Source organism: Streptomyces sp. NRRL S-646 (assembly GCF_000720765.1).
GTDB lineage: Bacteria > Actinomycetota > Actinomycetes > Streptomycetales > Streptomycetaceae > Streptomyces.
The window spans coordinates 1-114,675 of record NZ_JODC01000018.1 but is presented as its reverse complement, the minus strand read 5'-3'; the positions used below and the strand labels follow the sequence as shown (position 1 = coordinate 114,675).

At 69.7% G+C, this 114,675-nt stretch carries 104 protein-coding genes, 1 tRNA gene, 5 pseudogenes and 1 riboswitch (1 of these 111 only partly in view); of the genes and pseudogenes, 69 read left to right on the top strand and 41 right to left on the bottom strand.

The window, feature by feature from the left end; all coding sequences use genetic code 11:
- Positions 1-313, top strand: the final stretch of a protein-coding gene (mqnP, locus tag IH68_RS0139035) for a menaquinone biosynthesis prenyltransferase MqnP (RefSeq protein WP_030945416.1). Its footprint begins 590 nt before the window's first position; only the last 313 of its 903 coding nucleotides appear in the window; the start codon falls outside the window, past its left edge; its stop codon occupies positions 311-313.
- A gap of 14 nt (positions 314-327) precedes the next feature.
- The gene (locus tag IH68_RS0139030) at positions 328-885 is read left to right on the top strand and encodes a Uma2 family endonuclease (RefSeq protein ID WP_234341746.1); all 558 of its coding nucleotides are present in this window, start codon (positions 328-330) and stop codon (positions 883-885) included.
- Here IH68_RS0139030 and IH68_RS0139025 read toward each other — a convergent pair.
- Positions 876-1,463 carry a rhomboid family intramembrane serine protease gene (locus IH68_RS0139025; protein WP_030945412.1) on the bottom strand — a complete coding sequence of 196 codons (588 nt, stop codon included), beginning with the start codon at positions 1,461-1,463 and terminating at the stop codon, positions 876-878. The two genes, IH68_RS0139030 and IH68_RS0139025, sit on opposite strands and share 10 nt — an antisense overlap.
- 92 nt (positions 1,464-1,555) lie before the next feature.
- On the opposite strand from IH68_RS0139025, the gene IH68_RS0139020 reads away from it, so the two are divergent.
- The 7 genes from IH68_RS0139020 to IH68_RS0138990 all read left to right on the top strand — a co-directional run bounded on the left by IH68_RS0139020 (position 1,556) and on the right by IH68_RS0138990 (position 6,363).
- Positions 1,556-2,239: a UbiX family flavin prenyltransferase gene (locus tag IH68_RS0139020; RefSeq protein ID WP_051833965.1), complete on the top strand. Its 684-nt coding sequence runs from the start codon at positions 1,556-1,558 to the stop codon at positions 2,237-2,239.
- Positions 2,240-2,297: 58 nt separating this feature from the next.
- Entirely contained in the window at positions 2,298-2,753 is a 456-nt protein-coding gene (locus IH68_RS0139015; RefSeq protein WP_030945405.1) for an Lrp/AsnC family transcriptional regulator, read from the top strand.
- Between the two features lie 59 nt (positions 2,754-2,812).
- Positions 2,813-3,976: an aminofutalosine synthase MqnE gene (mqnE, locus tag IH68_RS0139010; RefSeq protein ID WP_030945402.1), complete on the top strand. Its 1,164-nt coding sequence runs from the start codon at positions 2,813-2,815 to the stop codon at positions 3,974-3,976.
- Positions 3,977-4,078: 102 nt separating this feature from the next.
- The gene (locus IH68_RS0139005; protein WP_030945399.1) at positions 4,079-4,726 is read left to right on the top strand and encodes a UdgX family uracil-DNA binding protein; all 648 of its coding nucleotides are present in this window, start codon (positions 4,079-4,081) and stop codon (positions 4,724-4,726) included.
- Between the two features lie 16 nt (positions 4,727-4,742).
- Positions 4,743-5,267 carry a GNAT family N-acetyltransferase gene (locus IH68_RS0139000; protein ID WP_030945396.1) on the top strand — a complete coding sequence of 175 codons (525 nt, stop codon included), beginning with the start codon at positions 4,743-4,745 and terminating at the stop codon, positions 5,265-5,267.
- Positions 5,268-5,365: 98 nt separating this feature from the next.
- Positions 5,366-5,674, top strand: a complete 309-nt coding sequence (locus IH68_RS0138995) for a DUF4229 domain-containing protein (protein WP_030945394.1) — start codon at positions 5,366-5,368, stop codon at positions 5,672-5,674.
- A gap of 38 nt (positions 5,675-5,712) precedes the next feature.
- Complete coding sequence (locus IH68_RS0138990) at positions 5,713-6,363, top strand: TetR/AcrR family transcriptional regulator (protein ID WP_030945392.1); 651 nt, start codon at positions 5,713-5,715, stop codon at positions 6,361-6,363.
- Here IH68_RS0138990 and IH68_RS0138985 read toward each other — a convergent pair.
- Positions 6,358-7,212 (bottom strand): MaoC family dehydratase, encoded by an 855-nt coding sequence (locus IH68_RS0138985; protein WP_078912813.1) that lies wholly within the window; start codon positions 7,210-7,212, stop codon positions 6,358-6,360. The two genes, IH68_RS0138990 and IH68_RS0138985, sit on opposite strands and share 6 nt — an antisense overlap.
- Positions 7,213-7,495: 283 nt before the next feature.
- Between IH68_RS0138985 and IH68_RS0138980 the strand changes: the two genes are divergently transcribed.
- The 3 genes from IH68_RS0138980 to IH68_RS0138970 all read left to right on the top strand — a co-directional run bounded on the left by IH68_RS0138980 (position 7,496) and on the right by IH68_RS0138970 (position 14,057).
- A complete protein-coding gene (locus IH68_RS0138980) occupies positions 7,496-9,457 on the top strand; it encodes an AMP-dependent synthetase/ligase (RefSeq protein WP_030945388.1) in 1,962 nt (653 codons plus the stop codon).
- 201 nt (positions 9,458-9,658) lie between these two features.
- Positions 9,659-11,575 (top strand): AMP-dependent synthetase/ligase, encoded by a 1,917-nt coding sequence (locus IH68_RS0138975; RefSeq protein WP_030945386.1) that lies wholly within the window; start codon positions 9,659-9,661, stop codon positions 11,573-11,575.
- Positions 11,576-11,741: 166 nt separating this feature from the next.
- On the top strand, positions 11,742-14,057 hold the full coding sequence (locus IH68_RS0138970) for an MFS transporter (RefSeq protein WP_030945383.1): 2,316 nt from the start codon (positions 11,742-11,744) through the stop codon (positions 14,055-14,057).
- A gap of 78 nt (positions 14,058-14,135) precedes the next feature.
- Here the strand turns inward: IH68_RS0138970 and IH68_RS50680 are convergent.
- Positions 14,136-14,529 (bottom strand): annotated as a pseudogene (locus IH68_RS50680) (YceI family protein); the annotation flags it as partial.
- A 43-nt stretch (positions 14,530-14,572) separates the two neighbouring features.
- Positions 14,573-15,022: pseudogene (locus IH68_RS54150) on the bottom strand (PIG-L deacetylase family protein); the annotation flags it as partial.
- Between the two features lie 154 nt (positions 15,023-15,176).
- Between IH68_RS54150 and IH68_RS59965 the strand changes: the two are divergent.
- The 3 genes and pseudogenes from IH68_RS59965 to kstD all read left to right on the top strand — a co-directional run bounded on the left by IH68_RS59965 (position 15,177) and on the right by kstD (position 17,834).
- Positions 15,177-15,490, top strand: a pseudogene (locus IH68_RS59965) (RipA family octameric membrane protein).
- On the top strand, positions 15,487-15,786 hold the full coding sequence (locus IH68_RS0138955; protein WP_030945377.1) for a DUF7701 domain-containing protein: 300 nt from the start codon (positions 15,487-15,489) through the stop codon (positions 15,784-15,786). Before IH68_RS59965 ends, IH68_RS0138955 begins: the two are co-directional and overlap by 4 nt.
- 257 nt (positions 15,787-16,043) lie before the next feature.
- Positions 16,044-17,834, top strand: coding sequence for a 3-oxosteroid 1-dehydrogenase (kstD, locus tag IH68_RS0138950; RefSeq protein ID WP_051833964.1), 1,791 nt, complete (start codon positions 16,044-16,046; stop codon positions 17,832-17,834).
- Here the strand turns inward: kstD and IH68_RS0138945 are convergent.
- The 3 genes and pseudogenes from IH68_RS0138945 to IH68_RS0138940 form a co-directional block, all read right to left on the bottom strand.
- Positions 17,831-18,532 (bottom strand): class I SAM-dependent DNA methyltransferase, encoded by a 702-nt coding sequence (locus tag IH68_RS0138945; protein WP_051833963.1) that lies wholly within the window; start codon positions 18,530-18,532, stop codon positions 17,831-17,833. The two genes, kstD and IH68_RS0138945, sit on opposite strands and share 4 nt — an antisense overlap.
- Positions 18,533-18,534: 2 nt before the next feature.
- A pseudogene (locus tag IH68_RS58600) lies at positions 18,535-18,778 on the bottom strand (hypothetical protein); the annotation flags it as partial.
- Positions 18,779-19,022: 244 nt separating this feature from the next.
- On the bottom strand, positions 19,023-19,226 hold the full coding sequence (locus IH68_RS0138940; RefSeq protein ID WP_003992177.1) for a cold-shock protein: 204 nt from the start codon (positions 19,224-19,226) through the stop codon (positions 19,023-19,025).
- 306 nt (positions 19,227-19,532) lie between these two features.
- Between IH68_RS0138940 and IH68_RS0138935 the strand changes: the two genes are divergently transcribed.
- Both IH68_RS0138935 and IH68_RS0138930 read left to right on the top strand, forming a co-directional pair.
- On the top strand, positions 19,533-20,381 hold the full coding sequence (locus IH68_RS0138935) for a menaquinone biosynthetic enzyme MqnA/MqnD family protein (protein WP_030945368.1): 849 nt from the start codon (positions 19,533-19,535) through the stop codon (positions 20,379-20,381).
- A 67-nt stretch (positions 20,382-20,448) separates the two neighbouring features.
- Complete coding sequence (locus tag IH68_RS0138930) at positions 20,449-22,212, top strand: serine/threonine-protein kinase (RefSeq protein ID WP_030945365.1); 1,764 nt, start codon at positions 20,449-20,451, stop codon at positions 22,210-22,212.
- 48 nt (positions 22,213-22,260) lie between these two features.
- Here the strand turns inward: IH68_RS0138930 and IH68_RS0138925 are convergent, their stop codons facing one another.
- Both IH68_RS0138925 and IH68_RS0138920 read right to left on the bottom strand, forming a co-directional pair.
- Positions 22,261-23,331, bottom strand: a complete 1,071-nt coding sequence (locus IH68_RS0138925; RefSeq protein WP_030945364.1) for a sugar ABC transporter substrate-binding protein — start codon at positions 23,329-23,331, stop codon at positions 22,261-22,263.
- A gap of 580 nt (positions 23,332-23,911) precedes the next feature.
- Entirely contained in the window at positions 23,912-25,828 is a 1,917-nt protein-coding gene (locus tag IH68_RS0138920) for a sigma-70 family RNA polymerase sigma factor (protein WP_063763583.1), read from the bottom strand.
- Positions 25,829-26,066: 238 nt separating this feature from the next.
- Here IH68_RS0138920 and IH68_RS0138915 point away from each other — a divergent pair, with 238 nt between their 5' ends.
- The 4 genes from IH68_RS0138915 to IH68_RS0138900 are packed head-to-tail and all read left to right on the top strand — an operon-like array spanning position 26,067 to position 28,853.
- Entirely contained in the window at positions 26,067-26,480 is a 414-nt protein-coding gene (locus IH68_RS0138915) for an SsgA family sporulation/cell division regulator (RefSeq protein ID WP_030945360.1), read from the top strand.
- 43 nt (positions 26,481-26,523) lie between these two features.
- Positions 26,524-27,150: an A24 family peptidase gene (locus IH68_RS0138910; RefSeq protein WP_030945357.1), complete on the top strand. Its 627-nt coding sequence runs from the start codon at positions 26,524-26,526 to the stop codon at positions 27,148-27,150.
- A gap of 49 nt (positions 27,151-27,199) precedes the next feature.
- On the top strand, positions 27,200-28,399 hold the full coding sequence (gene mqnC / locus IH68_RS0138905; protein WP_030945354.1) for a cyclic dehypoxanthinyl futalosine synthase: 1,200 nt from the start codon (positions 27,200-27,202) through the stop codon (positions 28,397-28,399).
- Positions 28,400-28,406: 7 nt separating this feature from the next.
- Positions 28,407-28,853, top strand: coding sequence for an imidazolonepropionase-like domain-containing protein (locus IH68_RS0138900; RefSeq protein WP_030945351.1), 447 nt, complete (start codon positions 28,407-28,409; stop codon positions 28,851-28,853).
- On the opposite strand, the gene IH68_RS55735 is transcribed toward IH68_RS0138900, so the two are convergent.
- Positions 28,850-29,020, bottom strand: a complete 171-nt coding sequence (locus IH68_RS55735) for a hypothetical protein (protein ID WP_159403803.1) — start codon at positions 29,018-29,020, stop codon at positions 28,850-28,852. The two genes, IH68_RS0138900 and IH68_RS55735, sit on opposite strands and share 4 nt — an antisense overlap.
- 121 nt (positions 29,021-29,141) lie before the next feature.
- Between IH68_RS55735 and IH68_RS55730 the strand changes: the two are divergent.
- Together IH68_RS55730 and IH68_RS0138885 are read left to right on the top strand one after the other, a co-directional pair.
- Positions 29,142-29,270, top strand: a pseudogene (locus IH68_RS55730) (acyltransferase); the annotation flags it as partial.
- Positions 29,271-29,350: 80 nt separating this feature from the next.
- The gene (locus IH68_RS0138885; RefSeq protein WP_030945346.1) at positions 29,351-30,043 is read left to right on the top strand and encodes a demethylmenaquinone methyltransferase; all 693 of its coding nucleotides are present in this window, start codon (positions 29,351-29,353) and stop codon (positions 30,041-30,043) included.
- Between the two features lie 3 nt (positions 30,044-30,046).
- Here IH68_RS0138885 and IH68_RS0138880 read toward each other — a convergent pair whose 3' ends face one another.
- Both IH68_RS0138880 and IH68_RS0138875 read right to left on the bottom strand, forming a co-directional pair.
- Positions 30,047-30,349, bottom strand: coding sequence for a PASTA domain-containing protein (locus IH68_RS0138880; RefSeq protein WP_267883774.1), 303 nt, complete (start codon positions 30,347-30,349; stop codon positions 30,047-30,049).
- A gap of 116 nt (positions 30,350-30,465) precedes the next feature.
- Positions 30,466-30,990, bottom strand: a complete 525-nt coding sequence (locus IH68_RS0138875; RefSeq protein WP_030945339.1) for a GNAT family N-acetyltransferase — start codon at positions 30,988-30,990, stop codon at positions 30,466-30,468.
- Positions 30,991-31,090: 100 nt separating this feature from the next.
- Here IH68_RS0138875 and IH68_RS0138870 point away from each other — a divergent pair, with 100 nt between their 5' ends.
- Positions 31,091-32,407, top strand: a complete 1,317-nt coding sequence (locus IH68_RS0138870; protein ID WP_051833962.1) for a geranylgeranyl reductase family protein — start codon at positions 31,091-31,093, stop codon at positions 32,405-32,407.
- On the opposite strand, the gene def is transcribed toward IH68_RS0138870, so the two are convergent.
- Positions 32,408-33,034 (bottom strand): peptide deformylase, encoded by a 627-nt coding sequence (def, locus tag IH68_RS0138865; RefSeq protein WP_030945335.1) that lies wholly within the window; start codon positions 33,032-33,034, stop codon positions 32,408-32,410. It lies immediately after the preceding gene.
- A 90-nt stretch (positions 33,035-33,124) separates the two neighbouring features.
- Between def and IH68_RS0138860 the strand changes: the two genes are divergently transcribed.
- Positions 33,125-34,936: a hydroxysqualene dehydroxylase gene (locus IH68_RS0138860; RefSeq protein WP_030945331.1), complete on the top strand. Its 1,812-nt coding sequence runs from the start codon at positions 33,125-33,127 to the stop codon at positions 34,934-34,936.
- Positions 34,937-35,041: 105 nt separating this feature from the next.
- On the opposite strand, the gene IH68_RS0138855 is transcribed toward IH68_RS0138860, so the two are convergent.
- Positions 35,042-35,836 carry a C40 family peptidase gene (locus IH68_RS0138855; protein ID WP_030945328.1) on the bottom strand — a complete coding sequence of 265 codons (795 nt, stop codon included), beginning with the start codon at positions 35,834-35,836 and terminating at the stop codon, positions 35,042-35,044.
- A gap of 766 nt (positions 35,837-36,602) precedes the next feature.
- On the opposite strand from IH68_RS0138855, the gene IH68_RS0138850 reads away from it, so the two are divergent.
- From IH68_RS0138850 to recQ, 15 genes are all read left to right on the top strand, one after another.
- On the top strand, positions 36,603-36,962 hold the full coding sequence (locus IH68_RS0138850) for an NADH-quinone oxidoreductase subunit A (protein WP_003992243.1): 360 nt from the start codon (positions 36,603-36,605) through the stop codon (positions 36,960-36,962).
- A 13-nt stretch (positions 36,963-36,975) separates the two neighbouring features.
- Positions 36,976-37,530: a NuoB/complex I 20 kDa subunit family protein gene (locus IH68_RS0138845; protein ID WP_003998928.1), complete on the top strand. Its 555-nt coding sequence runs from the start codon at positions 36,976-36,978 to the stop codon at positions 37,528-37,530.
- A complete protein-coding gene (locus IH68_RS0138840) occupies positions 37,527-38,282 on the top strand; it encodes an NADH-quinone oxidoreductase subunit C (protein WP_030945324.1) in 756 nt (251 codons plus the stop codon). Before IH68_RS0138845 ends, IH68_RS0138840 begins: the two co-directional genes overlap by 4 nt.
- A complete protein-coding gene (locus IH68_RS0138835; protein ID WP_030945322.1) occupies positions 38,279-39,601 on the top strand; it encodes an NADH-quinone oxidoreductase subunit D in 1,323 nt (440 codons plus the stop codon). Before IH68_RS0138840 ends, IH68_RS0138835 begins: the two co-directional genes overlap by 4 nt.
- On the top strand, positions 39,598-40,473 hold the full coding sequence (gene nuoE, locus IH68_RS0138830; RefSeq protein ID WP_030945319.1) for an NADH-quinone oxidoreductase subunit NuoE: 876 nt from the start codon (positions 39,598-39,600) through the stop codon (positions 40,471-40,473). Before IH68_RS0138835 ends, nuoE begins: the two co-directional genes overlap by 4 nt.
- A complete protein-coding gene (gene nuoF / locus IH68_RS0138825; protein ID WP_030945315.1) occupies positions 40,473-41,819 on the top strand; it encodes an NADH-quinone oxidoreductase subunit NuoF in 1,347 nt (448 codons plus the stop codon). The genes nuoE and nuoF overlap by 1 nt, the downstream gene beginning before the upstream one ends.
- A complete protein-coding gene (locus IH68_RS0138820; RefSeq protein ID WP_030945313.1) occupies positions 41,816-44,320 on the top strand; it encodes an NADH-quinone oxidoreductase subunit G in 2,505 nt (834 codons plus the stop codon). The genes nuoF and IH68_RS0138820 overlap by 4 nt, the downstream gene beginning before the upstream one ends.
- The gene (gene nuoH, locus IH68_RS0138815; protein ID WP_030945306.1) at positions 44,317-45,681 is read left to right on the top strand and encodes an NADH-quinone oxidoreductase subunit NuoH; all 1,365 of its coding nucleotides are present in this window, start codon (positions 44,317-44,319) and stop codon (positions 45,679-45,681) included. Before IH68_RS0138820 ends, nuoH begins: the two co-directional genes overlap by 4 nt.
- Complete coding sequence (gene nuoI, locus IH68_RS0138810; protein ID WP_030945303.1) at positions 45,674-46,315, top strand: NADH-quinone oxidoreductase subunit NuoI; 642 nt, start codon at positions 45,674-45,676, stop codon at positions 46,313-46,315. Before nuoH ends, nuoI begins: the two co-directional genes overlap by 8 nt.
- On the top strand, positions 46,312-47,154 hold the full coding sequence (locus tag IH68_RS0138805; RefSeq protein WP_030945300.1) for an NADH-quinone oxidoreductase subunit J: 843 nt from the start codon (positions 46,312-46,314) through the stop codon (positions 47,152-47,154). The genes nuoI and IH68_RS0138805 overlap by 4 nt, the downstream gene beginning before the upstream one ends.
- Positions 47,151-47,450, top strand: a complete 300-nt coding sequence (nuoK, locus tag IH68_RS0138800; protein WP_020130147.1) for an NADH-quinone oxidoreductase subunit NuoK — start codon at positions 47,151-47,153, stop codon at positions 47,448-47,450. Before IH68_RS0138805 ends, nuoK (IH68_RS0138800) begins: the two co-directional genes overlap by 4 nt.
- A 14-nt stretch (positions 47,451-47,464) precedes the next feature.
- A complete protein-coding gene (gene nuoL / locus IH68_RS0138795) occupies positions 47,465-49,360 on the top strand; it encodes an NADH-quinone oxidoreductase subunit L (RefSeq protein WP_030945294.1) in 1,896 nt (631 codons plus the stop codon).
- 5 nt (positions 49,361-49,365) lie between these two features.
- Positions 49,366-50,940, top strand: a complete 1,575-nt coding sequence (locus IH68_RS0138790) for an NADH-quinone oxidoreductase subunit M (RefSeq protein ID WP_030945293.1) — start codon at positions 49,366-49,368, stop codon at positions 50,938-50,940.
- On the top strand, positions 50,937-52,595 hold the full coding sequence (nuoN, locus tag IH68_RS0138785; protein WP_030945292.1) for an NADH-quinone oxidoreductase subunit NuoN: 1,659 nt from the start codon (positions 50,937-50,939) through the stop codon (positions 52,593-52,595). Before IH68_RS0138790 ends, nuoN begins: the two co-directional genes overlap by 4 nt.
- 207 nt (positions 52,596-52,802) lie before the next feature.
- Positions 52,803-54,800 (top strand): DNA helicase RecQ, encoded by a 1,998-nt coding sequence (gene recQ, locus IH68_RS0138780; RefSeq protein WP_030945291.1) that lies wholly within the window; start codon positions 52,803-52,805, stop codon positions 54,798-54,800.
- A 13-nt stretch (positions 54,801-54,813) separates the two neighbouring features.
- Here the strand turns inward: recQ and IH68_RS0138775 are convergent, their stop codons facing one another.
- The 8 genes from IH68_RS0138775 to fahA all read right to left on the bottom strand — a co-directional run bounded on the left by IH68_RS0138775 (position 54,814) and on the right by fahA (position 64,413).
- A complete protein-coding gene (locus IH68_RS0138775; RefSeq protein WP_030945289.1) occupies positions 54,814-57,579 on the bottom strand; it encodes a fumarate reductase/succinate dehydrogenase flavoprotein subunit in 2,766 nt (921 codons plus the stop codon).
- An 11-nt stretch (positions 57,580-57,590) separates the two neighbouring features.
- Positions 57,591-58,358, bottom strand: coding sequence for an ABC transporter ATP-binding protein (locus tag IH68_RS0138770; protein ID WP_030945287.1), 768 nt, complete (start codon positions 58,356-58,358; stop codon positions 57,591-57,593).
- On the bottom strand, positions 58,342-59,262 hold the full coding sequence (locus IH68_RS0138765; RefSeq protein ID WP_051833961.1) for an ABC transporter permease: 921 nt from the start codon (positions 59,260-59,262) through the stop codon (positions 58,342-58,344). Before IH68_RS0138765 ends, IH68_RS0138770 begins: the two co-directional genes overlap by 17 nt.
- Positions 59,259-60,602 (bottom strand): ABC transporter substrate-binding protein, encoded by a 1,344-nt coding sequence (locus IH68_RS0138760; RefSeq protein WP_030945282.1) that lies wholly within the window; start codon positions 60,600-60,602, stop codon positions 59,259-59,261. Before IH68_RS0138760 ends, IH68_RS0138765 begins: the two co-directional genes overlap by 4 nt.
- Before the next feature lie 16 nt (positions 60,603-60,618).
- Positions 60,619-60,846: a 4Fe-4S dicluster domain-containing protein gene (locus tag IH68_RS0138755; protein WP_030945281.1), complete on the bottom strand. Its 228-nt coding sequence runs from the start codon at positions 60,844-60,846 to the stop codon at positions 60,619-60,621.
- Positions 60,847-60,909: 63 nt separating this feature from the next.
- Positions 60,910-61,698 (bottom strand): GntR family transcriptional regulator, encoded by a 789-nt coding sequence (locus IH68_RS0138750; RefSeq protein ID WP_030945278.1) that lies wholly within the window; start codon positions 61,696-61,698, stop codon positions 60,910-60,912.
- A gap of 332 nt (positions 61,699-62,030) precedes the next feature.
- A complete protein-coding gene (locus IH68_RS0138745; protein WP_030945273.1) occupies positions 62,031-62,972 on the bottom strand; it encodes a M56 family metallopeptidase in 942 nt (313 codons plus the stop codon).
- Between the two features lie 211 nt (positions 62,973-63,183).
- The gene (gene fahA / locus IH68_RS0138740; RefSeq protein ID WP_030945269.1) at positions 63,184-64,413 is read right to left on the bottom strand and encodes a fumarylacetoacetase; all 1,230 of its coding nucleotides are present in this window, start codon (positions 64,411-64,413) and stop codon (positions 63,184-63,186) included.
- A 216-nt stretch (positions 64,414-64,629) separates the two neighbouring features.
- Between fahA and IH68_RS0138735 the strand changes: the two genes are divergently transcribed.
- From IH68_RS0138735 to IH68_RS0138725, 3 genes are all read left to right on the top strand, one after another.
- Positions 64,630-65,877 (top strand): D-aspartate ligase, encoded by a 1,248-nt coding sequence (locus IH68_RS0138735; protein ID WP_037886010.1) that lies wholly within the window; start codon positions 64,630-64,632, stop codon positions 65,875-65,877.
- A gap of 67 nt (positions 65,878-65,944) precedes the next feature.
- Positions 65,945-67,147, top strand: coding sequence for an FAD-dependent oxidoreductase (locus tag IH68_RS0138730; protein ID WP_030945263.1), 1,203 nt, complete (start codon positions 65,945-65,947; stop codon positions 67,145-67,147).
- Between the two features lie 134 nt (positions 67,148-67,281).
- The gene (locus IH68_RS0138725) at positions 67,282-68,217 is read left to right on the top strand and encodes an HAD family hydrolase (RefSeq protein ID WP_234341745.1); all 936 of its coding nucleotides are present in this window, start codon (positions 67,282-67,284) and stop codon (positions 68,215-68,217) included.
- Here IH68_RS0138725 and IH68_RS0138720 read toward each other — a convergent pair.
- A complete protein-coding gene (locus IH68_RS0138720) occupies positions 68,214-68,696 on the bottom strand; it encodes a transglycosylase SLT domain-containing protein (RefSeq protein ID WP_030945256.1) in 483 nt (160 codons plus the stop codon). The genes IH68_RS0138725 and IH68_RS0138720 overlap by 4 nt on opposite strands.
- A gap of 4 nt (positions 68,697-68,700) precedes the next feature.
- Positions 68,701-68,875: riboswitch (cyclic di-AMP (ydaO/yuaA leader) on the bottom strand.
- A gap of 771 nt (positions 68,876-69,646) precedes the next feature.
- On the opposite strand from IH68_RS0138720, the gene IH68_RS0138715 reads away from it, so the two are divergent.
- The 5 genes from IH68_RS0138715 (at position 69,647) to IH68_RS0138695 (ending at position 75,185) form a co-directional block, all read left to right on the top strand.
- Positions 69,647-70,657 (top strand): polyprenyl synthetase family protein, encoded by a 1,011-nt coding sequence (locus tag IH68_RS0138715; RefSeq protein ID WP_030945253.1) that lies wholly within the window; start codon positions 69,647-69,649, stop codon positions 70,655-70,657.
- Between the two features lie 140 nt (positions 70,658-70,797).
- Positions 70,798-71,751: a CHRD domain-containing protein gene (locus tag IH68_RS0138710; protein ID WP_030945251.1), complete on the top strand. Its 954-nt coding sequence runs from the start codon at positions 70,798-70,800 to the stop codon at positions 71,749-71,751.
- A 254-nt stretch (positions 71,752-72,005) separates the two neighbouring features.
- Positions 72,006-73,253 (top strand): LolA family protein, encoded by a 1,248-nt coding sequence (locus tag IH68_RS0138705; protein WP_030945248.1) that lies wholly within the window; start codon positions 72,006-72,008, stop codon positions 73,251-73,253.
- An 83-nt stretch (positions 73,254-73,336) separates the two neighbouring features.
- Positions 73,337-74,314 (top strand): ABC transporter ATP-binding protein, encoded by a 978-nt coding sequence (locus tag IH68_RS0138700; RefSeq protein WP_030945243.1) that lies wholly within the window; start codon positions 73,337-73,339, stop codon positions 74,312-74,314.
- On the top strand, positions 74,301-75,185 hold the full coding sequence (locus IH68_RS0138695) for an ABC transporter permease (RefSeq protein WP_030945240.1): 885 nt from the start codon (positions 74,301-74,303) through the stop codon (positions 75,183-75,185). The genes IH68_RS0138700 and IH68_RS0138695 overlap by 14 nt, the downstream gene beginning before the upstream one ends.
- Here the strand turns inward: IH68_RS0138695 and IH68_RS0138690 are convergent.
- Positions 75,175-75,684 carry a DUF6668 family protein gene (locus IH68_RS0138690; protein ID WP_030945238.1) on the bottom strand — a complete coding sequence of 170 codons (510 nt, stop codon included), beginning with the start codon at positions 75,682-75,684 and terminating at the stop codon, positions 75,175-75,177. The two genes, IH68_RS0138695 and IH68_RS0138690, sit on opposite strands and share 11 nt — an antisense overlap.
- Positions 75,685-75,934: 250 nt before the next feature.
- Between IH68_RS0138690 and IH68_RS0138685 the strand changes: the two genes are divergently transcribed.
- A complete protein-coding gene (locus IH68_RS0138685; protein ID WP_030945236.1) occupies positions 75,935-77,167 on the top strand; it encodes a hypothetical protein in 1,233 nt (410 codons plus the stop codon).
- A 13-nt stretch (positions 77,168-77,180) separates the two neighbouring features.
- Here the strand turns inward: IH68_RS0138685 and IH68_RS0138680 are convergent, their stop codons facing one another.
- The 4 genes from IH68_RS0138680 to IH68_RS0138665 all read right to left on the bottom strand — a co-directional run bounded on the left by IH68_RS0138680 (position 77,181) and on the right by IH68_RS0138665 (position 80,843).
- Positions 77,181-78,125, bottom strand: a complete 945-nt coding sequence (locus tag IH68_RS0138680) for a M28 family metallopeptidase (RefSeq protein WP_030945234.1) — start codon at positions 78,123-78,125, stop codon at positions 77,181-77,183.
- 137 nt (positions 78,126-78,262) lie between these two features.
- Positions 78,263-78,739, bottom strand: a complete 477-nt coding sequence (locus IH68_RS0138675) for a VOC family protein (RefSeq protein ID WP_030945232.1) — start codon at positions 78,737-78,739, stop codon at positions 78,263-78,265.
- Between the two features lie 119 nt (positions 78,740-78,858).
- Positions 78,859-79,806, bottom strand: a complete 948-nt coding sequence (gene rarD, locus IH68_RS0138670; protein WP_037885982.1) for an EamA family transporter RarD — start codon at positions 79,804-79,806, stop codon at positions 78,859-78,861.
- A gap of 182 nt (positions 79,807-79,988) precedes the next feature.
- Positions 79,989-80,843 carry an SDR family oxidoreductase gene (locus tag IH68_RS0138665; protein WP_030945227.1) on the bottom strand — a complete coding sequence of 285 codons (855 nt, stop codon included), beginning with the start codon at positions 80,841-80,843 and terminating at the stop codon, positions 79,989-79,991.
- A gap of 179 nt (positions 80,844-81,022) precedes the next feature.
- Here IH68_RS0138665 and IH68_RS0138660 point away from each other — a divergent pair, with 179 nt between their 5' ends.
- The 3 genes from IH68_RS0138660 (at position 81,023) to IH68_RS0138650 (ending at position 82,630) form a co-directional block, all read left to right on the top strand.
- Complete coding sequence (locus IH68_RS0138660; RefSeq protein WP_051833966.1) at positions 81,023-81,364, top strand: winged helix-turn-helix transcriptional regulator; 342 nt, start codon at positions 81,023-81,025, stop codon at positions 81,362-81,364.
- Positions 81,365-81,667: 303 nt separating this feature from the next.
- Complete coding sequence (locus IH68_RS50675) at positions 81,668-82,213, top strand: DUF6082 family protein (protein ID WP_234341744.1); 546 nt, start codon at positions 81,668-81,670, stop codon at positions 82,211-82,213.
- Positions 82,214-82,372: 159 nt separating this feature from the next.
- Entirely contained in the window at positions 82,373-82,630 is a 258-nt protein-coding gene (locus IH68_RS0138650; RefSeq protein ID WP_030945221.1) for a hypothetical protein, read from the top strand.
- 84 nt (positions 82,631-82,714) lie between these two features.
- On the opposite strand, the gene IH68_RS0138645 is transcribed toward IH68_RS0138650, so the two are convergent.
- From IH68_RS0138645 to IH68_RS0138625, 5 genes are all read right to left on the bottom strand, one after another.
- Positions 82,715-83,794 (bottom strand): 2-oxoacid:ferredoxin oxidoreductase subunit beta, encoded by a 1,080-nt coding sequence (locus tag IH68_RS0138645; RefSeq protein WP_030945219.1) that lies wholly within the window; start codon positions 83,792-83,794, stop codon positions 82,715-82,717.
- Entirely contained in the window at positions 83,787-85,715 is a 1,929-nt protein-coding gene (locus IH68_RS0138640; protein WP_030945217.1) for a 2-oxoacid:acceptor oxidoreductase subunit alpha, read from the bottom strand. The genes IH68_RS0138645 and IH68_RS0138640 overlap by 8 nt, the downstream gene beginning before the upstream one ends.
- Before the next feature lie 273 nt (positions 85,716-85,988).
- Positions 85,989-86,648 carry a response regulator transcription factor gene (locus tag IH68_RS0138635; RefSeq protein ID WP_324607698.1) on the bottom strand — a complete coding sequence of 220 codons (660 nt, stop codon included), beginning with the start codon at positions 86,646-86,648 and terminating at the stop codon, positions 85,989-85,991.
- A 278-nt stretch (positions 86,649-86,926) separates the two neighbouring features.
- Positions 86,927-88,285, bottom strand: coding sequence for a sensor histidine kinase (locus IH68_RS0138630; RefSeq protein ID WP_030945214.1), 1,359 nt, complete (start codon positions 88,283-88,285; stop codon positions 86,927-86,929).
- 128 nt (positions 88,286-88,413) lie between these two features.
- Positions 88,414-89,607, bottom strand: coding sequence for a sensor histidine kinase (locus tag IH68_RS0138625; protein ID WP_030945212.1), 1,194 nt, complete (start codon positions 89,605-89,607; stop codon positions 88,414-88,416).
- 227 nt (positions 89,608-89,834) lie between these two features.
- Here IH68_RS0138625 and IH68_RS0138620 point away from each other — a divergent pair, with 227 nt between their 5' ends.
- The 13 genes from IH68_RS0138620 to IH68_RS0138560 all read left to right on the top strand — a co-directional run bounded on the left by IH68_RS0138620 (position 89,835) and on the right by IH68_RS0138560 (position 102,410).
- The gene (locus IH68_RS0138620; RefSeq protein ID WP_030945210.1) at positions 89,835-90,242 is read left to right on the top strand and encodes an NADH-quinone oxidoreductase subunit A; all 408 of its coding nucleotides are present in this window, start codon (positions 89,835-89,837) and stop codon (positions 90,240-90,242) included.
- On the top strand, positions 90,233-90,901 hold the full coding sequence (locus IH68_RS0138615) for an NADH-quinone oxidoreductase subunit B (protein WP_030945207.1): 669 nt from the start codon (positions 90,233-90,235) through the stop codon (positions 90,899-90,901). Before IH68_RS0138620 ends, IH68_RS0138615 begins: the two co-directional genes overlap by 10 nt.
- Entirely contained in the window at positions 90,898-92,496 is a 1,599-nt protein-coding gene (locus tag IH68_RS0138610; protein WP_030945204.1) for an NADH-quinone oxidoreductase subunit C, read from the top strand. Before IH68_RS0138615 ends, IH68_RS0138610 begins: the two co-directional genes overlap by 4 nt.
- Positions 92,493-93,461 carry a complex I subunit 1/NuoH family protein gene (locus tag IH68_RS0138605; RefSeq protein WP_030945200.1) on the top strand — a complete coding sequence of 323 codons (969 nt, stop codon included), beginning with the start codon at positions 92,493-92,495 and terminating at the stop codon, positions 93,459-93,461. Before IH68_RS0138610 ends, IH68_RS0138605 begins: the two co-directional genes overlap by 4 nt.
- The gene (locus tag IH68_RS0138600; protein WP_030945198.1) at positions 93,461-94,072 is read left to right on the top strand and encodes a NuoI/complex I 23 kDa subunit family protein; all 612 of its coding nucleotides are present in this window, start codon (positions 93,461-93,463) and stop codon (positions 94,070-94,072) included. The genes IH68_RS0138605 and IH68_RS0138600 overlap by 1 nt, the downstream gene beginning before the upstream one ends.
- Positions 94,069-94,800 carry an NADH-quinone oxidoreductase subunit J gene (locus IH68_RS0138595; protein WP_420719029.1) on the top strand — a complete coding sequence of 244 codons (732 nt, stop codon included), beginning with the start codon at positions 94,069-94,071 and terminating at the stop codon, positions 94,798-94,800. Before IH68_RS0138600 ends, IH68_RS0138595 begins: the two co-directional genes overlap by 4 nt.
- Entirely contained in the window at positions 94,800-95,189 is a 390-nt protein-coding gene (nuoK, locus tag IH68_RS0138590; protein ID WP_030945192.1) for an NADH-quinone oxidoreductase subunit NuoK, read from the top strand. The genes IH68_RS0138595 and nuoK (IH68_RS0138590) overlap by 1 nt, the downstream gene beginning before the upstream one ends.
- The gene (locus IH68_RS0138585) at positions 95,186-97,180 is read left to right on the top strand and encodes an NADH-quinone oxidoreductase subunit L (protein WP_030945191.1); all 1,995 of its coding nucleotides are present in this window, start codon (positions 95,186-95,188) and stop codon (positions 97,178-97,180) included. The genes nuoK (IH68_RS0138590) and IH68_RS0138585 overlap by 4 nt, the downstream gene beginning before the upstream one ends.
- A gap of 6 nt (positions 97,181-97,186) precedes the next feature.
- On the top strand, positions 97,187-98,761 hold the full coding sequence (locus IH68_RS0138580) for an NADH-quinone oxidoreductase subunit M (RefSeq protein WP_030945188.1): 1,575 nt from the start codon (positions 97,187-97,189) through the stop codon (positions 98,759-98,761).
- Complete coding sequence (locus tag IH68_RS0138575; RefSeq protein ID WP_030945186.1) at positions 98,758-100,278, top strand: NADH-quinone oxidoreductase subunit N; 1,521 nt, start codon at positions 98,758-98,760, stop codon at positions 100,276-100,278. Before IH68_RS0138580 ends, IH68_RS0138575 begins: the two co-directional genes overlap by 4 nt.
- A gap of 193 nt (positions 100,279-100,471) precedes the next feature.
- Positions 100,472-101,335: a zinc metalloprotease HtpX gene (gene htpX / locus IH68_RS0138570; RefSeq protein WP_030945183.1), complete on the top strand. Its 864-nt coding sequence runs from the start codon at positions 100,472-100,474 to the stop codon at positions 101,333-101,335.
- On the top strand, positions 101,332-101,724 hold the full coding sequence (locus IH68_RS0138565; protein ID WP_030945181.1) for a YccF domain-containing protein: 393 nt from the start codon (positions 101,332-101,334) through the stop codon (positions 101,722-101,724). Before htpX ends, IH68_RS0138565 begins: the two co-directional genes overlap by 4 nt.
- A gap of 119 nt (positions 101,725-101,843) precedes the next feature.
- Positions 101,844-102,410 (top strand): SMI1/KNR4 family protein, encoded by a 567-nt coding sequence (locus tag IH68_RS0138560; protein WP_030945178.1) that lies wholly within the window; start codon positions 101,844-101,846, stop codon positions 102,408-102,410.
- Between the two features lie 184 nt (positions 102,411-102,594).
- Here IH68_RS0138560 and IH68_RS0138555 read toward each other — a convergent pair whose 3' ends face one another.
- A complete protein-coding gene (locus IH68_RS0138555) occupies positions 102,595-103,845 on the bottom strand; it encodes an APC family permease (protein ID WP_030945175.1) in 1,251 nt (416 codons plus the stop codon).
- Positions 103,846-104,023: 178 nt separating this feature from the next.
- Between IH68_RS0138555 and IH68_RS0138550 the strand changes: the two genes are divergently transcribed.
- On the top strand, positions 104,024-104,290 hold the full coding sequence (locus tag IH68_RS0138550) for a GlsB/YeaQ/YmgE family stress response membrane protein (protein ID WP_030945174.1): 267 nt from the start codon (positions 104,024-104,026) through the stop codon (positions 104,288-104,290).
- 137 nt (positions 104,291-104,427) lie between these two features.
- Here IH68_RS0138550 and IH68_RS0138545 read toward each other — a convergent pair whose 3' ends face one another.
- Positions 104,428-104,916 carry a YajQ family cyclic di-GMP-binding protein gene (locus IH68_RS0138545; RefSeq protein WP_030945172.1) on the bottom strand — a complete coding sequence of 163 codons (489 nt, stop codon included), beginning with the start codon at positions 104,914-104,916 and terminating at the stop codon, positions 104,428-104,430.
- 233 nt (positions 104,917-105,149) lie between these two features.
- Here IH68_RS0138545 and IH68_RS0138540 point away from each other — a divergent pair.
- Positions 105,150-105,231, top strand: a tRNA-Tyr gene (locus tag IH68_RS0138540).
- Positions 105,232-105,412: 181 nt separating this feature from the next.
- On the opposite strand, the gene IH68_RS0138535 is transcribed toward IH68_RS0138540, so the two are convergent.
- The 4 genes from IH68_RS0138535 to IH68_RS0138520 all read right to left on the bottom strand — a co-directional run bounded on the left by IH68_RS0138535 (position 105,413) and on the right by IH68_RS0138520 (position 109,010).
- The gene (locus tag IH68_RS0138535; RefSeq protein ID WP_030945170.1) at positions 105,413-106,777 is read right to left on the bottom strand and encodes a tyrosine-type recombinase/integrase; all 1,365 of its coding nucleotides are present in this window, start codon (positions 106,775-106,777) and stop codon (positions 105,413-105,415) included.
- 61 nt (positions 106,778-106,838) lie between these two features.
- Positions 106,839-107,027 (bottom strand): helix-turn-helix transcriptional regulator, encoded by a 189-nt coding sequence (locus IH68_RS0138530; RefSeq protein WP_030945168.1) that lies wholly within the window; start codon positions 107,025-107,027, stop codon positions 106,839-106,841.
- Positions 107,028-107,400: 373 nt separating this feature from the next.
- The gene (locus IH68_RS0138525) at positions 107,401-108,330 is read right to left on the bottom strand and encodes a bifunctional DNA primase/polymerase (RefSeq protein ID WP_078912805.1); all 930 of its coding nucleotides are present in this window, start codon (positions 108,328-108,330) and stop codon (positions 107,401-107,403) included.
- Between the two features lie 206 nt (positions 108,331-108,536).
- Positions 108,537-109,010, bottom strand: a complete 474-nt coding sequence (locus tag IH68_RS0138520) for a hypothetical protein (RefSeq protein ID WP_030945164.1) — start codon at positions 109,008-109,010, stop codon at positions 108,537-108,539.
- Positions 109,011-109,317: 307 nt separating this feature from the next.
- On the opposite strand from IH68_RS0138520, the gene IH68_RS0138510 reads away from it, so the two are divergent.
- Entirely contained in the window at positions 109,318-110,358 is a 1,041-nt protein-coding gene (locus IH68_RS0138510) for a site-specific integrase (RefSeq protein ID WP_078912804.1), read from the top strand.
- 113 nt (positions 110,359-110,471) lie between these two features.
- On the opposite strand, the gene IH68_RS0138505 is transcribed toward IH68_RS0138510, so the two are convergent.
- Complete coding sequence (locus tag IH68_RS0138505; protein WP_030945151.1) at positions 110,472-111,416, bottom strand: LysR family transcriptional regulator; 945 nt, start codon at positions 111,414-111,416, stop codon at positions 110,472-110,474.
- Positions 111,417-111,496: 80 nt separating this feature from the next.
- On the opposite strand from IH68_RS0138505, the gene IH68_RS0138500 reads away from it, so the two are divergent.
- Positions 111,497-112,438 (top strand): DMT family transporter, encoded by a 942-nt coding sequence (locus tag IH68_RS0138500; protein WP_030945147.1) that lies wholly within the window; start codon positions 111,497-111,499, stop codon positions 112,436-112,438.
- A 325-nt stretch (positions 112,439-112,763) separates the two neighbouring features.
- On the opposite strand, the gene IH68_RS54135 is transcribed toward IH68_RS0138500, so the two are convergent.
- Positions 112,764-114,482, bottom strand: a complete 1,719-nt coding sequence (locus IH68_RS54135; RefSeq protein ID WP_078912803.1) for an AAA family ATPase — start codon at positions 114,480-114,482, stop codon at positions 112,764-112,766.
- Positions 114,483-114,675 lie beyond the last annotated feature (193 nt).

The window sequence follows — 114,675 nt, the reverse complement described above, 5'->3', positions numbered from 1 at the left end:
GACCGACCGCGAGATCGGCGTCATGTCGGTCCCGGCCCGCTTCGGTATCCCGGCCGCCATCTGGGGTGCGCGGGTCTGCCATGCGCTGACCATGTCCCTGCTCGTCTGGTACGCCGTCGTCACCGACGTGGGCGGCTTCTTCTGGGTCGGCCTGATGATCGTCGCGGGCGCGTTCGTGTACGAGCACTCGATCGTCCGCCCGCACGACCTGTCCCGCCTGAACAGGGCGTTCTTCAGCGTCAACGGGTTCATCGGGATTGCCCTGTTCGTGTGTGCGCTGCTGGATCTTCTGGTTCGAGGGCTGACCGTCTGATTACGGTGCGGCCCATGGACCGCTTGCACACCGGGCTGGCCCGCGCTGAGGAGGCACTGCCCGGTTTCCGGGTGGAGATCGTCGAGGGCAGCGTGGTGGCGAGCCCGGTCACACCGCACCACGGCAGAACGATCCACGAGGTGTGGAAATGCCTCGAAGGGCAGATCGGTCAGGCGTGGGCTCTCATCAGCGGTGTCGGCGTCCCCTTCGACGACGACAACGAGTTCTGCCCCGACCTCGCCGTCATCCCTGCGCCCGAGGCCGAGAGGAACGAGAGCGCCTACCTCCCCGATCTCATCGAACTCGTCGTAGAGGTCGTCTCCCGCGGCAGCGTCCGCCGCGACTACGAGGTCAAGCCCCGCTGGTACGCCTCCCGAGGCATCGCCAACTACGTCGTCCTCGATCCGCTCGCGGGCCACTGCGTGACGATGTGGAACCCCGGCTCTGACAGCTACCGCGGCCGCGGCACCGTCCCCTACGGCCCGCCGCTGACGGTCGATTCCCCGCTCGGCAAGCTGAAGCTCACCACCGACCGTCTACCTGTCGATCCCGGTTCCCGCCCTCAGCTCTGAGCCCGTCGCCGGAACCAGAACGCCGCCGCCACCCCCGCCACCAGCCCGATCAGATGCGCCTGCCAGCTGACGCCCGTCTGCAGCGGGGAGAGCCCCAGCAGGATCGAGCCGCCCCATATCGCGCCGATCAGCAGACCGACCACGACGCCCAGCGGCCGGCGCTCCACGAACCCGCTGACCAGCAGGAAGCCGAAGAGGCCGAAGATCAGCCCGGAGGCCCCCGCCGTGTTGGTGTGCGCCGGGGCCACGAGCCACACACCCAGTCCGTCGGCCACGATGACGACCAGGCACAGCGCGGCGAACCGGCGTATCCCGCCCAGCGCTGCGAGGAAGCCCATGACCAGCAGCGGCACACTGTTGGCGGCCACATGGGCGAAGCCGAAGTGGATGAACGCGGCGGGCACGACATCCACCAGCTCGGAGGGCTCGCGCGGCGTGATGCCCAGCCCGTCCAGGGCATGGCCGCTGACCACGTCCACCACTTCCAGCAGCCACAGCAGCGCGACCCAGCCCACCATCAGCTTGGCCGCGGCCTTCGCACGGTCCCCGCGCGACCACTCGAGCCCGCTGTCCGACATGGCAACCCCCACTGCTCACTCGTCCCCGCCCGGAGAACGCCCGAGCCCCCTCGACCGGTTCCCACCCTGCGAGGCCGGATAGGCTCGGTGTTGTGAACCCAGCCAAGCCAGGAGAGACGGCGCGTACACCTTGGATCGTAGGGGTGTCCGGCGCCTCCGGCACGCCTTATGCCGCGTCGGTGCTGCGCGCACTCCTGGAGGCCGGCGAGAGCGTGGACCTGGTCGTCAGCCGGGCCTCGCGGCTCACGCTGCTGGACGAGACGGGGATCTCGTTCCGCGACGCGCACTGGCAGGCGGACCTGCGGGAATGGCTCGGGCGGGGAGCCGACGGGAAGCCCGGAATCTACGACGCGGACATCGACGGGGTGCGGTACTGGCCCGCCGGGGACCTGGCCGCCGGGCCGTCCTCGGGCTCGTATCCGAGCAAGGGCATGCTGATCGTGCCCGCCTCCACCGCCTCCGTGGCCGGTGTCGCCCTCGGGCTGTCCAAGGACCTGCTCCAGCGCGCGGCGAGCGTCACCCTCAAGGAGCGCCGCCCGCTGGTCGTGGCCGTACGGGAGACCCCCTTGAACGGCCAGACCCTGCGGCACCTGGTGGCGCTCGACGACGCGGGCGCGACCGTGGTGCCCGCCTCGCCTGCCTTCTACGCGGGTGCCACCCATATCCAGGACCTGGTGGACTTCGTCGCCGGGCGGGTGCTGGACGCGGCGGGCGTCGAGCACGGTCTGTACCGGCGTTGGACGGGCGAACTGGGCGGCGGGAGTGCCGGCCAGTAGGGCACATGGCAGTACCTCTCATCAACTCGGGATATTTCAGCGGAAGGCATCGAATCGCATGGACGCGGTGGACAGGCAGCTCATCCAGGCCCTGAGGGAGAACGGCCGGGCCTCGTACGCGGAGCTGGGGCGCCTCGTCGGCCTGTCGGGACCCAGCGTCACCGACCGCATCAACCGGCTGGAGGCGGCCGGCGTCATCACCGGGTACCGCGCCACCGTGGACGCCGCCTCGCTGGGCCTCGGCGTCACCGCCCTCATCGGCATCTCGCTGTCCGACGCCGCCGACCACGAGGACGTGGCCCAGCGTATGAAGGAGCTCAGCGAGATCGAGGACTGCTGGTTCATCGCCGGCGACGACTCGTACATGCTCAAGGTGCGGGCGAACGACGTGGACGGCCTGGAGAAGATCATCCGGCGGCTCAGCGGCACCAAGGGCGTCTCCCGCACCCGTACGACGATCGTGCTCTCCACGAAGTGGGAGAACCGGGTCGGGGAACTGCCCGAAGAGGTCTAGCCGTACGGTTGTCGAAGTCGTCGAAGACATCGTCGGTGTCGTCGGAGAAAGGTGTGGGCATGGACGTCGGGCTCAAGCGCGAGCTGGAGGACAAGGTCAGGGCCGGTGAACGGCTGACCCGCGAGGACGGCATCGCGCTGTACGAGTCGGACGACCTGGCGTGGCTCGGCGGCCTCGCCCACGAGGTGCGCACGCGCAAGAACGGTGACGTGGTTCATTTCAACGTCAACCGGCACCTCAACATGACCAATGTCTGCACCGCCTCCTGCGCCTACTGCTCCTTCCAGCGCAAGCCGGGCGAGAAGGACGCGTACACGATGCGCATCGAGGAGGCGGTGAAGCTCGCCAAGGCGATGGAGGGCGAGAACCTCACCGAGCTGCACATCGTCAACGGGCTGCACCCGAACCTGCCGTGGCGCTACTACCCGCGTTCCCTGCGGGAGCTCAAGGCCGCCCTGCCGAACGTCTCCCTGAAGGCGTTCACGGCGACGGAGATCCACCACTTCGAGACGATCTCCGGGCTGAGCGCGAGCGAGATCCTGGACGAGCTGATCGACGCGGGCCTGGAGTCCCTCACCGGCGGCGGCGCGGAGATCTTCGACTGGGAGGTCCGGCAGCACATCGTCGACCACCGCACCCACTGGGAGGACTGGTCGCGCATCCACCGCCTGGCGCACGAGAAGGGTCTGAAGACCCCGTGCACCATGCTGTACGGCCACATCGAGGAGCCGCGGCACCGCGTCGACCACGTGCTGCGCCTGCGCGAGCTCCAGGACGAGACCGGCGGCTTCCAGGTCTTCATCCCGCTGCGCTACCAGCACGACTTCGTGGACATGAAGGACGGCAAGGTACGCAACCGGCTCCAGGCCCGTACTCAGATGGCGACCGGCGCGGAGGCACTGAAGACCTTCGCGGTCTCCCGGCTGCTGTTCGACAACGTCCCGCACGTCAAGGTCTTCTGGGTCATGCACGGCGTCCAGACCGCGCAGCTCGCCCTCCAGCACGGCGCGGACGACATGGACGGCTCGGTCGTCGAGTACAAGATCACGCATGACGCCGACAACTACGGCACGCCGAACAAGCTGACTCGCGAGGACCTGCTGGACCTCATCCGGGATGCCGGGTTCCGTCCGGTGGAGCGGAACACTCGGTACGAGATCATTCGGGAGTACGACGGTCCCGATCCGGCTCGTCGGGAGTCGCCGCAGCCCATGCGGGTTTGAGGGCTTGTACTTCGTCTGCGGGTGTGTGGGGGCTGGTCGCGCCCCGCGGCGGAGCCACAAAAAGATGCGGTCCCGCGCCCCTGAGGGGGGTACCCGGGGCGCATGGTTGCGAAGGCTCCCGAGGATGCCTATACCGCCGAGCCCTTCCTTCCCGGGCGCGGCGGGCTCCCGGCCCTGCGCAGGGCGGCGGCTGAGTGCAAGGGGTGCCCCTTGCACCGGGACGCCACGCAAACCGTGTTCGGCGCGGGCGCCGCGCACGCGCGCGTGATGCTCGTCGGTGAGCAGCCCGGGGACCAGGAGGACCGTCAGGGGAAGCCCTTTGTGGGGCCGGCGGGCAAGCTGCTCGACCGGGCTCTCGCCGAGGCCGGCCTGGACCCCGCGGACGCGTACGTCACCAACGCCGTGAAGCACTTCAAGTTCACGCAGGCCGAACCCCGCAAGCGCCGTATCCACAAGGCGCCCAGCCTGCGGGAGATGACGGCCTGCGGACCGTGGCTGGCCGCCGAGCCGGCCGTGGTCGAACCCGAGCTGATCGTGGTGCTGGGGGCGACCGCCGGGAAGGCGCTGCTGGGCTCCTCGTTCCGGGTCACGCAGGTGCGCGGGACGGTCCTGGAGGAGGAGATCCACGGCAGGCGGGAGCGACTCGTGCCGACCGTGCACCCCTCGGCCGTGCTGCGGGCGGACGACAGGGAGGCGGCCTACCGGGGCCTCGTCTCGGATCTGGAGGTGGCGGCGAGGGCACTGTCGTAATGCGTACCATTGCCCGGTGTCCCTTACCTTCACCCTCGACCCCGCCGTCACTCCCGCCCTGCGCGACGGGATCCTCGACCTGTGGGCCGACGTCTCGAACGCGGGCGGCTCGGTCGGCTTCGTACCGCCGGTCACTGCCGGGGACATACGGCCGGAGCTCGTGAAGCACTTCGTCGCCATGGCGGAGGGGCGGACCCGGCTGCTGGCCGGCCTGGACGAGTCCGGGACGGTCGCGGCGACCGCCTTCTTCGGCTTCAACACCCACCGGCTGATGACGCACTGGGTATGGCTGTACACGGTGATGGTGCACCCCCGCCACCAGGGCAAGGGGTACGGCCGGGACCTCCTCGCCGCCGCCGAGGACGCGGCCCGCGGCTTCGACGGCATCGACGCGATCCGACTCACCTGCCGCGGCGGGAACGGCCTGGAGCGGTTCTACGGCTCCTGCGGCTACAAGGAGGTCGGACGGGTCCCCGGCGCCATCCGCGTCGCCCCGGACGACTACCGCGACGACGTCTTCATGCTGCTGCCGCTGGGCTGAGAGCCCGCCCACCCCCCTGCAAGATCGGGTCCCGGGCGTGCTTCACTGGACGGTGCCCTTTGGCAATGTTCGTACCGTTGACGGAAGAGTGGATTGAGATGCTCCGCTACACGCTGATGCGCCTCGGGATCTTCGCGGGCTGCTTCTTGGTCGTCTGGGGCCTCGTCTACTCCGGCATCGTCCCGCGCGGCTACGGCGGCTCCAACTTCATGTGGCTCGTCCTGCTGGCGCTGGTGGTCTCCGCCCCCATCAGCTTCGTCGTTCTGCGCAAGGAGCGCGACCGTGCCTCCGTGAAGGTCGTCGAGCGGGTCGACCGGATGAAGGCCGGCTTCGCGGCGAACGCCGCCCAGGAGGACGACGCGGACGACGCGAGCCGCTCCCAGGGCCAGGCACCCCAGGCTTCCTGACGGGGTTGCGGGCGCCCGCTCCCAATTACCCTTGCCCCATGGGTGCCGTGAAGACCAAGCGGATGCCGCGGGCGGTCCGTGAGCAGCAGATGATGGACGCCGCCGTGCGGACCTTCGGGCAGCGTGGGTACATGGCCGCGTCGATGGACGAGATCGCCGAACTGGCGGGCGTGTCCAAGCCGTTGGTGTACCTGTACCTGAATTCCAAGGAAGACCTGTTCACGGCCTGTATCCGCCGGGAGGCGACGGCGCTCGTCGAGGCGGTGCGGACCGGGGTCGTGCCCGACCTGCCCGCCGACCGCCAGCTCTGGGAAGGGCTGCGGGCGTTCTTCACGCACACCGCGCAGAACCCGGACGGCTGGGCGGTGCTGCACCTTCAGGCCCGTACCCGCGAACCCTTCGCGGCCGAGGTCACCGCGATGCGCGAGGAGATCGTCGCGTTCGTGACGCAGCTCATCGTCGTCGCGGCCAGGGAGGCGCACCGCAATCCGCACCTCCCCGAGCGGGAGGTCGCCGGGCTCGCCGAGGCCCTGGTCGGCGCCGCCGAGTCCCTCGCCGCCTGGGCCAACGCCACCCCCGGCACCACGGCCCGCCAGGCGGCGGCCACCCTGATGAACTTCGCCTGGGCGGGCCTGGGCAACCTCATGGACGGGCGGCCCTGGTCGCCGCCGCACACCCCGGATTCATGACGCGGCGTCAGCCGCCCCGAGGCCGCCGACAGTTCCGCTCACATGGACGCGGCCCCCGCTCCCGCGCAGCTCGAACCGCTCCCCGTCGGCCGCATACATCACCGTCCCCGGCAGCAGCACCGGCGCCCTGAACTGCGCCTTCACCCGGGCGCGTTCGGGTACCCCGTGCGCGGCGAGGCAGCGGGCCACCGTCCACATGCCGTGCGCGATGGCGCGGGGGAAGCCGAAGAGGCGGGCGGTGAGCGGGTGCAGGTGGATGGGGTTGCGGTCGCCGGACGCGGCGCCGTACCGCCGCCCGACGTCGGCGGCCAGCCTCCACTCGGTCACGGCGGGCAGCTGTTCCCGGTCGTCCCTGGGCGTCTCACCGGAATGCTGCGTCCGGTGCCGCGCCAGATAGGTGCTCCGCGACTCCCATACGACGTCCCCGTCGGCCCGCATCTCGGTGATCACCGAGGCCTCGGTGCCGCGTCGATGCGGCACCAACCCGCCGACGTACACGGCGAGTTCGTACTCGCCGGTCGCCGCGGGCGCGCGCCGCTGCGTGATCTCGATCGAGGTGTGGACGAGGCCGAGCAGCGGCAGCGGGAAGCCCCGTCCGCTCATCAGCCGCATGGCCAGCGGGAAGCCCAGTACATGCGGATAGGTCGCCGGCAGTGCGTCGTCGCCGGTCGCGAAGCCGCACACCCGCTCGTACGCCGCGAGTCGCGCGAGGTCGATGCGCAGTCCGGGCAGGACGAGCCGGCTTCGGGGGAAGTCGGCGTTCGGGCGCGGGCGTTTGAAGGGGGACAGCAGGGCGCCACGGGCGAGCAGGGGCGCGAGGGCGGGGGTACCGGGCAGGACGACGGGCATCGACATTCCGAAACTCCCCACGGGCGCTGTGCTTACTCCAGAGTCAGGTTACCCGAGGTAAGGGCAGGTGGGGGAGGGGCAGAAGATGAAAAATGTTCACCATACCGTCCGGCGGCGCTCTATCGGCCAGAAAAGCGACGAGCTTGCACATCCCCGACGCATCCCCGCCGCCGGACCACCTTGGAACCCACACCGGCTCATCACGGCCGCGCCGTACGATCTCCTCCCCTGACCTGCGGCAACTCCCCCGCAGGGCAACTCTGGTGAACGTCTGGAGTCGCCCGTGTCCACCTCGCAGCCGTCCGCGCCCGCCGCCGTCCACTCGACGACGTACGAGGGCACGCCGGTGCTCGTGGAGCCCGTGATCCGGCGCCTTGACGGGGAGGTGCGCGAGGTGTCCGTGCCGCCCTTCGTCCCGCCGGTGACCTACGGCTCGCTCGCCGACCTGCCCTTCGACAACGCACGCATCGCCCCGGACGACAAGGTGCTCAGCCGCCGCACCGAGTCGGGCCGGTGGACGGACGTGACGGCGGCCCGGTTCGCCGACGAGGTGCTGGCGGTGGCGAAAGGACTGATCGCCGAGGGGCTGGTACCGGGGGACCGGATCGGCGTCATGGCGCGGACGATCTACGAGTGGACGCTCCTCGACTTCGCCGCGTGGGCCGCCGGCCTGGTCACCGTCCCGATCTACCCCACCTCCTCGGCCTTCCAGAGCCGGTGGATCCTCCAGGACTCCGGCGCGGTCGCACTCGTCACGGAGACCTCCGCCCAGGCGGCGGCCCTCGGCCCGGAACTCGACCGGGTGCCGGACCTGCGGCACCTGTGGGTCATCGAGAAGGGCCATGTGGAGCGGCTGGCGGAGCAGGGCGGCCAGGTGCCGGACCAGGAAGTGGCCGTACGGCGCGGGATGTTGAGCCCCGACACGCTCGCCACCGTCGTCTACACCTCGGGCACCACCGGCCGCCCCAAGGGCTGCGCCATCAGCCACGGCAACTTCTTCGCCGAGGTCGACAACGCCATCGAGCTCCTCTACCCGGTGTTCCGCTCGCGAACCAGCGAAGAGGCGTCCATCCTGCACTTCCTCCCCATGTCGCACATCTTCGGCCGCATGGTGGCGGTCGCCTGCATACGGGCCCGGGTACGGCTGGGCCACGCGCCGAGCCTGAAGTCGGAGGATCTCCTCCCCGACCTGGCGAGCTTCCGCCCGACCTGCCTCGTCGCCATCCCGTACATGCTGGAGAAGGTGTTCAACGTGGCCCGCGCGAAGGCCGAGACCGGCGGCCGGGCCACCTCCTTCGACCGCGCGGCGGGCGTGGCCCGCCGGTACGGGGAGGCGACGGAGGCCCGTCACTCCGGCACGGGACCCGGCCCGAGCGCCGCACTGAAGGCCGCCCGCACTTTCTACGACCCGCTTGTTTACCGGCGTATCCGCAACGCCATGGGTGGCAGGGTCCGCTACATGATCTGCGGCGGCTCCCCGCTGGGCCGCCGGCTGGCCGCGTTCTACGCCGGGGCGGGCATCGAGATCTACGAGGGCTACGGCCTCACGGAGGTGACCGGCGCGTCCACCGTGACCCCGCCGCTCAAGCCCCGCCTGGGCACGGTGGGTTGGCCCATACCGGGTACGAAGGTCCGGATCGCCGCCGACGGCGAGATCCTGCTGGCCGGGGACCACGTCCTGCGCGGCTACTGGGACCCGAACGCGGGCGGTGTCGTCCCGGCGACCGTCGACGGCTGGCTGGCCACCGGCGACATCGGGCGGCTGGACGAGGAGGGCTACCTCTACATCACGGGCCGGAAGAAGGAACTGCTGATCACGGCGGGCGGCAAGAGCGTCGCCCCGGCCCCGCTGGAGAACTGGCTCCGCGCCCACCCCCTGATCTCCCAGGTCATGGTCGTCGGCGACGCCCGGCCCTACGTCGGCGCGCTGATCACCCTGGACATGGAGGGCGTCAGCCACTGGCGCCGGATGCGCGGAAAGTACCCCGTCCCGGCCCAACTGCTCCTGGACGACGACGAGTTGAGGCAGGTCCTGCAGCGCGCGGTGAACGAGGCGAACAAACTGGTCTCCCGCCCGGAGTCGATCCGCCGCTTCACGATCCTCCCGGTCGACTTCACGGAGGAGGCGGGGCATCTGACCCCGTCGATGAAGCTGAAGAGGGAAGCGATCGCCGGGGAGTTCGCGGCGCAGATCGAGCAGCTCTACGACCCCATGGTCCGGCGGCCCGGAGCAGCTGACGCCTGACGGCAGCTCAACTTGTCGGCAGAGGTTGACACAGGCCCGGCTCCGGACCCTTCCCGAAACCGCACGAACTCCTCACGCTGGACACGTACGATCGCGTAACCCGCGGTAACTCTCCCGCGCACACCGCTGGTGAACGTCCCGGTACGCGCTGCACGTACCTCACAGCAGAGCGGTACCGAGCTGCACGCCCCAGGAGCTGCCATGTCCGTGCCCGTGCCTTATCCGTCCGCGTCCGACTACGACGGCGTGCCCCAGTTGGTGGAGCCCGAGATACGGCGGCTGGACGGCGAAGTGCGCGAGGCGTCGGTCCCTCCGCTCGTCCCGCCGCCCACCCATGGCTCGCTCGCCGACCTGCCGTTCGACAACGCGGAGGCGGCACCCGACGCCCGTGTCCTCAGCCGCCGTACGGAGGACGGGGACTGGGCGGACGTGACGGCGGTGGAGTTCGCGGAGCAGGTCCTGGCCCTGGCCAAGGGCCTGATCTCGGAAGGGCTGGTCGCCGGCGACCGTATCGCCATCATGGCGCGGACGATCTACGAGTGGACGCTCCTCGACTTCGCCGCATGGGCCGCCGGCCTCGTGACCGTCCCGATCTACCCCACCTCCTCCGTCTACCAACTCCGATGGATCCTCCAGGACTCCGGCGCGGTCGCCCTGGTGACGGAGACCGTCGGCCAGGCGTCGGCCCTCGGCCCGGAGCTCAGCCGTCTGCCCGACCTGCGGCACATGTGGATCGTGGAGAAGGGGCACCTGGAGCGGCTGGCCGAACTCGGCGCGCCCGTCCCCGACCAGGAAGTCGCCGTACGCCGCGGGATGCTGGTCCCCGACACGCTCGCCACGGTCATCTACACCTCCGGCACCACCGGCCGCCCCAAGGGCTGCGTGCTCACGCACGGCAATTTCCTCGCCGAGGTCGACAACGCGACCGAACTCCTCTACCCCATCTTCAAGTCGAAGTCGGAAGACCCGGCCACGCTCCTCTTCCTGCCCATGTCGCACGTCTTCGGCCGCATGGTGGCGATCGCCTGCATCCGCGCCCGGGTCCGCGTGGGCCACGCCGCGAGCCTGCAGGCGGACGACCTCCTGGCCGACCTGGGCACCTTCCGGCCGACCTTCCTCCTGTGCATCCCGTACATGCTGGAGAAGGTCTACAACAACGCCCGCGCCAAGGCGGAGGTCGGCGGCCGGGTCTCCGCCTTCGACCGGGCGGCGAGCGTGGCCGTCCGCTACGGCGAGGCGATGGAGGCCCGCCACGCCGGCACCGGCTCCGGCCCGGGCGCCGCCCTCAAGGCGTCCCGCGCCTTCTACGACCCGCTCGTCTACCGCCGCATCCGCAATGCCATGGGCGGTCGCATCCGGCACATCATCTCCGGCGGCTCCCCGCTCGGCCGCCGCCTGGCAGCCTTCTACGCGGGCGCCGGCATGGAGATCTACGAGGGGTACGGCCTCACCGAGTCCACCGGCGCCGCCACCGTCACCCCGCCCCTCAAACCCCGCCTGGGCACGGTCGGCTGGCCCATGCCCGGCACGAAGGTCCGCATCGCGGCCGACGGCGAGATCCTCCTCCAGGGCGGGCAGGTCTTCCGTGGCTACTGGGACCCGCAGGGCGGCGGACTGATCCCCTCCTCCACGGACGGCTGGTTCCCGACGGGCGACATCGGCCGCCTCGACGACGAGGGCTACCTCACGATCACCGGCCGCAAGAAGGAGATCCTGATCACGGCGGGCGGCAAGAACACCGCGCCGGCACCCCTGGAGAACTGGCTCCGCTCGCACCCCCTGATCTCCCAGTGCATGGTCGTCGGCGACCGCCGCCCGTACATCGCCGCACTGATCACCCTCGACATGGAAGGCGTCAGCCACTGGCGCCGGATGAACGGCCGGCACCCCGTCCCCGCGGAACTCCTCGTCGAGGACGACGAGTTGAGGGCGATCCTGCAGCGTGCGGTCGACGAGGCGAACAAGCTGGTCTCCCGCCCGGAATCCATCCGCCGCTTCGCCATCGTCCCCCGGGACTTCACGGAGGAGGAGGGCCACCTGACCCCGTCGATGAAGCTCCGCAGGGAAGCGGTGATGCGGGACTTCGCGGCGGAGGTGGAGGGACTGTACGAGCGGTGAGCCCCCGCTTGCCCACCCTCGCACTGTGAGCCATCCCACACTTGGGGCGGTGGCGCATCGAAACGTTTGAGTTTCGCTGTGCGAGTGCCTACGTTAGGTGTACGAAACGGTTTCGGACCGATTCGGGTGGTCCGATCAATCCGAACCCCATGACGGGAGCACCACCGTGGAAGTCATCCCGGCCGCCGCCACCGCCCAGGCCGGGCCGCCCGGCCCCACCCAGGCTCCGTCGAAGCACCGCTGGTGGGCGCTGGCCGTCATCGGCCTCGCCCAGCTCATGGTCGTCCTCGACGCCACCATCGTGAACATCGCGCTGCCGTCGGCCCAGCAGGACCTGGGCTTCGACAACAACGGCAGGCAGTGGATCGTCACCGCCTACTCCCTGGCCTTCGGCAGTCTGCTGCTGCTCGGCGGCCGGCTCGCCGACCTCTTCGGCCGCAAGACCACCTTCATCGTGGGCATCGTCGGCTTCGCCGCCGCCTCCGCGGTCGGCGGCGCGGCCAACGGCTTCACCATGCTGGTCGTCGCGCGCGCGGTGCAGGGCCTGTTCGGCGCGCTGCTCGCGCCGGCCGCGCTGTCCTTGCTGACCACGACCTTCACCGAACCCAAGGAACGCGCCAGGGCGTTCGGCATATTCGGTGCCATCGCCGGCTCCGGCGCGGCCGTCGGCCTCGTCCTCGGCGGTCTGCTCACCGAGTACCTGGACTGGCGCTGGACGCTGTACGTCAACGACGCCATCGCGGTTCCGGCGCTGATCGGTGCGATCGTCTTCATCGGCCGCTCCGTCCCGGCCGAGCGTCCGAAGCTGGACATCCTCGGTGTCGTCCTGGTCTCCGGCGGACTGTTCGGCATCGTCTACGGCTTCGCCAACGCGGAGACGCACGACTGGGACAACTGGATGACCTGGGGCTTCCTCGCCGGGGGCGCCGTCCTGCTGGTGGCGTTCTTCCTCTGGCAGACCCGTGCCGAGCACCCCGTGCTGCCGCTGCGCGTCCTGGCCGACCGCGACCGCGCCGCCGCACTGTCGACCATCCTCATCTCGTCCGCGGGGATGTTCGGCGTCTTCCTCTTCCTCACTTACTACCTGCAGGCGACGCTGGGCTATTCGCCGGTCAAGAACGGTGTGGCCTTCCTGCCGATGGTGGGCGCGCTGATGGTGCTGGCGCAGATCTCCACCAACTGGCTGGTGCCGAAGATCGGCCCCAAGATCGTCGTGCCCACCGGCATGCTGCTCGCCCTGGGCGGCATGATCTGGCTGACCCGCCTCGACCTGGACAGCAGCTATGCGGCGCATGTGCTGGGCCCGCTGCTGCTGCTGGGCGCGGGCCTCGGCATGTCGATGCCCGCGGCGATGAGCTACGCCACCCTCGGCGTCCGGGCGAGCGACCAGGGCGTGGCCTCGGCGGCCCTCAACACCACCCAGCAGGTGGGCGGTTCGATCAGTACGGCGCTGCTGAACACCCTGGCCGCCACCGCCGCCACCAACTACGCCAAGGACCATCTGTCCGACCCGCTGGTCAAGGCGAACGCGGCCCTGCACAGCTACGAGGTCGCCTACTGGTGGTCGGCCGGCTTCTTCGCCTTCGCCGCGGTCGTCACGGCCCTGCTGTTCCGGGCGAAGAGGAACGCGAGCGCGCCCGCGGAGCAGGTCGAGACGCAGGTCGAGGCGCAGGTCGAGGCCCCGGTCCCGGATGGGCCTGTGGCCGTGGCCACCGTCCGTACGGACGCGGCCGTCCTCCGTGGACAGGTGCGCAACGGGACGGGCGTCCCCGTTCCCCGCACCGCGATCACACTGCTGGACACGTCGGGCCGCCAACTGGCCCGAGCCCTCTCCCGCGAGGACGGCACGTACGCGGTGGACACTGCCGAGCGCGGCAGCCTCGTCCTGATCGGCTCGGCACCCGGCTACCAGCCACAGGTGGTCACGCTGACCCTGAGCGGCGCACCGGTCTCCCACGACCTCGTGATCCTGCCCAGCCCGGGCGGACTGGCCGGCACGGTGCGGGGCGGCGACGGCGAGGTCCTGCCCGGCGCGCTGGTGGTGGCCACCGACCAGCGCGGCGACGTTACGGCCTCCACCACCACCGCAGCGGACGGCGGTTACCGCATCGGCGACCTGCTGCCCGGCGACTACACGCTCAGCGTCAGCGCGCCCGGCCACCGCCCGGCCGCCGTACCGGCCACGGTCACCGCCGAGACCGCCCGCTGCGACATCGAACTCGTCGTGGCCGCGACCCTGCGGGGCACGGTGCGCACCCCGGACGGGCGTGCGCTGGACGACGCCCGGGTCTCCCTGATCGACGCCGCCGGCAATGTCGTGGGGACACGCACCACGAGCCTCGACGGCAGCTACGCCTTCACCGACCTCTCCAGCGAGCAGTACACCGTGATCGCCAGCGGCTACCCCCCGGTGGCCACCCAGGTCACGCTGAACGGCAGCCAGGAGGGTGTCGACATCCAGTTGGGCCACAAGGAGTCCTAGGGCCCACCGACCCCCATACGGCAGCGTCCGCCGCCCCGGATCTCCGGGTGGCGGACGCTGCCGTGTCCGGCCCGGCCTTCAGCCGAGGTGCGGTAGTTGTTCGCCCTGGACGGCCTGGATGTCGAGTTCCACGCGCAAGGTGGCGCCGATGGCCGCGATGCCCGCCCGGACGACCTGGTTGTAGTTCATGGCGAAGTCCTCGCGGCGCAGTTCGGTGGTGGCGCGGAACGACGCCCGCACACCGCCCCACGGAATCGGGTCCGGTGCCCAGGTAGGACAGGTCCAGATCGACGGACCGGGCCACGCCGTGCAGGGCGAGTTCGCCGTGGACGGTCCAGCGGGCCTCGCCCGCCGGGCTGATGCCGGTGCTGCGGTAGGTGATCTTGGAGTGGACGTCGACGTCGAGGAAGTCCGCGGAGCGCAGATGGCCGTCGCGCATCGCGTTGCCCGTGTCGATCGACGCGGCTTGGACCCGCACTCGAGCCGACGGACCGGGCCAGGGTGGTGTCCACCGACTCCCAGGCCGCCCCCGTTTCCGGATACAGCCGGCCCCAGCCCGCCGCTTGCACGGCAAGCACCGTCACCCGATGCGCGTGCACGTGATCCGGATGCCCGGACAGATTGCCGTACGCGTCATGCGTGATCACGATCTCCGGACGGAACTCCCGGACATGCCTGACCAGCCGCCCCACCACCTCGTCCAGCGGTGCATCGCAGAAGCGTGGGGCGCCCGGCGCAGACTCGGGAACACGCGCATCGGCGTACCCGAGCATCCGTGGTTCCCCCGCCCCGAGGATGCGCAGCGCCTGGGCCAACTCGCCGGACCGCCGGGTGCCTTCGGCCCAGGTGGCGGTGACGACCGCGGTCCGCGCCCCCGAGGCCGCGTGCCGGGCGAGCACACCGCCGGACGTCAGCGACTCGTCGTCGGGGTGCGCGAAGACGGCCAGGAGGCTGGGGAGGGGCATGTCCGCATCACCCTTCGTCGTGAAGAACCAAGGTTAGAGGCAACTCCGGCCAGGGCCTCTGGAGTTGGTGACGTCCGAACCGGCTGCCCCCGGCGGGGATCCCGCCCGTGCGGAAGCGTCCGAGCTCGCACCGGAACTGCTCGACCTCTACAAGATGGCCGTCGAGATGTCGGACCGCGTCTCCGCCCGACGCGGTGCTGCGAACGCGTTCTTCCTCTCCGTTCAGACCGCATTCATCGGCGCGCTGGGCATCACCGCCACGGAAACCGCGCGAAATTCGACATCATAACTGCCGACGAACCGCGACTGCCGCTACGGGCCTTCAGTCAGGAGTGGGAGATACTGACGGGGAATTCCGGCGGGCCGTGGTGGACCAGGTACACCGAGTTGGGGGCGACCGAACGGAAAGTTCCCTGGGTATTTGCGGCATTGCACGCAGGTCTGTTCATCGGCATAATCTGCACGTGACTTATCTGCGCGCGGACGCCGCCCTGATCCGCGGACTTCTGTCGCCTCAGGCCCGCCCCCCGGCGGACGCCGACAATCTCTTCCTTCTCTACGCCGTCCTCATGCGGGCCAAGGGGGAACAGGTCACCGCGGCCGATGTCCACGACGCCTGGGCCGCCTGGATGGACAACCGGGATCCGGGCCATACCGCAATCGTGCCCTTCGACGAGCTCTCCCGGGCCACCCAGCGCGAGGACGAGCCCTACGTCCAGGCGATCCGGGCCGCGGCCCGGGTCCGGGCGGAAGACGGGTCCTGAAGAGGACGACAGGCAGGTCATGAACGAAGGGCGGCAATAAGGGATCCGGTTCTTTCGATCGGGTATTTCCTTCACTGTCGGGCGGTTCCAAGGTCGTTCCGGAATCCCATTCGTCGCCGACCGCCGGAATTCCTCGCACCGCTTCTGCCTCCGGCCTTGACTTCCCAAGACCCCCGCGCCACATTCCCACCTCGTACTTCCGCACCTCCGCACCTGCGCAACTCACCCCACCCCTCGTCCGGTTGGAGCGACCTGCCATGGCCACGAGCGCGGAACCTGTGAGACCAACAGCACGACCCACCCGGAGGCAGGTGCTCGGTGCCGCGGGCACCACCGGTCTCGCCCTGGCCGCCGGCGCAGGCCCCGGCACCCGCACGGCCACCGCCGCCGACCTCCCCCTCCTCGGCACCTATGACGTCGTCGTCATCGGCTCCGGAGCGGCCGGCATGACCGCCGCGCTCGCGGCAGCCAAGCAGGGGCTGACCACCGTCGTCGTCGAAAAGGCCCCCACCTTCGGCGGATCCGCCGCCCGTTCCGGTGCCGGCATCTGGGTTCCCAACAACCCCGTGATCCTCGCCGCCGGTGTCCCGGACACCCCCGCCAAGGCCACCGCCTACCTCGCCGCGGTCGTCGGCCCGGACGTACCCGTGGCCCGGCAGAAAGCCTTCCTGGCCCACGGCCCCGACATGATCTCCTTCGTGATGGCCAACAGCCCGCTCCGCTTCCGCTGGATGGAGGGGTACAGCGACTACTACCCGGAGCTGCCGGGCGGTCTGCCGGGCGGCCGCTCCATCGAGCCCGACCAGTTCGACGGCAAGCTCCTCGGCGCCGAACTCGCTCATCTCAATCCGCCGTACATGCAGGTCCCTCCCGGCATGGTCGTGTTCAGCGCCGACTACAAGTGGCTCGCCCTCGCCGCCGTGAGCGCCAAGGGCGCCGCCGTCGCCGCCGAGTGCCTGGCGCGCGGCACCAAGGCGGCGGTGCTGGGGCAGACGCCACTGACCATGGGGCAGTCGCTGGCCGCCGGGTTGCGCAAGGGGCTGCTGGACGTGGGCGTCCCCGTCCTGCTCGGCACCCCGCTCACCGACCTGTTCGTCGAGAGCGGTGCCGTCACCGGGGCGGTGGTCACGAAGGACGACGCCCCCGCCCTCGTACGCGCCCGACGCGCCGTCGTCGTCGGCTCCGGCGGCTTCGAGCACAACGCTGCCATGCGCGCCCAGTACCAGCGCCGGCCCATCGGCACGCAGTGGACGGTCGGCGCGAAGGAGAACACCGGCGACGGCATCCGGGCGGGACGACAACTGGGCGCCGCACTCGAGCTCATGGACGACGCCTGGTGGGGACCGGCCATCCCGCTCCCCGGCCAGCCCTACTTCTGCCTCGCCGAACGCACGCTCCCCGGCGGCCTCCTCGTCAACGCGGCGGGCTCCCGCTTCGTCAACGAGGCCGGCCCCTACAGCGACGTCGTCCACACCATGTACGACCGCAACCCCACCGACCCGGACATCCCCGCCTGGCTGATCGTCGACCAGAACTACCGCAACCGGTACCTGTTCAAGGACGTCGCCCCGACCCTCACCTTCCCCGACGACTGGTACCGCTCGGGGGCGGCGTACAAGGCCTGGACCCTCGACGCCCTCGCCGCCTCCGTCGGCGTTCCCGCCGCGGCCCTGCGTGCCACGGTCGACCGTTTCAACTCCCTTGCTCTGAAGGGGACCGACAGCGACTTCCACCGCGGCGACAGCGCCTACGACCACTACTACACGGACCCCTCCGTCCTCCCCAACTCCTGCCTCGCACCCCTGTGGCTGCCCCCGTACTACGCCTTCCGCATCGTCCCCGGGGATCTCGGGACGAAGGGCGGCCTGGTCACGGACGCGCGGGCGCGGGTGCTGCGGCCGGACGGCTCGGTGATCCCCGGCCTGTACGCCGCCGGAAACGCCAGCGCCGCCGTGATGGGACACAGCTACGCCGGTGCGGGGTCGACGATCGGGCCCGCGATGACGTTCGGCTACATCGCGGCGCTGGACATCGCGGGCGCGCTCTAGGAGGCCACCGCTGCCGGCTTCCGGGCTATGAGGAAGGCCTGCGGGGACGTCTCCTCCAGGCTTTCCTGCGGCTCCCGCACCGTCTGAGAGAGGAGCGTGAAGCCCGCGTCCGCCAACAGCCGGACCATGTCCTCCGGTTGGCGGCGCCGGAAGGTCAGCGAGACCGGGCGGCCCCAGGGGCGGTCGTGGTGGCGGTGCTTGTCGCCCGCCTGGAAGCCGACCAGGAGGTGGCCGCCGGGCGCGAGCACCCTGTGGAACTCGGCGAACAGGGCGGGCAGTTGCTCCACCGGGGTGTGGATGGACGAGTACCAGGAGAGTGCCCCGGCCAGCGTCCCGTCGGGAATGTCCAGGTCCAGCATCGAGCCCTGCTCGAAACGCAGCCCAGGGCTCTCCCGACGGGCGACCGCCAGCATCGACTCCGACAGATCGAGGCCGAAGACGTCCAGACCGAGCGAGGCGAGACGGGCCGTCGTCCGGCCGGGGCCGCACCCCAGGTCGGCCACCGGCCCCTCGCCGCCAACGAGTTCGGCGAACACCTGGAGTATCGCCCGCTCCAGCGGCCGGTCCGCGAGCTCGCGCTCGAACCGGGCGGCGTAGTCCTCGGCCACGGCGTCGTAGAACGTCCGGGTGCTGGTGAGGAAGTCGGGTTCGGGCGAGTTCTCGTCGCCGCTCAGGGTCTCGTCACGGGTCTCGGCCATGGTCAAAACCGTAGCGACCGCCACTGACAATCGACCGGCGCCAAGCCCCTCGGCCCTCCCCTCGCGCCCTTCCTACTGGGCCACCCTTGCTCAGCCCCCCCGGGGGCCCGCAGCACCACCACCGCGAACGGCGCCTTCCTCCCCCACTGTCGGCTGCGCCCGAGCGGGGACCCCCATCGCCAGTACAGCCCCGACCAGTACCCCGGCCGGCCGCGCCCACCCCGCAAAGCCGCCGTTCTCCGTCAGGTCGACGTTGTCGAGCTGGAGGGCGGGAGCGGAAACCGCGGCGTGGAGACGCTGTGGGCGCTGGCGGTGGCCCTGGGGGTGCCGTTCAGCACCCTGGGCGCTGGCGCCCGGAACGACGTTCGTGCTGGTCATGCAGCACGTCTGAAGGGCCCGGGCAAAGGCAGGAGCCCCGCTGCCTTGCGGCACGGGGCTCCTTGGGTACTGCTCTCAGTTCCGGATCAAAGCACCAGGCTCCGAGACCGAATCAGACGGGGGTGACGTTCTCCGCCTGCGGGCCCTTCGGGCCCTGGGTCACGTCGAAGGAGACCTGCTGGTTCTCCTCCAGCGAGCGGAAGCCGCTCGCGTTGATGGCGGAGTAGTGGACGAACACGTCCGGGCCGCCACCTTCCTGGGCGATGAAGCCAAAGCCCTTTTCGGCGTTGAACCACTTCACGGTTCCGGTAGCCATAAGCCCTCCTTGGGCCCAAAGGGTTGCCCTGCTCCAGAACCTGCAAGTGTGAAAACAGTGCTGCACAACTGCATACGTCTGAAAACGACGAGAGCCTGCGGTTACATGCTCCGCAGGCTCTGTACTGCAAGGGAAACCAAACTGCAACTTGCGGCGAGCCTAGCACGCGGGCAGCGGAAAGCAATAGAGGGCAAGATCACGTCACCCGGACGTTTGAAGGCTTGGAATGGGATTGACGGGACACCGGTGACGTCGCCGCACCACCCTGAAGGCTGCACCGTACCTCATAGGGTCTAGCCTCGCGATGTGGACAATTCTCGCACCCGGCCGCGCGTCGGCCACATCCAGTTCCTGAACTGCCTGCCCCTGTACTGGGGGCTCGCGAGAACGGGCACGCTCCTCGACTTCGAGCTGACCAAGGACTCCCCGGAGAAGCTCAGCGAGCAGCTGGTGCAGGGAGACCTCGACATCGGGCCCATCACCCTGGTCGAGTTCCTCAAGAACGCGGACGACCTGGTCGCCTTCCCTGACATCGCGGTCGGATGCGACGGCCCGGTGATGTCCTGCGTGATTGTCTCGCAGGTCCCGCTGGACGAGCTGGACGGCGCCCGGGTGGCGCTCGGCTCGACCTCGCGCACCTCCGTCCGCCTCGCTCAGCTGCTGCTGGCCGACCGCTACGGCGTCCAGCCCGACTACTACACCTGCCCGCCCGACCTCAGCCTGATGATGCAGGAGGCCGAGGCGGCCGTACTCATCGGGGACGCGGCGCTGCGGGCGAACCTGCTCGACGGGCCGCGCTTCGGCCTCCAGGTGCACGACCTCGGCTCGCTCTGGAAGGAGTGGACCGGGTTGCCGTTCGTCTTCGCGGTCTGGGCGGCCCGGCGCGACTATCTGGAGCGCGAGCCGTTCATCACCCGCAAGGTCCACGAGGCCTTCCTCGCCTCCCGCGACCTCTCGCTGGAAGAGGTCGGGAAGGTCGCCGAGCAGGCGGCCCGCTGGGAGGCCTTCGACGAGCGGGTCCTGGAGCAGTACTTCACGACGCTGGACTTCCGTTTCGGCGGGCCGCAGCTGGCCGCGGTCGCCGAGTTCGCCCGGCGGATCGGTCCGACGACCGGCTTCCCGGCGGACGTGAAGGTGGATCTGCTGCAGCCGTAAGCAGTTCGGGAACGGCGCACTACCCTTTTCTCGTCGTTACGGGGGATACGGGGGAGGGGTGGACGCCATGCAGTCGCTCGGAGCCGACGAGCCCACCGTCGTGGGGCCCTACCGGCTGCTCGGCCGGCTCGGCTCCGGCGGGATGGGCCGCGTCTACCTGGGACGCAGTGCCGGGGGCCGCACGGTCGCGGTCAAGATCGTGCACCCGCACTTCGCGCTGGACGAGGAGTTCCGCGCCCGCTTCCGCCGCGAGGTGGAGGCAGCGCGGCGGGTGGGCGGCGCGTGGACGGCGCCGGTGCTCGACGCGGACCCCGGGGCGGCCGTCCCCTGGGTGGCCACCGCGTATGCGGCAGGACCATCGCTGGCGGGGGCCGTCCAGGACGGCGGCCCGCTGCCGGAGCATTCCGTACGGGTGCTGGGCGCGGGGCTCGCGGAGGCGCTGGCGGCGGTGCACAAACTGGGTCTGGTGCACCGGGACGTGAAGCCCTCCAATGTGCTGCTGACGCTCGACGGCCCGCTCCTGATCGACTTCGGCATCGCGCGGGCGACGGACGGTACGGCGTCCCTGACGTCCACCGGCGTGTCCATCGGCTCGCCCGGCTACATGTCGCCCGAGCAGATCCTCGGGAAGGGGGCCACGGGTGCGGCCGACGTCTTCTCGCTGGGTGCGGTGCTGGCGTATGCGGCGACCGGGAAGCCGCCGTTCCCCGGGGATTCGTCCGCGGCCCTGCTCTACAAGGTCGTCCACGAGGAGCCCGAACTCGGCTCGCTGAGCGGTGAGTTGCGGCAGGTGGTGGAGGCGTGCCTGGTCAAGGAGCCGGGGCAGCGGCCGACGCCCGGTGAGGTGGCACGGCGGCTGGCTCCCGACGGGGCGGCGCGCATGGTGGCGGGCGGGTGGCTGCCGGGGACGCTGGTGGAACAGGTGAGCCGCAGCGTCGTGAAGCTGCTGAACCTGGAGGCCGGGGACGAGGCGCCTTCTGGGCCGGTGGGGTTCAGCAGCCCTTCGGTCGGGGACGCGGTGACGGCCGGTGGGGAAGGGGCCGGGCACGCGACGACGGGGGAGTTCGGACCGGCGCCGGTGATGCCGGCGGCTGCGCCTTTCTCCGGCCCTTCGGTTTCCGCGTCTGTCCCTGCCGTTTCTTCCTCTGCCGTTCCTGCGTCTCCCGCCTCCGCGCCCGAGCCACAGGACGCGCCCCCCGTCGAGCAGCGTCCGGGCAGGCTCACCGTGTCCGTGGCTGCGGCGTCCGCGCCGGGGGACGGCGGGCGCGGGCGGCGGCTGAGCTGCACGGTGGCGCTGGCGGTCGCGGGGGCGCTGGCGGCGGTGACGGTGGGGTCGGTGTTCCTGTTCGACCTGTTGCCGGGCGGCAGTGAGAACGACGCGGGCGGCTCCGGCAGCGGCGCCTACTCTCCTGGGCCGGGAGCCACTTCGAGCGCCTCACCCACCGACGCCTCCACCGCCGCCGAGAGCCCCACCGGGACCGCCGTGCCCGCCGGCTACCTCGGCACCTGGGAGGGCCAGGGCCTCGTCCTCGACGGCGCCCTGCCCGCGGGCACCTTCCGGGTGACCGTTCATCAGGCCGGCGTGGGCCAGGAGCTGGGCCGAGTCCGGCAGACCGACCAGCTCGGGGGCGTCTGCAACGACGTACTGACCCTGAAGAAGGTCACGAAGAAGGAGCTCGTCACGACGTCGGTGGGCGCCAAGTCCAACCACGCGGGGTGCAACCCGGTGGCGCACACGGTGCGGTTGCTGCGCGTGGGGGACGACCTGAAGTACGTGTCGGACAGTGAGGCGGAGGGGCGGCCCACGGCTCGGATGTCGAAGGTCAAGTAGTCCGGCTGTTGCGCCGGACGCGCGCGGGTGGAGGCGGACCCGCCCAGGTCAGCGACTGTTGCCCCAGAGAGACATGTCGTCGCTCTTGAGACTGGGAACCCCGCCGTAGGTCCCGCCGTGCGCGGTCACCAGCGGGGCGGAGAGCTGGTCCTCCAGCACACCGTCGCGGACCCGGATGATCGTGCTGGCGTGGTCGGTCCTGCCCGGCTTGAACGTCTTGCCCTCGATCGCCGCCTTCAGATAGGAGAGGGCGTACTTCGCGTAGAGGTCGGCCGGCTGGGAGACCGTGGCGTCGATCTTGCCCTGGGCGATGGCCTTGAGCTCCCGGGGGATGCCGTCGTTGGAGACCACGAACACGTGCCTTTCGTCCTGCGGACCGACCAGCAGACCCTGCTGCCTGAGCACCTGCAGGGTGCCGGAGAGCATGGAGCTGGCCTGCAGGTAGATGCCCTTGACGTCCGGGTTGGCGGTGAGATCCGTCTGCAGCTTCCGGGCCGCGACCGCCCCGTCCCAGTTGGTCGCCTCGCCGAAGACCTTGATCTTGGGGTAGTTCTCCTTCATGCACCCGTTGAACCCCTCGGTGCGGTCCCGGGCATTGATCGAGGCAAGGTCCCCTTCGAGCACGACGACCTTGCCCTCGCCGCCGAGCTTCGTACCGAGGAACCGGCAGGCCTTCTCGCCGTACGCGCGGTTGTCTGCGCGGACGATCATGTAGACCTGGCCGGTGTCAGGGCGGGTGTCCAGGGTGACCACGGGGATCTTCTGGGCGGACAACTGCCTCAGGACGGGCCCGATCGCGCCGGTGCTCTGCGGAGCCATCGCCACGCCCTTCACCCCGTGGATGATGAACGTCTGTACGTTGGCGGCGAGATTGCCGATGTCGTTCTGCGAGTTGGTCGTCTCCAGCCTCAGACCGAGCTCCTTGGCGAACGCCGGGGTGTACTTGATGTACGACGTCCAGAAGTCGGTGTCGGAGCGGGGATAGTCGACGCCCACCACCGGGGCGCGGTTGGTGCCGGCCCCCGAGTCGGCACCGGAGCCGCCGCAGGCGCTGAGCGCGGTGACGGCGAGGACGGTGACGGCGCCGAGGCCGGGATGTCTGAGGCATCGGGTCTTCACGGCGGATTCTCCTTGCGGACGGTTTCATGCCGGAGATCAGGCCCGGGGGCGGATCGGTAGCCCGTGCATGCCGCCGTCGGCGGCGAGATCAGTACCTGTGGTGGCACCGGAGAGCGGGTTCGCGAGGTACGCGAGCCGGTGTGGAATCCGCTGCTCATCGGGCCTCCTCAGGCCTCCTGGTCCCCACTGTAGACGTCGCGCCCACCCGCCCGGCGGCTCCGCGCCGTCGAGACCGAGCCCGCCGATCAGCGCCCGATTGCCCGGTCCGGTTCGGCGGGGCGCCCTCCACCACATCGATGGTTGCGACCGGGGGCGCCGGTTTCAGCCGGTCCCCTCGCCGACACTCCGTGTGAAGTCCTTCCGAGCCACCCGCCCCACCAGATCGTCCTCCGGCAGTCCGCCAGGGCGTCGCACCCCTCGGCCACCAAGGCGAGGACGCCCGCCAGGTGGGGCAGGCAAGTGCGCGTGCGGTGCGGGTGCGCAGGGGAAGCGGAGGCCTGCCGGTGCCGTACGCCGTGACTGAGCGCTTCGCCGGTGCGGAACGACGGCCGGGGCTTCGGACTTGGCGCAGGACTCGCGTTTACTCCGAGCCTTGCCCCGCGCTGCCGTGCTGGTTCGGGCAGCCGTCTCCGGGAGGTGTGGAGACCGGCGGGGAGGCGGGCCCGGAGCCGGGTGGGGGCTCGGTCCCGGTGGGGCCGTCCGCCGAGGGGGCCGGGTCCTCAACAGGCTCGGGCTCCACGGGAGCCGGGGTCTCGGGCTCCGATGCGGGCGGGGACGAGGGCGCGCTCGGGGGATCGGCTTCGGGGGTGTGATCGGAGGGAGCTGCCGGAGCCTCGGGGGAGTGGTCGTCGGCGGGGGCGGGCGGGGTTTCCGGGGACTCCTTGACCGGAGGCGCCGGGGGCGGCGGGGGCTGTTCGCTGGGAGTCGGGGCGTCCGGGTACGGGTCGGAGGGCGTGGTCGGGGCCTCCGGCTGCTCAGGCTTCCCGCCCGTCGCCGGGGGAGCCGGATCCGTCCCCTTCGGTGCGGGCTCGGTCGGCTCCTCCGGGGACTCCTTGACCGGAGGCGCCGACGGCTGCGGGGGCTGTTCGCTCGGAGCCGGGGCTTCCGGGGACGGGTCGGTGGGGGTGGGAGGGGCTTTCGGGTACGGGTCCGAGGGCGTGGGAGGGGCTTTGGGCTGCTCAGGTTTCCCGCCCGTCCCCGGGGGCGCCGGATCCGTCCCCTTCGGTGCGGGCTCGGTCGGGTCCTCCGGTGCGGTCTTGGTGGGCGGCGGTGTGTCGTCCGTCTTGCTCCCGGCCGTGTTCCCACCCGGAGCCGGCGTGGGCTCATCGGTGTCATGGGGCTTCGGTACGGACGTCGCGGTCCTGTCGGTGTCGTCCGTGCGCACCCGCTCGCTGCGCTGGACGCCGGCCGTACGAGCCGGCGTACCGTCCTTCTTCGGTACGTCGTTCCGCGCGCCCGTCGACGGCGGGCCCACCGGTGCCTCGGCCACCGGGACCTTGGCCGCGGGCGCGTCGGCCACCGGTGTGTGCCGGGCCGGGGCCTGGCCGGCGTCGGCCGGGCCGAGGACGAGCAGGAGCGCGGCGGCGCCCACCACGACCGCCCCGGCGGCAGCCGCCACCTGTGTCTTCGAACCGCCGACCGCTGCTTGGCGCACTCCGTGCAGCAACCCGCCGTGCCCGCCGGCCGCGGTCGCCGCACCGGCCGGTCCGGCGGTGAAGGCGAGCAGGAACTTGCCCGCACCGCCCACCGCCAGCACGAGAAGTGCCGGCCCGACGAGCGCGGGCAGCCGGTCGTTGGCGCTCATCAGGGCGGCCAGCCGCGCCCGGCAGTCGTCGCACGCGTCCACATGCCCGAGCAGCCGCTCGGACTGCTTCGCGGTCGCCGCGCCCCGCACATATGCGGGCATGCGCGCCCAGTACACCTGGCACGCGGGGTCGTCGGGCGCGCCGGTCTGCGTCCGCAGGAACGCCTGCCGCATGCCTTCCCGGGCGCGATGCAACAGCACAGCCGTGGCACCCTCCTTGGTCCCGAGCTGCGGACCGATCGCGGCCAGCGGCTGCCCCTCCGCCTCGGCCAGCCACAGCGCCTTCACCCACCGCTCGGGCAACTGCCCAAGGACCCGTACCACCAGGTCGACGGAGGACACCCGCTCGGCGGGGTCGTCCGCGTGCGGGTGGCCGTCCGTCTCGACCCGCTCCTCGCCGTGCGGATCCCGCGGCGTCTCACGCACCGCGCTCCCGGCGGCGATCGCGAGGTGCCGCACCGTCGTCATCAGGTACGCCGGCACGTTGTCGATCTCGTGCCCCGCGGCCAGCCGCCGCCACACCCGGAAGTGCGCCTCGGCGACGAGGTCTTCGGCGGTCCAGGCGTTCCGGGTGAGCGAGCGGGCGTATGCGACGAGTCGCGGCTGCTGTTCCTCATAGATCCGGGCGTACGCGGCCGTGACGGCGTGGGACGCGGAAGCCGGTGCGGACACTGCAGTGGAACCGTCGGACATGGCGGAACGCTCCAGTTGCCTACTGAGGGCGGGGGAAGGTTTTGTAAGCCTAGATGGCAAAAATTTCAATCAAAGTTGCGCTGTATCGCCGATGTGGCGCACGTCACGGAAGTTCTCTTCGGTTGCGGCGTAATGCCCACGCCCCCGAGGCGCTCCAAGAGGTGCACAGGCCCAACTGGCCGCCGCAGAACCCGACATGCTCGAAATGCTCTACATGCCCGAAAAGGGAGCCCCCCTCGTGTACATAGCCCTGGAGCAGCCCACCGGCGCCCACCTGCTCACTCCCGACCACGACGAACTGGCGGTGCCCGTCACCCTCCGCTACCTCTCCGACGACCCGCTGGCGGTCCACTTCGTCTTCCCGGCCTGGATCTCGCTCGACGAGGAGGAGGTGACCTGGACCTTCGCCCGCAGCCTCCTGGAGGAGGGCCTGGGCACCCCCGCGGGTCTCGGCACCGTTCGGCTCCGCCCGCACGGCCCGTCCCACACCGTCGTGGAACTCCACGCCCCGCAGGGCATTGCGGCGGTCCGCTTCGAAACCACCGCGCTCCACCGCTTCCTGCTCCGCTCCTACACGGTCACCGAGCCGGGCGGCGAGCCCCTGGAACCGGCCCTCGACCAGGGGCTCGCCTCTCTGTTCGGCGCTGTGTGAGGCTGGGGGCAACGGTTTTGCCGGCCAACGACCCCCCGGACGGATGAAGTTGCTGATCGCCGTCGCCGCGCTCTGGGGCGCGGCAGCAGGGGCCCTGCTGCCGAGGGCCGCCCGCCGGTTCTCCGTGCAGTCGTACGGTCCTGGCGCCCCCGCCCTCACCACCGCCCTCGTCTGTGCCGCCCTCGCCGCCGCCACCGGCACTCGCCCCGAGCTCGGTGTCTGGCTGCTGCTCGGGCCCGTCGGGGTGCTGCTGGCGGTCGTCGGCCTGAGGGTGAAGCGGCTGCCCGACGTTCTGACGCTGCCGCTCGCGGGCGCCGTCCTCGTACTGCTCGGCGTGGTGGCGCTGTTGCCCGAGCACGCCGGTGACTGGACGAAGGCGCTGTACGGTGCCCTCGCGCTCGGCGGGTTCCTCCTGGTGCTGTTCCTCATCGATCCGGGCGGCATGGGCTTCGGCGACGTCAAGCTGGCGCTCGGGCTGGGCGCCGCCCTGGGGTGGTACGGCTGGCCGACGCTCATGCTCGGCACCCTCGCCGCGTTCCTGTTCGGGGCGGTGTACGGGGGCGCACTCGTCGCCCTGCGGCGGCGGGGGCGCGAGGCGGCCCCCGCGTTCGGGCCGTTCCTGCTCGGCGGGGCGTTCCTCGGGCTGCTGATCGGGGCGTACGCGGCCTGACGTAGGCTGGGCAGGTCTGTCCACACCCCTTGACGAAAGGGACGCCCCGGTGACCGAGAAGGCCGACCTTCAGTCCGTCCTCGACCGCGCCGCGGCCGGTGGTCGGATCACCTCCGAAGAGGCACTCGACCTCTACCGCGACGCCCCGCTGCATGCGCTGGGTGCCGCCGCCGACGCCGTGCGCCGCCGTAAGTACGCCGGCACCGAGCACATCGCGACGTACATCATCGAGCGCAACATCAACTACACGAACGTGTGTGTCACGGCGTGCAAGTTCTGCGCCTTCTATGCCGCTCCCAAGGACACGGCGAAGGGCTGGACGCGGGATCTGGACGACATCCTGCGGCGCTGCGCTGAGACCGTCGAGCTCGGCGGCACCCAGATCATGTTCCAGGGCGGTCACCACCCGGACTACGGCGTCGAGTACTACGAGAAACACTTCGCCGCCATCAAGAAGGAGTTCCCGCAGCTCGTCATCCACAGCCTGGGGGCGAGCGAGGTCGAGCACATGGCCCGGATCTCCAAGGTGAGCGTGGAGGAGGCCATCTCGCGTATTCACGCCGCCGGCCTCGACTCCTTCGCGGGCGCCGGCGCCGAACTGCTTCCCGAGCGGCCGCGCAAGGCCATCGCGCCCCTCAAGGAGTCCGGCGAGCGCTGGCTGGAGATCATGGAGACCGCGCACGGCCTGGGTGTCGAGTCGACGTCCACCATGCTCATGGGCACGGGCGAGACCAACGCCGAGCGCATCGAGCACCTGCGGATGATCCGTGACGTACAGGACCGGACGGGCGGCTTCCGCGCCTTCATCCCGTACACCTACCAGCCCGAGAACAACCATCTGAAGGGCCGTACCCAGGCCACGCTCTTCGAGTACCTGCGGATGATCGCCATCGCACGGCTGTTCATGGACAACGTCCAGCACATCCAGGGCTCCTGGCTGACCACCGGCAAGGAGGTCGGGCAGCTGTCCCTGCACTACGGCGCCGACGACCTCGGCTCGATCATGCTGGAGGAGAACGTCGTCTCCTCGGCCGGTGCCAAGCACCGCTCCAACCGGCTCGAGATCATCGACCTGATCAGGAAGGCCGGGCGCGTTCCCGCTCAGCGGACCACGACGTACGAGCACATCGTCGTCCACGACGACCCGGCGAACGACCCCGTCGACGAGCGGGTGATGTCGCACATCTCGTCCACGGCGATCGCCGGCGGCACCGCCCATCCCGAGCTGAAGCTGCTGGCTTCCAACTGACGTACCGGTGCTGACGATTCACGCGGCGGACGAGGTCCGGACCGCCCGGGACGCCGAACCGCTCAAGGACGGCGCCGTGGCGGTCGACGGGGCCCGGATCGCCGCGGTGGGTCCGCTGGCTCAGGTGCGGGGCCGGTTTCCACAGGCGCGGGTCCGGAGTTGGCCGGGCGTCCTGGAGCCCGGGCGCCTCCACGAGGGTCCGCTTCCCGATGCGCCGAGCCCACGCGAACGCATTCATGCCGTGCTGAAGGCGGGTGCCGTGGCGATCCTCGCTCAGTACGCCGACTCACCCGAACTACGGGCGGCGGCCGAGCGGAACGACGTCCTCGTCCTGCCCGGTACGCGGCCTGAGGCTCTGGTCGAGTCCGGCCGGGCCGACCTCGCCGTGTTCGACGAAACCGGCGCGTGCATCGCGACGGTGTGCGCGGGGCGCCTCGTGCACAGGCGTCGTTAGCCCGCAAACGCCTTTCCGAACGCTCCCGGACTCTGCTTCACCCCACTGCAGTCGGTCGAGGCGTCGTCGGTCAGCTCGTTGCCCTCGATGTCGAAGTCGGCCTGCTGGGAGCCGGCCGCGTCCAGTGCCCTGCCGTACGGCCACCGGCGCGACCCTCTCGAGGGCAAGGCACTCATCGTGGCCGTCGCCGTCGCCGAGTAGGCGCTGCCCGTGCTCCCGGCAGGGCTGATGGTCGTGGGCGTGGCCGTCATGGGCCGCTTCGGGATGATGGTGATCCTCGCGCGTCGGGCGGTCCCGCTGATCGACCGGTTCTGGAGCGTGCCCGCGTTCGAGAAGTACCTGCCGCTGGACAGTCAGTGGTTCATGTTCGGTATCGGCTGGGTCCTGATCGCGGTGTTCGTCCTGTTGTGCGGCTGAGGGGAGGACGTGGCGGCCAAGAAGAAGCCGAAGTTCCTCCCCTGAGCGGGCGGCAGGGGGCGTACTGCAAGAATGGCGGCGTGACCCGCGCTTCCCTGAACAAGCAGCCGCACGAAGTCGCCTCGATGTTCGACGACGTGGCGGAACGGTACGACCTGACGAACGACGTGCTGTCGCTCGGCCAGGACCGGGTGTGGCGCAAGGAGGTGGCCCGCGCTGTCGACGCCCGGCCCGCGCAGAAGATCCTGGACCTGGCTGCCGGCACGGCCACGTCCTCGCTGCCCTTCGCCCGCACGGGCGCGTACGTCGTTCCCTGCGACTTCTCCCTCGGCATGCTCCAGGTCGGCAAGAAGAAGCACCCCTGGCTGCCGCTGACCGCGGGCGACGCGACGAAGCTGCCGTTCAAGGACGACACCTTCGACGCCGTCACGATCTCCTTCGGGCTGCGCAACGTGCAGGACTTCGACGGGGCCCTGCGCGAGATGCACCGGGTGACCAAGCCCGGCGGCCGGGTGGTGATCTGCGAGTTCTCGCACCCGACCTGGGCGCCCTTCCGCACGGTCTACACCGAGTACCTGATGCGCGCCCTGCCGTCGGTCGCCCGCGCGGTCTCCTCCAACCCCGAGGCCTACGTCTACCTCGCCGAGTCCATCCGCGCCTGGCCCGACCAGCCCGCGTTGGCCGAGCACCTGCAGAAGGCCGGCTGGTCGAAGGTGGCGTGGCGGAACCTGACGGGCGGGGTCGTGGCCCTGCACCGCGGTTTCAAGGGCTGAGGATCAGGCGGAGCTGACGACGAACGGGTCACCCGGCTCGTCCAGCTCGCGCTGCAGCCCGCCGGTCGGGGGCCTCGGAATGCGCGGCTCGCGCACGCCTCCGCCGCCCTCACCCTCGCCGAAGTCGAACCACACGTAGATCACGGAGTCCCGCGGCACCTCCGCATTGGGCTGCGGGTACTGCCGTACGACGTACTCGACCACGGTCTGGTGGAAGTCGGGCCGGTCCGGCGCATTCAGGAAGAGGCCGGTCGCCTCCGCCGTCTTGCGCGCGTCCATGGCCATCAGTCCGACCAGCCGTGGCACGCGTACCTCGGGTGTTTTGGGTGTTATTCGCACAGATGTCACCCCCAGCGGTACTGGAAGGGTAACCGCCTGGGGGCTTCGATCGGAAGCGCCAAGTGTCTTTCTGTAGCAGTCAGTTACTCTGCGTGACCGTTCTGCAGGTCGAGTCGGTAGCAGTGCCCCTTCTGCTGCGAGGCCGGCGTCGTGAAGACCTCGGCGAGGTGCATGCCCAGCCGCCGCGTCACCGCGATCGACCGCTTGTTGCCGGCCAGCACCATCGCCACCACGCTCGGCACCTCGGCCGCCCGTAGCCGCTCCAGCGTCATCTGCGCGGCCGTGGTGGCGTACCCCTTGCCCCAGAACTCCCGCCCCAGCCGCCACCCGATCTCGATCTCGCCCTTGGGCCCCCAGTCCTGTGGCCACGGCTGGGCTCCGGTGAACCCGACGACCTGCCCGGACTCGTCGGTCATGGTCCACAGACAGAAACCCCGCTCGGCGTCGTGCCGCCGCTGGCGTGCGGTGAGCTCCTCGTAGACATAGAGGGCCGCCGACCTGCCGCCGTGGAACTCCATGACATCCGGGTCGTCGAACAGCCGGTGCCAGGCCACCGCGTCCTCGTCGGTGGGGACGCGCAGCCGTACTACGGGGAGAGCTCGGTTCACGAGAGCAGCCCTTCAGCCGAGTGATCAATTCTGCTGAATAGACTGCCTGTGTCCAGTGCCGCTCGGCACAGAGATTTGTCGAACTTGGGGAGATCCCGCCGTGACCGTCGTGACCGAGCCCCACTCCGAGCCCTCCCCCGAGCCCTTCTCCGAGAACACTGCCGATGTGATCGTCGTGGGCGCGGGCCCGGCCGGCTCCACGACGGCGTACCACCTCGCCAAGGCCGGCCTCGACGTGCTCCTGCTGGAGAAGACCGAGTTCCCGCGCGAGAAGGTCTGCGGCGACGGCCTGACCCCGCGTGCCACCAAGCAGCTCGTGGCGATGGGCATCGATATCTCCGAGGAGGCCGGCTGGCTGCGCAACAAGGGGCTGCGCATCATCGGCGGCGGCGTCCGCCTCCAGCTGGACTGGCCGGATCTCGCCTCCTTCCCGGACTACGGCCTCGTCCGCAAGCGAGACGACTTCGACGAGCAGCTCGCCCGCAACGCCCAGAAGGCGGGCGCCCGGCTCTTCGAGCGCTGCAACGTCGGCGCGCCGATCGTCGACGACCGCACCGGCCGTATCACCGGCGTCCACGCCAAGCTCGGCGAGGAGAAGCGCGAAGTCACCTTCCACGCCCCGCTCGTGGTCGCCGCCGACGGCAACTCGACGCGCCTGTCGCTGGCGATGGGCCTGCACCGCCGCGAGGACCGCCCGATGGGCGTCGCGGTCCGCACGTACTTCGAGTCGCCCCGCCACGACGACGACTACCTGGAGTCCTGGCTGGAACTCTGGGACCGCCGTGGCCCCCAGGACCGTCTCCTGCCCGGCTACGGCTGGATCTTCGGCATGGGCGACGGCACGTCCAACGTCGGCCTCGGCGTCCTGAACACCTCCGACTCCTTCAAGGAACTGGACTGGCGCGAGGTTCTGAAGGCCTGGTGCGCCTCCATGCCGGAGGACTGGGGCTACACCCCGGACAACATGACCGGGCCGATCCGCGGCGCCGCCCTCCCGATGGCCTTCAACCGCCAGCCCCACTACACCAAGGGCCTGCTCCTGGTCGGCGACGCCGGCGGCCTGGTGAACCCCTTCAACGGCGAGGGCATCGCCTACGCGATGGAATCCGGCCAGATCGCCGCCGACGTCATCGTCCAGGCCCACGCCCGCCCGACGCCCGCGAGCCGCGAACTCGCCCTGCAGCGCTACCCGCGCGTCCTCAAGGACACCTACGGCGGCTACTACACGCTGGGCCGCGCCTTCGTGAAGCTCATCGGCAACCCGAAGGTCATGAAGATCGCGGCCCAGCGCGGCCTGACCCACCCCATGCTGATGAAGTTCACCCTGAAGCTGCTGGCGAACCTGACGGACCCGACCGGCGGCGACGCGATGGACCGCATCATCAACGGGCTGAGCAGGGTGGCCCCGAAGGCGTGACTAGCTCGTGAGGGCTTCCACATTGGCGGCCCGGCGCGCGAACACCTCGTCGCGCCGGTCCGCCACCTGCCTGAGCGCGTCCTGCCGCTCCCGTTTGGAGAGCCGGTCCAGGTAGACCTGGCCGTTGCCGTGGTCGGTCTCGTGCGCCAGGCAGCGCGCGAAGTACCCCGTGCCCTCGATGGTGAGGGGCTCACCGTCCTTGTCGAACCCGCGCACCACGGCCCGGTCCGGACGCGGTACGTCCATCACGGCGCCCGGCACCGACAGACACCCCTCGCCCTCGTCGAGCAGCCGTCGCCCGGCCGGGTCGAGGGTGTCGAGCACCGGGTTGACGACGTGGCCGACGTGCCGGGCCCCTTCGTCGTCCGGGCAGTCGTAGACGAACAGCCGCAGGCCCACGCCGACCTGGTTCGCCGCGAGCCCGGCCCCTTCGGCGACGTACATCGTCAGGAACATGTCGTCGATGAGCGCGGCGAGATCGGGCCCGAACTCGGTCACGTCCCGGCACGGCCGGTGCAGAACCTCTTCACCGACCTCGGTCACGCGCCGCACCCTGCCGCGCCGGGCCTCGGGCGCGAGCGGCGGATACGAGTCGACGGGCCTGCCTTGCACGAACACACGTGGCATCTCTGTGCCTCCTTGTGATTGTGAGGATGCTGTGGGTGACAGGAAAACGGGGTTACGGCCTGCGGAGCCCCTCCCTACCCTCCGTTGTTCATGACAACAGAACACGCGCAGCAGTCGCAGGGGAACACCGGCCACACCCGTAGACGCTTCCTCGCCGGCGCCGGGGGAGCGGCCGGCGCCCTCGCCTTATGGCCCGCCGGACGCGCGACCGCCGCCACCGGCAAGCGCGTCGCCGTCCTCGGTGGCGGAGTCTCCGGCCTCAGCGCCGCCCACGAACTCGCCGAACGCGGCTACGCCGTCACCGTCTACGAGTACTACGACGTCCTCGGCGGCAAGGCCCGCTCGATGCCCGTCCCGGGCACGGGAACCGGCGGTCGGGCGCCGCTCCCCGGCGAGCACGGCTTCCGCTTCTTCCCCGGCTTCTACCGGAACCTGCCGGACACGATGCGCCGCATCCCCTTTCCCGGCAACGCGAACGGCGTCCACGGCAACCTGCGAGGCGCCACCGAGGAACTGTTCGCCCGCAGCTCGGGCCGCCCGGACCTGCACTTCCCCCTGCGCCGCGTCACCACGCCGCCCGCCCCCGGCGACATCACCCCGTCCTGGATCCGCGACCAGGTCCTCTCCGCCCTGGACCTGGGCACCCGCCTGCCCGCCCACGAGGCCGCCTACTTCGCCGACCGGCTCCTCGTCCACCTCACCAGCTGCGACGCCCGCCGTGAGGACCAGTGGGAGAAGACCGCCTGGTGGGACTTCATCCGCGCCGAGGAGATGAGCGAGGAGTACCGGACCCTCCTCGGTATCGGCCAGACCCGCAACCTCGTCGCCACGCGTGCGGAGGTGGCGTCCACCCGCACCGTCGGCCGCGTCATCATCGAGGCCCTGATCCTGTGGGGCCTGCTCGGCCGCGGCCTGGACGGCGACGCCGACATCGACCGCGTCCTCAACGCCCCCACCAGCGAGGCCTGGATCGATCCCTGGCAGACCCACCTCCGCTCCCAGGGCGTCGAGTTCGTGCTCGGGACGCAGGTCCGGGAGGTCGTGTACGAGGGCGGCCGCGTGACCGGCGTACGCGTCGCGGCCCGCGACGGGAGCCAGGAGCGCACGGTCACCGCCGACCACTACGTCTCCGCCATGCCCGTCGAGCACGCCCGCGGGACGTGGGGCAAGGCGCTGCGCGCGGCGGACCCGCAGCTGGCGCGCTGCGACGCCCTGCACACGGACTGGATGACCGGCGTGATGTTCTACCTGCGCACGCCCACCCCCGTCGTGCACGGCCACATCAACTGCCTCGACTCACCCTGGTCGGTGACGGGTATCGGGCAGGCCCAGTTCTGGGACGGGAGGGACTTCTCGCGCGACTACGGCGACGGCCAGGCCCACGACTGCCTGTCCGCGATCATCTCCGAGTGGGACAAGCCGGGCATCCTGTACGGCAAGACGGCCAAGGAGTGCACCAAGGACGAGATTGTCGCCGAGCTGTGGGCCCAGCTGAAGGACGGCCTCAATGACGCCGGCAAGACGACCCTCACGGACGACGACCGCCTCGGCTGGTTCATGGACCCGGCGGTGACGGGCCTCGGCGGCCCCAACCCGCAGAACCGTGAACAGCTCCTCATCCACCCCACGGGCACGCTTTACAACCGCCCCTCGGCGCGCACGAAGGTCCCGAACTTCTTCCTCGCCGGCGACTATGTCCACACCGATGTCGACCTGGCGACGATGGAAGGCGCCAACGAGTCCGCGCGACGGGCTGTCAACGCCCTCCTGAACGCGGACAATTCGGACGCTGAGCCGTGTGAGATCTGGGAGCTGTACAGGCCTCCGGAGATGGAGCCCCTGAAGCGGGTCGACGAACTGCGCTACAAGCTCGGCATGCCCAACACCTTCGACCTGGGGTAGACCTGCCCGGCACGGACCCGGCGAAAAGGACGGAGGGGCCGCTGCCCCCGAGCGGCTGCGGCCCTTCCGTGCGTCCGTGCAGCACGTGTTGTGCTGCGAGGTGCGTCAGAGCACCCGCACCGCTCCGGTCGGCGGGTCGTAGGAGAGCGGCTTCTCGACGACGCCGCTCGACGGGTTCTGCGCGCCGACGAACATGCCGTCGCCGACGTACACCGCCACGTGGTACGCGCTGCCCGCGCTGCCCCAGTAAAGGATGTCGCCCGGCTGCAGGTTGCTCAGCGAGACCGGCGTGCCGGCGGTCGACTGGTCCTGCGAGACCCGCGGCAGGCTGATGCTGATCTGCTTGAAGGCGGTCTGCACCAGGCCCGAACAGTCGTAAGCGGACGAACCGGTCGCACCGGACACATAGGCCTTACCGACCTGAGCCTTGACGAAGTTGACGATCGCGGCGGCCGAACCGGTGGCCGTGGACGTCGAGGTGCTCGTCGTGGTGGCGGCGAGGGTGGTCCGCTCCGCGCTGCGGGATGCGGCCTGCTCGGCGGCGGCCTTGCGGGCGGCCTCGGCCTTCTTCTTGGCCTCGGCCTTCTTCTTCGCCTCCGCGAGGTCCGCCTTGGCCTGCTTCGCGGCGTTTGCGGCGGCCGCGTCACGCTCGGCCTGCAGCTCGTAGTTCGCGGCCGCCTGCTGCGTGGCGTCCGCGGACTGGGCGACCTGAGTGGCCAGATCGGCCGTCAGGGTGGGCAGTTGCAGGGTCTGCGTGGTCTCGGCGGCGCTCGCCGAGGCCGAGGCGCCTGCGGCAGCCATGCTGAGGACGCCACCGGCAACTCCGGCGCGCACCGCGAGACTCGTCGTCGCGCTGCGGCGGGGTTTCCGGTGGCTGCGTATGTGAGCGGTGTGGGACATGAGAACAACGGGTATCAGGGGCTCCTCCATACCTTCAAGAAACGTGTGGTGCGCCACAGTTGTTCAGCCGACGGCCCGAATTCCGGGCGGCTCGCTCTTTATTGACGCCGTAACGGACATTGCGGGCACGACCTATCGGGCCTGTGATCACGGCGTTTCATGATTACGCCCGAATTGCCCCGCACCTACCACTGGTTGGGACAGGTGGCCAAGCCCCGCTCTCAGGTGCCTCTCATGGTGTGGCGGAGGTCACGCAACGGTCACGGCAATGTGTGCGTCTCGCGCGAAGATCACGACCGGATTGCGCTCGGGTCACGACCGGGCCCCGCTCGTGAATGCGTGCACGCGTCCACACCGCACCGCACGCCTCCTTCTGATGTGTGAACGCGGTGCACTATCAGGACATCTCGTCCAACACCAATTTGCATGCAAGGGAAGTCTCTTGATATGGAGACGACCCTCCCGAGCTGCATCGACGAGCGAAAATGTCACCTCTGGTGATCACTTGGACGCTTCGCGTACGAAGATCACCGCTCATCCGACTTCATGATCCTTCATCAGGTGGTGGAGATCACAAAGCTTGTGCAATACCCCGTGTCGCAGATCACAGAGCGGCGGGCATAAGATGCGAGGCAGTTGGGCTTGTGACCTGCTTCACATGTTCTCGATCTTCGCCGGGACGGGCGGGGTTGGAGAGGCGTATGAGGTTGGTGTGAGTCCGATGCCATCGCCAGCAGTCAGTGCCGACTGAGAGGAGCGAGGAGCGGTGAACGCGTATGCGCCCATCCTCGTACTGGGAGCCCTCGGGGCAGGCTTTGCGATCTTCTCCGTGGTCATGGCCACGCTGATCGGTCCGAAGCGGTACAACCGGGCCAAGCTCGAGGCCTACGAGTGCGGAATCGAGCCGACCCCCACGCCGGCCGGCGGCGGGCGCTTCCCCATCAAGTACTACCTGACGGCGATGCTCTTCATCGTCTTCGACATCGAGATCGTCTTCCTCTACCCCTGGGCCGTCACCTTCGACGCCCTGGGGATTTTCGGGCTCGTGGAGATGCTGCTCTTCGTGCTCACCGTCTTCGTCGCGTACGCGTACGTATGGCGGCGCGGCGGCCTGGAATGGGACTGAGGGGCCTTTACACATGGGACTCGAAGAAAAGCTGCCGAGCGGATTCCTGCTGACCACCGTCGAGCAGGCCGCGGGCTGGGTGCGCAAGGCGTCCGTCTTCCCGGCCACGTTCGGCCTCGCCTGCTGCGCCATCGAAATGATGACCACCGGCGCCGGCCGCTACGACCTGGCGCGCTTCGGCATGGAGGTCTTCCGCGGTTCGCCCCGCCAGGCGGACCTGATGATCGTGGCCGGCCGGGTGAGCCAGAAGATGGCGCCGGTACTGCGCCAGGTCTACGACCAGATGCCGAACCCCAAGTGGGTGATCTCCATGGGGGTCTGCGCCTCCTCGGGCGGCATGTTCAACAACTACGCGATCGTCCAGGGCGTCGACCACATCGTGCCGGTCGACATCTATCTGCCCGGCTGCCCGCCACGGCCCGAGATGCTGATGGACGCCATCCTCAAGCTGCACCAGAAGATCCAGACCTCCAAGCTCGGCGTGAACGCCGAGGAGGCGGCCCGCGAGGCGGAGGAAGCGGCGCTCAAGGCCCTGCCCACGATCGAGATGAAGGGGCTGCTGCGGTGAGCGACGCGAACGGCACCAACGGAGCGTCGAACGGGGTGAACCCCGAAAAGGACCTCGGCGCATCCAACCTGCCCGGCCAGCGCGGCGAGGGCGGTGAGGAGATCCGCGTCCAGCGCGGCATGTTCGGCGCCAACAACGGCGGCGACACCTCCGGCTACGGCGGCCTGGTCCGCTCGGTCCGCCTCCCGGGACCGGCGGCCCGCCCCTACGGCGGCTGGTTCGACGAGGTCGCCGACGAACTGGAAGGCGCCCTGGAGGAGCAGGGACTCCTCCCGGACAACGCGATCGAGAAGACGGTCGTCGACCGCGGCGAACTCACCTTCCACATCGAGCGCGAGCACCTGCTGCGCGTCGCCCGCACCCTGCGCGACGACCCCGCCCTGCGCTTCGAGCTCTGTACCGGCGTCAGCGGCGTCCACTACCCGCACGACAAGGGCCGCGAGCTGCACGCCGTCTACCACCTGCGCTCGATCACCCACAACCGGCTGATCCGCCTCGAAGTCAGCGCCCCCGACGCCGACCCGAAGATCCCGTCCCTGGTCTCCGTCTATCCCACCAACGACTGGCACGAGCGCGAGACCTACGACTTCTTCGGAATCGTCTTCGACGGTCACCCGGCCCTGACGCGGATCATGATGCCGGACGACTGGCAGGGGCATCCGCAACGCAAGGACTACCCCCTCGGCGGCATCCCCGTCGAGTACAAGGGCGCCCAGATCCCGGCTCCGGACCAGCGGAGGTCGTACTCGTGAGCACGCAGTCAGCATCCGCCCGCGAGACCACCGAGGGTGCCGTCTACACGGTCACCGGTGGCGACTGGGACGAGGTCGTCCAGTCCGCGGCCCGCGCCGACGACGAGCGCATCGTCGTCAACATGGGGCCCCAGCACCCCTCCACCCATGGAGTGCTCCGTCTGATCCTGGAGATCGACGGCGAGACGGTCACCGAGGCCCGCTGCGGCATCGGCTACCTCCACACGGGCATCGAGAAGAACCTCGAGTTCCGCACGTGGACGCAGGGCACCACGTTCGTGACGCGCATGGACTACCTCACGTCCTTCTTCAACGAGACCGCCTACTGCCTCGCCGTCGAGAAACTCCTCGGCATCGAGGACCAGATCACCGAGCGGGCCAAGATCATCCGGGTGCTCCTGATGGAGCTGAACCGGCTCTCCTCGCACCTGGTGTGCATCGCCACCGGCGGCATGGAACTCGGCGCCACCACGATCATGATCTACGGATTCCGTGATCGTGAAATGATTCTCGACATCTACGAGCTCATCACGGGCCTGCGCATGAACCATGCGTACATCCGGCCCGGCGGACTCGCGCAGGACCTGCCGCCCGGCGCGGTGGACCACATCCGCGAGTTCGTGAAGAAGATGAAGAAGAACCTCCCGGAGTACGACAAGCTCGCCACCGGGAACCCCATCTTCAAGGCCCGTATGCAGGACGTGGGCTACCTCGACCTGGCCGGCTGCATGGCTCTCGGAGCCACCGGCCCGATCCTGCGCTCCACCGGCCTCCCGCACGACCTGCGCAAGACGCAGCCGTACTGCGACTACGAGACGTACGACTTCGACGTCCCGACCGCCGACACCTGCGACTCCTACGGGCGCTTCCTGATCCGGCTGGAGGAGATGCGTCAGTCCCTCAGGATCGTCGAGCAGTGCCTGGACCGGCTGCAGCCCGGACCGGTCATGGTCGCCGACAAGAAGATCGCCTGGCCCGCCCAGCTCGCCCTGGGGCCGGACGGGCTCGGCAACTCCCTCGACCACATCAAGAAGATCATGGGCACTTCCATGGAGGCCCTGATCCACCACTTCAAGCTGGTCACCGAGGGCTTCCGCGTCCCGCCGGGACAGGCGTACGCGGCCGTCGAGTCGCCCAAGGGCGAACTCGGGGTGCACGCCGTGTCCGACGGCGGCACCCGCCCCTTCCGGGTCCACTTCCGTGACCCGTCCTTCACCAACCTGCAGGCCATGGCGGCGATGTGCGAGGGCGGCCAGGTCGCCGACGTCATCGTCGCCGTCGCGTCCATCGACCCCGTGATGGGAGGCGTCGACCGGTGACCACCAGTTCTTCGGAGCGGGGCGTCAGCCTGGGCATGCCCGAACTGCCCGCGCCCGCCTACCCGGACGACGTCCGAGCCCGGCTCGAGACGGATGCGCGCGAGGTGATCGCCCGCTACCCGGACTCCCGGTCCGCGCTCCTGCCGTTGCTGCATCTCGTGCAGTCGGAGGAGGGCCATGTCACGCGCACCGGGATGCAGTTCTGCGCGGACATGCTGCACCTGACCACGGCGGAGGTCACCGCGGTCGCCACCTTCTACACCATGTACCGGCGCAAGCCGTCCGGTGACTACCAGGTGGGCGTCTGCACCAACACCCTGTGTGCGGTGATGGGCGGTGACGCGATCTTCGAGGAGCTCCAGGAGCACCTCGGCGTCGGCAACGGTGAGACCACCGACGACGGCAAGGTCACCCTGGAGCACATCGAGTGCAACGCGGCCTGCGACTTCGCGCCGGTGGTGATGGTCAACTGGGAGTTCTTCGACAACCAGACCCCGGCCAGCGCCAAGCGCCTCGTCGACGACCTGCGCGCGGGACGGGACGTCGAACCCACGCGCGGGGCGCGCCTGTGCACCTTCAAGGACACCGCGCGGATGCTGGCCGGCTTCCCCGACGAGCGGCCAGGGGCCGTCGAGGAGAGCGGCAGTGCGGGACCGGCGTCGCTGGTGGGCCTTCGCCTGGCAAGGGGAGAGGCCGCACCCGCGCGCGTGGTCCATCCGCGGGACGGCGGCCCGCACGAGGACGAGCCGCAGGACAGGGCAGTGCACGAGCCGTCGCCGACCGAGCACCTCAGCTCACACGATGCGCCGCAGGACACGTCGGCCTCCGACCCGGCCCACCCGGCAGGGCCTGCCGCCGAGGAGGGGGAGTGATGACCTTGGCACCCGAACTCAAGAACAACAGCCCCGAGAAGCTGCTCGCACCCGTGCTGTCGGCCTTCTGGGACGAGGACCGGTCCTGGACTCTGGACGTCTACAAAAGGCACGAGGGATACGAGGGGCTCCGCAAGGCGCTCGCGATGTCCCCGGACGACCTGATCGCGTACGTCAAGGACTCCGGGCTGCGCGGCCGCGGCGGCGCGGGGTTCCCGACGGGAATGAAATGGCAGTTCATTCCCCAAGGGGATGGAAAACCGCACTATCTAGTTGTCAACGCCGACGAGTCGGAGCCTGGGACGTGCAAGGACATCCCGCTCCTCTTCGCGAACCCGCACAGCCTCATCGAGGGCATTGTCATCGCGTGTTACGCCATCAGGTCTTCGCATGCCTTCATCTATCTGCGTGGTGAAGTCGTCCCCGTACTGCGGCGGTTGCACGAGGCCGTGCGCGAGGCATACGAGGCCGGCTACCTCGGCGAGAACATCCTGGGCAGCGGGCTGAACCTCCAGCTCACCGTGCACGCCGGCGCCGGCGCGTACATCTGCGGTGAGGAGACCGCACTGCTCGACTCGCTCGAAGGCCGCCGGGGTCAACCGCGGCTCCGTCCCCCCTTCCCTGCGGTGGCGGGCCTCTATGCGTGCCCGACTGTTGTGAACAACGTCGAGTCGATCGCGTCGGTTCCCGCAATTCTCCATCGGGGCAAGGAATGGTTCCGGTCGATGGGCAGCGAGAAGTCCCCCGGCTTCACGCTCTACTCGCTCAGCGGCCACGTCACGAGTCCCGGCCAGTACGAGGCACCGCTCGGCATCACGCTCCGCCAGCTCCTTGAAATGAGCGGCGGGATGCGGCCGGGCCACCGCCTCAAGTTCTGGACGCCGGGCGGCTCCTCGACACCGATGTTCACCGACGAGCACCTCGACGTACCCCTCGACTACGAGGGAGTGGGCGCCGCCGGCTCCATGCTCGGCACCAAGGCCCTGCAGTGCTTCGACGAGACGACCTGCGTCGTCCGCGCCGTCACCCGCTGGACCGAGTTCTACGCCCACGAGTCCTGCGGCAAGTGCACGCCGTGCCGCGAAGGGACGTACTGGCTCGTGCAGTTGCTGCGCGACATCGAGGCCGGCAAGGGCGTCATGTCCGACCTCGACAAGCTGAACGACATCGCCGACAACATCAACGGCAAGTCGTTCTGCGCCCTCGGCGACGGCGCAGCCTCGCCGATCTTCTCCTCGCTCAAGTACTTCCGCGAGGAGTACGAGCAGCACATCACGGGCCGCGGCTGCCCCTTCGACCCGGCCAAGTCGACGGCCTGGGCCGACCGCACGGAGGTGAACGCATGACCGTGACCACCAGCGCTCCCACGGGTGGGGGAGAGGCGGCGGTCCCGCCGGAGGATCTCGTCTCGCTGACGATCGACGGCGCCGAGATCAGCGTGCCCAAGGGCACCCTGGTCATCCGGGCCGCCGAGCAGCTCGGCATCGAGATCCCCCGGTTCTGCGACCATCCCCTGCTCGACCCGGCCGGCGCCTGCCGCCAGTGCATCGTCGAGGTCGAGGGCCAGCGCAAGCCGATGGCGTCCTGCACGATCACGTGCACGGACGGCATGGTCGTGAAGACGCACCTCACCTCGCCGGTCGCCGAGAAGGCCCAGCACGGCGTGATGGAGCTGCTCCTCATCAACCACCCGCTGGACTGCCCGGTCTGCGACAAGGGCGGCGAGTGTCCCCTGCAGAACCAGGCGATGTCCCACGGGCAGGCCGAGTCGCGCTTCGAGGGCAAGAAGCGGACGTACGAGAAGCCCGTGCCGATCTCCACGCAGGTGCTGCTCGACCGTGAGCGGTGCGTGCTGTGCGCCCGCTGCACCCGCTTCTCCAACCAGATCGCGGGCGACCCGATGATCGAGCTGGTCGAGCGGGGCGCGCTGCAGCAGGTCGGCACCGGCGAGGGTGACCCCTTCGAGTCGTACTTCTCCGGCAACACCATCCAGATCTGCCCGGTCGGCGCGCTCACCTCGGCGGCGTACCGATTCCGCTCCCGCCCCTTCGACCTGGTGTCCTCCCCGAGCGTGTGCGAGCACTGCTCCGGCGGCTGCGCCACCCGCACCGACCACCGGCGTGGCAAGGTCATGCGGCGGCTCGCCGCCAACGACCCCGAGGTCAACGAGGAGTGGATCTGCGACAAGGGGCGGTTCGGGTTCCGGTACGCACAGCAGCGCGACCGGCTCCAGACACCGCTCGTACGGAACGCGGAGGGTGACCTCGAACCGGCCTCCTGGCCGGAGGCGCTGCAGATCGCCGCGCAGGGACTGCTCGCCTCCCGCGGCAGGACCGGCGTCCTGACCGGCGGCCGCCTCACCGTCGAGGACGCCTACGCGTACAGCAAGTTCGCACGCGTGGCCCTCGACACGAACGACATCGACTTCCGCGCGCGCGTGCACGGCGGCGAGGAGTCAGACTTCCTCGCCGCGAAGATCGCCGGACGAGGACGTGATCTCGACGGTACGGGCGTCACGTACACCTCCCTGGAGAAGGCGCCTGCGGTGCTGCTGGTCGGGTTCGAGGCCGAGGAGGAGGCGCCCGGCGTCTTCCTGCGGCTGCGCAAGGCCTGGCGGGGGCACGGTCAGCAGGTGTTCTCGCTGGCCACGCACACCACCCGCGGTCTCGAGAAGGCCGGCGGCACCCTGCTGGCGGCCGCCCCGGGCACCGAGACCGAGTGGCTGGACGCACTCGCCAGCGGCGTCGGACTGGAGGACGGCGGGGCCAAGGCGGCCGAGGCGCTGCGCGCCGAGGGCGCGGTGATCGTCGTCGGTGAGCGGCTGGCCGCTGTGGCAGGCGGACTGACCGCAGCCGTACGGGCCGCCGCCGCGACCGGCGCCCAGCTGGTGTGGATCCCGCGGCGGGCCGGTGAGCGCGGTGCCCTCGAGGCGGGCGCGCTGCCCTCGCTGCTGCCGGGCGGACGCCCGGCCACCGATCCACGCGCGCGTGAGGAGGTCGCAGCGGCCTGGGGCCTCGCCGAACTCCCGCACCGCTACGGCCGCGACACCAGTCAGATCGTCGAGGCCGCCGCGACCGGCGAGCTGCAGGCACTGCTGGTCGCGGGCGTCGAGGTCGCCGACCTGCCGGACCCGGCACGCGCGCGTGAAGCGCTGCAGGAGGCCGGCTTCGTGGTGTCGCTGGAGCTGCGCCCCAGTGAGGTCACCGAGCGCGCCGACGTCGTACTTCCCGTCGCCGCGGTCGCCGAGAAGGCCGGCACCTTCCTCAACTGGGAAGGCCGGGTGCGGTTCTTCGAGGCCGCGCTCAAGCCGGACCAGATGACCCGCCGCCTCGCGCCCACCGACGCGCGCGTGCTGCAGATGCTGGCCGACGCCATGGACGTCCACCTGGGTCTGCCGGATCTGCGCACCGTGCGCGCGGAGATCGACCGGCTCGGCCCCTGGGACGGGCCCCGCGCCACCGAACCCCTGGAAACCGCGGCCCAGTTGCCGCGGCCCGCCGCCGGGGAAGCCGTACTGGCCGGGCACCGGCTGCTGCTCGACCAGGGACTCCTCCAGGAGGGCGACGAAGCGCTCGCCGGAACCCGGCACGCCGCCCACGCGCGCGTGTCGGGCGCGACCGCCACCGAGGCGGGCGTCAAGGACGGCGACACCATCGTCGTGACAGGTCCCTCCGGAGCGGTCGAACTGCCGCTGCGGATCGCGGAGATGCCCGACCGTGTGGTCTGGCTCCCGCTGAACTCCGCAGGCGGGGGCGTCGCCTCCGACACCGGGGCGCTGCCCGGCGCTCTCGTCCGTATCGGCCCGGCGACGCTCGTCGGCGAGGCCCCCAAGGAGGTGGAGGCATGAGCCCGTACCTCGCCGCTGAAGACCTCTCGATGTTCGGCCGCGACCCCTGGTGGCTGGTCGTCATCAAGGCCGTCTTCTGCTTCGCCTTCCTGATGGTGACCGTGCTGTTCTCCATCGTCTGGGAGCGCAAGGTCGTCGCCTGGATGCAGCTGCGCATCGGCCCGAACCGGCACGGCCCCTGGGGCATGCTCCAGTCGCTCGCCGACGGCATCAAGCTGATGCTCAAGGAAGACGTCATCGTCAAACGCGCGGACAAGGTCGTCTACGTCCTCGCGCCGATCATCGCGGCCATCCCGGCCTTCATGGCGATCGCGGTGATCCCCTTCGGCCCGGCCGACAACGAGATCTCGATCTTCGGCACGCGCACCACGATGCAGCTGACCGACCTGCCGATCGCGATGCTGTTCATCCTCGCGGTCGCCTCGGTCGGCATCTACGGCATCGTCCTTGCGGGTTGGAGTTCCGGATCCACCTACCCGCTCCTCGGCGGCCTGCGCTCCTGCGCGCAGATGATCTCGTACGAGATCGCCATGGGCGCCGCCTTCGCCTCCGTGTTCCTCTACTCGGGGTCGATGTCGACGTCGACGATCGTCGAGCAGCAGCACGACCGCTGGTACATCGTCCTGCTGCCGGTCTCCTTCATCCTCTACATCGTCACGATGGTCGGCGAGACCAACCGCGCCCCCTTCGACATGCCGGAGTCCGAGGGCGACCTGGTCGGCGGCTTCAACACCGAGTACTCGTCGATCAAGTTCGCGATGTTCATGCTCGCCGAGTACGTGAACATGGTGACGGTCTCGGCCGTGTCGACCACGCTCTTCCTCGGCGGGTGGCGCGCCCCCTGGCCGATCAGCACCTTCTGGGAGGGTGCCAACCACGGCTGGTGGCCGCTGCTCTGGTTCGTGATCAAGGTGCAGCTGCTGCTGTTCCTCTTCATCTGGCTGCGCGGCACCCTCCCACGGGTCCGCTACGACCAGCTGATGAAGCTGGGCTGGAAGGTCCTCATCCCGGTCTCCGTGGTCTGGCTGATGCTGGTCGCGACCGTCCGGGCGCTCAGGAACGAGAACTACGACTTCGCCGACATCGCCCTCTACATCGCCGGCGGCGTCCTCGCCCTCCTGCTGTTGTCCTTCATCGCCGACATGTTCCGCGAGAAGGCCAAGGAGGACAGGCAGGCCGCCGAGGCGCCCGCCGGATTCGACCCGATGGCGGGCGGATTCCCCGTACCGCCACTGCCGGGACAGGAGTTGCCGCCGGTGCCGAGGCGCAGTCCGCGCCGCGAGCGAGAGCTGATTGTCAGTGGTGGGTCGGATACTGCCAGTGACGGATCTTCGGATGGAAAGGAGGCGTCCGATGGCTGAGGAGCCCAAGGAGACCAAGCCCGGTTTCATGAACCCCGTCGCAGGCTTCGGCGTGACCTTCAAGGCCATGTTCAAGAAGCGGCTGACCGAGCAGTACCCGGAGCAGCAGAAGACCACCGCCCCCCGGTTCCACGGACGGCACCAGCTCAACCGCCATCCGGACGGCCTGGAGAAGTGCGTCGGCTGCGAGCTGTGCGCCTGGGCCTGCCCCGCCGACGCCATCTACGTGGAGGGCGCCGACAACACGGACGAGGAGCGCTACTCGCCCGGCGAGCGGTACGGGCGCGTGTACCAGATCAACTACGCCCGCTGCATCCTGTGCGGTCTGTGCATCGAGGCGTGCCCCACGCGCGCGCTCACGATGACCAATGAGTTCGAGCTCGCCGACAGCAGCCGCGCCAACCTCATCTACACCAAGGAGCAGCTGCTCGCCGGTCTCGAAGAGGGCATGGTCGACAGCCCGCACGCCATCTACCCGGGGATGGACGAGCAGGACTACTACCGGGGACTCGTCACCGAGGCCGCGCCCGGTACCGAGCGCCAGGTGGCCCTGTCCAAGGGCGAGGTCGTCCAGGAAGCCGCCTCCACCTCCGGTGAGGACGAGCCCGCCTCGGAGAAGGTGATCGGCCGATGAGCGCGCAACTCGCCGCCTACTCCACCTCCACCGGAGAGGCCTTCCAGTTCTGGGTCCTCGGCACCGTCGCCGTGATCGGTGCGCTGGCCACCGTCTTCATGAAGAGGGCCGTGCACAGCGCGCTCTCGCTCGCCGGCACCATGATCATCCTGGCGATCTTCTACCTCGCCAACGGCGCCTACTTCCTGGGCATCGTGCAGATCGTCGTCTACACCGGCGCGATCATGATGCTGTTCCTGTTCGTGGTGATGCTCGTCGGCGTGACGGCTGCGGACTCCCTGAAGGAGACCATCAAGGGCCAGCGCTGGCTGGCACTTCTCTGCGGGCTCGGCTTCGGCATCCTGCTCCTCGCCGGGATCGGCAACGCCTCCCTCAAGGAGTTCAACGGCCTGGGCGAGGCGAACGCCAACGGCAATGTGGAGGGCCTCGCGGCCCTCATCTTCACCAAGTACGTCTTCGCCTTCGAAATCACCGGTGCCCTGCTGATCACGGCAGCCGTCGGCGCCATGGTGCTCACGCACCGCGAGCGCACCGAACGCGCCAAGACCCAGCGCGAGCTGTCCGAACAGCGCGTCCGGGAAGGCAAGTACGTACCGCCGCTGCCGGCGCCCGGCGTGTACGCCCGGCACAACGCGGTGGACATCGCGGGCCTGCTGCCCGACGGCACCCCGTCCGAGCTCACGGTCAGCAAGACGCTGCGTGAACGCGGCCAGATCCGTGACGTGTCGGCCGAGGCGCTCAACGACCTGCGGGCGCTGGAGCAGCGCGCTCAGGAGCGCCTGGAGCGGACCGCGATCGATCCGGCGAACCTCAAGCGGGCCGAGGAGGCGTCGAAGTGAACCCGGTCAACTACCTGTATCTCGCTGCCCTGTTGTTCACGATCGGCGCCACCGGCGTACTGATCAGGCGCAACGCGATCGTCGTGTTCATGTGTATCGAGCTCATGCTCAACGCCTGCAACCTCGCGTTCGTCACCTTCTCCCGGATGCACGGCAATCTCGACGGCCAGATCATCGCCTTCTTCACGATGGTCGTCGCCGCCGCAGAGGTCGTGGTCGGCCTCGCGATCATCGTGTCCCTGTTCCGTTCCCGCCACTCGGCCTCGGTCGACGACGCCAGCCTGATGAAGCTCTGAGGGGTCGCTGAATCGTGGAGAACCTGATTGCGCTGCTGGTGGCGGCGCCACTGCTCGGAGCGGCCGTACTGCTGTGCGGCGGCCGGCGGCTCGATGCCGTCGGCCACTGGATCGGCACCGTCCTCGCCGGAGCCTCCTTCGTCATCGGCGTCGTCCTCTTCGCCGACCTGCTCGGCAAGGACGCCGAACACCGGACCCTGATGCAGCATCTGTTCAGCTGGGTCCCGGTCCAGGGCTTCCAGGCGGACGTCGCCTTCCGCCTCGACCAGCTTTCGATGACGTTCGTCCTGCTGATCACCGGCGTCGGCTCGCTGATCCACCTGTACTCGGTCGGGTACATGGAGCACGACGAGCGCCGCCGCCGCTTCTTCGGCTATCTGAACCTGTTCCTCGCGGCAATGCTGCTGCTCGTCCTCGCCGACAACTACCTGCTGCTGTACGTCGGTTGGGAGGGCGTCGGTCTCGCCTCGTACCTCCTGATCGGCTTCTGGCAGCACAAGCCCAGCGCGGCGACCGCGGCGAAGAAGGCCTTCCTGGTCAACCGCGTCGGCGACATGGGCCTGTCCATCGCCATCATGCTGATGTTCACGACGTTCGGGACCTTCGCCTTCGGGCCGGTCCTCAGCCATACCGGGGACACCGGCGAGGGCAAGCTCACCGCCATCGGCCTGATGCTCCTGCTCGCCGCGTGCGGCAAGTCCGCCCAGGTGCCGCTGCAGTCCTGGCTCGGGGACGCGATGGAGGGCCCGACCCCGGTCTCGGCCCTCATCCACGCCGCGACCATGGTGACCGCCGGCGTCTACCTCATCGTCCGCTCCGGAGCGATCTTCAACGCCGCGCCCGACGCACAGCTGGCGGTCACAATGGTCGGTGCCGTCACGCTCCTGTTCGGTGCGATCGTCGGTTGCGCGAAGGACGACATCAAGAAGGCGCTGGCCGGCTCGACCATGTCGCAGATCGGCTACATGGTCCTCGCGGCGGGCCTCGGCCCCATCGGCTACGTCTTCGCGATCATGCACCTGGTGACGCACGGCTTCTTCAAGGCCGGGCTCTTCCTCGGCGCCGGATCGGTCATGCACGGCATGAACGACGAGGTCGACATGAGGAAGTACGGCGGCCTGCGCAAGTACATGCCGGTCACCTTCATCACCTTCGGCCTCGGCTACCTCGCCATCATCGGCTTCCCCGGCCTGTCCGGCTTCTTCTCCAAGGACAAGATCATCGAGGCGGCCTTCGCGAAGGGCGGCACCGAGGGCTGGATCCTGGGCACCTGCGCGCTGCTGGGTGCGGCCATCACCGCGTTCTACATGACGCGGGTGATGCTGATGACGTTCTTCGGCGAGAAGCGCTGGCAGCCGGACGAGCACGGCAACGAGCCGCACCCGCACGAGTCCCCGAAGGTCATGACGATCCCCATGATCGTGCTGGCCGTCGGCTCGGTCTTCGGCGGCGCGTTCTTCAGCATCGGCGACCGCTTCCTGCACTGGCTGGAGCCGGTCACCGGCCACAGCGAGGGCGACTCCCCACTCAGCGCCGCGGCGGTCACCGGCGGGACGATGGTCTGCCTGCTCATCGGCGTCGGCATCGCGTACGCCATGTACGGTCGCCGCCCGGTCCCGGCCGTCGCCCCCCGCGGATCGCTGCTCACCCGGGCCGCCCGGCGCGACCTGCTGCAGGACGACTTCAACCACGTCGTCCTGGTCCGCGGCGGCGAACACCTCACACGCTCCCTGGTGTACGTCGACCACACCCTGGTCGACGGCGTCGTCAACGGCACGGCGGCCTCGGTCGGCGGCCTGTCCGGGCGCATGCGCAAGCTGCAGAACGGCTTCGCGCGGTCGTACGCGGTCTCGATGTTCGGCGGTGCGGCGGTCCTCATCGCCGCGACCCTGCTGATGAGGGCGGTCTGATACCGATGTCCTTTCCTCTGCTGACAGCGACGGCGGTGCTCCCGGCGATCGGGGCGGTCGCCACGGCCGCCGTACCGGCCGCGCAGCGCACCGCCGCCAAATGGCTGGCGCTGATCGTCTCGCTCGCCACCCTCGCCCTCGCCATCACCGTCCTGGTCCGCTTCGACCCGGACGGCGGCCGCTACCAACTGACCGAATCCCACGCCTGGATCGCGGACTTCGGCGTCAGGTACGAACTGGGAGTGGACGGCATCGCGGTGGCGCTGCTCGTGCTGACCGCCCTGCTGATCCCGTTCATCATCCTCGCGGGCTGGCACGACGCCGACCCGCTGGAGACGGGCAGCAAGCGGTGGCGGCCGACGCAGGGCTTCTTCGCCCTGATCCTCGGCGTCGAGGCGATGGTGATCATCTCCTTCGAGGCCACCGACGTCTTCCTCTTCTACATCTTCTTCGAAGCCATGCTGATCCCGATGTACTTCCTCATCGGCGGCTTCGGGGACCGTGCCCACGAGCACGGCGAGGAGGCGGCGTCGACGCAACGGTCGTACGCGGCCGTCAAGTTCCTCCTCTACAACCTGGTCGGCGGCCTGATCATGCTGGCCGCAGTGATCGGGCTGTACGTGGTGGCCGGGAACTTCAGCCTCCAGGAGATCGTGCAGGCCCGCGCGAACGGCTCGCTGCACATGGCGACCAGCACCGAACGCTGGCTGTTCCTCGGCTTCTTCTTCGCCTTCGCGGTGAAGGCGCCGCTGTGGCCGCTGCACACCTGGCTGCCCAACGCCATGCAGGAAGCCACCGCCCCGGTCGCCGTCCTCATCACCGCGGTCGTCGACAAGGTGGGCACCTTCGCGATGCTCCGCTTCTGCCTCCAGCTGTTCCCGGAGGCCTCGAAGTGGGCGACGCCCGCCATCCTCGTCCTGGCCCTGATCAGCATCATCTACGGGGCGCTGCTCGCGGTCGGACAGCGGGACATCAAGCGGCTGGTCGCATACGCGTCGATCTCGCACTTCGGGTTCATCATCCTGGGCATCTTCGCGATGACCAGCCAGGGCCAGTCCGGAGCGACGCTCTACATGGTCAACCACGGCATCTCCACCGCCGCGTTGATGCTGGTCGCGGGCTTCCTGATCTCCCGGCGCGGCTCGCGGCTCATCGCCGACTACGGCGGTGTGCAGAAGGTCGCCCCGGTCCTGGCCGGCACGTTCCTGGTGGGTGGCCTGGCAACCCTGTCGCTCCCCGGCCTCGCGCCGTTCGTGAGTGAGTTCCTGGTCCTGGTCGGCACGTTCACGCGCTACCCGGCCATCGGGATCATCGCCACCTTCGGCATCGTGCTCGCCGCGCTCTACACCCTCGTCCTCTACCAGCGGACGATGACCGGCCCGGTGAAACAGGAGGTCTCCGCGATGCCGGACCTCAGAGTCCGCGAACTGGTGGTAGTCGCCCCCCTGATCGTGCTGCTGATCTTCCTGGGCGTCTATCCGAAGCCGGTCACCGACATCGTCAACCCGGCGGTGAAGTCGACCTTGTCCGACGTACACAAGAAGGACCCCAAGCCTGAGGTGGAGGCGGTGGCCAAGTGAGCGCATCAGTCGTCCACAGCCTGTGGACAACGGTGGCAACCGGGGCCGATCCGATCTCGAAGATCCCCGCACCGAAGATCGAATACGGGCAATTGTCGCCCACCTTGATCGTCGTGGGCGCGGCGATCGTCGGGGTGCTGATCGAGGCCTTCGTGCCGCGCAAGTCCCGGTACTACGCCCAGGTGTTCGTGTCCGCCGTCGCGCTCGTCGCCGCCTTCGCGGCGGTTGTGGCGCTCGCGGCCGACGGGTACGGCACCACCAAGGCGCACATCGCGGCGATGGGCGCCATCGCGGTCGACGGGCCGTCCCTGTTCCTGCAGGGCACGATCCTGCTGGCCGGGCTGGTCGGCCTGTTCACCTTCGCCGAGCGGCGCCTGGACCCGGAGGCGCACGGCAACCGCGTCGACTCGTTCGCCGCGCAGGCCGCGTCCGTGCCGGGCAGCGACAGCGAAAAGGCGGCGGTGAAGGCCGGGTTCACCACCACCGAGGTGTTCCCGCTGCTGCTCTTCGCGATCGCCGGCATGCTGGTCTTCCTGTCGGCCAACGACCTGCTGACCCTGTTCGTGGCCCTGGAAGTCTTCTCACTGCCGCTGTACCTCCTGTGCGCCCTGGCCCGCCGCAAGCGGCTCATGTCGCAGGAAGCCGCCGTCAAGTACTTCCTGCTCGGCGCCTTCGCCTCCGCGTTCACGCTGTTCGGCATCGCGCTGCTCTACGGCTACGCCGGCTCCGTGTCGTACGCGACGATCGCGCATGTCGTCGACGGTTCGGTCACGAACGTCGACCCGGCGCTCGCCGACACGATGGGCAATGACGCCCTGCTGCTCGTCGGCGGCGCGATGATCGTCATGGGGCTGCTGTTCAAGGTCGGCGCCGTCCCGTTCCACATGTGGACCCCGGACGTCTACCAGGGCGCACCGACCCCGGTGACGGGGTTCATGGCAGCGGCGACGAAGGTGGCCGCGTTCGGCGCGCTGCTCCGGCTGCTCTACGTCGTCCTGCCCGGCCTGCGCTGGGACTGGCGGCCGGTCATGTGGGCCGTCGCGATCGTCACCATGCTCGGCGGCGCGATCGTCGCGATCACGCAGACCGACATCAAGCGACTGCTGGCGTACTCCTCGATCGCACACGCCGGATTCATCCTCGCGGGTGTCATCGCCACGTCGAAGGACGGTGTCTCCTCCGTCCTGTTCTACCTGGGCGCCTACTCCTTCGTGACCATCGGTGCCTTCGCGGTGGTGACACTGGTGCGCGACGCGGGCGGCGAGGCGACGCATCTGTCCAAGTGGGCCGGGCTCGGCCGCCGGTCACCGCTGGTGGCGGCCGTGTTCGCGGTGTTCCTGCTCGCCTTCGCCGGCATTCCGCTGACCTCAGGCTTCGCCGGGAAGTTCGCCGTGTTCAAGGCGGCGGCGGAGGGCGGGGCGGCCCCGCTGGTCGTGGTCGGTGTGATCTCGTCGGCGGTCGCGGCCTTCTTCTACATCCGCGTGATCGTGCTGATGTTCTTCAGCGAGCCGCGGCCCGAAGGCCCGACGGTCGCCGTGCCCTCGCCGCTGACGATGGCCGCGATCGGGCTCGGCGTCGTGGTCACGCTGGTGCTCGGTGTGGCGCCGCAGTACTTCCTGGACCTGGCCAGTCAGGCAGGAGTGTTCGTGCGCTGATCCATCTGCCGGGTGGGTGGCAGAAGGGCTCCGGATCCCTTTTCGGGACCGGGGCCCTTCGCCGTGCATGGCCAGGCCACCGCACCTCCGGGGAGCAGGCTGACACGGAGAGTCACCGATCCGGGCCTGTGGATAACTCATTGGCTGTCAGTGCGGACCCCTATCGTGGAGGCAGTGGTCGAGGGACGACGTACGGGGGACGGAACTATGGGTGGGATGGGCGGGATCAGCGAGATGCCAGGGGTGACCGAGAGCGAGGCGCTGGCCACGCTGCACCGGGTCTTCGGCTACGAGGCCTTCCGTGGCGAGCAGGAAGCGGTCATCGAGCATGTGGTGGCCGGCGGCGACGCCGTGGTCCTCATGCCCACCGGCGGCGGAAAGTCGCTGTGCTACCAGATCCCGGCCCTGGTCAGACCCGGTACAGGCATCGTGGTCTCACCCCTCATCGCGCTGATGCAGGACCAGGTGGACGCGCTGCGCGCGCTCGGCGTGCGCGCCGGGTTCATGAACTCCACGCAGGACTTCGACGAGCGCAGGGTCGTCGAGGCCGAATACCTCGCCGGCGAACTGGACCTGCTTTACCTCGCGCCGGAGCGGCTGCGGCTGGACTCGACCCTGGACCTCCTCTCCCGCGGCAAGATCGCGGTCTTTGCGATCGACGAGGCGCACTGCGTGTCCCAGTGGGGTCACGACTTCCGCCCCGACTATCTCGCCCTCTCCCTCCTCGGCGAGCGCTGGCCCGACGTCCCACGGATCGCGCTCACGGCCACGGCCACACACGCCACGCACCAGGAGATCACCCAGCGACTTCACATGCCGACGGCCCGGCACTTCGTGGCGAGCTTCGACCGGCCCAACATCCAGTACCGCATCGTGCCCAAGGCCGACCCCAAGAAACAGCTGCTGGGCTTCCTGCGCGAAGAGCACACCGGGGACGCCGGCATCGTCTACTGCCTCTCACGCAGGTCGGTGGACACCACTGCGGAGTTCCTGAGCCGCAACGGCATCGAGGCGGTGCCCTACCACGCGGGCCTGGACGCAGGAACGCGCGCGGCACACCAGTCCCGGTTCCTGCGGGAGGAGGGCCTGGTCGTGGTCGCGACCATCGCCTTCGGAATGGGCATCGACAAGCCGGACGTCCGGTTCGTCGCCCACCTCGACCTGCCGAAGTCGGTCGAGGGCTACTACCAGGAGACGGGCCGCGCCGGCCGGGACGGCCTGCCGTCGACGGCATGGATGGCGTACGGCCTCAACGACGTCATACAGCAGCGCAAACTGATCCAGTCCGGCGAGGGCGACGAGGCGTTCCGGCGCCGGGCCGCCGCCCACCTGGACTCGATGCTGGCGCTGTGCGAGACCGCCCAGTGCCGGCGCGGCCAGCTGCTCGCCTACTTCGGCCAGGACCCCGACCTCGCGGGCTGCGGCAACTGCGACACCTGCCTGGTGCCGCCGGAGACCTGGGACGGCACGGTCGCCGCCCAGAAGGTGCTGTCGACGGTGGTGCGGCTGCAGCGGGAGCGGGGGCAGAAGTTCGGCGCCGTCCAGATCGTCGACATCCTGCTCGGCAAGCGCACGGCCAAGGTGATCCAGTTCGACCACGACCAGCTCTCCGTGTTCGGCATCGGCGAGGAGCTCGACGAGGGCGAATGGCGCGGCGTCGTACGGCAGTTGCTGGCGCAGGGGCTGCTCGCGGTCGAGGGGGAGTACGGCACGCTGGTGCTGACCGAGGCAAGCGGGTCGGTGCTCCGGCGCGAGCGGGAGGTACCGCTGCGCAAGGAACCGAAGAAGCCGGCGACCTTGCGCCCGGCATCGGGCTCGTCCGGCAGGAGCGAGCGCAAGGCCAAGGCCGCGGCGGCCGAACTGCCCGAGGAACTGCAGCCCGCGTTCGAGGCACTGCGCGCCTGGCGTGCCGAGCAGGCCCGGGAACAGGGCGTCCCGGCGTACGTCATCTTCCACGACGCCACGCTCCGGGAGATCGCCACCGCCTGGCCGACGTCGGTGACACAGCTCGGCGGCATCAGCGGGGTCGGAGAGAAGAAGCTGGCGACGTACGGGGAGGGCGTGCTCGAGGTGCTGTCCTCCCTGGCCACCACGACCGAGGGCAGCCCCTCCGTGGACGCTCCGACCGCGGACGGCCAGGCCCCGGCCGCCGTGACCGACGACTGGCCGGAGCCGGACGAGGAGCCGGAGCCCGACTGGATATAGGCGCCGCCAGGCGTCACAGCCCCCGCGCCGCGTACGCCCTGACGTCCGCGTCCGGGTCCGATGTGACGGTGGCGAGGGCCGCCCGGGCCTCCGCTGTGCCGTTGTGCCGGGTCAGGGCGAGCACCGCCGCCTTGCGCACGTCGGCGTTGGGGTCGGCGAGCGCCTTGGCGAGGGCGGGCACGGCCGTTTCGCCGGGCGCGGCGGACAGGGCGGTGGCGGCACCGGCGCGGACCTGCCACGCCGGGTCGGCCAGCGCGGCCACGGCACGCGCGGCGAGCGGGGCCTGGCAGCCGACAGCGGCCAGCGCGCCGAGCGCGGCACCCCGGACCAGGGGGTCGCTGTCCTCGGTGAGCCGGTCCAAGGTGCTGGTGAGCAGCTCCCGGCCGCTCGCGGCAAGGGCCTCCAGGCTGACGGCGGCCAGTGCCTTGGCCACGGTGACGCGGACCTCGCGCGAGGCGTCGCCCGCCGCACCGGACAGCGGTTCGACCGCGTCGACCGAGACGAGCGCGCGCACGGCTTCGATACGGACGGCTATGTCGGGATCGTCCAGCGCCCCGGCGAACACGCCGACGTTCCCCAGGCGCAGGGCGCGCAGTACGTCGAGGGCGGCGGCGCGGACCACGGAGTCGGCCTCGGCGACCGCAGCGGTGAGGGCGGCACCCAGGTCGGGTTCGGGCGGGAGGGTCTCGACCAGCTCGCGCAGCGAGGCCGCGGCGGCCGCACGCACGTCACCGTCGGGGTCGCTGAGGGCGCCGGCCAGGGCCTGCCCGGTGCCGGGCGGCACCGTCTCGGTGAGGACCGAGACGGCAGTGCGCCGCACGGCGGCGTCGAGGTCGGTCAAGTAGGGCTCGATCGCGGCGAGTTCCGGCTGTTCCTCGGCCAGCTCCAGCAGCTCCAGGAGCCGGGGCGAGGCGGTCTCGCCCGAGCCGTGGCCCACGGGCCCTGCGGCACGTGCGGAGGTCGGCCCCGTGGCGACCGGCGACACATCCCGGGACCCGGCGGTCGCCACATCCTCGGCGTGGACCTCGCCCAGGTGCCGGGGCGGGCCGCCCACCGGCGTGAACTCGTCGACGGGGACCAGGTACGGAGCCACGGGACGGGCCGTGAACTCCATCGAACCGGAGGGGGACTTGTGCAGGTCGAGATGGTGGAACCAGGAGGCGTCGTCGCGCAGGGGGTGGTCGATGCGGTCGTGGTACAGCCCCCAGCGCGACTCCGTGCGGGCCAGGGAGGCCCGGGCGGCCATTTCCGCGCAGTCGCGGATGAAGGAGACCTCGGCGCAGCGCATCAGTTCGTGCGGGGTGCGTGCACCCATCTCCGCGATGTCGTCGTGCATCCGCTCGAAGGCCTCCAGGGCCAGGGACAGGCGGGCGCCGGACTTCGGCGGGGCCACGTAGTCGTTCACGAAGCGGCGCAGTTTGTACTCGACCTGGGGCTGCGGCGGGCCGTCCGGATTGCGCAGCGGGCGGTAGATCAGCTCGTGCGCGTCCCGGAGCTGATCGGCGGGCAACTCGCCTTCGTACGCCGTGTACTGGGAGGCGTCCGCGCCCGCCAGGTCGCCGAAGACGAACGCGCCGATCATGTAGTTGTGCGGCACGCAGGCCAGGTCGCCGGCAGCGTACAGCCGGGGGACGGTCGTGCGGGCGTGGTCGTCGACCCGTACGCCCGAGGCCGAATGGCCGCCGCACAGCCCGATCTCGGAGATGTGCATCTCGACGTCATGGGTGCGGTAGTCGTGACCGCGGCCGGAGTGAAAGGTCCCCCTGGTCGGCCGCTCCGTCGAGTGCAGGATCGACTCCAGCGCGGAGATCGACTCCTCCGGGAGGTGGCTCAGCTTCAGGTAGACGGGTCCCCGGTCGGACGCGACCTCCGCCGCGAACTCGGCCATCATCTGGCCCGACCAGTAGTCGGAGTCGACGAAGCGTTCTCCGTGCCGGTTGACCTGGTAGCCGCCGAAGGGGTTGGCGACGTAGGCGCAGGCGGGCCCGTTGTAGTCCTTGATCAGCGGGTTGATCTGGAAGCACTCGATGCCGGTGAGTTCGGCGCCCGCGTGGTAGGCCATGGCGTAGCCGTCACCGGCGTTGGTCGGGTTCTCGTACGTGCCGTACAAGTAGCCGGAGGCCGGGAGTCCCAGTCGGCCGCACGCGCCGGTCGCCAGGATCACCGCGCCCGCGCGTACCACCACGAACGCGCCGGTGCGCGTGTTGAAGCCGACCGCCCCCACCGCGCGGCCCTCGGCGGTGAGCACGCGCACCGGCATCACCCGGTTCTCGATGCGGATCCTCTCGCGCATCTCGCGCCGCCGCAGCTGTCGGTACAGGACCTTCTTGACGTCCTTGCCCTCCGGCATCGGCAGCACGTAGGAGCCGGAGCGGTGCACCTGGCGGACCGCGTAGTCGCCGTGCTCGTCCTTCTCGAACTTCACGCCGTACGACTCCAGGCGCTGCACCATGCCGAAGCCGCGGGTGGCGGTCTGGCGGACGGTGGACTGGTCGACGATGCCGTCGTTGGCGCGGGTGATCTCGGCGACGTAGTCGTCGGGCTCCGCGCGGCCGGGGACGACCGCGTTGTTGACGCCGTCCATGCCCATGGCGAGTGCGCCGGAGTGGCGGACGTGGGCCTTCTCCAGCAGGAGGACGTTCGCGCCGTGCTCGGCGGCGGTCAGCGCGGCCATGGTGCCGGCGGTGCCGCCGCCGACGACGAGGACGTCGCAGCGGATCTCCTCGGCGTCCGTGAGGGCGGGGATCTCCAGGGGCGTGTTCAAGGAGGGGGTGGTCACCGGGGGGCCTTTCAGGTACCGAGCGAGGTGAGGACGTCGCGTCGCAGCGCCACACGCGCGGGATCGTCGTCCGCCGTACGGTCGCGGGGGCGCGGCACATCGCGTACGGCGGTCAGCCGGCCGTTGCCGAGGAGGGCCACGCGGTCGCCGAGGAAGAGGGCTTCGTCCACGTCATGGGTGACGAAGACGACCGTCGCGCCCGTGCCGCGCAGTACCTCCACCAGCAGGTCCTGCATGCCGGCGCGGGTCTGGGCGTCGAGGGCGCCGAAGGGTTCGTCCATGAGGACGGCGCGGGGCGCTCCCGCGAGCGCGCGGGCCAGCTGGGCGCGCTGGCGTTGTCCGCCGGAGACGCGGTGGGGCAGCTGCCGGGACTGTTCTGTGAGGCCGACGCGCTCCAGCCAGTCCTCCGCCTGGCGCCGGCGCTCCGTGCGTGGCAGTCCCTTGATGGCGAGGGGCAGTTCGATGTTCGCGCGCAGGGTGCGCCAGGGCAGGAGGGCGTCCTCCTGGAAGATCAGGGCGCGGTCGGCGGCGGGGCCGGCCAGCGGGTGCCCGTCCTGGCTGACGTCTCCGGCGAGGGGTGCGAGCAGTCCGGCCAGGGTGCGCAGAAGGGTCGACTTGCCGCAGCCGGAGGGTCCGACGAGGGTGAGGATCTCGCCGGGGGCCACGTCGAGGTCGACTCCGTCCAGTACGGGTGCGCCGGGACGTCCGAGCGTGGCGTCCCGCAGGGTCAGTCCCGCGCCGGAGCGGGAGGGCGAACGGAGGTCAGACGAGCTGGTCATGGGGCGCCTCCTCCTTGGCCGTGGGGCTCACCGGGGCGGAGGCAGCGGCAGTGCGCGCCGGACGCGGAGTCCGTCCGCCGGGGATGTACGACGTGCGCGGCAGCCAGCGGGTCAGCCGGCGGCCGAGGAGCTCCACGGCGGTGGACGTGACCCAGCCGAGCACGCCGATCGTGATCATGCCGACGAAGACGCCTGCGTAGTTGACGACGGTGTAGTCCTGCCAGGTGCGGTAGCCGACGCCGTACTGGCCGGAGATCATCTCGGCGGAGATGACGCAGATCCACGAGACGCCGATGCCGACGGAGAGCCCGCCGAAGATTCCGGGCAGCGCACCCGGCAGGACGACCGAGCCGAGGATCCGCCACCGGCCGCCGCCCATGGTGAGGACCGCCTCCTCCCACACCGGGGTCAGCGCGCGGACCGCATGCCGGGTGGAGACCAGGACGGGGAAGAAGGCGGCGGTGCAGGTGATGAAGACGATGCCCTGTTCGTTGGAGGGGAAGAGCAGGATCGCGACGGGGACCAGGGCGATCGCGGGAATCGGGCGCATGACCTCCAGCACCGGCCCCAGCAGGTCCTCGGCGAGGGGGGAGCGCGCCACGAGCACGCCCGTCGCCACGCCGAGCACGGCGGCGAGGAGGAAGCCGGTGAGGATGCGGGTGAGGCTGTCGGTGAGGTCCGTCCAGTAGTCGGGGCCGGCCAGCCGGTCGGCGAAGGCGCGGGCCACATCGGTGACGGTCGGGAACTGGGAGAACCGCAGCCACAGGTCGACCTTCAGGCCGGCCAGCAGTTGCCAGGCACCCAGGGCGGCCGCGAGCGAGGCGAGCCGCAGGGCGAACCGGCTCGCGCGCCGCGCACGCCGGGGCGTGAACCGGCGCTCCCGTTGCGGCGTTCGCCGGGTCACGACGCCCGACCCAACGCCTCGGCGTACGTGATGACGCGGGCGCCCCCGTGTGCGGCGGCGTACGCCTTGGCTGTGGCGGGTGCGACGAAGGGGAGGAGCCGGCTGCCGTCGGCCACCCAGACCGCCTTGTCGGCGATCCAGAGGGTGCCGGTGGTGGCGTCGGGGACGTAGGCGGCGCGGATCCCGTCCTTGTGCTTGCCCACGTAACTCAGCAGCTGGGCAGGTGACTTGAAGGACACCGTCTTCTCGGCGCCCTTGGGCCACACCTCATTCGCGGAGGCCGGCGGCTTCGCGGCGAGCCGCTGGGCGTAGTCCGCGCCGAGGGCCTTCCTCACGTACCGGTCGTCGACGAAGGAGTCCACGTCGATGTCCCCGGTCAGCTTGGCCGACTTGAGGACCGAGACGTCTTTCTTCAGTGCGGAGATCAGCTGTGGCTTGACCGCCGGGTCGAAGGCGGAGATGCCGTGGGCGCCGTTGTAGAGGTAGACGACCTCGGCGGGCAGTCCGGTGGCCTTGGCGACCGACTCGGCGGCGGCGACCGGATGGGCGTTCAAGTAGTCCGTGGCCTCGGACTGGGCCTTGAGGAAGGCCTCCAGTACGGCGGGCCGCTGCTTGGCGAAGTCCTCGCGGGCGGTGACGCCGTGGAAGGTGGGGAGGTTCAGCTGGGCGCCGTCGTACAGGGCCTTCGCCTTGCCCTGGAAGGTGAGCAGGCCGGGCCAGGCGACGAACTGCGACAGGGCGTCCGCGCTGCCCGCCGACAGGGCCGAAGCGCCGACCGCGGGCTGCTGGTTGAGCTTCTGGATGCCCTTGTCGGGGTCGATGCCGGCGCGCTGTAGGGCCCGTACGAGCGTGCCGTCGGCGGCGGAGCCGACGCTCGTGGAGACCTTCTTGCCCTTCAGGTCGGTGAGGGCGGACAGCTTCGAATCCGGGGAGGTGACGATCGTGTTGAGACCGCCGCGCAGGTTGTAGCCGGTGACGGAGACCAGGTGGGTCGGCCTGCCGAGCTGTCTGCCCCGGGCCGCGTTGATGAGCAGCGGGAAGTCGCCCATCGAGCCGATGTCGATCTTCCCGGCGGTCATCTGGGCGGTGATGGGTGCGCCGGTGGCGTAGTCCTGCCAGTCGACCTTGTAGTGCTTGCCGCCGCCGAGCGAGTTGAGCTCCTTCTCGAAGTAGCCGAGGGAGCGCAGGAGGGTGCCCGCGGTGACCGTGTTGATGGTCTTGGACTGGTAGCCGACGGTCACGGTGACCGTGGAGCCGTTGCTTCCGGCCGCCGCGTTGCCGCCGCAGGCCGTCAGCGGGAGGAGAAGAACAGCGGCGGCAGCAACTGCTTTGTGTTTCATGGGAGTTCGTGGCCTTTCACCGGAGCAGATAGGGCATGTTGACCGTCACGGCTCCGGTGGGACAGCGGGCCGCGCACGGGCCGCAGTACCAGCACTCGTCGACGTGCATATAGGCCTTGCCGCTGCTCTCGTCGATGGCGAGGGAGTCCAGCGGGCATATGTCCACGCAGAGGGTGCAGCCGTCGATGCACTTGGACTCGTCGATGGTCACGGGCACGTCGGCCCGCTGGGGCGCCAAGGGCATGGCTGTCTCCAGGAAACGGGTCTGAAAGGGGCAGGAAGAGGTCAGGAAGAGGTCAGGAAGAGGTCAGAGGGAGCGGTGCAGCAGACCGCTCATGGTGATGCGGTCCCCGCGGAAACGGATGAACTCCAGGTCGACCGGGCGGCCGTCGGCGAGGTGGGTGAGCCGTTCCAGCATGAGGACGGCCGTGCCGCGCGGGGCTTCGAGTACGGCGGCTGAGTGGGCGTCCGCGTTGACCGCCTCCAGGGTGATCTCGGCGTGCCCGAGGCGCCGGCCGGTGATCGTCTCCAGGAGGCGGAAGACGTCGGTGTTCTCCAGATCGGCGCCGAGCAGGGCGGTGCCGATGTCGAGCGGGATGTAGGTGAGGTCGAGGGAGAGGGGGAGGCCGTTCAGGCGGCGCAGGCGTTCGATGTAGAGGACGTCGTCGCCGGCGGGGACGCGGAGGCGCTCGGCGACCGGGGCGGGTGCGGGGGCGGGGCCCATGGTGCGGACCTCGTTGGTGACCGTGCCGTGCTCGTGGAGGGTTTCCGCGAGGCCCATCAGGCGGTCGAGCCCGTGCGGGTACTTCTCGGCGACGACCACGGTGCCCACTCCGGGGAGCCGTTCCACGAGGCCTTCGGCCCTGAGCAGGTCCAGGGCCTGGCGCACGGTGTTGCGAGTGGCGCGGTACTCCGTGGCGAGGGTCGTCTCGTGCGGGAGTGTGCCGCCCGGAAAGCCGCCGGCCAGGAGCTGGTGGCGGAGCAGGTCGGCAAGCTGCCTGGCCTGGTCTGCACGCAGCCGACGCCGCGCACGGTGGGCGGCGACGGTGGTCGCGCCCTGGCCGGCGTGGTCTCGGATGCGGTCGGCGGGAGGCATGCCTCGAACCATAGCGAGCTGGTAGGGAACGCAGTGTTGCAGCAGTGTTGCGCCACTTGCCGGTGCGTGAGGTAGGGAGCTGACCTGCTGATACGTCTGCTCCAGACCAAGATCTGCCATGACGCCCGAGCCTGTCCGGCATGCTGGGACCAGGCAGGCTCAGCCACTTCCAGCCTGTCCGGTATGCAGGGACGGGACCAGCTCAGGCACTTCCAGCCCGTCCGGCGTGCACGGACGAGACCAGCTCAGCAATTCCAGCCCGTCCGGCGTTTGAGGACGAGGCCGTTCAGGCCGAAGCGCCCGTCCCAAAGAAAGCAGCCCCCAGGGCAGGGTCACCCCAGAGCCGTGAGCCCCGGCGCGAACGCGATCAGCAGCGGCAGCAACGGCACCAGCGCCGCCACCGTCGTCGTCAGCGCCCGGTGCCGACGCCCCAGACGCGGCGGCGGCTCCAGCAGGCGGTCGACACGCTCGCCGAGCAGACGGTGGCTGGAGGCGCAGGACAGGACGCCGCGGTGCTGGTTCAGCTCGATCAGGGCCAGCGCGGTGGTCAGATGCCCGCAGCGACGGGACGCCGTGTCGTCCGCCGCCAGCTCCACCAGGCGGTGGGTCTGCTCGCAGAAGTGGGCGAACAGCGGAATGCGCGGAAAGCCGGTGGCCAGCGCGCTCGACAGATGCAGCAGCCAGTCGTGATGCGCCCGCGCATGATCGCGTTCATGCGTCAGGACCGCGTCGAGCTGGTGGTCGGTGAGGCGGTGCAGGGCGCCCGTCGTGACGACCAGCTGGGGCGGGTGCCCGGGCATCCACCAGGCGTCCGGGTACTCGTCCTCCAGCACCAGCAGGGGGCCGCGCGCCGCCTCCTCCAGTCCGGCGGGCAGCTCGGGGGCGCGTTCGCGCAGGTGCGCCCGGGTCTGTCCGCGGCGGCGGCGCGCCTCGACGAGTTCGCGGGCGAGCATCGCCGTCGTCCAGGCGGCTCCGCAGGCCAGCAGCAGGGTGAGGGCCGCGGACCAGGCGGGGGCGGCCGTCAGATCGTATGCCGCGGTCACGGCCGGCGGCGCCGGCGCGAAGACGTGGTCGCGGAAGGTGTGGAAGACGGCGGCCGCGCCCAGCACGAGCGCCGTCAGACAGCACAGCAGGACGGTGGCGACCAGGCACTGCCACACCCACAGCGCGACCACGGGCTCCCGCTCCGGCCACGCCGACCGCACCAGCGCACGCGGAACCGGCACTGCGGCCATCAGTGCGACGACGCTCAGCAGGAGCAGGCAGACGGTCATGCCACGGTCTCCGGATCCTGGTCGGAGGAAGGGGCGGGGCGGGGCGGTGGTGCGGCTCGGCGCACAGGGCGCCCGCCGCCAGTATGACGGCGAACGGCGCCGGAGTCAGGGGACGACGGCCATCCCGTACGACACACCTCGTACGTCCCGCCCGTCTCGTACGAGCACCCGCACGCCCCGTACGGCCGCCGTCACGCCCCGCAACTTCCGCTCACTCCACCGCGCTTGCCACGATCCGGCCGCTCACGTCGCCGAGGCCCACGCGGGTCCCGCCCGGTCCGGGCGCCCACGCCGACAACGTCACCACGTCCCCGTCCTCCAGGAACGTCCGCTTGCCCTCGGGAAGTTCCAGCGGATCCCGACCGTTCCAGGTCAGCTCGAGCAGTGACCCGCGCTGCCCGGGCTCCGGGCCGCTGACCGTGCCCGACCCGTACAGGTCGCCGGTCCGCAGGGAGGCGCCGTTGACCGTCATATGGGCCAGCTGCTGCGCGGCCGTCCAGTACATGGTGGAGAACGGCGGCTCGGACACGGTGGAGCCGTTGATCGCGACGGAGATCCGCAGGTCGTACCCGCCGGGCTCGTTGCCCGAGTCGGCTGCGTCGTCCAGATACGGCAGCAGCGCATGGGTCCGCCCCGGCGGCGCCACCTGCGCGTCCTCCAGTGCGTCCAGCGGGGTGATCCACGCAGACACCGACGTGGCGAAGGACTTGCCGAGGAACGGGCCGAGGGGGACGTACTCCCAGGCCTGGATGTCGCGCGCGGACCAGTCGTTGAGCAGGCACAGCCCGAAGACGTGCTCCCGGAAGTCGCCGAGCGCCACCGGCCGCCCGCGCTCGGAGGGCACACCCACCACGAAACCGACCTCGGCCTCGATGTCCAGGCGGACGGACGGCCCGAAGACGGGCTCCGCATCGGCCGGGGCCTTGCGCTGCCCGGACGGGCGCACGACGTCCGTGCCCGACACCACGACCGTGCCGGACCGCCCGTGGTAACCGATCGGGAGGTGCTTCCAGTTCGGCGTCAGCGAGTCCGCGGCGTCGGGGCGGAAGATCTGGCCGACGTTGCGGGCGTGGTTCTCGGAGGCGTAGAAGTCGACGTAGTCCGCGACCTCGAAGGGGAGGTGGAGCGTCACCGACGCCAGCGGATGCAGGAACGCCCCGACCGCCTCCTGGTGCGCCGGCACCGTCACCCACGCCGTCAGCGCGCGCCGTACGTCCGACCAGGTGGTGCGGCCCGCGGCGAGCAGCGGGTTCAGCGAGGGCTGCGCGAGCAGGGAGGCGTACGGCGAGCCCAGGGCCCGCGCCGCCGCGCCCGCGTCGAGGACATGGTCGCCGAGCCGGACGCCGACGGTCCGGTCCGGTGCGCCTTCACGCGAGAAAACGCCGTACGGAAGGTTGTGCGGACCGAAGGGGTCGCCCTCGGGGACATCGAAGGGGGGCATGGGGTGCTGCCTCACTCTCGTGTGTTCCTGCTGGTCGTGCCCCACGTTACGGCTGCGTTGCCGGTCTTGGGCAGTGTCTAAAGAGTTTGCAATGTCCGAATTGGGCTTGTCGGACGTGGCAATTCCGGCTTAGCGTCCTTTGGGGGACACGGACGGGGTGGGTCCGGTCCGTAGGGGGGACGCGTGGGGGGACCCGTGGCCAGCAGCACGCGCAGTGTGCCTTTCATGGCCGATCGTGAAGTGCCCGGCCTGATCGTCAAGTTCGGCGACTACCCGCTGCACCACGGTGGCGTCGGTGCGATTCGCAGCCTGGGCCGCCTCGGCGTGCCGATGTATGCGATAACGGAGGACCGTTACACACCCGCCGCTTCTTCCCGCTATCTCAAGAAGGCCTTCGTCTGGCCGACCACCGGCACGGAGGACCCCGCCCATCTGGTGGAGGGCCTGCTGCGTATCGGGCGCCGCATCGGCCGTCCCGCCGTCCTCGTCCCCACCGACGAGGAGGCAGCCGTCCTGATCGCCGAGCACCAGGACGAACTCGCCGGCCGTTTCCTGTTCCCGCGGGTCGAGCCCGCACTGCCCCGCCGCCTCGCGAGCAAGCAGGGCCTGCACGAACTGTGCGTGGAACACGGCATCCCGAGCCCTACGGCCGCCTTCCCGCAGTCGTACGACGACATCGTCACGTTCGCGGAGAAGGCCCGCTTCCCGGTGGTGGCAAAGAACCGTGAGGCGTTCGTACGGCGCAAACGGCCGGCGGTGAACGGCACGACGCGGATCGCGACCCGCGAGGGCCTGCTCGCTCTCGCCCGCGACTGGGGCGAGTGCCCCGGGGTGATCCTCCAGGAGTACCTGCCCAGGGAGGACGCCGAGGACTGGATCGTGCACGCCTACTTCGACCAGGACTCGACGCCGCTCGCCATGTTCACCGGCGTCAAGGTGCGCTCCTGGCCGCCGCACGCGGGCATGACGGCCAACGCATACGTCGTCGACAATCCGGAACTCGCGGACATCGCCGCGCGTTTCATCAAACAGATCGGCTTCACCGGCATCATCGACCTCGACCTGCGCTTCGACCGGCGCGACGGACAGTACAAACTCCTCGACTTCAACCCACGCATGGGCGCCCAGTTCCGGCTCTTCGAGAACGAGTCGGGGGTGGACGTCGTCCGCGCCATGCATCTCGACCTGACCGGCCGCACCGTCCCGGAGGGGGAACAGCGGGCCGGCCACCGGTACATCGTGGAGAACATCGACCTGCCCGCCCTGCTCGCCTACCGCCGCAGCGGCTATACGACGCCGCACGCACCGGCGCGCGCGAGCGGGACGGAGCTGGCCTGGCTCGCGGGTGACGACCCGCTGCCGTTCCTCACGATGCTCGCGCGCTTCGTGCGGCCGGGCGCGAAGCACCTGTATCAGCTGTGGCGGACCAACCGCCGTGGCAGCACCACCAGTTCGGGCGGCTAGCCGACCGGTCAGCCGCCCGAGACGAACCACACGAAGTGACGAAGTAAGCGTCCTGGGGAGGGACTTCGTGATTCAACCGGTTGCAGTCATCGGCGCCGGGCCCTTCGGCCTGTCGACCGCCGCCCATCTGCGAGCACGCGGACTGCCGGTCCGCGTCTTCGGCGAGCCCATGGTCAGCTGGCGCGACCACATGCCCGCCGGAATGCTCCTCAAGTCGACCCCTGTCGCCTCCAGCCTGGACGCGCCGCAGCAGGGCCACACACTCGCCGACTACTGCGACGCCGCCGGCATCAGGCGGCTGGTGACGGACGAGGACATCATCCCCGTCGAGACCTTCATCGCCTACGGCGAGTGGTTCCAGCACAAGCTGGTGCCCGAGCTGGAGCAGGTGCGGGTGGTGTCGGTGGACCGGCACAAGGGCGGAGGCTTCGAACTGAAGCTGGACTCCGGCGAGTTGTTCACCGCCCGCGCGGTCGTCGTGGCGACCGGTCTGTCCGGCCTCGCGTACCTGCCGGCCGAACTGGCCACCGCCGCGGCGGACGGACCCACCCCCACGGGCCCGGTCTCCCACAGCTCCCAGCAGCACGACCTGACGCGCTACGCAGGCAAGGAGCTGATCGTGATCGGCGCCGGCCAGTCCGCGCTGGAGACGGCGGCGCTGGCGGCGGAGGCGGGCGCACAGGTGAGGGTGGTCTCCCGCGGCCGCGGCAGGGTCGCCTTCGGTGCACCGCCGTGGAAGCAGCCCAAGCTGCGCCCCGAGTCGCCCTTCGGCCGCGCCTGGTCCCTGTGGGCCCTCAGCTACTACCCGCACCCCTACCGCCATCTGCCGGCCGAGGCCCGCCACTACCTGGTGCGCCGTGTCCTCGGCCCGCTCGGCGCCTGGTGGCTGCGCGACCGTTTCGAGGGGAAGGTCCAGGTCAGCGAGGTCGAGCGGATCGTGCGGGCGGACGCGGCCGACGGCAGTCCGAAGCTGACGGTCCGCACCCACGCGGGCCGCATCCAGGACATGTCCGCGGACCACGTCATCGCGGCCACCGGATACCGGGTGGACATCGCCGCGATGGACTTCCTCGGTCACGAACTGCGCACACGTCTGGCGGTGAGCCGCGGCACACCCAAACTGGGCGCGGGATACGTCTCCTCGGTTCCGGGCCTGTACTTCACGGGCCTGCCGGCCGCGGCGTCGTACGGCCCGGTGATGCGCTTCGTGTGCGGCACCGAGTTCGCCTCTCCGAGGCTGGCCAAACACCTGGCGGCAGCTCATGGCTAGGCCGGGCCTGCGGGCCCCCGCCTGGCGATGAAGAGCCCACAAGGATAAGGGAGTTGAGCGAGGGACGGCGGTGCACTCGGCCGTCGTCCGGTTCGCGATGAGTCGGTGGGGCGTCCTGTCCGTATTCTCTGATCATGGCCGCACCCACCGCATATGCACTCATCGCCACCGACCTGGACGGCACGCTGCTCAGAGGCGACGACACGCTCTCCGACCGGTCCCTCGCCGCGCTCGCACGGGTTGCCGGGGCCGGCGCCCGGCACCTCGTCGTGACGGGCCGGCCGGCCCCCAGAGTGCGGCCGCTTTTCGACCAACTGGGCAGCACGGGGCTCGCGGTGTGCGGGCAGGGCGCGCAGGTGTACGACGTGGGCGCGGACCGTCTGCTGTGGTCCGTCACCCTGGACCGGGAGCTGGCCGAGACCGCCCTCGGCAAGATCGAGGCCGAGGTGGGGCAGGTGTACGCGGCTGTCGACCAGGACGGTGTGGAGGGGCTCACGCTCATCGAACCGGGCTATCTGATGCCGCATCCGACGCTGCCGGCCGTGCGGGTCGACCGGCGCGACGACCTGTGGTGCGAACCCATCAGCAAGGTGCTGCTGCGCCATCCCGAGCTGTCCGACGACGAGTTGGCGGCGACGGCGCGCTCGGTGGTCGGTTCGCTGGCCACCGTCACCATGTCGGGGCCGGGGACCGTCGAACTCCAGCCATGCGGCATCACCAAGGCGACGGGCCTCGCACTGGCCGCCGCACACCTGGGACTCGGTCCGGAGCAGACGATCGCCTTCGGTGACATGCCCAACGACATTCCCATGTTCGACTGGGCTGCCCACGGCGTCGCCATGGCCAACGCCCACCCCGAACTCAAGGCGGTGGCCGACGAGATCACCCTGTCGAACGAGGACGACGGCATCGCCGTCGTCCTCGAGCGACTGTTCTTCGAGTTCGGGGAGCTCCCTGAGTTCGGGGAGCTCCAAGGGGCGCGAGCAGCCACGATGGCGCCGCAGTCGATCGACGGCACATCGCCGCTCCGCGGCGGAGCCGCTCCTCGACACAGCGCGCAGGGCGCTTAGTATGCGCCGAACACGTTGTCGATCGACCCGTACCGAGCGGCAGCGTACTTGCAGGCGGCCGTGATGTTCGCGATCGGGTCGAAGGGGTTCAGCGCCGTGCCGGGCACGTGGTAGGCGAGGAACGTCGGGTCGATGACCTGCAGCAGACCCTTCGACGGGGTGCCGGCGACCGCGTTCGAGTCCCAGTTGTTGATGGCGGCGGGGTCGCCCGAGGACTCACGGATGATGTTGCGGTAAATGCCGTTGTACGTCCCGGGGATTCCGTTCTGCTTCATGACCTGGAGGGCGCCCCGGATCCAGCCGTCGAGATTGTCGGCGTAACCCATCGACTTCACGTTGGCCACGGTCGGGGTGGCCGCGGACGCGCTGGTCGCCCCGATGAGCGGGAGGGCGAGAACAGCGGCGCCCGTACCGGTGACGGCGAGCTTGCGGGCGAGGCGGTTGTTTCTGGGGCGACGGTGCTGACCTGTTGCAGGCATGGCGGGATCCTCTCCGGCGCCTGCGAGGTGAGCTGTCGGGTTCGGGCGGGGAGATGCCCGGTCGCGCAGCCTTGCGGCAACGCGGCTTCACCCCTAGCCGGCCCGGGGCGATGCCCGGTCCGGCGGCCTACCTGGTTCCCCCGCTCCTGCCGTGCGAGTGAGTTGGTCGATGGTCGTGTCAGGGCGGCGGCAGGATTCGGCGTCCACCCGACAGGCCGGGAACGTATGCGAGAGCACACGCCCTGAACAAGTGTCGGGTTCACAGATCAGGCCTATTGACCTTGGTCTGAGGCTTATGAGGCACTTGATCCTTTGCGGTTGCCAAGCCTCAACTGGCGTACGGGGGAGGGGAAGCGGCGATAGCGCGGCCATCGCTCGCCCGACGTGCTGTGTGAGTCAAGTCACCGGCATCCGCAAGAACGGCAAATCGGGCAATGGTCCCAACTCGGGGTCAGTGAGCCGCCCGTCGCCTCATTGGCGGGCGAAAACGGAACCTGTCCTGTGGTGCGCGTCGTTGTCATGACGGTCGCCCGTCGAGCACCTCGTGCCGGGATCCGGAGGTCCTCGTGAGTCGTTTCGTGGGGGAGGGGCATTCGGACGTGCCGACTCGTCGCGGTGACCCCGGTGGCCGCGCGGGGGGTCACCGGGACGGGCGCCCGAGGGGCGCGCCGAGGGACGTACCGAGGGGTACGCCAGGAGATGCGCCGAGGGGCGCACCGAGGGACACGCCAAGAGGCGCGTCGACGGACATCCCGATAGACAAGTCGATAGATATCCGTTCTTATCGGTTGATCAAAAACATACCGGTCGTGATCCGATACCGCCCGGGCTGGACGGGTGGGCGGCATCGGTGATCGAAAGGTGACCGGATACGCTGACTTGAGTGATGTCAGCGACCTATCGACAAACCGTGTAACCGCCAGTAGACACCAGCAGACAGGAGACCCCTCGTGACCGTCGTCGGGCCGTTCGGGCTGAGCGTGCGGGACCAGGCTCTGGAAGCCGATGTCCAGGCCGGATTGGCGGCCGTCGAGGAAGGTTTGCTCGAAGCCACCAAGAGTGAGGTGCCCTTCATCACGGAGGCCGCCCAGCACCTGGTGCGGGCGGGCGGGAAGCGGTTCCGTCCGCTGCTCGTGATGCTCGCCGCCCAGTTCGGCGACCCGTATGCGCCGGGGGTCGTGCCGTCGGCCGTGGTGGTGGAGCTGACCCATCTGGCGACGCTGTACCACGACGACGTGATGGACGAGGCCGCCGTGCGGCGCGGCGTGGACAGCGCCAACACCCGCTGGGGCAACTCGGTCGCGGTCCTCACCGGCGACTTCCTGTTCGCGCGCGCCTCGCACATCCTCGCCGACCTCGGGCCCGAGGCCGTCCGGGTCCAGGCCGAGGCGTTCGAGCGCCTGGTCACCGGGCAGATCCTGGAGACGGCGGGTCCGCAGGACGGACGCGACCCGGTCGACCACTACCTGGACGTGCTCGGCGGCAAGACGGGCTCGCTGGTGGCCGTGTCGTGCCGCTTCGGCGCGATGATGTCGGGCGCCGACGAGACGGTCGTGGACGTGCTGACGCAGTACGGCGAGCGGCTGGGGGTCGCCTTCCAGCTGGCGGACGACGTACTGGACATCGCCTCCGAGTCGCGCGAGTCTGGGAAGACGCCCGGCACCGACCTCCGTGAGGGAGTCCCCACGCTTCCGGTGCTACGGCTGCGGGAGCGGGCGGCGCGGCTGGGTCTTGCCGAGGACATCGCCCTGTGCGAGCTGCTGGACTCCGACCTGAGTGACGACGCGCGGCACGCCGAGGCGCTCTCGGGGCTGCGGGCGCACCCTGCGCTGGAGCAGGCGCGCAGGGACACGGTGCGGTACGCGGAGGAAGCGCGAGCGGCGCTGGCTCCGCTGCCGGAGTGCGATGCGAAGCTCGCGCTGATGGAGATGTGCGACGCCGTGGTGCACCGGGCCGGCTGAGCTGCCGCTCGACCTGCACTTCAAGTGATGTGATGCACGTCACGAACCTGGACTGAGTCCAGACTGAGATCGCTTCCGTAGTCATACGCAGAAGGCCGACGCAGGGGGTGTCGGCCGGTCTACGGGGAGAAAACAGAATCATGGGCAAGAACGCGACGTTCTCGAAGCGCCGTAAGAGCCTGATGGTCACAGCTGCCGCGGTGGCCGCCGCCGGGGGGATCGCTGCCGCGGTCATTCCGGCCCACGCCGCCGCAGGCACCGCGTCCGGCGGCACCGGGGGGACCCTTCTGGCCGCCAGTCTGCGGGGGGCCAACGAGGTTCCCGTGGCGGGCGGTCCGGCCGTCGGCGACAAGGACGGCGCCGCTCTCGAGTTCATCAAGGTGCAGGACGACAAGGTGTCCGTCGCCGTGACCTGGCGCGGCACCGGCAAACCGACCATGCTCCACATCCACCAGGGCGCCAAGGGCACCAACGGCGGCGTCAAGGTCGACTTCACCGACCTGCTGAAGAACAGCAAGCGGCACAGCGTCACCGGCACGGTCGAGGTCAAGGACGCCGGCCTGCTCGCCGCTCTCAAGTCCGACCCCGGTTCGTTCTACGCCAACCTGCACACCACCGAGTTCCCCGGCGGAGCCGTCCGCGGCCAGCTCCACAAGGTCACCGTCGCCGCCTTCGACTTCCGTGACGCCCTGCACAACTTCCAGGCGTCCGTGATCAAGGGCAGGCAGATCTACGAGTGCAAGCCGGCCGCCGGCGGTGGCTACGCCTTCGCCCAGCGGGACGTCGGCGCCCTGCTCGGCGGCGGCATCCGGCACTCCTTCGTCGCGCCCAACTCCGGTACGCCGCAGTGGGTCGCACCGGACGGAAGCGCGGTGACCGGCGCCGTCCTGTCCAAGACACCGAACGGGGACGGCAACATCCCCGAGCTCGACCTCAAGGCCACCCGGTCCGGCAAGCACCACGGCCTGCTCGCGAACACCACCGAGATCCTGCGGCTCCACACCGTGGGCGGAGTGGCCCCGGCCGGTTCCTGCACGCCCGGCGCGATCGCAGGAGTCCCGTACCGGGCGGACTACGTCTTCCTGCAGAACTGACGGGAGCTCACCTCGGGCGGCGTCTTCCCCCTACGACCCCTACGGGTCGGGGGAGGGGCCGCCCTCTCGCGTCATACCCCAGGTGTACACGGAGTTGGCCCCCGGGGCTGACGCTTCCTCCTGGCCGATTTGGTGAGATGGAAACCACGGAAATCACCACTGATCACCGATTCGGGTGAGAATGGCGGCTCGGGGTGGACAACAGAAACACGCGAGTTGGACAAGCCGCCGCCGACGACGGAGGTAGCGCACACATGGCACCGTACGAATCCGACGACAGCACGACCGCAGGGGAGGCCGACGACCTGCGCGCAGGTCGACGCAAGGCCGCGCGGTACGTCGTCCCGGTCGCGGTGGTGGGGGTGGCGGCGGCGACCATCGGGCTCGTCCCGGCGCTCGCCGACTCCGGCGACCCCGACCTGCCGAAGATCAGCGCGCAGCAACTCATCGACAAGATCGCCAAGTCGGACGTGCAGCAGATGTCCGGCACGGTGAAGATCACGACGGATCTGGGGCTGCCGAACCTCGGCGGTCTCGAGAGCAGCCTGACGTCCGGCGCCGCAGGGTCGGGCGACGGCTCGTCCGCCGACCCGACCTCCAAGCTCACGGAGCTCGCCTCCGGCACGCACACTCTGCGCGTCGCGGCCGACGGCCAGGACAGGCAGAAGCTGTCACTGCTGGAGAACGCGGCCGAGTACAGCATCATCCACAACGGCAAGGACGTCTGGGGCTACGACAGCCAGTCGAACGAGGTCTACCACTCGACCGCCCCCGCAGGCGCGGAGAAGCAGCAGAAGGAAGACGTCCCCGCCACGCCCAAGGACCTCACCAAGGACGCGCTGAAGGCGGTCGACGACACCACCTCGGTGACCGTCGAGGGAACCGCCCAGGTCGCGGGCCGTGACGCGTACCGGCTCGTCATCAAGCCGAAGCAGTCCGGTTCGACGGTCGGTCAGATCACCGTGGCCGTGGACTCCAAGACCGGGCTGCCGCTGAAGTTCACGCTGACCCCGGCGAGCGGCGGCGCCGCCGTGGTCGACGCCGGCTTCACCCAGGTCAGCTTCGCCAAGCCGAGCGCCTCGACCTTCGACTTCACCCCGCCCAAGGGCGCGAAGGTCACCGAGGACAAGCAGGGCGACCACGCGAAGGGCCACTTCGAGGGCGGCCCGAAGGGCGACCACAAGGACGGCAAGTTCCACGGCAAGCCCGGCAAGCCCGACGAGGACCTCGCCAAGGGACTCGACGGTCTGAACGTCATCGGCAAGGGCTGGAACTCCATCGCCACCTTCGACACCGGCGGAAAGGGCATGCCGTCCGGCTCCGAGGTCGGCGGGAACCTCGGCGGCTTCCTCGACTCGCTCGGCGACAAGGTCTCCGGCAAGTTCGGCTCGGGCACGGTCTTCAAGACCCGCCTGATCAACGCCCTGATCACCGACAACGGCAAGGTCTACGTCGGCGCGGTGAGCAAGGACGCATTGGTCGAGGCGGCGAACGCGGGCTAGCCCGGGAACCTTGCGCGGCGCCCGTACGTAGTCACTGTACGTAGTCGCCGCGCAAGGTCGTACAGCAGGAATCGAGGGAGCCGATGGACGAGGAGTCCGCCACGGAGCCGGAGCAGAGCGAGCCGCCCGGTGACAGCGTGATCGCCACCCATGGGCTCACCAAGCGCTACCGCGGCGGGCAACTCGCCGTCGACGGCCTGGACCTGACCGTCCCGACGGGCAGCGTCTTCGGCTTCCTCGGTCCGAACGGCTCGGGCAAGACCACCACCATCCGCATGCTGATGGGCCTGATCGAGCCCACCTCGGGTACGGCGCGGGTACTCGGGCGGCCCATGCCGCGAGCCTCGCGCACCGTGCTCCCGCACGTCGGCGCCCTCATCGAGGGCCCCGCCCTGTACGGCTTCCTCTCCGGCCGCGACAACCTGCTGCGTTACGACGCCGCCGACCCGACCGCCGATCCGCGCACCCGCCGTACCCGTGTCGCGGCCGCGCTGGACCGGGTGGGCCTGACCGCGGCGGCCGGCAAGAAGGCGAAGGCGTACTCGCTGGGCATGAAGCAGCGGCTCGGCCTCGCTGCGGCGCTGCTCCAGCCCCGCAGACTGCTCGTGCTCGACGAGCCGACCAATGGGCTCGACCCGCAGGGAATGCGTGAAATCCGTTCCCTGGTAAGGGAGTTGGCCTCCGACGGCACGACGGTCTTCCTCTCCTCCCACCTCCTCGACGAGATCGAGCAGGTCTGCACCCATGCCGCGGTGATGGCGCAGGGCCGTCTGATCACCCAGGGCGCCGTGGCCGACCTGGCCGCGGGGGTGCGCGGCCGGCTGGTCGTGACCACGCCCGACCCCGGCGACGCGGCCCGCGTGCTGAAGGAGCAGGGCGCCGCCGACGTCGTCGTCACCGACGACCGGGTGACCGCCGAGCCCCCGGACCGCGACCTCGCCGAGGTGAACGCCGCGCTGGTCACGGCAGGCGTCCGCGTGAGGGGGTTCGGCCTGGAGCGTGCCTCACTGGAGGACGCGTTCGTGGCACTGACGGGGGAGGGCTTCGATGTCGCAGGCTGAAGCAGTGAGCAGTCTCCGCGCTCCACGGCTGCTGTGGACCCTCGGGCTTCTGCGCAGCGAACTGCTCACCACCTTCCGGCGCTGGCGCACCCTCGCGCTCCTTGCCGTGCTGGCGGGCGTGCCGATCCTGGTCGGGATCGCGGTCAAGATCGAGACGAGCGACGGTTCGTCCGCGGGTGGCGGCCGGGGCGGCGGAGGCGGCCCGGCATTCATCTCGCAGATCACCAACAACGGTCTGTTCCTGGTGTTCACCGCGCTGGCCGCGACGCTCCCGTTCTTCCTGCCGATGGCGATCGGCGTCATCGCGGGCGACGCGATCGCCGGCGAGGCGAACTCGGGCACTCTCCGCTACCTGCTGGTCGCCCCCGCAGGCCGCACCCGCCTCCTGCTCACCAAGTACGCGACCGTGATGGCCTTCTGCCTGGTCGCCACCCTCGTGGTGGCCGTCTCGGCGCTCACCGTCGGGGCGATACTCTTCCCGCTCGGCGATCTGACGACCATCTCCGGCACACAGATCAGCTTCACCGAGGGACTGGGCAGAGCGCTGCTCATCGCCCTGATCGTCGCCGTGTCCCTCATCGGCGTCGCGGCACTCGGCCTGTTCGTCTCCACCCTGACCGGCAGCGGCATCGCAGCGATGGCGACGACCGTCGGACTGCTGATCACCGTCCAGATCCTCGACCAGATACCCCAACTCCACGCGATACAGCCGTACTTCTTCTCCCACTACTGGCTGTCCTTCGCCGACCTGATGCGCGACCCGGTCTACTGGGACGACCTGGTGAAGAACCTCGAGATCCAGGCCCTGTACGCGGCCGTGTTCGGCTCGGCGGCGTGGGCGCGGTTCACGGCGAAGGACATCACCGCCTAGCGGCCCCCATGAGGCGGGCCAGTGCCACCGTCTCGCGCGGCGGCGACCCGCCGAGGTCACCGAGGCGCCAGTCGGACACCCAGGGCACGCGGTACACGTCGATGAGCGACTCGATCAGCCGCACCTGCCGGTCGAGGGGCCGCGGCAGCCGCCCCGGCGCGTCCGCGACGAGCACGACGGCGTCGAGGTCGAGTCCCGGCGGGGCCTCCCCGAGGCGGAAGACCTCAAGGGTGCGCAGGGCGGCCGCCAGTCCCGACGCATGCGTACGGGCGACGAGCAGGACGGACGACGGGTCCTCGGGGCCGGGCCAGGCACGGCCGCAGTCGTGACCGCCGTAGACGGCGGCAAGTGTGGACACGCCCGCGCCGCCGTGCGTGCCCACCCAGGAGTAGCGCCGGGCGGTGGCGGTGGACGGGGCGGGCTGCTGCGGTCCCGGCTCCGGTACGGTGACCGGGCCGCGGATCCAGATCTCCGGTCCCTGCTGCACGTCCGTCCGCATGCCCGCTCTGCTCCCTCGTATGCCCACCGGCGCTCACCGCGCAGGCCGACCACGCGACGGGGCCGAGCTGCTGGGACGAGTCTGTGACGCCACCGTGACCGGAGAACCGGCAGCGACCGGCGAGACTCAACCGTACGTGCACGAACGGATCTTGACGCCGGGGGAGCGGAAACCCGACGGCGGGAGGGAGCACCATGGAACCCGAACGCGCTGTCCGCAGACTCCCCGACGCATCCGAGTGAGGGAACCGATGGCTCGACTCAGCCGCGAGAAGAAGCGGGAACACAAGCGCGCCGAGGGCTCGACGGCTCTCGTGGGAGCACCGATCGACGTTCGCGTACCCGAAGCCGGCGCGGTCGGCGCCTGGGTCGGCGGTGTGCCGGTCACCGCGGCCGCCGGCGAGGAGATCCAGCAGACCGTCCTGAACCATCTCCACCGCATCGCCCTCGCCACCGGCCACCCCGTCCTCGCCACCGTCCACGACGAGCGGATCGGCTGCGTCGTACACCTTCAGGTGGACACGGACGGGGCCAGCAGTTTCACCGGGGAACCCGTAGGGATGACTGCTCGCGCGGTGGAGGGCACGCCGTCCCGGCAGTCCGAGCAGCCGCCCCAGGGCGACAGGCCGACGCATGTGCTGCGGGCGCCCGCGGAGCCCGCGCGGGAGACCTCCCCGACGTTCGTGCTGCGTGCGCTGCCCCAGCCGGCCCAGGACAGGGCCCCGGGCACCGTGGCGGCCCCGACCGGAGAGTTCGGGCCGCCCCCGCCCATGGACGCGGTCCCGCGGCACCACCCGGAACCCGAGGACGCACCCGTACCCGTCAAGGATTCCGCACCCGTCCCCCGCAAGGAGCCCGCGCCCGCGCCCGCGCCCGCGCCCAAGCGCTCGGCGACCGGCCCCCTCCTCCTGGTCCCCCCGGACCCGGCTCTCGACCCCGACCCCAAGCCCACCCCCGCCCGCGGCTTCGACGCCGTGGCCGAAGCCGTCCTCGGTGACGAACCGCCGACCGCACCCGCGTTCCTCGCGGAGCCGATGGCGCAGATCAACGAGGCCGTGAAGGCGGGCCGGACAGACACGGCGGCCGGGCTGGCCGAGACCACGGTCGAGGAGGCGTCGGCGGTGCTCGGGCCGGAGCACGCCGAAGTGCTCCGGCTGCGTGAACTCACCGCGTACATCGCCTACTTGGCGGGCGACCCGACCCGTGCCTTCCGGGTCTCGCTCGACCTCGTCCGGATCCACCGCCGCACCCGGGACGCGGAGGCGGCCTACGGCAACATCCAGAGCGCGGCCTCCGCCTGGCGTGCCGTGCGCGATCCGCAGCAGGGCCTGGACCTCGGCCGCGAACTGATCGGTCTGTGGACCGAGCTCACGGCCGAGGACGGCCCCGCCGCCGACGACCTCGAGCGGCTGGAGTCGGCCCGCGCCCGCATGGGCCGACTCACGGAACGCGCCCGCAAGTCGGCCCGGCAGACGCCGGGTTGACGACCCGGGACGGCTACTGCGACAGCTCCCACACCGCATGCGCGACGGCGTCGCTGTTGCGGTCCAGAGCGGTGCCGTCGATGTTGGACGTCGTGTCGCAGGACGAGTGGTAGCAGGCGTCGAAGGCCTTCCCCGACGTACCGCCCCACTTGGCCGCCTGCGCCGCCGTCTTGACGTAGTCGGCACCGCTGAACAGCCCGCCCACCGGAATGCCCGCGTCCTTGAACGGCGCGTGGTCGGAGCGGCCGTCACCCTCGGTCTCGGGCTCGGTGGCGATGCCGAGACCGGTGAAGTAGTCCTTGAACGTCTTCTCGATCGCCGGGTCGTCGTCGTAGACGAAGTAGCCGGGGTTCGGTGAGCCGATCATGTCGAAGTTCAGATAGCTGCTGATCTTCGAGCGATTCGCGGCGGAGAGGCTGTCGACGTAGTGCCCGGAGCCGACGATGCCCAGCTCCTCCGCCCCCCACCAGGTGAAACGCAGATGCTTGGTGGGGTGGTAGCCGGCCCGTGACACGGCGAGTGCGGTCTCCAGAATGGCGGCGGAACCGGAGCCGTTGTCGTTGATGCCGGGGCCCCTGCTGACGCTGTCCAGATGGGAACCCGCCATGACGACCTGGTCGGCGTTCCCGCCCGGCCAGTCGGCGACGAGGTTGTAGCCGGTGCGGCCGGAGGATGTGAACTGCTGGACGGTGGTGGTGAATCCGGCCGCGTCCAGCTTGGCCTTCACATAGTCGAGCGAGGCCTTGTAACCGGCGCTGCCGTGCGCACGGTTGCCGCCGTTGGCGGTGGCGATGGACTGCAGCTGGGCGAGGTGGGCCTTGACGTTCGCCACGGAGATGTCGGGCGCGGCCGCCACCGCCGGCGAGGGCGTCGCACCGGCTATGGAACCGCCGGTCAGGAGCATGACAGCCGACACGCCGACAGCTGCCACTGCACGCCCGGAAACGGAGAAGCTCATGTGGGGGGCTCCGAATTCCTTGGAGTGAATTGGATCCCCGGATGGTGAATCCTTTACCAACCAGGCGTCAAGAGCGTTATCAGGACGGCTGGTTCGCATAACGGAACATCCGGCCCACTGGGGCTCTGCGCTGTGACCTACTGCACGCAGAACTCGTTGCCCTCCGGGTCCGCCATCACCACCCACTCCCCGGCGGGTTCCTTCACCCGTCGCAGCACACTCGCCCCCAGCCCCACCAGCCGCTCGACCTCTGCGTCCCGCAGCCCGTCGCCGGGATGCAGATCGAGATGCAGCCGGTTCTTCACGCTCTTCGCCTCCGGCACCCGCTGGAACAGCAGCCGCCGCCCGAGACCCGTCCCGCGCTCCTTGTCGTACGGATCGTCCGGATGCCGCACCGCAATCAGGTCCCGGAAGGCGAGCCGGGCGTGGAACTCGACGGTCGCCTCACGCGGCAGCGCGCCGAGCTCCAGCAACCGCTGGATGAACGCGTCGTTGTCCTCGATCTCGTAGTGCAACGCGGCGGCCCAGAACTCGGCCTGGGCCTGCGGGCCGGCGCAGTCGACGACGAGCTTCCAGTGAACGGGGACGGGGCCGGATGCGGAGGTCTGTGTCATGCCCCACTTGTACCGGACGAGCCGGTTGTTCCAGCGCCGGTCAGCACATCTCAGCCCGTCCGGCGTTTGAGGACGAGGCCGTTCAGGCCGATACGGGGGCCTGGGGGCAGAGCCCCCAGTCAGACGTCCACCGCAGCGGACGGCGCCGCCTCAACCTTCGGCACGCGAACCCGGCCAAGCCTGCTCGCAGAGCGAAACGCGTCCCACGTCAGCAGACACAAGGCAACCCACACCAACGCAAACCCGGCCCACCGCTCCACCGGCATCGCCTCATGGAAGTACAGAACCCCGAGCAGAAACTGAAACACCGGCGCCAGATACTGCAGCAGCCCCAGCGTCGACAACGGCACCCGAATCGCCGCCGCCCCGAAACAGACCAGAGGCAACGCGGTCACCACCCCGGTCGCGGCGAGCAACGCCCCGTGCCCCACCCCTTGCGTCGCGAACGTCGAGGAGCCGTGCGAGGTCAGCCACAGCAGATAAGCCACCGCGGGCAGGAACTGGATCGCGGTCTCCGCGGCCAGCGACTCGATCCCGCCGAGCCCGACCTTCTTCTTCACCAGCCCGTACGTCGCGAACGAGAAGGCGAGCGTGAGCGAGATCCACGGCGGCTGCCCGTATCCCACCGTGAGCACGACCACCGCCGCGAAGCCGGTCCCGACCGCCACCCACTGCACGGGCCGCAGCCGCTCCTTCAGGAGCAGCACGCCCATCGCGATGGTGACCAGCGGGTTGATGAAGTACCCGAGCGAGGCCTCGACGACATGGCCGCTGTTGACGGACCAGATGTACACGCCCCAGTTGACGGTGATGACGGCCGCGGCAACCGCGACGAGCCCCAGTCTGCGCGGCTGCCGCAGCAGCCTGCCCGCCCAGGCCCAGCGCCGCATCACTACGAGCGCGGCGCCCACGAAGACCAGGGACCATGCCATCCGGTGGGCGAGGATCTCAAGGGCGCCGGCGGGCTTCAGCAGGGGCCAGAAGAGGGGTACGAGGCCCCACATCCCGTAGGCGGCGAAGCCGTTCAGCAGTCCTGTGCGCCGCTCGCCCCTCGACTTCCCGGTCACGGGCCCCCTCCTCACCTCGTCGCGCACGCGTGCCAGGCAGAAGGTAACGCCGAGCGCCCCCGCCTGTCATACCCGTATCGCCATACGGTCATGACAGGCGGGGGTGTTGCACCCGGGGCCGGCAGGGGAGTCCGGCCCTCGGGCTGTCCTGTTGTCCAGGTCGTCCGGGGTGCCCGGAGGTGTCAGCCCTTGACCGCCACCGCGATCGCGTCGGCGAGCGGCGTGGTCGGACGGCCGGTCAGGCGGGACAGGTCGCCGGTGGAGACGACCAGCTCGCCCTTCTCGATGGAGGCGTCCACACCTGCAAGGATGGCGGCGAGCGGGCCGGGCAGCCCGGCACCGGTCAGGATCCCGGTGTAGGCCTCGACGGAGACGGGGCTGTAGGTGATCTCCTTGCCGGTCGCCTTGCTGACCTCGGCCGCGTACTCGGCGAAGCTCCACGCCTCGTCGCCGCCCAGCTCGTAGGTCTTGTTCTCGTGGCCCTCGCCGGTCAGCACGGCGACGGCGGCGGCCGCGTAGTCGGCGCGCGAGGCGGAGGAGACCCGGCCCTCACCGGCAGCGGCGACCACGGCGTTGTGCTCCAGCACGGGGGCCAGGTTCTCGGTGTAGTTCTCGTGGTACCAGCCGTTGCGCAGCAGTGCGTACGGGACGCCGGAGGCGACGAGGGCCTCCTCGGTGCCGCGGTGGTCGTCGGCCAGCGCGGCCGTCAGGCTGCCGGGGGCGCTGGTGTAGGCGAGCAGCGCGACACCGGCGGCCTTCGCGGCCTCGATGACCACCTTGTGCTGGCCGACACGGCCCTTGTCGAACTCGTTGCCGGAGATGAGCAGCACCTTGTCACCTGCCGAGAACAGGCTGCCGAAGGTCTCGGGAGCGTTGTAGTCGGCGACCGCGAGCTTCACGCCGCGTGCGGCATAGTCGGCGCCCTTCGCCTCGTCGCGTACGACGGCGGTGATCTGCTCTGCCGGGACCTTTTCCAGCAGCTGCTCCACGACGTGACGGCCCAGGTGTCCGGTGGATCCGGTGACGACGATGCTCATGATCTGCGATCTCCTTGTGGGGTGCGGATGTCACTAACCCTAGGAGGTGCGCTAACTCTTGGAAAGTACCCACTTTGAAGTAAGGTACTGGCATGGCAGTAAGCAACCCGGAAACCGCAGTCCAGCCGGAACTCGTCGCCAAGGGCACCAAGGTCGCCAAGTACGACACCGGCGAGGCGATGTGCCCCTACCGCCTCGTCCTGGAGCACCTCACCAGCCGCTGGGGCGTGCTGGTCCTGATCGAGCTCCTGGAGCGCCCCTACCGCTTCAGCGAACTGCGCCGGGCCATCGGTCGTGTCAGCGAGAAGATGCTCACCCAGACCCTGCAGACCCTGGAGCGCGACGGGCTGGTGCACCGCGACGCCAAGCCCGTGATCCCGCCGAGGGTCGACTACTCCCTGACCGACCTGGGGCGCGAGGCGGCGCAGCAGGTAAGGGCCCTCGCGGTGTGGACCGAGCAGCGGATGGACGCCGTACAGCAGGCGCGGGACGCGTACGACGCGGGGAAGCGCCACAGCTGAGCTCCCCCACTCTCGGCTGCGTTCGAGCGGCAGGTGCCCCCGTGCTGAGCAGGGCCGACGCGTCCGCCGGCAGCTGCCGGACGCATGCGGCGGGCGCTCGCCGGGCACACGAGTGTCAGGGCGCGGACAGGCAGGCGCGGTACGTCCTTCCATGCGCCCCCTCTCCGCCTTCCGCACCGCCCGACGGCACCGGGCACGCTGGAGGCGGGATGTCATGCCCTGCCGTGCGCCGTCCGTGCATCGTCGGCCGGTGCACGGTCACCTGATCCAGGGGGATTCCTCGAGATGGCTTTACGGCGGAACGTGGCCGCGCGAAGTATCGGTTCTGCACTGGCGGCGGGGCTGGGACTGATGCGGGTGTCCTTCGCCCGCGGCACCCGGCGGCGCCAGGAGGAGCTGCTGCTGGAGCTGCTGAAACAGCTCGCGCTGATGACCGAGGAGATCCACCGGGCCAACCTCATCCAGCACTACCGCCTCACCACCGACCAGCTGGACCGGGCCAGCGACGACTCCGCACTCGCCGACGCGTCGAGCACGCTGGACGGCCTCAGTGAACTGAAGCGCCGTCAGATGATGTACGCCAACCGGCAGTTCGGCGCTCTCGTCCTCGCCCACCGGGTGGGCGCGCTCGACTGGGACCAGCTGCTCGGGCATCTGCGGGTGCTGTGCCGCAACTCCGTGTTCGCCGAGTACTGGGACCGCACGGCCGAGCACCGGCGGAGCCTGCCGGCGGAGTCCGTGGACGCGAAGGTCGGCTCGGTCGTCGACGTCATGCTGGAGGAACTGGCCGACGACCCCGACGAATGGTGGGTGGTGGGGTCGGTGCCCGAGCCCCCGGCGCATGAATGAGCCACTGCGTGCTCCCGACGATCCAAGTGGGCGCCGAAGGCGCCGCATAATCGTGCGTCTCACGGCACATCAATAAGTGCGACGGGTTTTACGGGGTGGGCCGAAAGCGGCTGCGCCCCGCTCAGGCGGGGCTATCAGCCCCGGGAGGGGACGGCCCAGTTGCACGACGAGTTCACGTCCGTCCGGATCGCGCGCCGCCTCGGCGATCCCCCTCGTAAAAGAGGCAGCTACACCCAGGAGACCTGCCCCGATCTGTTCGAACTCAGTGACGGGAACTTCGCCGTCATCGGGACCGAAGCAACGACCGCCCTCGACCCCCACCTGCCCCAGGACGCCGCCCGAGCCGACTACGAACGCATTGTCGTGATCAGCCGAGAGACCCTCATCCGCGCCAAGAAGGACATCCCCGACGCCTGACATCCGACTCCGACCCCTGACCTCCGACACCGAGGGCCCGGATGCCGCACCGCTGCATCCGGGCCCTCCGTCTGTGCGGATCGGTCAGCCGACGACCGTCCAGGTGTCGCCACCCGCCAGCAGCGCGGCCAGGTCGCCCTTGCCGTTCTGCACGATCGCCGTGTCCAGCTGGTCGGCCATCTGGGTGTCGTACACCGGCCGGTCCACGGACCGCAGCACACCGATCGGCGTGTTGTGCAGGGTGTCCGGGTCGGCCAGCCGGGACAGCGCGAAGGCGGTGGTCGGCGACTCGGCGTGCGCATCGTGGACCAGAATCCGGGACTCGTTGTCCGCCGTCACATCGACCACCTTCAGATCACCGGTGGCCGCATCCCGGACGACGCCCTTGGACAGGTCGCTGCCGAAGCGGATCGGTTTCCCGTGCTCGAGCCGGATCACCGCCTCCTCGGCCTGCTGCTTGTCCTTGAGGGCGTCGAAGGCGCCGTCGTTGAAGATGTTGCAGTTCTGGTAGATCTCGATCAGCGCCGTGCCCTGGTGGGCGGCCGCCTGGCGCAGCACCTCCGTCAGATGCTTGCGGTCGGAGTCGATGGTGCGGGCGACGAAGGAGGCCTCCGCGCCGATCGCCAGCGACACCGGGTTGAAGGGCGCGTCCAGCGAACCCATCGGCGTCGACTTGGTGATCTTGCCGACCTCCGAGGTCGGCGAGTACTGCCCCTTGGTCAGGCCGTAGATCCGGTTGTTGAACAGCAGGATCTTCAGGTTCACATTGCGGCGCAGCGCGTGGATGAGGTGGTTGCCGCCGATGGACAGGGCGTCGCCGTCGCCGGTGACCACCCAGACGGACAGGTCCCGACGGCTGGAGGCGAGCCCGGTCGCGATGGCGGGCGCCCGCCCGTGGATCGAGTGCATGCCGTACGTGTTCATGTAGTACGGGAAGCGCGACGAGCAGCCGATGCCCGAGACGAAGACGATGTTCTCCTTGGCAAGGCCGAGCTCCGGCATGAAGCCCTGGACGGCCGCCAGGATCGCGTAGTCACCGCAGCCGGGGCACCAGCGCACTTCCTGGTCGGACTTGAAGTCCTTCATGGACTGGCGGGCCTCGGCCTTGGGAACGAGCGAGAGCGCCTCGATCGTGCCCGTGCCTTCCGTGGACGTCTCAGCCATCGATGGCCTCCTTGAGAGCCGTGGCGAGCTGCTCGGCCTTGAACGGCATGCCGTTCACCTGGTTGTACGAGTGGGCGTCGACCAGGTACTTCGCCCGGATCAGCGTGGCGAGCTGCCCGAGGTTCATCTCGGGAATCACCACTTTGTCGTAACGCTTCAGGACCGCGCCGAGATTCCGCGGGAACGGGTTGAGGTGGCGCAGATGGGCCTGCGCAATGGACTCCCCGGCCGTGCGCAGCCGCCGTACGGCCGCAGTGATCGGTCCGTAGGTCGAACCCCAGCCGAGCACCAGCGTGCGCGCCTCGTGCGGGTCGTCGACCTCCAGCTCCGGCACGTCGATGCCGTCGATCTTGGCCTGCCGGGTGCGGACCATGAAGTCGTGGTTGGCGGGCGCGTACGAGATGTTCCCGGTCCCGTCCTCCTTCTCGATGCCGCCGATACGGTGCTCGAGGCCGGGCGTGCCGGGGACGGCCCAGGGGCGGGCGAGGGTCTGCGGGTCGCGCTTGTACGGCCAGAACACCTCGCTGCCGTCGTCCAGGGTGTGGTTCGGGCCCTGCGCGAACTGCACGGTCAGGTCCGGGAGTTCGTCCAGTTCCGGGATGCGCCAGGGCTCCGAGCCGTTGGCCAGATAGCCGTCGGAGAGCAGCATCACCGGAGTGCGGTACGTCAGCGCGATCCGCGCCGCCTCCATGGCCGCGTCGAAGCAGTCGGCCGGGGTGCGCGGCGCGACGATCGGCACCGGGGCCTCGCCGTTGCGCCCGAACATGGCCTGCAGCAGATCGGCCTGCTCGGTCTTGGTCGGCAGCCCGGTGGACGGCCCGCCGCGCTGGATGTCGATGACGAGAAGCGGCAGCTCCAGTGAGACGGCGAGGCCGATGGTCTCGCTCTTGAGCGCCACACCCGGGCCGGAGGTCGTCGTCACGCCCAGCGAGCCGCCGAAGGCCGCGCCCAGGGCCGCGCCGATGCCGGCGATCTCGTCCTCCGCCTGGAAGGTCCGTACGCCGAAGTTCTTGTGCCTGCTCAGCTCGTGCAGGATGTCCGAGGCGGGAGTGATCGGGTACGAGCCCAGGAACAGCGGCAGGTCGGCCTGGCGCGAGGCCGCGATCAGGCCGTAGGCGAGGGCCAGGTTCCCGGAGATGTTGCGGTAAGTCCCGGTCGGGAAGGCGGTCGTGGCCGGGGCGATCTCGTAGGAGACCGCGAAGTCCTCGGTCGTCTCGCCGAAGTTCCAGCCCGCGCGGAAGGCGGCGAGGTTCGCGGCCGCGATCTCGGGCTTCTTGGCGAACTTGGTCCTGAGGAACTTCTCCGTGCCCTCGGTCGGCCGGTGATACATCCAGCTCAGCAGGCCCAGCGCGAACATGTTCTTGCTGCGCTCGGCCTCCTTGCGGGTCAGGTCGAACTCCTTGAGCGCCTCCACCGTGAGGGTGGTCAGCGGCACCTCGTGCAGGCTGTACCCGTCGAGCGAGCCGTCCTCCAGCGGAGAGGCGGCGTACCCGACCTTCTGCATCGCCCGTTTGGTGAACTCGTCCGTGTTGACGATGATCTCCGCGCCGCGCGGCAGGTCGGCGATGTTGGCCTTGAGCGCGGCGGGGTTCATGGCGACCAGCACATTGGGCGCGTCGCCCGGGGTGAGGATGTCGTGGTCGGCGAAGTGCAGCTGGAAGGACGACACACCCGGCAGGGTCCCGGCAGGAGCCCGGATCTCGGCGGGGAAGTTCGGAAGAGTGGACAGATCGTTCCCGAAGGACGCGGTCTCGGAGGTGAAACGGTCACCGGTGAGCTGCATACCGTCACCGGAGTCCCCCGCGAACCGGATGATCACCCGGTCCAGCCTGCGTACGTCCTTTGTTCCGCCCGGCCCCCGCTGCTCTCCGACGACGGCTCCGTCTGCCTGCTCCGCTGTCCTGCTGACCTGGCTGGTCACTGAACTGGACCTCCCTCGAGGCGGCTGTCTGGGACCGGCCTTCCCGTGGGCCTTCCCAGGATCAACCCTACGTCCGTTAGGGTCGCCTTCCCGTGGCCATTCGCATCATGGACACGGTTTTGAGACGGTGTGACGCCCTGACTTGTCATGATTTCTCGCCCCCGGCGCTCCCTTTGAAGACGCTTCGCGCGATTCGTTCGGTTCTATGGGTGGACGCTGGACGGACAGTGGATCGACGACTGAACGCGCAATTACTGACTCAGTGTCAGCGCGTCAGGAGTTCAGATAGGTGAGGACCGCGAGAACCCGCCGGTGATCCCCGTCACTCTGGGACAGCCCGAGCTTCAGGAAGATGTTGCTGACGTGCTTCTCCACCGCGCCGTCGCTCACCACCAGCTGCCGCGCGACGGCCGAGTTCGTACGCCCCTCGGCCATCAGCCCCAGCACCTCCCGCTCCCGCGGGGTGAGCCCGGCCAGCACATCCTGCTTACGGCTGCGCCCGAGCAGCTGCGCGACCACTTCCGGGTCCAGTGCGGTACCTCCCTTGGCCACTCGCACCACTGCATCCACGAACTCCCGGACCTCGGCCACCCGGTCCTTGAGCAGATATCCGACGCCATGACTGGAACCGGCCAGCAGTTCGGTGGCGTACCGCTCCTCCACGTACTGCGACAGCACGAGCACACCGAGCCCCGGATGGGCCTTCCGCAGCTGCACCGCGGCCCGCACACCTTCGTCGGTGTGCGTCGGCGGCATCCGCACATCGGCGACCACGACATCGGGCAGCTCACCCTGCGCGTCCAGCTCGGTGATGGTCTTGATCAGCGCGTCCCCGTCACCCACCCCGGCGACCACATCATGCCCACGGTCGGTCAACAGCCGGGTCAGCCCCTCCCTGAGCAGCACTGAATCCTCGGCGATGACCACCCGCACCTTGTCCTCCACGATCCCCGGCCCCCCAGCCCGACTGCGTCTGCCAGTAGTCCAGCATTCCAGCATTCGGACCCGACCGCCCCTGACCAACGGGAATCAACGGGATTCCGCACCCGACACGACGGGTTCCGGCCGCTTCCTTTCAGCCCGTCCGGCGTTTGAGGAGGAGGCCGTAGGCCGATCGGGGGTCCAGGGGCGGAGTCCCCCGGCGGGGTCGAGGGCGGAGCCCCTGGGGAGGGGAACGGGTAAGGGCGGCGGGGGCGAAACCGCCCTGGCACTCACCCCAGCGCCCGCTCCCCCCGCCACGGCAACTCCGCAGTCACCCGAGTAGGCCCCCCCACCGGTGAATCCACCACCAGAATCCCGTCCACCGCATCCAACCGCTCAGCAAGCCCCCCCAGCCCGGACCCGCCGGAGGCATCCGCCCCACCCACCCCGTTGTCCACAACCTGCACCATCAGCCGGCTCTCCACCCGCCACACATCCACCGCAGCCCACGTGGCCCGCGCATGCTTGCTGATGTTCTGCAGCAACTCCGACACCGTGAAGTAAGCGATCCCCTCGATCGCCGGTGCCGGCCGCTCCATCAGATCCACCTCCACCTGCACCGGCACCGTGCACCGCGAGGCCACAGCGGACAGCGCCGCATCCAGCCCCCGGTCCGTCAGCACCGCCGGATGAATCCCGCGCGCCAGATCCCGCAGCTCCTGCAGCGCCGTCTTCACCTCACCGTGCGCCTCGTCCACCATCCGCGCCGCCGCCCGCGGATCCTCCGTCAGCTTCTCCTTCGCCAGCCCCAGATCCATGGCCAACGCCACCAGCCGGGCCTGCGCCCCGTCATGCAGATCCCGCTCGATCCGCCGCAGATCCGCAGCCGCCGTGTCCACCACGACGCCCCGGTCCGACTCCAGCTCCACCACCCGTGTCGCCAGCCGGGACGGCCCGAGCAGACCGTGCACCAGCACCCGGTCCACCATCGTCAGCGCCCGCACGATCCACGGCGTCGCCAGCGTGAACAGCAGCCCCACCAGCGCCGTGACGGTGATCTCGAAGGGGTTGTCGAGGTAGATGCTGTGGCTGCCGTCGCCGTACAGCTGAAGGCCGCCCTGACCGCCGTACATCGGAAAGAGCCAGAACCACAGCGGATACGTCAGCAGCCCCCACCCGTACGCCCAGAAGTTGACGGCGACCACGAACGAGAACACCGACCACGGGAACTGCACCAGCGCGTACAGCAGCGTCCGCCACGACGTGCCGCTCTTCAGCACGGCCCCCATCCAGGCCATCACACCGGACTTCTTCATCCGCAGCGGCTCCGGATCGGCCACCTCGAGCCCGAGCAGCCCCCGCGCCCGCGCCCGCTCCAGCGCCCCGAAGGCGCGGCAGCCGGCCAGCCCCGCCGCCAGCACCGGAATGCCGAGGAACGTCACCAGCAGACCAGCCCCGAGCGACACCATCGTGACGGCGTAGACGAAGAGCACGATGCCGATCGGCAGGCTCAGCAGCACATACCCGAACTCGCGCCAGCTGCGCCCCTCGAAGGGGGCCCGCAGCCCGGCCGGCAGCCGGCGCCGTGTCCCCTCGGTGAACCCGAGCCCGCTGTCGTGCCCGTAGCCCTGTCCGTACTCCGTGGCCATCGGCGTCGTCCGTTCTACTCGTCCCGTTCGCCCTGTCCGGCTGCGGCTGCCCCGCCGTACCCCCACCCTGCTGCGCTGCAGGTCCGCGAACCATGGAGGCCGTCGGCGTCTTGGAAGGGGGGTTTTCCCTACCTCTCACCTGGAGCGCGGTCGCGCCACGGCAGCTCCGCCGTGACCACGGTCGGCCCGCCCTGCGGCGAGTCGATGACGAACAGTCCGTCGACGGCGTCCAGCCGGTCGGCGAGCCCCTGCATCCCCGAGCCTCCGTCGAGGCGCGCGCCCCCGCGGCCGTCGTCCTCGACCTGGATGAGCAGCCGGTCCGTCGCCCGCCACACCTCGACGGACGCGGTCTTCGCCGCACTGTGCTTGCTGACGTTCTGCAGCAGCTCGGAGACGGTGAAGTAGGCGATGCCCTCGATGGCCGCGGCCGGCCGTGAGGCCAGGTCGACCGTCACCTTCACGGGCACCGTGCAGCGCGAGGCGACCGAGGACAGCGCGGCATCGAGCCCCCGGTCCGTGAGTACGGCGGGATGGATCCCCCTGGCCAGGTCCCGCAGCTCCTGCAGCGCCAGCTTCACCTCGCCGTGCGCCTCCGCGACCATCTCCGCCGCAGTGTCGGGGTCCTCCAGGAGCTTCTCCTTGGCCAGGCCCAGCCCCATCGCCAGATTGACCAGTCGGGCCTGCGCCCCGTCGTGCAGATCGCGTTCGATGCGCCGCAGATCGGCGTTGGCCGTGTCGACCACGACCCCACGGTCCGACTCCAGCTCCGCGATACGCCGCTCCAACTCGTCTGAGGGCGACAGCAGCCCGCGCACCATCGCCCGGTCGGCGTTGGCCAGCCCCCGCGCGATGAACGGCAGCACCGGCCACAGCACGAACAGCGAGGTCAGCGTGATGACGAAGGTCAGGATCCCCCAGGGCAGCCGGATGAAGTCGTACAGCACCGTGCGCCAGCCCACCGGGTCCTTCACCCTCATCCACAGCCACGGGAGGAAGCCGGCGCCGCGTCCGGGCAGCCGGCTCGGCTCGTCCACCCGCACCCCGAGCAGCTTCCTGGCCCGCGCCCGCTCCATCCTGCCCAGCAGCCGCGCGCCCGTCAGACCGGCGGCCAGCAGCGGGAACCCGACCACCGTCACGGTCAGCCAGAACCCGGTGAACAGCACCGTCACGACGTAGATGAACCCGATCAGCGACACCGGAAGATTCGCCAGCAGATGCGCGATCTCCTTCCAGGTGTGGCGGTCGTAGGCGAAACGGGCGGGCGGCAGACGGTCGCCGTCACCTTCCGGGGCCCCCATCGGGCGCGAGTGTCGTTCGGTCATATGGGCTAGCGTGCCGCGCGCCGCGCGCCCGCGCCATGAGGTCGGCCGCCCCCGTCCCCTGGGGAAAACCCCACCCCGGCAGCTCCTCGGCGGCTTCCCCGCATCTCAAGGACGTCTCAAGCGGTGACGGGCTGCTTACCGTCTCTTTATCAGGGCCTAGACTCCCGTGCGTACAGATCGTCGAACAGCAGCGTTCATCAAGGTCGCAGGGAGCGAGGGGTACGGACGTGCGGGAATCGACCGGCGCCGATCCGACCGTCGTCGCGGCGGACTACTTCCAGTCGTACTCGGTCGTCGGACTGCTCGCCGTCGTCGGCGTGCTCTTCGTCGCGGTCGCCTTCGGGGCCGGCCGACTGCTGCGGCCCGTGGTCCCCACTCCCGAGAAACTCCTGACGTACGAGTGCGGAGTCGACCCCGTCGGCGAGGGCTGGGCCCACACCCAGGTCCGCTACTACGTCTATGCCTTCCTGTACGTCATCTTCGCTGTCGACTCGATCTTCCTTTTCCCCTGGGCCACGGTGTTTGCTGGAGATGGGTACGGCGTGACCACGCTGGTCGAGATGTTCATCTTCCTCGGCTTCCTGGCCGTGGGCCTGCTGTACGCATACAAGAAGGGCGTCCTGGCATGGACGTGACGACGCCGGACACCAACGGTCAGCCTGTACTCCTCCCGGAGCCGAAACGGCTGGGCGCCCTCGCGCGCCTGGCCCCCGAGCCGATGAAGGTGGTCCTGAACTGGGGCCGCCGGTACTCGCTCTGGGTCTTCAACTTCGGCCTCGCCTGCTGCGCGATCGAGTTCATCGCCGCGTCGATGGCCCGCCACGACTTCATCCGCCTCGGCGTCATCCCCTTCGCACCGGGCCCCCGCCAGGCCGACCTGATGGTCGTGTCCGGCACGGTCACCGACAAGATGGCCCCAGCCGTGAAGCGCCTGTACGAACAGATGCCGGAACCCAAGTACGTCATCTCCTTCGGCGCCTGCAGCAACTGCGGCGGCCCCTACTGGGACTCCTACTCCGTCACCAAGGGCGTCGACCAGATCATCCCGGTCGACGTCTATGTCCCCGGCTGCCCGCCCCGCCCCGAGGCCCTCCTCCAGGGGATCCTGAAGCTCCAGGAGAAGATCGCCCGCGAGTCGCTGGGGGAGCGGTACGGAACGGGACCGGCACGCCCGTCGGCGGCGGCCCTGCAAAGCGGCCTGGTGAAGCCACCGGCTGCCGGATCGCCTTCGGACTCTCCTTCGGATTCCGGATCTCCTACGGCTTCCGGGTCTCCTTCGGGGGAGGGGCGATGAGTACGGTCGGCTGGCTCCCCGCCCCCGCCGACGAGCTGTTCGGCACGGGGGCCACCGCCGAGGAGTCGTACGAGCTCCTGACGGTCGACGTCCCGCCGGCGACCTGGCCTGCAGCGCTGGAGGTGGCCCGCGACCAGCTGTCGTGCACCTACTTCGACTGGCTGAGCGCGGTCGACGAACCGGGCACGGGTCTCCGCGTCTCGGCCCATGTCGTCTCCCTGTCTCCCGTACGCCGTCTGCTGCTGCGCACCACGGTCCCGCACGAGGCGCCGACGCTGGCCTCCGCCGTCGGCGTCTACGCGGGCGCGGCCTGGCACGAACGCGAGACCCACGAAATGTTCGGCATCGTCTTCGAGGGCCACCCCGCCCTGGACCACCTCCTCCTCCCGGAAACCTTCGAAGGCCACCCCCTCCGCAAGGACTTCGTCCTGGCCGCCCGCGTGGCCAAGGCCTGGCCGGGCGCCAAGGAACCCGGCGAGTCCGACCACGGCGGCCCCAAGCGCCGCCAGATGCTCCCCCCAGGCGTCCCCGACCCGAACGAATGGGGCCCCCTGAAGGGCCAGCTCCCCCCTGCCCCGGCCCGCCCCACCCGAGCCGCAGGCCGCCCCTCCGCCGACCGCCCGGCGCGGACCGCAGGCGACCGCCCGGTGCGCCGCGCCCGCTCGGCAGCGGAGGGCTCGGCGAGCCAGGCGGCGACGCCAGCCTCGTCTGCCGATGCCGCGGCTGCTCCGCGTCGTCCGCGGTCGGCGGCGGAGGGGTCGGCGAGCCAGGCGGCGACGCCAGCCTCGTCTGCCGATGCCGCGGCTGCTCCGCGTCGTGCGCGGTCGGCGGCGGAGGGGTCGGCGAGCCAGGCGGCGTCGACTCCCGCCGAGGGCGCCCCGGCCGACCGGCAGCCGGGTGCCTCCGGTGCGGCAACGCCGCGACGCACACGCAGCGCGAGCGAAGGCTCGGCCTCGCAGTCCCCCCGGACCCCGTCGCCACAGAGCCCAACCACCCGACCGGCACTCGCCCCCCGCAGTTCGGACGCCCCGTGGCACCACGCCCGCCCGGCTTTCGACGAGCCGGAAACCGAGCCGAGGCCTGGGAGTGAGGCGACGCCTGAGACCGAGCCGAGGCCTGAGAGTGAGCCGACGCCGGAGAGCGAGTCGGCCCCGGAGGGCGGGCCGGCCCCGGAGACCGAAGCGAGGCATGGGACGAAGCCGAGCGCGGAAACCAAGCCGAGCGCGGAAACCAAGCCGAGCGCGGACTCGAAGTCGGCCCCGGAGGGCGAGCCGAGCCCGGTGCTGGAGCGGCAGCCGGTGGCTGAGCCGAGCCCGGTGCCCGAGCGGCAGCCGGCTGCTGAGCCGAGCGCGGTTGCCGAGCCCGTCGCCGAACCGCCGGTCGAAGCCGAACCCTCCCCGAAACCGTCGGCTGCTGCCGCCACCGACTCCGACACGAGTTCAGGCCCTGCCGAGACAACCCCCGGTGACAGCCCCTCAAGGCCGACCTCCTCCAAGGAGGCCCCCGCCGAGAAGTCCCCCCACGCCACCCCCGAAGATCCGTCCGCCGAAGATCCGGCCGCGACCCCCGAAGACCCTGCAGGAGGCCCGCAGTGACCGACGCTCTGGACGTCACCCTGCGACTCCTGATCGTGTTCGTCGTCTTCCTCACCTTCCCCCTGATCGTCGGCCAGACCGAGCACAAGGTCATGGCCCACATGCAGGGTCGCCTCGGCCCGATGTATGCCGGCGGCTTCCACGGCTGGGCCCAACTCGTCGCCGACGGCGTGAAGTTCGCGCAGAAGGAAGACGTCGTCCCGGCGGGCGCGGACCGCCGCATCTTCCAGCTCGCCCCCGCCGTGGCACTCCTCCCGTACCTCCTGGTCCTGCTCGCCATCCCCATCGGCCCCGGCGAGGGCGCCGTAGGTCAGGTCCTGGACGCGGGCATCTTCTTCGTCCTGGCGGTGATGGGCGTAGGCGTCCTCGGCTCCCTCATGGCCGGCTGGGCCTCCGCCAACAAGTTCTCCCTCCTCGGCGGCCTCCGCACCGCCGCGCAGCTGCTCGCCTACGAACTCCCGATGCTTCTCGCCGCCGCCTCCGTCGCGATGGCGGCCGGCACGGTCTCCCTCCCCGGCATCCTGAACGCCTTCCACTGGTGGTGGCTGCCCTGGCAGATCGTCGGCGCGATCGTCTTCTTCGTCGCCGGTCTCGCCGAACTCCAGCGCCCGCCCTTCGACATGCCCGTCGCCGACTCGGAGATCATCTTCGGCGCGTACACCGAGTACACCGGCCTGCGTTTCGCTCTGTTCCTCCTCGCCGAGTACGCCGGAATCATCGTCCTGTGCGGCCTGACCACCGTCCTCTTCCTGGGCGGCTGGCACGGCCCCTGGGGCGCCGACGGCCTCGGCTGGGTCTGGACCCTGCTGAAGACGGCCGTCCTCGCCTTCCTCGTGATCTGGCTCCGCGTCACCTATCCCCGCCTGCGCGAGGACCAGCTCCAGAAACTCTCCTGGACCCTCCTCGTTCCCCTCTCCCTCGCTCAGATCGCCCTCACGGGCATCGTCAAGGTGGTGATCTCCTGATGGCTGAGCCGCTCCCGCCCACCCGGTCCCGCATCCCCGGCTCCGGCCTGGCCAAGGGCCTGGCGGTCACCCTCCGCACGATGACGCGGAAGACCGTCACCGAGCAGTACCCGGAGGTCCAGCCGGACCTGCCGCCCCGCACCCGCGGTGTCATCGGCCTGTTCGAGGAGAACTGCACGGTCTGCATGCTCTGCGCCCGGGAGTGCCCGGACTGGTGCATCTACATCGACTCCCACAAGGAGACGGTGCCGGCGGCCACCCCGGGCGGCCGCGAACGCAGCCGCAACGTTCTCGACCGCTTCGCCATCGACTTCTCCCTGTGCATGTACTGCGGTATCTGCATCGAGGTCTGTCCTTTCGACGCCCTGTTCTGGTCCCCGGAGTTCGAATACGCCGAGACCGACATTCACGAACTCACCCACGAACGCGACAAGCTCCGTGAGTGGATGTGGACGGTCCCGGCCCCGCCCGCCCTCGACCCCGGCGCGGAGGAGCCGAAGGAGATCGCCGCCGCCCGCAAGACCGCGGAGAAGCTCGCTGCTGCTCAGGCCGAGCCCACCGAACCTGCAGAGCCTGCGCGGCCGACCGAACCCGAGGGAGGCGCGTCATGACCCTCATCGCAGCCACCGCGACGGTGGCACACGCCATGGCAGCTCACGCGACGGCAGCCCACGTCAACACGCCCACGGCCGCCGCCGGCACCCACGGCTTCCTCTCCCCGACCGGTGTCGAGATCGCCTTCCTCCTCGTCGGCCTGGCCACCTTCGGCGCAGCCCTGGTCACCGTCACCACCCGGCAACTGGTGCACGCCGCCCTGTGGCTGGTGGTCACCCTTGGCGGCCTTGCTGTCGAATACCTCCTGCTCACCGCCGAGTTCATCGCCTGGGTGCAGGTCCTCATCTACGTGGGTTCCGTCGTCGTTCTCCTCCTGTTCGGTCTGATGCTCACCAAGGCTCCGATCGGCCGCTCCCCGGACGCCGACTCCGGCAACCGGTGGGCCGCGCTCACCGTGGCCGTCGCCGCGGCCGCCGCCCTGGTCTGGGTTGTCGTCGATGCCTTCCGCACGACCTGGATCGACCTCAACGGCCCGGCGGCCGGCTCAACCGCCGTCACCGGAGCGAGCCTCTTCCAGAACTGGGTCCTCCCCTTCGAGGCCCTCTCCGTCCTCCTCCTCGCCGCCCTGGTCGGCGCGATCGTCCTGTCCCGCAAGGCAAAGGCGGAGATGAGCTCTCCCCCTGTGAACTCCCGGGCCGCAACCGGTGGTTCCCCATCCGTCCCTGATTCCCGTAATCACCCGATCGAGCGAAACAGCCCGGCCGAGCAGGAAGGCGCCCGCTGATGCACCTCGCCTATCCCGCCGTACTCTCCGCCCTCCTCTTCTGCACCGGCCTGTACGGCGTCCTTGCCCGCCGCAACGCGATCCTGGTCCTGATGTCCGTCGAGCTGATGCTCAACGCCGTCAACCTCAACCTCGTCGCCTTCGACGTCTGGCTCAGCAAGGCCGCCCAGGAGACCCTGCACTCCGGCCAGGCCCTGACCCTGTTCACGATCGCCATCGCCGCCGCCGAGATCGGCATCGGCCTGGCGATCGTCCTCGCCGTCTACCGCAACCGCGGCACCTCGGACATCGACAGACTTCGTGACAGCGCCGAGGGCCACGAGAGCGACGGCCCCGACGGCAACGCCCTCACGGCGGAAGAGACCGGGAAGGCTGAGGCCGCCGCGTGACCACGACCACCCTCGCCGTCCTCGTCCCCCTCCTGCCGTTCCTGGGCGCCGCCTCCGGCCTGCTCCTGGGCCGCACGGCCCCCGGCTTCGTCCGCCCGCTCGCAGTTCTGCCGACCCTTGCCTCCCTCGTGCTGGCCGTGCTGGTCGCCGTGCGCCAGGGCGGCGACCAGGCAATCGACGCCGCCACCGAGCTCACGCCCACCGGCTCGGTCCCCATCGAACTCGCCCTGCACATCGACGGCTTCGCCGCCCTCGTCGCCGTTCTGGTCGGCGTCGTCGCCACCTGCGTGCAGATCTACTCGACGGGCTACCTGCGCGACGACCCGCGCTACCCCTCGTACGCCGCTCTCGTCTCCCTCTTCACCTCCGCGATGCTGCTCGTCGTCTACTCCGGCGACCTGATCGTGCTGCTGGTCGGCTGGGAGATCATGGGTATCTGCTCGTACTTCCTGGTCGGCCACTACTGGGAGACCCCGGAGGCCCGCGCCGCCTCCATCAAGGCCTTCCTGGTGACCAAGCTCGGTGACGTCCCCTTCCTCATCGGCCTGTTCGCCCTCGCCACCGACGCCGGCTCCTTCCGCATCACCAAGGTCCTCGGCACCGTCGCGAGCGGCGGACTCCACCACCCGACACTGATCGCCCTGCTGCTCCTGGCGGGGGTGGCGGGCAAGTCGGCGCAGTTCCCGCTGCACACCTGGCTCCCCGACGCGATGGCAGGCCCGACGCCCGTCTCCGCGCTGATCCACGCCGCGACGATGGTGGCCGCCGGCGTCTACTTCATCGCCCGCCTCCTCCCGGTCTTCGAGGCCTCCCGGGCCGCGATGGTCGTCCTCGCCGTCATGGCCGCCGTCACGATGGTCGGCTCGGGTCTCGCCGCACTCGCCCAGGACGACATCAAGCGCGTCCTCGCCTACTCGACGATCGGCCAGCTCGGCTACATGACCGGCGCCCTCGCCGTAGGCGACCGCGGAGCCGCCGTCTTCCACCTCCTGTCCCACGGTGCCTTCAAGGCGCTGCTGTTCCTCGCGGCCGGCGTGATCATCCACGCCGCCGGCACCAACTCGCTGGCCACCATGTCCCGCATGCGGGGCCTGCGCGAACGCATCCCCGACGCCTACTGGACGATGACCGTGGCGCTTCTCGCGCTCGCCGCGATTCCGCCCTTCAGCGGCTTCTTCTCCAAGGAGTCCGTCCTCGGCGCGGCCGAGCACGTAGCCACCGGCCACACTGGGCACGCCCCCGGCGCCGCAGGCTGGATCACCCTCGTCGCCGGCCTGCTCACCGCCGTACTCACCGCCGCGTACGCGATGCGCCTGTGGCTGCTGGCCTTCCACGGCCGGGGCGCCGAAGCCCCCGACCACGGCCGCCAGCCACTGACCATGACCGTGGTGCTGTGGGTGCTCGCCGTCCCCTCCCTCGCGCTCGGCGGGCTCGCCTACCGCTCGCTGCCCGACTGGTTCGACGGCCGTGACCTCACCCCCACCCTGACCACCTCCGTGCTCGGCACGGGCGTGGCCCTGGTCGGCGGCATCGTCACCTATGCGGCCTGGCGGCACACCACCGCCCTCGCGTCCCGCGTCCCGCTCGGTGCGGTCGCGGCCCACCCCGAGGGCGACGCCGGACTCGTCGAGGCCGAGGCCATCGCCAGTCATACGCCCGCCTACGGGGGAGTGGCCTACGCGCCCGACCCGGCAGACCCGGGACGACTGCTGCTCGGCCCCCTGCACCGGCACGCAGCCGTCGGCTTCCACCTCGACGCCGTGTACGCGGCCCTCTTCGTCCGCCCGGTCCAGGGCGGAGCGAGCCTCGTCCGCTTCCTGGACCGCGAGGTAGTCGAGACCTACGTACGAGGCGCGGGCGCCCTACCGCGCCTGCTCGGTGCCGCCGTACGGCGCGCCCAGACCGGCAATGTGCAGACCTATGTGAGCGCGCTGCTCGCCGGCACCGTCGTCCTGGCGGTCGCCGTCCTCCTCGTCGCCACGGGAGCGTGAGCAGGCGTGATCGATATCAACGAGTCCGTGATGCAGTTCCTTCTGGCATTCGTCGTCGTCGGCCCGCTCCTCGGGGCGGTCGCCGCTCTCCTGCCCGCCCCGCCCGGACTGAAGGGGAAGTCACCCGAGCAGGCCGTGCTGCGCCACGGCGTGACCGTGACCGGCGCGGTCCTCATCGCCGCCATCGTCCTCGCGCTCGGCTTCGACCACGACCACCCGTCGAAGATGCAGGCCACGACGGACATCAGCTGGATCCCCGCACTCGACGTGCGGATCCACCTCGGCACCGACGGCATTTCCCTCCCCCTTCTGGTCCTGACGGCGCTGCTGACCTTCCTGTGCGCGCTCTACTCGTACTTCAAAATGCCAGCGGGCCCGACCCCGAAGGCCTTCGTCGCACTGCTGCTCGTCCTTGAGTCCGGCACCCTCGCGAGCTTCGCCGTCCTCGATCTGCTGCTGTTCTTCCTCGCGTTCGAGATGGTGCTCATCCCGATGTACTTCCTCATCGCCCGCTGGGGCGGCGAGGGCCGGACCCAGGCCGCCTGGCGGTTCATCCTCTACACACTGCTCGGTTCGGTCGTCATGCTGCTCGGCCTGCTCCTGATCGGGATCAAGGCCGGCACATTCGACATGGTGGCACTCGCCACTGACAACGGCCGGTCGCTGACCACATCCGTGCAGGTCATCGCCGTTCTGGCGATCGGAATCGGGCTCGCGGTCAAGACGCCGATGTGGCCGCTGCACAGCTGGCTGCCGGACGCCCACACCGCCGCCCCGACCGTCGGCTCGGTCCTGCTGGCCGGTGTCCTGCTGAAGATGGGTACGTACGGGTTCGTCCGGATCCTCCTCCCGATCGCGCCGAACGGATTCCACACCTTCGCGCCCTACCTCGCCGCCTTCGCCGTCGTCGGGATCATCTACGGATCCCTCGCCTGCCTGGCCCTCGCCAAGCAGGGCGCGAAGGGCGACCTCAAGCGCCTCATCGCCTACTCCTCCGTCGGCCACATGGGATTCGTCCTCCTCGGCATCGCGACCATGACCCCTACCGGCGTGAACGGCGCCCTGTTCGCCAACATCGCCCACGGCCTCATCACCGGCCTCCTCTTCTTCCTGGTGGGCGCGCTGAAGGACCGCACTGGCACCACCGACCTCGACACCCTCGCCGAGGAGACCGGTGCTGCGCTCTACGGCAAGGCCCCCCGCCTCGGCGGCCTGCTCGCCTTCGGCGCGGTCGCGTCGCTCGGTCTACCGGGCCTGGCCGGTTTCTGGGGCGAGATGCTGGCCCTGTTCGGCGCGTTCAAGCCCGCCGGCGACCTCAGCCGCCCGGCCTTCCTCACCTTCATGGCGATCGCGGCCTTCGGCACCCTCCTCACGGCCGCGTACATGCTGGTCGTGGTCCGCCGCGTCTGCATGGGCGCCGTACCGCAGGAAGCGCCGCAGCTCGCCGACGTCCACACGTACGAGTTCGCGGCCTGGACCCCGCTCGTCGCCCTCACCGTCGCCGCCGGCCTGTGGCCCAAGGCCCTCCTCGGCCTGACCGACCCGGCCGTGCAGCAGCTCCTCTCAGGAGGCACCCGATGAGCTCCCTGGCCCAGCCACTGGCCGCGAGTCTCGTCCAGTCCGTCGACTGGCTCGCCATCGCGCCACCCACCCTCACGGCGGTCGTCGGACTTGTCGTCCTTGTCGCCGACCTGTTCGTCGCCGACGCCAAGAAGGCACTCCTCGGCTGGGTCTCGGTCGCCGGCCTCGCCGCCTCCGCGCTCCTGTTGCTGCCCCTCCTGGACGGCGACCGCAGCACCTTCTGCGTGAACGACACACACGCGTGCAGTTACACCGCGGACCGCTTCACGCTCGTCATCCAGTTCCTGGTCCTCGGCGGAGCCCTCCTCGCCGCCCTCCTGTCGGTGACAGCACTGAAAGACGCCGACAGACAACTCCCCGAAGGGGAGTACTGGTTCCTGCTGCTCTCCTCCGCGGCCGGCGCCGCTCTCCTGCCCGCCTCCCGCGACCTCGCCACCCTCATCGTCGCCCTGGAGGTCGCCTCCCTGCCCGCCTTCGCCCTCGTCGGCATCCGGCACGGCGACAAGAAGTCCTCCGAAGCAGCCCTGAAGTTCTTCCTGTCGTCGGTCACCGCGACCGCCGTCAGCCTCTTGGGCATCAGCTTCGTGTACGCCACCACCGGCACCCTCTACCTCACCCAGGTCGCCGACCGGATCCAGCACGTCGACGGACAGCTCCACACGCTCGCCCAGACCGGCGTCGTCCTCACCCTCGTCGGCTTCGCCTTCAAGACCGCCGCCGTGCCCTTCCACTTCTGGGTCCCCGACACCTATGTAGGGGCGCCCCTACCCATCGCCGCCTATCTGTCGGTCGTCGGCAAGGCGGTCGGCTTCTCCGGCCTGATCCTCGTCACCGTGGTCGCGTTCCCGTCGTACGCCGACGTCTGGGGCCCCGCGCTCGCGGTGCTGGCCGCGCTCACCATGACGGTCGGCAACGTCGGCGCCCTGCGCCAGCAAGCCACACGCGCGTACAGCGCCGTACGGCTGCTCGCCTGGTCGTCGGTCGGCCAGGCCGGCTACCTCCTCGTACCGATCGCCGCGGCCGCCTACTCCGACAACGCCGAGCACTCGATCGGCTCCACAGTCGCCTACGCCCTCATGTACGCCGCCGTGAACCTCGGAGCCTTCGCGATGGCCGCACTGGTGGGCCGAACCAGGTCCGCGAACCGCCTCACGGACTACCGCGGCCTCTACGCGAGCAATCCGATCGCCGCCCTGCTGCTGGCCTTCTTCCTGCTCTGCCTGGCCGGACTGCCCCCGGGCATCATCGGCCTGTTCGCCAAGGTCACCGTGTTCTCGGCGGCAGTCGAAGCGGGACTCGGCTGGCTGGCCGTGGTCATGGCCGTCAACGTCGTCATCGCCCTGTTCTACTACCTCCAATGGACGGCACTGCTGTTCCGCGCCCCCGAGGGCGAGCCCGTCAAGCACCGCCTCCCCGCGCCTCTCACCGCGGCGATCACCCTCACCGGCGTCCTCGGCATCGCCCTCTCCGGAGCACCCCAGCTGGTCCTGCGCTTCGCCGGCACAGCCCTCTTCTGAGCCGACGTCGGCCGCCCAGGGGCGTCCTCACCCGGACGGCCCATGCAGGCCGCCGTACGCACAAGGGAACTAGTGGCCCTCGCCTGGCGTTGACCAGTACGGGAGGGTCCACTGGACGTGACACCACGGCACCAGTGGCACCGGAGATCAGCAAGCAAAGGGTTCCCCTGCTGCACGACTTGGAGGGCGTACCGTGCACCGCCGGCACAACGGGCTAAGGACCGCAGTTCTCCTCGGAGGACTGTCCGCCCTCATCATCGTCATCGGCAGCTTCTTCGGCCGCATGGGGCTCGTCGTCGCGGTTGTGATCGCACTGGGCACGAACGCGTACGCGTACTGGAACAGCGACAAGCTGGCGCTACGCGCGATGCGCGCACGCCCCGTCAGCGAGTTCGAGGCCCCCGCCCTCTACCGCATGGTCCGCGACCTCTCCACCCAGGCCCGACAGCCCATGCCACGCCTGTACATCTCCCCGACGGAGGCGCCGAACGCCTTCGCGACGGGCCGCAACCCGCGCAACGCCGCCGTGTGCTGTACGGAGGGCATCCTGCGCATCCTGGACGAGCGCGAACTGCGGGGCGTCATCGGCCACGAGCTCAGTCACGTCTACAACCGCGACATCCTCATCTCGTCGGTCGCCGGCGCCCTGGCCTCCGTGATCATGTTCCTGGTCAACTTCGCCTGGCTGATCCCGGTCGGCCGCTCCAACGACGAGGACGGCCCGGGCATCCTCGGCATGCTGATGATCATGATCCTGGGGCCGCTCGCGGCCTCCCTCATCCAGCTGGCCATCAGCCGCTCCAGGGAATACGAAGCCGACGCCTCCGGCGCCCAGTTGACCGGCGATCCCCTCGCGCTCGCCAGCGCGCTGCGCAAGCTCGAAGCGGGCACCAAGCAGTTGCCGTTGCCGCCCGAGCCGCGCATCGAGACCGCGAGCCATATGATGATCGCGAACCCCTTCCGCCCGGGTCAGGGACTCTCCAAGATGTTCTCGACACACCCGCCGATGGCGGAGCGCATCGCCCGGCTCGAGAAGATGGCAGGTCGCCCCCAGTGAAAACCATCCTGAACGTCATCTGGCTCGTCCTGAGCGGCTTCTGGCTGTTCCTCGGCTACCTGGCCGCGGGCATCCTTCTCTGCATCACGATCATCGGCATCCCGTTCGGCATCGCGGCGTTCCGCATCGGTGTCTACGCCCTGTGGCCCTTCGGGTACACGACAGTCGAGCGCCGCGACGCCGGTGCGCCCTCCTGCGTCGGCAACGTGCTGTGGCTGGTCCTCGCGGGCTGGTGGCTCGCGCTCACGCACATCGTCACCGGCATCGCCCTGTGCATCACGATCATCGGCATCCCGTTCGGCATCGCCAACTTCAAGCTGATCCCGGTCTCGCTGCTGCCGCTCGGCCGCGAAATCGTGCGGACGGACCAGCCGTTCGCAACGCGCTGACCGAGCGGGACGAGGGCCGGGCAGCCTGCCCGCCCCCAGCCGAGCGACCGGGTTTTCCACAGCGCGAAGGTTGTCCACAGGCCGGCCCGATTGTCAGTGGCGCCTTGCATCATGAACCCATGACCGAGAACGAGCAGTTGCTGGCACGGGTGTCGGCCAAGGCACACAACACCCGCCCCTGGGGCTGGCCTTCACTTCCGGAGCCCGCCGACGCGTCCACACTGGCCCGCGCCGAGACCACCTTGGGCTTCCCCCTGCCTTCCCTGCTCGCCGACCTCTATCTCCGCATAGGAGACGGCGGATTCGGCCCGGAATACGGCCTGTTGCCCCTCCTCGACAGCCCGCCCGCCGGCGAGCCCGCCGCCGTAGTGCAGTACCTCGCCAATCGCGAGAGCGCCCGCAAGGACCCCGACTGGCCCTGGCCCGAAGGAGTCCTGCCCATATCCCACTGGGGCTGCGCGATGTACGCGTGCGTGGACTGCCGCACCCCGCAAGCCCCAGTCCTCCTCTTCGAGCCGAACGCCGACCGCGCCGACGACGCCTGGTACATCGACGCCCCCAGCCTCACGACCTGGCTGAGGTCCTGGATAGACGGCACGGGCTGGTACGAGGAGACGAACGAGGAGCTAGAGATGGCCCCTTGGACCGACTTCCGCATACGCACCACGGCAGCACGAGCGTCCTAGCAGCCGCGACACCATACGTACGACGTCGTAGCGGACCCTCTAGTACGGCGGCTCCGGAGATCCCATGGCGCGACAGCCGGAAGAACGTACTCGTCCTGCTCTGGTCACCGGACCGCCATGTCCACCCTGATAGGAAGCCTTGACCAGTTGCCCGACTGCCCCGACTGGTGTTCGGCCCACCCCGCTAGCGCCCGCCCACCCATCGCCGTACGCCATACGCGCCCACACCCACCGCCAACACTCCCGCGCCCACGACCACCGAAACCGCCGGCAGGGAAAACGCCAGCACCACGCACCCGAGAAGACCCACCGCGGGCAGCGCACGGGCGGTCGGCGCCGAACTGAGCGTCCAGGCTGAGGCGTTGGCCACGGCGTAGTACGCCAGCACACCGAAGGAGGAGAAACCGATCGCACCCCGTACGTCCACCGTGGCGGCCAGGGTGGCGACCACGGCACCCACGGCCAGTTCGGCCCGGTGCGGCACCTGGAAGCGCGGATGCACGGCCGACAGCGCGCCGGGAAGGTGCCGGTCGCGGGCCATGGCCAGCGTCGTCCGCGAGACGCCCAGGATCAGGGCGAGCAGCGAACCCAGCGCGGCCACGGCGGCTCCCACCCGCACCACCGGAACCAACCCCGGCACCCCGGCCGCCCGCACCGCGTCGGCCAGCGGAGCACCCGCACGCCCGAGACCCCCCGCCCCCAGCACGGAAAGGACAGCCACCGCCACACAGACGTAAACGGCCAGCGCGATTCCCAGAGCCAAGGGGATCGCACGCGGGATGGTGCGCGCCGGATCCCGTACCTCCTCGCCGAGGGTCGCGATGCGTGCATACCCGGCGAACGCGAAGAACAGCAACCCGGCCGCCTGCAGCACCCCGCCCACACCACCCGAGGTGCCGACGCCCAGACGCCCGGCGTCGGACGCCCCGGATCCCAGGCACACGACCACGACGGAAGCGAGGACAGCCAACACCACCGCCACGATCACCCGGGTGACCCAGGCGGACTTCTGGACACCGCCGTAGTTCACTGCGGTCAGCGCCACCACGGCCGCAACCGCCACGGCGTGTGCCTGCCCCGGCCAGACGTACGCCCCCACAGTGAGTGCCATCGCCGCGCAGGAGGCGGTTTTCCCGACGACGAACGACCAGCCCGCGAGATAACCCCAGAACGGCCCGAGCCGCTCGCGCCCGTACACATACGTGCCGCCCGAGGCCGGATACATAGCGGCCAGCCGCGCCGATGCCATGGCGTTGCAGTAGGCGACGACGGCGGCGACGGCGAGGCCGAGCAGCAGCCCGGACTCGGCCGCACGCGCCGCGGGTCCCAGGGCGGCGAAGATCCCCGCCCCCACCATCGAGCCGAGTCCGATGACGACGGCGTCGCCCACGCCCAGCGTGCGTCGCAGCTCGGAAGCAGAACCGGTCGATGTCATGTCCCGCACCCTACTGATCACTGCAACCGGCGAGTGCCTCTGCGACGTCCTGCTCATCAACAGAGCAGGAACAAGCAAGACAACAGAGCAGCAACAAGCACGTGGCGCACAGCGGATCTTGACCGAAATCTCACTGTCCGGAAAGTGCAGGCACAGTGCGGAAGGGCAGGTTCACGGCATGACCATCATCAGCTGGATCATCCTGGGGCTGTTGGCCGGAGCCATCGCCAAGTTCCTGCTGCCGGGCCGCGACCCGGGCGGCTTCATCGGCACGACTCTCATCGGCGTCGCGGGTGCTTTCATCGGCGGCTGGATCTCGGCCCGCTGGCTGGACCATCCGATCACCAAGAGCTTCTACGACGGCGCGACATGGGCTGCGGCGATAGGCGGCTCGCTCGTCCTGCTGATCGCCTACCGCATCCTGTTCGGCAACTCGCGCAACTGAGCACGACCCCCCACGCCCTGGACCGCAGCCAGCAGGCGAGAAGGGTGGGCGCCCGCCAGGTGCCCACCCTTCCTCGTGGACTGGCAGCCGACGACGGCCGACCGGCGACCGTCAGCCGGCAGCGCTGAACCAGTGGCTCACCGGTAGTTCACGAACTGCAGCGCGAAGTCGAAGTCCTTGCCCTTCAGGAGCGCGATCACGGCCTGCAGGTCGTCACGACTCTTCGAACTGACGCGCAGCTCGTCGCCCTGGACCTGCGCCTTGATGCCCTTGGGGCCCTCGTCGCGGATGATCTTCGCCACCTTCTTCGCGTTCTCCTGGGAGATGCCCTCCTCGATCGACGCGAAGATCTTGTACTCCTTGCCCGAGAGCTGGGGCTCGCCCGCGTCCAGCGCCTTCAGTGAGATCCCGCGCTTGATCAGCTTGGACTGGAAGACGTCGAGGACGGCCTTGACCCGGTCCTCGCTGTTCGCCTCCATGAGGATCTTGTCACCGGACCACGAGATCGAGGCACCCACGCCCTTGAAGTCGTAGCGCTGCGAGATCTCCTTGGCGGCCTGGTTGAGGGCGTTGTCGACCTCCTGCCGCTCGACCTTCGAGACGATGTCGAAACTGGAGTCGGCCATGTCCTGTGGCTCCTTGTATCGGTGCGTAATGGGGGTGCGTACGGGGCGTATCGGCGTACGTGGGGGCGGGCGCCGAGCCCGGCGTGGTCCCGGGCCGCATCCGGACAAGCCTAGCCACCCGTGGTCCTCCGGGCGCAGATCAATCGGGTGGCGAAGCACCCCCTGGCATCGGGTATTGTTTACGTCGTTGCCAGGGAGCGCCGCCGAAAAGCGGTTCGAACGGCAGCAAACCCGGCGGTGTGCCCGAGCGGCCAAAGGGAGCAGACTGTAAATCTGCCGGCTCAGCCTTCCCAGGTTCGAATCCTGGCGCCGCCACGCTGAGAAAGACCCCCTCCGAACTGCGGAAACGCAGAATGGAGGGGGTTTTTCATATTCGAACAGCATCATTCGAACTAGAGTCGAAATGCGCGGCTTGTCTCACCTGTTCCCGGGTGAATCCCACCCCTGATCAGCGCGTGTCCCCCAGGCGTCCCCCGGGGGAGAGGCCAGTCCCGTCCTATTCCCGCAGGCCAGCCTCAATCTGGAGGTTCGCCCGTTCCTGGGCTTGCGCCAGGACCTTCGCGTAGACGCGCAGCAGCACGGCGACGGAGTGTCCGGCCCGACGCGCCACTTCCATCGGATCGACTCCGCTGTAGAGCCAGAACGAGACCCCGGCGCATCGGAGGTCGTACGGTCGCCGGGCGAGCGGCGATGCCTCCTGCTCCGGCGTCAGCGCGTCGCCTCGGGCGCTTGCCCACACCTCGCCGTATCCCGTGTCCTGAATCACACCGCCACGGTTCGTGCGGAACAGACGGCCGTCCGGGGCCGTGCCGTAGCGCTCGATGTGCCAACGGAGCATCGCGACAAAGTGGGGAGGGATGGGCACCACGCGCGAGTCTCGCTGGGCTCGTGCCTTGAGGTGACGGTCTTGGTGGGCCCGACCGTCGTCCGTCCAGTCTCGGCCGGCGTGGACGATCCCGCCGCGAAGGGTGAGCTTGCCCCACCCGCTCTTCGGCAAGTGGCACTGGGACGCGGTCAGCCCAACCGCTTCGGCGGGGCGCATTGCGGCGTAGTACAGGCAGCCGAAAAACGCTTCGAGGTGGGCACCTCGCTCGCCCTGCCCCCGTACGCCTTCAAGCAGAGCCCGCACCTGCCGCGGGTTGGCGACGCTCGCCGGGTCAACCTCTTCGGTCGACTTCGGAGCCGACCACTTCACGGTGGACAGTGGGTTGACCGGAACGCTGAAGTAGCGCCGTTCGACTGCGAGCCCCAAGACATCACTGAGGCATGCCCTCTTGCGCCGCGCCGTGCGTGCGCCGGCGGAGGAGCCGTTGAGCAGTGTCGACAGGGCGTCCAGAACCAGGCGGAGCGTGGCTGGGTCTTCCAGAGCGGCCACGGGCAGGGAGTTCTTCTCCAGCCAGCGGAGCGCATCCGCGACGTCGATGGGGTGCTCTTGCGACCAGCGGCTCTTGTTGTACGCCCAGCCGTACAGGGCCGTGCGGAGTACGCGGGGCGAGGGCTGCCCGACGGTTGTCTTCACGAGTGCGGGGGTGATGGTGGCCAGTGCGTCGGCATCGTTGCGGCGCGACTTGGCAGGAAGCTTGTCCCACCTGCGGTCGATGTAGGCGCGTGTGTGCTCGTACCAGGTCACGGAGCCGTTCAGCGCGCGGAGTTCGGAGGCAGGGAGGCCCGTCTCCACGTCGAACTGTTCGCCCTTGCGTAGGGCGGCCATCAGCTCCGAACGGCGGCCGTCAGCCTGGGCTTTGACCGTGTAGCTCTTGGAATGCTTCTGGGGGCCCACAAGCCACCGGACGCGGTAGGGCTTTGGGCGGTCACGGCGGGTCTCGATGCTGTAGATGCGGACGTCGTACGTGAGGGGCATGGCTCTCCAGAGCAGCGAAAGAGCCCGCCCCAGGTGGGGCGGGCTCGAAGGGGTGGTGTCCTTAGATGGCGGTTTCCTCGCAGCTCTCCCACCAGGCGTCGAGGTCGGCGCGGCTGACGCGGACCTGGCCATTGGGGAGCTTGCGAATCCGGGGCGCCTTGCCGCGGGCGCGCATGCGGTAGAAGGCGGCGCGGCTCATCTTGATCTCTGCGAGGACTTCGGGGAGCTTGAGCATCTGGGGGCGTGCCACAGTCGACTCCTTCGAGGTTCTGGTCATGGTTGGGCTGGCACCTGTCCGAGGTTCGGATTTCTGCGTCACCGCGTCACCTGCGTCATTCAGGTCGCTGACCTGCGGTTATCGGTGACGGAGCACGGTGGGGCTGCGTCACCGCCGCGTCACCTGCGTCACCGGGGGGTGACGCAGGATGACGCAGGTGACGCAGCGTTCCCCTACTTAGGAAAAGAGAGGGGGTGGTGTCTGTTGTTGTGCGGCTCAGGGCGCGAAGAAGGAGCCGCTTCGCGGCACGTCCTTGGGGCGGTGCTGCGCACCGAACAGCAAGAGGAGCACCCAGGGCCGCGTCGGGACGGGTGCTCTTCTTGCGGTTGTGCGGTGACCCCAGCGTTCAGAACGCGGGCTCCTGTTGCGGCCCGGGTGCCGGCGCGGGTTCGGTGAGTTCGATGTAGCGGGCCGTTTTGGTGCGTCCCCAGTCGACGATCAGGCCGCGGGCGGCGAGGGTGGGCTGCAGGCGCCTGAGCCGGTCGGAGAGGACCTTGCCGGTGGTCTCGCCTTTGGCCTGAGCGGCGGTGAACAGGCGGGCGATGTGATCCTCGGTGAGGCAGCCGCACCGGCCGTGCGTCGAGAGCACGGCCAGGAACGTCCGGTACACCGTCGCGTGCACGGCGCTGGTGGCCTCGGTGATGCGCTGTACGGCCATGGCGATCCCGCGTTCGAGGTAGACGGGGGTGCGGTGGCGGCACTCCCCGCCCCCGACCGGCGCGGGAACGCTGACGGGTACGGGGGCCGGGGGCTTGGCTGCGGTGAGCGCGCGCACGACGTCGGGCAGCGCGGCCATGGTGCCGGTGCCGGGCCCGAGCCAGCGGGCGTAGGCCATCGTGGACTTGATGTCCACGCCGGGCCGCACGCCGTTGACCGACGGCATCGTCCCGCGGTAGAGCCAGTGCTCACCGCGGGTGGTGGGCACGGTCCGGGTGGCGGGCAGGGTCTCGCGGGCCCACGCGATCGCGTCGGCGTTGTCGCAGTCGACGACCGTCAGGCCGCCGCCGCCGGGGTGGTAGGCGACCGCCGCGGCGCCCTGCCATGCGCTCGCCCATGCCGGCGAGATGATGACGCTGGTGTCGGTGGTGGCGGCGGCCCAGCCGTGGCAGGGGGCGGGGCAGGTGCAGGGGCCGGGGGTCTTCATGTGCGGGCGCCCGCCGCACGAGGTGTACAGGCACGCGGGGCAGTTGGCGAAGGGCACCTTGCCCTTGCGCAGCGGCAGCACGGGCAGCCCCTGGGCCGCGAGCCGGAGGGCGGTGCGCAGGTGGTTGCTCACGCCGCCACCCCCTGCGTCCGGGAAGCGAGGGGTTCCCGCAGGGCGAGTGCTCGCGGGATGTCGGTGGGTTGAGTCATGCTGGAGGTCTCCAGTTCCTTGATGGTGACTGGCTGGACAAGGGCGACCCCGGTTCTTGGCGGAATGGGGGGTCGCCCTTGGCGTAGCTACTGGTCGTCGCAGTCGCAGTTCTCGGGGTCCTGCTGGCACTAGGGGCATCGGGGGCAGTCGCACCCGCAGGCGTGCAGGACACTGACGCAGGAGCACTGGCACATGCCCTCACCGCAGGCTTCGTCTTCCGGGCCGTCATCGGGGCCGCTGTAGGTGAGAGAGCTGACGGCGCTGTGCGCGAGGTCCAGGCACTGGGCGAGCCCTCCGGCCTGTTCCATAGCCGTGATCAGGAATCCCTGCACGTTGGCGACATGTCGCTGGGGGTCCTCTCCGTCGGAGGCTCCGAGGTGCCCGGCTGCGGTGAGGACGTCCAGCGCGGTTCCGATCTGTTCGATGGCCTGCGGGAGCCTCTGGGCGAGCGTCTTAAGCGCGCTGATGGCGTCATACGCGTCGCCCGGGTACGGCAGGGCCGGTGACTGGTCGGCGTGGGGGAAGGTGAGGTGGTTGAACTCGCGGACAGCTTCGGCAGCGTTACGGACGGACTGCGCCGGGTCTGTGGCGGTGGTGTCCATGTGGTCCTCTCTCAGCGGTGGAGTTCGTCGTGGGCGCAGTACGGCTCGTCGTCGGCCGGGCCGTGGCTGCACTCCCAGACAGCGGGGAGGGCGGTCGTGGGCTGCTGGGTGGTGAGTGGGTAAGTCACTGATCCTCGCTCGTGTCGACAGCGGATGGGCCGGGCCGGTGGTCGGCGGTGAAGTACAGGCGGGTGCGCGGTGACGCGCTGGAGTACCGGGCGGCTCTGCGGGAGCACCAGAGACCTTCACCCGCACCAAGAGCCCAGACTCCACCTGGGTCTACGACGTCGGCGGGCGACGCCAGGATCTGGCCCAGAGGGAGCGCCGGGCCTTCTGGGGATGGGCGACGGTTGAGTTTCTGCAGCACACCGGAGCCCGGATCGAGGAGATGCTGGAGGCCAGTCATCACAGCCTGATCCAGTACCGGCTGCCCACAACGGGCGAGGTTGTGCCCCTGCTGCAGATCGCCCCCTCGAAGACCGACCAGGAGCGCGTTCTGCTGGTCAGCCCAGAACTCGCCGACGTACTGAGCACCATCATCACCCGTGTCCGGGACCCGCGGACGGGCGTCGTCCCTCAGGTCGCCGCCTATGACTACAACGAACGCGTGTGGAATCCGCCTATGCCGTTGCTGTTCCAGTACGACCGCAGCGGCGAGATCTCGGCCATGAACGGCGAGTTCCTCCGAAAGTGCCTCAACGACGTCCTCGACGCCACCGGCCTGACCGACGCCGACGGCCGCCCCCTGGACTTTGACCCGCACGACTTCCGGCGCATCTTCATCACCGACGCCATCCGCAGCGGACTCCCCCCGCACATCGCCCAGGTCATCGCCGGACACGCCGCCATCAACACCACCATGGGATACAACGCGATCTACCCGGCCGAAGCCATCGAGGCTCATCGCGCGTTCATCGCCCGCCGCCGCTCTCTGCGCCCCAGCGAGGAATACCGCACCCCCACATCCGAGGAGTGGGATGCCTTCCTCGGCCACTTCGAACGACGCAAACTCTCCATCGGCATCTGCGCCCGCGCGTTCGGCACCGCATGCATCCACGAACACGCCTGCGTCCGCTGCTCCATGCTCCGTCCCGAGCCCGAGCAGCGGGACCGACTGGTCGAGATCCGCGACAACCTCCTGGCCCGCATCCTCGAAGCCGAACGCGAGGGTTGGCTAGGTGAGATGGAGGGACTCCAAGTCAGCCTCGCCGGCGCCCAGGACAAGCTCGCCCAGCTCGACGCGGAGGAAACTCGTCAACGCACCAGCGACCTCGGCATGCCCACGTACTCCAACCTGGCAGGACGCACATCCACGGCCAATCTCACTCGACGATCCGCAACGCAGTAGTGCTGTGACCGCACAGGTTGGCCGGTTCGGATGCCTTACAGGTTGTTCGCATAGAAGCTGGTGAGTCGTTCGACGGCGGCGTCGACGTATGCGGGTTCGTCGTACATCTCGTTTCACTGGGTTGCCGAGGGGCCGGCACCTGAGTGAGGCGCGCGGGAGTCCTCGCCTTCGATCTCTGCGGCGGCGCGGTGCAGCTCGGCGAGGACAGTTCTGACGACCCGTCGTGCGGTTCGTTCCGGTCGGTGGAGCACGTCGATGTGCCGTCGGGCGCGGACTGCTCCCAACGGCCGCAGGACGAGGTGCGGGTGTGCCCGGGCTGTCCAGCGCGGCATCAGCGCCAGACCTCCGCCGGCGGCGACGACCTCGGCGGCCACGGCGAAGTCGTTGACGCGGTGGAAGACGTCGAGACGGCGGCCCGCGACGCTGGCGATGGCATCGATGGTGGACATGAGCGGGAAGCCGTCGTGGACGGTGATCCAGGGCTGGTCGGCCACGTCCTGTGGCAGGAGCAACCTCTTGGCGGCCAGCGGGTGCCCGGTCGGCAGGGCGACGTCAAGCGGCTCCCGGAGCAGGGTGTCGGCGGTGACGGTGCGCGGCCAGGGCGCGCCGTGGTCCAGACGGTGGGCGAGAACGAGGTCGTAGTCACGGGTGAGAGCGGGAAAGCGGTCCTGGGCGACGTCTTCGTCGGCGAGGGCCAGCCGAGGGCAGCCGGGCCCGGCGAGTCCCCGCAGTAGTAGGGGGAAGAACGCGGAGGCCGCGCTGTGGAACGCGGCCAGCGAGACGTCGCCGTCGGGCTGCTCAGCGAAGTCGGTGATGGTGTGCCGTGCCCGGGCCAGGGCCGTCTCCACCTCGATGGCGGCGCGGGCGAGGGCCTGCCCGGCCTCGGTCAGCACCACCCGGCGGCCGGCGCGCTCGGTGAGCGGGACCGGGATCGAGCGCTGCAGGAGGCGCAGCTGCTGGGAGATCGCGGAAGGCGTCACGCGCAGCGCGTCGGCGACCGCGCTGACACTGCCGAGTTCGCCGAGCTCCCGAAGGATCCGAAGCTGCCGTTCGTCCATACGCTCAGTGTAGGGCTGCTACAGCTTTGTTTTAGTAGTTGGTTCTGGTCTTCAACATGCTGGTGGTGCAGCGTGGGGGCATGCCCGTTTCACGCCGTATCGACGCCGTTCTGTTCCTGGTCGCGCTGGTCTGGGGTTCCAGCTACCTGGCCGCCAAGACCGCCACCGGCGCGCTCCCGGTGACCGTCGTGCTGTTCGCCCGGTACGCGATCTCCGCGCTCGCGTGCGGAGCCCTGGTCGCCTCCCGCCGCCGGAGACGCGACGGCTGGACCCGTGCCGAGGTCCGCGCCGGGTCGTTGCTGGGGGTCACGCAGGCGGCCGTTCTGGCGCTGGAGACGTACGGGGTCGCGCACACCAGCGCCGGGAACGCCGGGCTGATCATCAGCCTGACCATCGTGCTGACGCCCGCGCTGGACCGGACCGCGAGCAGCCGCAGGCTGCCCGGGACCTTCTTCCTCGCAGCGGGCCTGTGCGTCCTGGCCGTCGGGCTGCTCACCGCCGGCTCCGGACTGCACGCGCTGCGGCTCGGCGACGCCCTGGTACTCGCCGCCGCGGTCGTCCGGGCCGGTCACGTCGCGCTCACGGGACGGCTCGCTGCCCGCCACCGCATGGACCCGCTCCGCCTGACGAGCGTGCAGATGGTCGTCGGATCGGCGTTGTTCCTGGTGCCTGCGCTCACTCACCTGCCCGGCCTGACGCACAGCAGTGCCATCACGTGGGCGCAGCTTGTCTACCTCGCCCTGTTCTGCAGCGTGTTCGCCTTCCTTGCGCAGACCTGGGCCGTGCAACGGACCTCCGCCAGCCGGGCCAGCCTGCTGCTGGGCACGGAACCGATCTGGGCCGTCGCGATAGGGATCAGCCTCGGCGGCGAGCGGCTCACCGTGTGGGCCGCCCTCGGCGCCGTGCTCATGATCGCCGGGACCTACTGGGGCCAGGCCATCGAACGCACCCACCGCGCCACCACCGCCAAAACCGTGGATGAACTCCGATCACGCCCCGCCCCGACGCCCACCGGCGTCTGATCGCCCTGTTCGACAGCACCCAGACTCCCAGCCCGGCCACGGCAACGATGCCGTACAGCCGATCCGGACGAGACCGAACGGCGCGTACTTGGTCTCCTCGCCGAGCTCGGCGTCCCCGCCACGACGTGCCCCCGCGAGACCCGCAGATGCGCTAGTTCAGAGAAGTCACCAGGCCAAAGCTGATGGCACCTGACCAGATGGTTCGGGGCATGGCACAACCTCCGCAACTACCCCGAGCACGATCAGCCTATGAGCCCCGGGGCGCTGTGGCATCCGGGCGCGGGTCGGTTATCCACAGGCCCGCACACCTCCGGACACTGAGCCGCTACGTCGACTTGAGGTAGCCGCGGATAGCCGCGGAGAAATCTCGGAGGTCCGTACTCGGTCGAAGGTGCTGGCCTTCTGCGAACACGCGGGTTAGCCACATGGCCTTCTTGCTTCGCGGTACCGCGGGTACCCATGACTCGAGTTCGCCCACCGGGACGAGAAACAACCCAAGTTCTCCGAAGTAGGCGATGAGGCGTAGTGCCGCGTTGTACGCATCACCTTCGAAGGCTCGGACGCCGGACTTCTTGATGGCCTTCCAGCCGTTGGCGGACTTCAATACCTCGCCGATCTGCTCAACCTGTTGTCGTGTCAGCACCTCGCTGCCTTTCGGCTCCTTGATGATGTTGCTGATCTGAATTTTGATTTCGCGCGCAATAGTTGTGATCGAGGTGGAAGAGGCTTCTCGTTGCACGAGTGCCACATCTTTCTCAATTTCGACCCATTCCCCACCCAGGTGAGTGAGCGCCTTCTTAATAAGGCCTGTTTCGTTGAGGAAATCGAGGTCCGCTACGGCAGCCGTCGGAACGCCACAGGTTCGCAGCTTGTGCACAGCGTCAGTCAGTCGGGACTTTCCATTGACATGCAAAAATACCAAGTTGTCGTGTGGGTCTTCCCCTCGTTCGACGTCCGTGGTGGCTGCGTAGAATTGACAGTCACCCTCTCCCTCGCAAAGGATCACACCGTCATGGAAAACGCCAGAGATGACGTTTGAGTAGCGAAGAAGAGGGGTGTCCAAGACCTCGCGCACCGCCGTGGCGGAGAGAGTTTGAGCTGACTGCGTCGTCTCTGTGCGGGAGATCCGGACCAGGGCCAGGTCACGAGGCCCCGAGGTGTTCGTAGCTGCACTTCCCTCTAGTGCTCCGCTGAGGAAATCCGCACTGTGGGTGGCGACGAAAACTTGGCAGTCGGCAGGCGCGAATTGGGTGAGGTGGCGCGCCAAGAGGCGCACCTGAGGCGGATGCAAGAAGGCCTCGGGTTCGTCGATCACGATCATTGGAGCTGGTCGCACGAGCGCTGCTAGGAGGAGGTTCGTGAAGGCTCTAACGCCGTCACCCTGTTCGTTCACGTAGGGAAGATTCGCGAAGGCCTCCATCACCTCTCGTGAGGGGGGAGGGGGTGTTTCCGGAACGTCGATTGGCCCGAGCTGAAGCCTAATTTTTGGTACGTAGCGGTTGATTGAGATCGGCTTGCCAAAAGCTTGCTCGAACATTTTCGAGAAACGGTCCAGCTCTTCCCTGGATTCCCAAAGAATCTGACTCGGGTGACTGGGTGGTCTGTCCCAGTCCCACTGCTCTGAGTCGGATTGATTTCCGAGCCTGGTTTCTGTCCACTGGTCTGCATAGAGGAAATGAGCAACCTCCCCCAAGTGTCCATTTTCCCAATTTGCCATAGCGCCGTCTACGGGAACTCCGTAGTCTTCGCCGGATGAGTAGCGATTCGGCAGAAAATGGCGATTGGTTCGGGAGTTGTAACGGCTAGAAATCCCGCGACTTGCGAGCCATGCAACAAACTCGGAGCCCGTCCCGCCCCGTTCTATCTCGACGCTCGTGACCCAACGCGGTCGATCCTGGTTGCTGTGCACCGAGTTGACGATCTCTCGCAAGAGCACCGACTTACCGGTGTTATTCGGGCCCGTGAATACGGTCATGCCGCTCGGAGGCGGTTCGACTATGGTGCCGTCGGCCAGGTGAATTTTCCGGATGCCGAACTTGAACACGATTCCCCCAGAGGGTCGGCGGCCATCGAGCTCTCCATCCAACCGGACCCTGGCTGGCTGTGGGGCGCTTTCATAGGTTCAGCTTTTGCCTGCGTACTGAACTTGATTGGGTGATGTCGGGGCCGGCTGCCCGACCTGAGTCGCCTGGCTCGCGGGCCTATGGGTGTTGCCGGGCAGGACCATCGGGAGAGGA

Bases quoted from the DNA above. Each gene is read 5' to 3' on its own strand.
- IH68_RS0139030 (WP_234341746.1), top strand. From the start codon at position 328: ATGGACCGCTTGCACACCGGGCTGGCCCGCGCTGAGGAGGCACTGCCC.
- IH68_RS0139025 (WP_030945412.1), bottom strand. From the start codon at position 1,463: ATGTCGGACAGCGGGCTCGAGTGGTCGCGCGGGGACCGTGCGAAGGCC.
- IH68_RS0139015 (WP_030945405.1), top strand. From the start codon at position 2,298: ATGGACGCGGTGGACAGGCAGCTCATCCAGGCCCTGAGGGAGAACGGC.
- mqnE (WP_030945402.1), top strand. From the start codon at position 2,813: ATGGACGTCGGGCTCAAGCGCGAGCTGGAGGACAAGGTCAGGGCCGGT.
- IH68_RS0139005 (WP_030945399.1), top strand. From the start codon at position 4,079: ATGGTTGCGAAGGCTCCCGAGGATGCCTATACCGCCGAGCCCTTCCTT.
- IH68_RS0138995 (WP_030945394.1), top strand. From the start codon at position 5,366: ATGCTCCGCTACACGCTGATGCGCCTCGGGATCTTCGCGGGCTGCTTC.
- IH68_RS0138990 (WP_030945392.1), top strand. From the start codon at position 5,713: ATGGGTGCCGTGAAGACCAAGCGGATGCCGCGGGCGGTCCGTGAGCAG.
- IH68_RS0138985 (WP_078912813.1), bottom strand. From the start codon at position 7,212: ATGCCCGTCGTCCTGCCCGGTACCCCCGCCCTCGCGCCCCTGCTCGCC.
- IH68_RS0138975 (WP_030945386.1), top strand. From the start codon at position 9,659: ATGTCCGTGCCCGTGCCTTATCCGTCCGCGTCCGACTACGACGGCGTG.
- kstD (WP_051833964.1), top strand. From the start codon at position 16,044: ATGGCCACGAGCGCGGAACCTGTGAGACCAACAGCACGACCCACCCGG.
- IH68_RS0138945 (WP_051833963.1), bottom strand. From the start codon at position 18,532: ATGGCCGAGACCCGTGACGAGACCCTGAGCGGCGACGAGAACTCGCCC.
- IH68_RS0138940 (WP_003992177.1), bottom strand. From the start codon at position 19,226: ATGGCTACCGGAACCGTGAAGTGGTTCAACGCCGAAAAGGGCTTTGGC.
- IH68_RS0138930 (WP_030945365.1), top strand. From the start codon at position 20,449: ATGCAGTCGCTCGGAGCCGACGAGCCCACCGTCGTGGGGCCCTACCGG.
- IH68_RS0138920 (WP_063763583.1), bottom strand. From the start codon at position 25,828: ATGTCCGACGGTTCCACTGCAGTGTCCGCACCGGCTTCCGCGTCCCAC.
- IH68_RS0138910 (WP_030945357.1), top strand. From the start codon at position 26,524: ATGAAGTTGCTGATCGCCGTCGCCGCGCTCTGGGGCGCGGCAGCAGGG.
- def (WP_030945335.1), bottom strand. From the start codon at position 33,034: ATGCCACGTGTGTTCGTGCAAGGCAGGCCCGTCGACTCGTATCCGCCG.
- IH68_RS0138860 (WP_030945331.1), top strand. From the start codon at position 33,125: ATGACAACAGAACACGCGCAGCAGTCGCAGGGGAACACCGGCCACACC.
- IH68_RS0138855 (WP_030945328.1), bottom strand. From the start codon at position 35,836: ATGTCCCACACCGCTCACATACGCAGCCACCGGAAACCCCGCCGCAGC.
- IH68_RS0138845 (WP_003998928.1), top strand. From the start codon at position 36,976: ATGGGACTCGAAGAAAAGCTGCCGAGCGGATTCCTGCTGACCACCGTC.
- nuoF (WP_030945315.1), top strand. From the start codon at position 40,473: ATGACCTTGGCACCCGAACTCAAGAACAACAGCCCCGAGAAGCTGCTC.
- IH68_RS0138820 (WP_030945313.1), top strand. From the start codon at position 41,816: ATGACCGTGACCACCAGCGCTCCCACGGGTGGGGGAGAGGCGGCGGTC.
- nuoH (WP_030945306.1), top strand. From the start codon at position 44,317: ATGAGCCCGTACCTCGCCGCTGAAGACCTCTCGATGTTCGGCCGCGAC.
- nuoI (WP_030945303.1), top strand. From the start codon at position 45,674: ATGGCTGAGGAGCCCAAGGAGACCAAGCCCGGTTTCATGAACCCCGTC.
- IH68_RS0138805 (WP_030945300.1), top strand. From the start codon at position 46,312: ATGAGCGCGCAACTCGCCGCCTACTCCACCTCCACCGGAGAGGCCTTC.
- IH68_RS0138790 (WP_030945293.1), top strand. From the start codon at position 49,366: ATGTCCTTTCCTCTGCTGACAGCGACGGCGGTGCTCCCGGCGATCGGG.
- recQ (WP_030945291.1), top strand. From the start codon at position 52,803: ATGGGTGGGATGGGCGGGATCAGCGAGATGCCAGGGGTGACCGAGAGC.
- IH68_RS0138770 (WP_030945287.1), bottom strand. From the start codon at position 58,358: ATGACCAGCTCGTCTGACCTCCGTTCGCCCTCCCGCTCCGGCGCGGGA.
- IH68_RS0138760 (WP_030945282.1), bottom strand. From the start codon at position 60,602: ATGAAACACAAAGCAGTTGCTGCCGCCGCTGTTCTTCTCCTCCCGCTG.
- IH68_RS0138755 (WP_030945281.1), bottom strand. From the start codon at position 60,846: ATGCCCTTGGCGCCCCAGCGGGCCGACGTGCCCGTGACCATCGACGAG.
- IH68_RS0138750 (WP_030945278.1), bottom strand. From the start codon at position 61,698: ATGCCTCCCGCCGACCGCATCCGAGACCACGCCGGCCAGGGCGCGACC.
- IH68_RS0138745 (WP_030945273.1), bottom strand. From the start codon at position 62,972: ATGACCGTCTGCCTGCTCCTGCTGAGCGTCGTCGCACTGATGGCCGCA.
- fahA (WP_030945269.1), bottom strand. From the start codon at position 64,413: ATGCCCCCCTTCGATGTCCCCGAGGGCGACCCCTTCGGTCCGCACAAC.
- IH68_RS0138725 (WP_234341745.1), top strand. From the start codon at position 67,282: ATGGCCGCACCCACCGCATATGCACTCATCGCCACCGACCTGGACGGC.
- IH68_RS0138720 (WP_030945256.1), bottom strand. From the start codon at position 68,696: ATGCCTGCAACAGGTCAGCACCGTCGCCCCAGAAACAACCGCCTCGCC.
- IH68_RS0138710 (WP_030945251.1), top strand. From the start codon at position 70,798: ATGGGCAAGAACGCGACGTTCTCGAAGCGCCGTAAGAGCCTGATGGTC.
- IH68_RS0138705 (WP_030945248.1), top strand. From the start codon at position 72,006: ATGGCACCGTACGAATCCGACGACAGCACGACCGCAGGGGAGGCCGAC.
- IH68_RS0138700 (WP_030945243.1), top strand. From the start codon at position 73,337: ATGGACGAGGAGTCCGCCACGGAGCCGGAGCAGAGCGAGCCGCCCGGT.
- IH68_RS0138695 (WP_030945240.1), top strand. From the start codon at position 74,301: ATGTCGCAGGCTGAAGCAGTGAGCAGTCTCCGCGCTCCACGGCTGCTG.
- IH68_RS0138690 (WP_030945238.1), bottom strand. From the start codon at position 75,684: ATGCGGACGGACGTGCAGCAGGGACCGGAGATCTGGATCCGCGGCCCG.
- IH68_RS0138685 (WP_030945236.1), top strand. From the start codon at position 75,935: ATGGCTCGACTCAGCCGCGAGAAGAAGCGGGAACACAAGCGCGCCGAG.
- IH68_RS0138680 (WP_030945234.1), bottom strand. From the start codon at position 78,125: ATGAGCTTCTCCGTTTCCGGGCGTGCAGTGGCAGCTGTCGGCGTGTCG.
- IH68_RS0138675 (WP_030945232.1), bottom strand. From the start codon at position 78,739: ATGACACAGACCTCCGCATCCGGCCCCGTCCCCGTTCACTGGAAGCTC.
- IH68_RS0138665 (WP_030945227.1), bottom strand. From the start codon at position 80,843: ATGAGCATCGTCGTCACCGGATCCACCGGACACCTGGGCCGTCACGTC.
- IH68_RS0138660 (WP_051833966.1), top strand. From the start codon at position 81,023: ATGTGCCCCTACCGCCTCGTCCTGGAGCACCTCACCAGCCGCTGGGGC.
- IH68_RS0138645 (WP_030945219.1), bottom strand. From the start codon at position 83,794: ATGGCTGAGACGTCCACGGAAGGCACGGGCACGATCGAGGCGCTCTCG.
- IH68_RS0138630 (WP_030945214.1), bottom strand. From the start codon at position 88,285: ATGGCCACGGAGTACGGACAGGGCTACGGGCACGACAGCGGGCTCGGG.
- IH68_RS0138625 (WP_030945212.1), bottom strand. From the start codon at position 89,607: ATGACCGAACGACACTCGCGCCCGATGGGGGCCCCGGAAGGTGACGGC.
- IH68_RS0138615 (WP_030945207.1), top strand. From the start codon at position 90,233: ATGGACGTGACGACGCCGGACACCAACGGTCAGCCTGTACTCCTCCCG.
- IH68_RS0138610 (WP_030945204.1), top strand. From the start codon at position 90,898: ATGAGTACGGTCGGCTGGCTCCCCGCCCCCGCCGACGAGCTGTTCGGC.
- IH68_RS0138600 (WP_030945198.1), top strand. From the start codon at position 93,461: ATGGCTGAGCCGCTCCCGCCCACCCGGTCCCGCATCCCCGGCTCCGGC.
- IH68_RS0138595 (WP_420719029.1), top strand. From the start codon at position 94,069: ATGACCCTCATCGCAGCCACCGCGACGGTGGCACACGCCATGGCAGCT.
- nuoK (WP_030945192.1), top strand. From the start codon at position 94,800: ATGCACCTCGCCTATCCCGCCGTACTCTCCGCCCTCCTCTTCTGCACC.
- IH68_RS0138575 (WP_030945186.1), top strand. From the start codon at position 98,758: ATGAGCTCCCTGGCCCAGCCACTGGCCGCGAGTCTCGTCCAGTCCGTC.
- IH68_RS0138560 (WP_030945178.1), top strand. From the start codon at position 101,844: ATGACCGAGAACGAGCAGTTGCTGGCACGGGTGTCGGCCAAGGCACAC.
- IH68_RS0138555 (WP_030945175.1), bottom strand. From the start codon at position 103,845: ATGACATCGACCGGTTCTGCTTCCGAGCTGCGACGCACGCTGGGCGTG.
- IH68_RS0138550 (WP_030945174.1), top strand. From the start codon at position 104,024: ATGACCATCATCAGCTGGATCATCCTGGGGCTGTTGGCCGGAGCCATC.
- IH68_RS0138545 (WP_030945172.1), bottom strand. From the start codon at position 104,916: ATGGCCGACTCCAGTTTCGACATCGTCTCGAAGGTCGAGCGGCAGGAG.
- IH68_RS0138535 (WP_030945170.1), bottom strand. From the start codon at position 106,777: ATGCCCCTCACGTACGACGTCCGCATCTACAGCATCGAGACCCGCCGT.
- IH68_RS0138520 (WP_030945164.1), bottom strand. From the start codon at position 109,010: ATGGACACCACCGCCACAGACCCGGCGCAGTCCGTCCGTAACGCTGCC.
- IH68_RS0138505 (WP_030945151.1), bottom strand. From the start codon at position 111,416: ATGGACGAACGGCAGCTTCGGATCCTTCGGGAGCTCGGCGAACTCGGC.
- IH68_RS0138500 (WP_030945147.1), top strand. From the start codon at position 111,497: ATGCCCGTTTCACGCCGTATCGACGCCGTTCTGTTCCTGGTCGCGCTG.